This window comes from Mesorhizobium sp. B2-4-2 (assembly GCF_006442845.1).
In the GTDB taxonomy this organism is placed as follows: domain Bacteria; phylum Pseudomonadota; class Alphaproteobacteria; order Rhizobiales; family Rhizobiaceae; genus Mesorhizobium.
Map to the genome: position 1 here is coordinate 1 of NZ_VFVM01000008.1, position 115,343 is coordinate 115,343.

A 115,343-nucleotide genomic window follows, 5' to 3' on the forward strand; every position below is an offset into this window, starting at 1 on the left:
ACGAGGTCGACGGCGGGACCTGGCTGGCCATCCGTCGAATAAGGCGGATAGAGCGTCCAGCCGCCGCCATGGCCGAGTGTACCGGGCGCTCCCGGAACGAACATCGAGGTGATGAAGAGGATGAATGACACCACCAGCAGCCAGAACGAGATGTTGTTCAAGCGGGGGAAAGCCATGTCGGGTGCGCCAATCATGATCGGCACCATCCAGTTGCCGAAGCCACCAATCAGCGCCGGCATGAGCACGAAAAAGATCATGACCAGCCCATGGGCACTGACGACCACATTGTAGACGCCCGGATCGCCAAATATCTGCAAACCCGGTTCCTGCAACTCCATGCGGATCAACACGGAAAGCGCCGTACCGAAGATGCCTGCCATGATCGAGAACAGCAGGTAAAGCGTCCCGATATCCTTGTGGTTGGTCGAGAACAGCCATCGGACGAGAAACCGGGGCTTGTGATCATCCAAGGTCGTGGCTGGAATGGACATGATATGCTTCCTGCTCTCCTCTTCCGGCAGGCGAGGCGGCCTCAACCATGGACGGCACCTGCGATCCGCCGTCACACGGGGCCAGGTCTTGCCTGCGCTCTTTCATTCATCCGTGACGATCGCATCCATCGGAATGTCGTGCGGCTGCGGATAGATGGTTCGGATCCTGCTACGGGCGTAACCGACGCCGACGACGAGAGGCCGCCTGGGCGCCGCGGCCAGGGTCCGGTCGAAGAAGCCGCCGCCATAACCCAGGCGATAGTTAGCCTCGTCGAAACCGACAACGGGCGCGATGACCACATCCGGTTGGACGGCAGGTCCATGAGAGGGGACAAGAATATTCCAGAATCCGCGTTCGAGCGGGTCTCCCGGCCCCCAGATGCGAAACTCCAGCGGCCAGCCTTTCTTGATGACGACTGGAAGCGCAATCCGCCCGCCGCGCTCGATCACCTTTATCGCCCAGTTGCGGAGGTCGGGCTCACCGCGGAACGGCCAATAGCCGCTGACGATCCGCCCGCTCACCCGACCGACGGCCAGGTCGAGAACGGAAGCGATGCGTAAAGACCTCGCATTGCGTTCCTCGGCGTCGATCGCGAGACGCTCATCGATTAGACGCTTGCGTTCCGCCTTGCGCCATCGACAGACATCGGGCCATGCGTCCTGAACGGCCGGCTCAGTGCCGTACCCCGGGACAAGCTCATCCATAAAGCATGGTGGAGAGGCGTATTCTCTCGTCTCCGGACATACATCCTCCCGATCAGACATCGCACGCTCCATATCCGTTACAGCGGAGACCCTCGCCTACGTGGACGTTGCGCTGCGTAAAACAGGAAGGCAAACGGAATTAAATGCTGTATTGATGCAAGATTATTGCACTAATCGGGAACCAGCATGGACATCGACCGCGCGCGCACGTTTTTGGAAATCGTCCATTCCGGCAGCTTTCTGAGAGCTGCCGACCGACTCCACGTCACCCAGACCACTGTCAGCGCGCGGATACGCACGTTGGAGGAAGAGCTCGGACGTCAGCTCTTTGTCCGCAATCGCAATGGTGCGCAGTTGACGCAGGCGGGCCGGGAGTTCGAGCGGTTCGCGCAATCATTCGTGCAAATCTGGGAACGAGCACGCCACCAGCTCGCCATCCCATCGGGACGGACAAGCGTCGTTGCCCTGGGCGGGGAGCTCAGCCTGTGGAACCCGCTGCTGCTCGATTGGCTGGTCTGGATGAAGAAGGCCAGGCCGGAAATCGCCATCCAAGCCCAGGTCGGCGTGCCGGACCAGCTCCTCGAGCAGCTCAGGACTGGCGTTCTCGACATCGCGGTGCTCTATGCGCCGAAGCTGCTGCCAGGCTTCAGGGTGGAGCTCCTCGTGGAGGAGCAGCTCGTCTTGGTTCGGAGCACGGACAGGGACTCAGAGTTGGACGCCTCAAGGGACTATGTCTATGTCGATTGGGGGCCGCTGTTTGCGGCCCAACATGGCGCCAGTTCCTCTGCCTTCGGGGAGCCGGGATTGATGGTCGGCCTTGGTCCGCTTGGGCTGAGCTACATCCTGCGCGCCGGCGGAATGGGCTATTTCCGTAGGGGCGCGGCAGCGCCCCATATCGAGGCCGGGCAGTTGGAGGTCGTGGAGGGCGCGCCGGAATTCACCTATCCGGCCTATGCAGTCTATCCGGATGCAAGCGCGTCGCGAACCGACGTACAGGAGGCGCTACGTGGATTGAAGCAGGTGGTGAAATGACCGCGTTCTTTCAGTTCCAAATCACTGATCACGCGGCCGGAAAGAAATCCACCGCCATGGATTGATCGAACATGCCTTATCCGTTCCACACCATCGGTCACTCGACCCGGTCGATCGCCGAATTCGTCGCCCTGTTGCGGGTTGGCGAGATTACCCTCGTGGTCGACATAAGGACCATCCGGCGATCGCGGGCGAATCCGCAATTCAACAGCGAAACGCTGCCGGACAGCCTTGCGGATTTCGCGATCGGATATGAGCATATTGCCGAGCTTGGCGGCCTGCGCGGCAAGGCGCACCCCATTCCACCGACGCTCAATGCATTCTGGATCAACCAGAGTTTTCACAACTACGCCGACTACGCGCTGTCGGCGGAGTTTCATGGCGGCCTGGAGCGGCTTGTGTCCCTTGGCAGGCAGCAGCGGTGCGCCATCATGTGCTCGGAAACGCTTTGGTGGCGTTGCCACAGAAGAATCGTCGCGGACTATCTGATCAGTCGTGGCGAGTCTGTTTTTCATCTGATGGGCCATGACAAGGTCGAGCCGGCGAAGCTCACCGACGGTGTGGAGGCAAGGCTCGACGGAACGCTTGTCTACCCGCCTTCCCCGCGTTCTGGGTAGTCGAGGCCTCAGGCGGCCGACGGCCCCGGGTCGTCAAACCCGTCGTTGAAAGCCGCCATGGCCCTGTTTTCCGCGTTGGGTTCTGCCTCATCAGAGTGATGGACGACGCGCAAAACCGGTCCGTTCGGTCGCCACGGCTCCGGCGCCGCACTCCCCGCCAGCTTCAATCTCTCACGCCTTGCGGCTTCCGGTTGGTAGACCACTTCATGCACAGTCAGTGTTTCATGGCCGCCTTGCGCGGTCGGAATGGACATGGACTGACCTTCGGCCAGACCAAGCAGCGCGAGGCCGCGCGGGTTGGTGATCGGCAAAAGCATGCCAACCAGACCGCGCATCTCGTCATGTGCGACGATGCGGGTCTCGGCAGGGCCGTCGTTTACACGATAGGTCACTCGGGTGCTGAGCGTCACGACCGTTGGCGGAATGTCTTCTCGAAACATCACAATTGCGCTCGAAATCTTCCGTTGAAGGACAACGGACAAGGCATCGCCGCGGGGATGGCGCTCTTGCATCACTTCAAGAATCGTGAAGTCCTTGGTGGTCAGTTGGCAGCTATCGATAGTGGGCATGGTGCGTCTCCAAGACGGACCCGTGAAAGGGTTCCGGCGTCAAGCATTTGATCGGATGTGGAAGCTACCCCCTGTGCCGGACCAGAACAGGCCGGCGCAGGGGTCACACTCCCGCGATCAGGCTGCCTGCGTGATTGAGGAGACGGATGGAAACGCCCATGTCTAGGCGTCTGCCGGGATCGCCGAAGACGCTGGTGCGCGCCGATCGACTGCATCGCCGTCCGCAGCGGGTTGGCCTACGGCGAGCACCGACAGTTTGTGCCGGCGCCCATCGCGCGCGGTCCACATGATCGACTGTTCGGCCGAGAGGCCGATCAGGGCCGTGCCGATCGGCGTGAGGACTGAAACCTTGCCTTCGGAGATATCCGCGTCGCCAGGAAAAACCAGCGTGACTGTCTTGGCATTGCCAGTATCGGGCTTGAATGTCACCGTCGAACCCATCTGGACGGTGCCGGCGGAGACCGAACCATCGGCGACTATACGTGCCCGCTCGAGTTCGGCGAGCAGTTCATCGGAGGCCTCCGGATTGCGCGCGGCCACGGTGCTCGCAACCGCCGACAGACGCGCATGGTCTGACTGTGAGATGCGGATGTTCGGCTTGCGCCGGGTTTTCGTGTTGTCTTGCATTTGAATACTCATGCTTCCGCTCGGACCAGCCGCCACGGAGGGTGCCGGAATCGGGCCAATTCGTGAAAATCTCGATGGAACGCCGATGCTCCGGAGGCTTGAGGCCCTGCGGAACCATCCCATGTGTGGGCAAACACACCGCCCCTCGGCTCGGGGCGCGCATGGCAGCCGAGCCGGGGGCTACATTCCCGCTATGGGGCAAACCCGGAAAAGAAAATCGCGACGGATTCTGACTGCGGCGTTCATAGGACCATAGTTGGTGAAGCAATCCGGGAAGTCAAGTCAGCCACCTCGGTGCAGTCTGGCGGCTATCAATCCTAAACTTAGTCAGAGCGAGCGCCAAGCAACGTTCTTATCACCAGCTCTCTTCCGGCCCGGTTTATTCCGGTCCCGCTGGGTCTTTCTTCAGCCAGTCCGAGAAAGACAAGACGTTCGGCCAAGGCTTTCGATAGAGATGGGTAGGGTCCGCGGTTCATTCGCTTGAGTGCCGTCTGCTCCTCCTTGGTGAGATCGTTCCAGATAACTGTCATGAGAGCCATCTCCCTTGTGTGCACTATCAAGCCGATGCCGATCCTGAATTGTCCAGCGACGGGCTGCGACCATGAATTCATTGGGCCCGGAAGGTCTTGCTTATGGAACGGCATCTGTTCCGACAATGCCGCCTTCATTCTCCAGAACGCCGATCCGCTTGACTTCCGAGCGGTTGAGCTTCAGGCGAACGCCGATACCGCCGCCGTTCTCGGCAATGAAAACGGCGCCGGCGCTTTCAAGCGCGGTTTGCAGCGTGTCGCAGATATCTCGGTCAGGAAGGTTGATCCGGCGCTCGAATTCTTCGATGACCAGCGCATCCACGCCTGAATTGCCGGCGAGCTTTTCACGGGTCCATTCGACCAGTGCGCGAGCGGCACGGCATTGAGCACCAGTGATCATCCTCAAAATCTCCTTCTGGATCGCTTTGGGAGCGAATTGCCGCCTGCTGAAACCCAGGACGCTGGGAGTGCGACGGCCGCGTCCGTAAAAAATGCATATCGAATCCGAAAAGGAAAGGGTTGCGCCCCTCACCGCGATCGAATCATGATGCAAAATAATTGTGCTGAAGCGGCAATAAATTTCGTTTGTCTTGCAGATAAGGATGAGTGAAGCTCGTGCGTAGCGAAACGACAGATTGGGTGCCAGCCAGCAGGTCTCAACGCTAGGGGACTGTTTGGCGATATCGCGCGAAGGGCACCTTGGGCTCGGCAATGACAATAATGGACAGGCTTGAACACGATTTCGGCAGGATCCTTTCTGGCCCGGACATTCGGCGTCATGTCGTCGGTCGAATGGTATCTGCCAATCGCCCTGACGCAGATGACGGCATCCCAATCGTACCCGTGGATGACAATGCTCTCAAAACCCGGCTGCGCGAGGAACTGCTCCTGCAAGCACGGACCCGGCTGCCGATCACCTATGCAAGACTGGCCAAGAGCATGGTTGGTTCGCAAGCAACAGGCGTGATCCAGGGTGCACTCGAACAACTGATGGACGACGATGCGGACGAAGGCCTGCCATTGCTTGCGGCCGTTGCCGTGAACGCGCTCGATCCTGGTTTGCCCGCTCCCTGGTTCTTCCACAAAGCCGAGGACATGGGGCTGTTCGCTGGCGATCCGGCCGATCTGGAAGCGTACGCTTTCCATGCAAGGGAGTTTTGTCGCGCGATCCATCTCCATGCTGGCAACGGGCAAGGCTCTGGAACGACCTTGCCGCCGGTACTGCCGCCTGCAGGCCGGTGAAGGAGAACGAAATGCTGATCGCCAAGGACGTCATGACGTCGCCGGCCATCGCGGTAGGGCCTGACAGTACGGTGGACGAGGTCGCCGATATTCTTCTGTCGCACGGGATCAGCGCCGTGCCGGTGATCGATCGAGGTGCGCTGCTGGGCATCGTCAGTGAAGGAGACCTGATCCGCCGGGCGGAGATCGGAACAGCACCGCAGGGTCGTTCCTGGTGGCTTCATTTATTCACCAACAACGCGGTTCAGGCGGAAGACTATGTCAAATCTCATTCCGATCATGTGATCGACGTCATGACACAGCAGGTTGCGACGGTGGTCGAGAGTACGCCAGTCGCCGAGATCGCAACCCTGCTTGAGCACAATCGGATCAAGCGTGTCCCAGTGCTGCGCGACGGGCAGGTGGTGGGATCGTCAGTCGCGCTAATCTGGTGCGAGCGCTGGTCATTGCCAGGAAAGGGTGGCGCGCTCCGGCCTTGCATGACGACAGCAGCATCAGGATGGAGATTGTCGATGCCTTGCGATCCGAATCGTGGCCCTCGACTTCGGACGTGATCGTGAACAACGGCGTGGTCACCCTGTGGGGAACGTATCTGTCGGAGCAGGAGCGGAAAGCCTCGATCGTCCTGGCTGAAAACACCGCTGGCGTGCGGGCTATCGATGACCATCGCATTCCCCTCGATATGACCTACGGCTTGGTCTGAAGGCCACCGAATGACGTTCGTGGTCACCGACAATTGCATCAAATGCAAATACATGGACTGCGTGGAAGTCTGCCCGGTGGACTGCTTCTACGAAGGCGAGAACATGCTCGTCATCCATCCCGATGAATGCATCGACTGCGGCGTCTGCGAGCCAGAATGCCCGGCGAAGGCCATTTTTCCCGATACCGAGCCTGGTCTCGACGATTGGCTCGCGCTGAACGCCGAGTATGCGTCTGCGTGGCCCAATATTGCGGTCAAGCGCGATCCACCCGTCGACGCCAAGGCGTTCGACGACGAAGCGAACAAGCTCGCGAAATATTTCTCGCCGGAACCTGGGTCGGGTGACTGATCAAAATGAACGCATATGCGCTCCAGCCGTCGCCACTTTATCTGGGCATTGACACTGGCGGCACGTACACCGATGCCGTGCTGTGGTCGGAATCCACAGGCATCGTGGCCAAGGCCAAGTCGCTGACCACGCGGCACGATCTTGCCGAGGGCATCGCCGGCGCCGCAGACGCTGTTTTGTCCGAGGCAGTCATCGAGCCCAGCGCGATCAAGCTCGTCTCGATGTCCACCACGCTGGCCACCAACGCCCTCGTCGAAGGGCAGGGCGGGCGGGTCGCGCTGGTGATGATCGGCTTCACTGAAGCCGACCTTGCCCGGAACGGATTGTCAAAGGCCCTCGGCTCCGATCCCGTGATCTTTTGCCCGGGCGGACATGACGTCCACGGAGATCCGCGTGAGCTGGTGCTCGACGCTCTCGTGGCTGCGCTGCCGTTTCTCGCCGACACGGTTTCAGGCGTCGCCGTGGCCTCCTATTTTGCCGTTCGCAATCCCGAACACGAAATCGCGGTACGTGACGAGCGCATCGGGCTCCCGGTGACCTGTTCGCATGAATTGTCGTCGAAACTCGGCGGCCCGCGTCGGGCGCTGACCACGCTTCTCAACGCCCGGTTGATCTCGATGATCGATCGCCTTGTCGACGCCACGGAGGGATTTCTGGCAAGACGCGGGATCGTCGCTCCGCTCATGGTCGTGCGCGGCGACGGCGCGCTCATTACCGCAGAATTCGCCCGCGCTCGGCCGATCGAGACCATTCTGTCAGGACCAGCGGCAAGCCTGGTGGGGGCGCGGTACATGACCGGCATCGATGATGCGGTGGTGTCCGACATAGGCGGCACTACCACGGACATCGCAGTTCTGGACGGCGGCCGCCTGCGGCTCGATCCGGAAGGCGCCACCGTCGGCGGAATGCGAACCATGGTGGAAGCCGTGGCCATGCGCACCTTTGGCCTTGGTGGGGATTCGGAAGTTTCGCTTCATGAGCAGTCGTTGGCTTCGACGATCGTGCTCGGGCCCCGGCGGCTGGTACCGCTGGCGCTCGCCGCGGTGAAACACGGCGATGCCATATGCCAAGGTCTCAACCGGCAATTGCTCAGTCCCAACACCAGCCGGCTGGACGGCCGCTTCGCATTGCGCACAGGTGTGCCCGAACGTCTAGCCGCAGGCCTGACGGTTACCGAGACGCGGCTCTATGCTGACATTTCGGCAATTCCCGCCGCGCTCGATCGGCTGCTCGTATCGACGTCACAGGTCGCGACGCTCAATCGCCTCGTCGCACGTGGCCTGGTACATATCGTCGGCTTCACGCCATCCGATGCAGCCCATGTGCTCGGCCGGCAAGGGAACTGGGATCCTGTCGCGGCTCGACTGGGCGCCGAATTGTTCTCACGCAAGCGCGACGGCCAGGGGCATCGTGTCGCCAAAGGCGCAGAAGCGTTTTCCGAGATGGTTCTTGCCGCCGTCACCCGGCGTTCTGCCGAAGTAATTCTTGAATCGGTATTTGCCGAGGACGGGCTGGAGGGCGGCGTCTCCGTTGCCAACCCGCTGGTTCAGCGGGCGGTTGGCGGGCGAGGCGGCATGGCGCGGCTGTCGATCGCGCTCGACCGGCCGGTGATCGGCCTCGGGGCGTCGGCTTCGCTGCACTTTGCCGGGCTGCCGCAATTGATCGGCAATGAATGCAGCATTGCCGAACACGCCGATGTCGCAAATGCGTTGGGCGCCGTGGTTGGACAGGTGCGAATGTCAGCGGAAGCGCGCGTCAGCCAACCGGAGATCGGGCTTTTCCGTCTCAATTCCGGCGAGCGGCTGGACGACTATGACACCAAGGACGAGGCGATGGCCGCAGCCGAAGCCCACATTCGAGTCTTGGCGGCAGGTCTTGCCGAGCGCGCCGGGACCGATCAGGCGCGGATCGAGATCGCACGCGACATAAGAGTTGCTACAATCGAAGGCGAGCGCAGTTTCGTGGAAGCCATCGTCGTCGCGACAGCCACCGGGCGGCCGCGAATCGCGTCGTGACATGCACGCGTTGTTGTGGTGGAGCGTTGTCGAGTGACAATGCTCTGACAGTACTTTTTCCTGAGGCGGCGATCGCCTCGTCGAGATCGCGACCTTGCCAATGTTCATCCGCAGCCGCCCGTTCCGCACCTGCTGGACGATCTCGCTCAACTGGCCACGACCGGACTCGACGACGAAATCGACCGCCAAGCCATCCGCGGGCTGCGCCTCGGCTGGTCCGACGACGGTCACCAGCATACCTCGCCCCGGATCAGGGCTGCAGACCGCTTCTGGATGTTGCCACCGATGACGTCGAACACCAGATCGATGCTGCCGATGTCTTATCGGTGCCTTCCACGACAATATCGGTACTGAATTGCTTTGTGATTTGCACGGCCGCGGTGTGCGCCTGCAGTTACAAGTCTATCGACACCGCTCCCATGGGATGTGTGCAGCAGGCGAGCACATATCCGGCGTCCTTCTCCTGTGCGCTGAGTCCGCCGAAATCAGCCATTTCCACGTCGCCGCTGACCTTCAGCACACGACAGGTCCCACAAATCCCTTGCTGGCAAGCGCTTGGCAGGTACAGACCAACGTTCCGAGCGATTTCGAGCAGGGTCTGTGTCGAACGGCATTGGTGGGTGACACCTGTGCGAGCAAAACGCACGGAAGCGGCCTGGGCTGTTTGCAACACCGGTGCAGGCTTCAGCAGGCCGCCAAAGCTCTCCTCATGATACCGACCAGGATCCAAGCCGATGCTGTTGAGGGCGTTCCGGACTGCGTTCATGTAAGGCTCGGGCCCACAGGCATAAACGGTGCGCTCCCTAATGTCGGGAGCAAACTTCAGCAACATGGACTCACCAACCAATCCAGTTGGACCGGCCCAATTATGCACAGCTTCGGCGCAGACGACATGGACGTGAAAATTGCGATGGTCCCGTGCCAGGTTGTCAAGCTCGTCACCGAAGATGATGTCCTTCGGCGAGCGTGCGCTATGAATGAAGCAGACATCCTTGTCGGAGCCACTGTCGGCGAGCGTGCGCAGCATCGACATCACCGGTGTTATGCCGCTGCCGCCGGAGAGGAAAAGCGGCCGGTCGCTCCGCAGGTCATCCCAGTTGAAGCTGCCGGACGGGCCGTCGATCTCTATTTCGCTTCCCTGTTCGAGATTGTCATGCAGCCAATTGGAAGCGAGGCCGCCGGGGACGCGCTTGACGGTTATCCTGAGGTCTCCCACCCGGGTTGGCGGCGAAGAGATCGAGTAAGTCCGGACGGCCGGAGCGCCGTCGATCACGAGGTTCAGAGTGATAAACTGCCCGGCTTTGAACTGGCCGGCCTGCCCGCGCTTTGGACAAAAGACGAAGGTCTTCACGTCGTGCGTCTCCTGAACGATGCCGCGACAGATCAGCGTGTGACGTCCGCTGACGCGGTCGGATCGGCAGGAGGGAGCGAAAGAAACGAGGGCGTTCATCATCTGGCTCCCATTAAGGGGCTAAGAATGCCAGCAGGCCTACGTTCGATACAGGAGGAACCTCAAGCATCTATGATCGACAATATCGATCAACCTTCCAGCGACATGACCGCAAGATGAAGCGCGCGAATGCCTTTCTTTATGATTGGCTCATGCCGGCGTCGCGCGAGAATTGCGGTGTAGACGGGCTGATGCAGAGTTGGAGCACCTTCCACAATGTGGGAGGGTTGCTCGGCGGCGAAGCGACGCGCATCGTCGGCGCGCATGTAGCAGGTGCCGCCTGCGCGTCTCAGCATATTGTCGGCCAGCGTTTCGGAGCCCATCGAAAGCCGGCACGCAGTCAGATTTGGCAACGCCTCGGCATGAGCCTTCTCGAGCGCAACGGTGTAACCCGGCCGGATGTAATTGTCCGGGCTTACATCGCTAAGCCGGCGTGCCTTGGTCGAGACCATTGTATATTCCTCAACCATCAGTTGGTCATATGTGATCTCGGGCAGGTAGCGTGGAGCATAAACAACAGCAATATCGAGGTTTCCCAGGCTCAGATCAGATATCATCTGCGGCGAGTAGTCGGATTCGACATGGATCGAGGACCGCGGCAAGACTTGCAGCAGCATTTCCAACCAACCCGGCAGGATCGAGCGGGTCATTCCAACCTGGGCAGCGACCCGAAGGCTGCCTTCGAATCTGTTAAAGGCGCGCACGTCGTGACGGGCCTGGGACCAGGTCGACAGCATTGACCGTGCGTAAACCTCAAACCGCCGCCCTGCCGCGGTCGGCTCGGCACCGGCGCGGCCGCGATGGAAGAGTTCGGACCCCACGGCGGCCTCCAGGTTCTTGACACGGGTGCTGACCGTCGATTGCGTCAGTCCGAGGCGCTCCGCCGACCGGTTGAAGTTTCGCGATTCAATGATGTCGAGAAACGTCTCTATTTGTTCCAACTGCATAGGCGAGCCATCGATTTTTGCGATCGTATCTAGCTGTTTATACGCTTGATCCGTGCACTATCAAAGCGGAAGTTCGGTGCAGAAGCCACGGTCTGTGACGGCCGCATCAAAGGAAGAGGGAAAAGTGTTCATAGTCGATTGCGATTGCCACAACTATTGGTCCAACGCGACGGTGCTGGAGCCCTACCTGTCCGGTGTCTGGAAAGACATGTTCATCGAGGGCGAGAAGACCGGCCCGGTCGGCGCTTTTCCGCACGGCCATCGCCCCTGGTTTCATCCGCAGGATTTCTCCCGCAAGGATGTGCGACCGAAGGTGGAGGCGGACAACTACCTGATCATGAAGGAGAAGCACCTCGATAAATACAATGTCGGAGTGGCAATCCTAACTGGCGACGAGCCCATCGAAGCGTCGACACTCGCAAATCCCTATTACGCTAGCGCGCTGGTAAGCGCCTACAACGACTACCAGATCAATGAATGGCTGCCGAAAGACAGCCGCTTCATGGGCTCCATCATCATCGCACCGCAAGACCCGCGCCTTGCGGCGGCGGAGATCCGGCGCCTCGGCGCGCATCCCCGGATGGCGCAAGTTCTGGCCTCCCAAGGCTCTGTGCGGCCGTATGGCGACCCGTTCTATCACCCGATCTTCGAGGCCTGTGCCGAGGTCGGTTTGCCGTTCGCCATACATCTTGGTGGACATGGCGGCATCAACTGGAACGCTGTCGCGCCAGCGCCCACCACTTTCTTCTGGGAAACCCATGCGATCCTGCACATGTCGGCCATGTCGCATGTGGCAAGCATGATTGCCCATGGCGTTTTTGAGAAATGGCCGGACCTCTACTTCGTGATCATCGAGTGCGGCGTCGCCTGGGTCCCGTCGGTCCTGTGGCGCCTGGATGCCGACTACAAAGCACTGCGAAAAGAGACGCCATGGCTGAAAATGCTGCCGTCGGAATATTGCCGGCGTAACATACGTTTCTCCACCCAACCGCTGGAGCAGCCTTCGAATGTCAACCACCTCTGGGCGATCCTGGAGGCCATGGACGGGGAGAACACGCTGCTGTTTGCGTCCGACTACCCCCATTGGGACTACGATGACGTCAACACTTTGCACATCCCGCCGGAATGGCGCCGCAAGGTGCTCGGCCAGAATGCGCTAGACGTTTACAAGCGCATTCCCCGCCCGCAAGCCGCTGCTGCAGCGTGACGACCTGAGATGGCTGAGAAGACGTATATTTGTCGCTCCGACGAGATCCAGGTCGGAACGCCGTTCATCGCCAAGGTGCGCAGCCTGTCGATCGGCGTGTTCCGGATCGGCGATAGTTTCCATGCGCTGCTGAATGTATGCCCGCATCGAGGGGCCCCCCTTTGTGAGGGACCGCAATGCGGAACGACTGCTCCCGTCGAGCGAGCCGAATTCATCTATCACCGTGAGAATGAAATCGTTCGCTGTGCCTGGCACGGGTGGGAATTCGACATCAGGTCGGGCGCAGCATTGGTCAACCCGTCCGTTCGCGCGAGGACGTTCCCAGTCTCCGTCGAAGCTGGGAGCATATACGTGACGGCCTGAGCATGGAGACACCCTCTGCCTACAGAGCGGGTATCGGAATCTCAACGACCGCCTAATGCGCTTCATCGTTTTTGCTAATGCGGCACAATTTGGGATGGATTGCCTGCACGTTTCGCTAACTTGACCAATAAGCTGAGAAAAATCAGCGCAACTCACTGGGGAACGATATGAAAAACCGACTTCTTGCACCATCTCTCGGCGTTCTATTGTTGGCGCCGGTTTCGTCGGCGTTCGGTGCAGACGTGACTATGCCGGATCCAAACTATGCTACCGCAACGGCGGTCATGAACGTCATCAAGAACGCGGCCGAACAGGAGCTTGGGCTCGACGTTTCCACCGTCACCACCACCGCAGTCCCAGTCATTTGGGAAGCCATGGATCGCAACAAAGGCGAGGTCGACATCTGGCCAGATGTCTGGCTGCCGAACCAGCAGGGCCTGGTAGACAAATATGTCAAAGGCGCCGGCACGGTGAAACTCGCGCAGAACGGCTACGAAGCCAAGCAAGGCTATTGCGTCACCCAAGTCACGGTCGACAAATATGGCATCAAGGATGTCGCGGATCTCACCAATCCGGACAACGCCAAGATCTTCGACACCAATGGCGACGGCAAGGGCGAAATCTGGATCGGCGCGTCAGGCTGGCAGTCGACAAACATCGAAAAGGTGCGGGCCCGCGACTATGGATTCGCCGATTTCTTCGATCTCCAGGTGACCGACGAAGCGGTGGCCGCGGCATCGCTCGACCGGGCCGCGAAGGCAGACAAGCCATGGGTCGGCTACTGCTACGGCCCACACCAGAATTTCGCCCGCTACAAGCTTGCCTTTCTCACCGAACCGAAACACGACCCAGCCAAGTTCATGATGCTGCAGCCGAGCGAGGATCCTCAATGGTTCGAAAAATCGAAAGTGTCGTCGGCATATGCTGACACCACCGTGCACATCGCCTATGCTGGTTCGCTGGCCCAGCGGCAACCGGAACTGACCGCCGCCCTGGATCGGATTACTTTCAATCCGGACGACATCAGCAAATGGGCCTATGCAATCATCGTCGACAAGAAGCCGGCAGGCGATGTGGCGAAGGAATGGATCAAAGCCCACCCCGACGACGTGGCGAAGTGGTTCGGTCATTGAAGGCCAGGGCCGGCATTGCAGGCTCTGAACCGGCCTGCACTGTTGCCCGGCCGCTCAAATCCGTGATCGGACGGGAGCGGTAGCCGGTGGACACCGCACCGATCATTGCGCCGGGAGGACCCGGCCTGGCGGACCGCGGAGACGCGGCAAGCCACGGTGCCGCCATCATTTTGAAGGGCGTCTGGAAAATCTTTGGCGCCCGCGCGCCAGTGGCGATGATGGCGATTTTGCGCGACCGCCTGGACAAGGACGAAGTGGCCAGGCGCTTCGGATGTGTCGTGGGCGTCGCCAACGTCAACATTTCGGTTCGGCCGGGTGAAATCTTCTGCGTCATGGGCCTGTCGGGCAGTGGCAAATCGACATTGATCCGCCATATAAACCGCCTGCTCGAGCCGTCCGCCGGCGAGATTTTCGTCGACGGTGAAAACGTCATGGCCAAGTCGCCCGCTGAGTTGAGGGCATTGCGGTCTCGCAGGATCGCCATGGTGTTCCAGAGCTTCGGTCTGCTTCCGCATCGCACCGTACGCGACAACGTCGCGCTCCCGCTGGAGATCCAAGCCGCGACCAAGCAGCGGAGATTTGACGCGGCCGAGGCGGCACTTGCCAAGGTGAACCTGTCGGGCTGGGGGGATCGCTACTGCCATGAGCTCTCAGGCGGCATGCAGCAGCGCGTCGGCCTCGCCCGCGCTTTGGCTGCCGATCCAGCGATCCTGCTCATGGACGAGCCATTCAGCGCGCTCGATCCCTTGATAAGGCGGCAACTTCAAGACGAGTTCCTGGCCCTCTCGCGCTCGATGGGAAAGACAGTGATCTTCATCACCCATGACCTCGACGAGGCGATCCGGATCGGCGATCGCATCGCGATCATGAAAGATGGCGTCATCGTCCAGACCGACACGCCCGAGGAGATCGTCACATCTCCGAAGCACGACTATGTCGCGAAATTCGTCGCCGACATCTCGCGCCTGAAGGTGATCACCGCCGGGCGCATCATGGAGTCGGTCGAGAGTTTCAAGAGCCGGTCTCATCCGGAATTGGACGTCGAGCGGTTGCGCAGGGTGGATTCTCGAGAATCCCTGGCCGAACTCGTCGAACTCGCGGCACGGGATGCCGCACCGCTTGCTGTGACAGATCCCGGTGGGTCTGTCGTCGGCATCGTCGACAGGCAGATCCTGCTCCACGGTCTGCGAAAGGGCGAAATCCGTGAACGCCCATGATCCTGTCGCTGTGCAATCGATAGAGCACGCCCAACCGGTAGAGGAAGGACTCGTACGAGAATTCGTCCTCCGCAACCCCGATTACTATATCGATGTGTTCGCCCGCATCCGGCGGGCTTCCAGTGCCGTCTGGCCGTTCAACCTGGCGGCCGCGCTGCTTGGACCGGTGTGGGCCGCTGCCCGAGGCATCACACTTCTGTTCTGGCTCATCTTCTTCCTGGAGACGCTTGCGGTGGTTCAGATCGGCGTCGGTGCCGCTGGCAACCTCGGCGCCGGGGAGCAAGCACGCGCCGAACGCGTCACCAAGCAGGCACAGGCGCGCGCGGAACAGGCAAAGGCCGCCGAGGCAGCGGGGGCGGACAATGCAGCTGGCCTGAAATCATCAGCGGCCGCTCTGGAGAAAGCTGCCAACACGGCCAGAATGCGGGCCGACGCCGCAAAAGCGAAGGCGCCGGTTGTAATTGGGTCCGGCATTGTCACTTTGCTCTTCGCCAGGTTGATCGCCGGTTTCCTCGCCAACCGGATGCTGGAGCGGCGCTTCGCGCGCTGGCGTTCGAACCCGACGCTTCAGCGCGGGCTCAATCATCCGCTGGCGCTATGCGCCCTTGCCTTCTGCATCGCAGCCTATGGGCTTTCGGTCTATCGCTTCGCCGCGCCGACACCAGCCGTCTGGCTGACTGCCGCGCCCTCGAATCGCGAGTGGCAGGCCGCGTTGTCATCGGGTCTGGACAGCCTGATGGGAGCGGTGTCGCATCTCGGGGAGGGCTTTTTCGGCGGCATCACAGGCGCAATATCGTTGGTGCTCGATGCCTTGGCCTATGGACTGACGGGCATGCCCTGGCCAGTGACAATGGCGATCATTCTAGCCCTGGCCTGGCAACTGGCGGGGCCGCGCGTCGCCATCTTCACCGCGGCTGCGCTCGCCTATCTTGCCGTGCTTGGCTTTTGGGAAAAGAGCCTGGAAACAGTCGCCCTGTTGGGCACATCGGCCATTATCTGCCTCGCGATAGGAATTCCGCTTGGGATATGGTGCGGGCGCCGACCGCGCGTCTATGCCGCCGTGCGGCCGGTGCTCGACTTCATGCAGACCATGCCGGCATTTGTCTATTTGATCCCGGTGATCGCATTGTTCGGCATCGGCAAGCCGCCCGGCGTCATCGCCACGCTGATTTTCGGTACGCCGCCAGTGGTGCGCCTGACTGCGCTCGGTTTGCAGGGTGTCCCGCCGGCCATTAGAGAGGCCGCGCAAGCCTATGGTGCAACAAGATGGTTTCTCCTGACCCGGGTCGATCTCCCGCTAGCGATGCCTTCCATCATGGCCGGCATAAACCAGACCATTTTGATGTGCCTTTCAATGGTGGTCATCGCTTCCCTGATCGGCGCCAAAGGGTTGGGAGAAGATGTCCTCAATGCGCTTCAATACGCAGCTGTCGGGCAGGGACTGCTCGCGGGCTTCGCCATACTTCTCTGCGCCATGATCATCGACCGTATCGTGCAAGGACGAACCAGATAAAGCCGTTTGGGAACGATCTTCTCGCGGAGCTCGGCCGGTCAACATTCCACGAACGGGCCATCAAAGATGCGGTGCCGGCTCTAGAAATAAGCCTGGTCCGGCTCGCTGGCCTTGCGGTTGGCGATGAAGGCCCGGAGCGCTTCGTCGATCGCCGGATCGAGCCCCGGATCCTGGTAGTCGTCGAGCAGCCTCTTCCATTGCCGGTTGGCGCGTTGCGCGGCGTCGAGCCGGCCGTCCTCGTTCCATTGCTCGAAGGAATTGTTGTCGCTGCTGGTGGAGCGATAGAAGGCCGAGAGGAAATTGGACTGCGTATGCGCACTGCCCAGGAAATGCGATCCCGGCCCGACCGCTTCGATCGCCTCCATCGCCTGCGCATTGAGCGACAGATCGATGCCTTCGAACAGGCTGGCGACCTTGCCGCAGAGATCGGCGTCGATGACCGTCTTTTCGAAACCGGTGACCAGTCCGCCCTCGAGCCAGCCGGTGGCGTGGTTGATCACGTTGGCGCCGGCAAACATCGACATCAATATGCCCCATGTCGCTTCCTGCTCGGCCTGTGCGTCGGGAAGCTTTGAGGCCGACAGCGAACCGACGGTGTGGAACGGCACGCCGACGCGACGCGCCAACTGCCCGCAGGCGAGCACCATCTTGCCCGCTTCCGGCGTCCCGAATGTCGGCGCTCCACTCTGCATCGAGATCGTGCTGGCAAAGCTTCCCATCAGGCAGGGCGCGCCGGGGTTGATCAGCTGTACGAGGCTGAGACAGGCGAGCGCCTCGGCCAGCACCTGCGCCAGCGTGCCGGCGACCGTGCAGGGGCTCATCGCGCCGGCCAGCGTCCATGGCGTGCAGGCGACCGGCTGGTTATTGCGGGCGCAGACCTTCAGCGAACCCGACATGTTGGCGTCGAGCACCAGCGGCGCATTGGTGTTGGAGACGTTGTAGAGCACAGCGTTGTTGGCGACGAACTCCTCGCCGAAGACGATCTTGGCCATGTCGACCGCGTCCTGTGCTCGCCTCGAACCGATGAACGCGCCCATGAAGGCACGGTCCGAATGGCGGATGTGGGTGTAGAGCATGTCGAGATGACGCTTGTTGGCCGGCAGGTCGACAGGCTCGCAAACGACGCCGCCCGAATGATGTAGATGCGGGATCATCTGATGGATCTTCACCAGATCGCGGAAGTCCGCGATCGTGGCGTAGCGCCGTCCGCGATCGAGATCGTGGACGAAGGGCGGTCCCCACGACGGACACAGCACGGTGTTGTCGCCGCCGATCACCACCGTGTTGGCTGGGTTGCGAGCGTGCTGCTTGAATTGCGAAGGCGCGGTGGCGCGGATGATCGTGCGGCACATGCCGGGCTCGAAGCGAACCCTGGTGCCCTGCACGTCGGCGCCTGCATCGCGAAAGATGTCGAGGATCTCGGGATCGTCATGGAACTCCATGCCGACCTCCTTGAGCAGCCGGTCGGCATTCGCCTCGATCAGGCTCAGGCCTTCCTCGTCGAGGATATTGAACGTGCCGATCCGCCGGCTGATGTAGGGACGCCGCGGCGCCTGCTGGGCCAGGCGCTGGCCTTGCCTTCCCGCTCGGCCCCCGCTTCGTGGCGCTAGAGCGTCGATCATCGCGTCCTTGTCCATTTTCGTCTCCGTGATCAGGCAGGCATGAAGGCGGCCGGCGCATCGGCCTGAAGGCCGCGCAGCCGCAGATTGTCCGGATCGTAAGGCGCTTTCTTCAGCTCCCGCGCCGTCAGTTCCCTGCCGAGGATCGAGACGGTCAGGCCTTCAGCCGCAACACCGGGTCGCAGATAGGCGAGCGCAACGGTCTTGCCGGTGCGGAAGCCGTGGCTGCCGGAGGTAACGACCCCGACCGGGCGCCCCGCCTGCATCACGGCGTGGGCGTAGAACGGCAGCCTCTCGCCGTCGTCATCGATCTCGAGCAGCAGCATGGACCAGGCGCTTTCGCCGATGCGCTCCAGCATCGCCTCACGGCCGACGAACGTCCGGTTGTCAGTCTTGACCAGCGCACCCAGCCCAGCCTCCAGCGGCGTACGTTCGGTGGTCAGGTCGGCGCCCCAAGCACGATAACCTTTTTCCAACCGCATCGCGTTGAGCGCGTAGATGCCGAACGGACGCAGGTCGAACTGCGTTCCGACCTTGGTGATCGCTTCGTAGAGCTTGCCGAACTGCGCCAACTGAACGTGCAGTTCCCATCCGAGCTCACCGGCATAAGAGACCCGGAGCGCTGCCGTCTTGATGCCGGCCACGCGGATGATCTGCGCGGAAAGCCAGGGGAATGCAGCATTCGATAGATCGGCTTCGCAGATCTTTCCCAAGAGGTCACGGGCACGCGGCCCCATCACGCCGAGCACGCCGCGCCTTTCGGTGACGTTGTCGATCGTCACACCTGGAAAGGCTGCGGCGCGTGAGCGTAGCAGACCTTCGTCATGTCGCTCCGCAAGTGCTGCGCTGGTCAAGTAGAACCCATCGTCGCCGAGTCGGGTCACGGTAAATTCCGACGCCACGCCGCCCTTTGCCGTCAGCGCGTGAATGAGCCCGATGCGGCCGTGACGTTCCGGTGGTCGGTTGGCGCCGAGCGAAGCCATGAAGGCGCTGGCGCCTGGTCCGCCGATCTCGAATTTGGAGAAGGCCGAAAGGTCGATGGCGCCGACGCTGGCCTGCACGTCACGGCACTCGCCGCGCACCGCGTCGAACCAGCCGGGCTTGCGGAAGGTCAGTGGCGGGTCACGGTCGGCGCCCTTGGCAGCGAACCAGTTCGGCCGCTCCCAGCCATAGGCGGCGCCCAGCACTGCCCCCTGGCTTCTCTGAAGTTCGAGCGCCGGCGTCGTGCGGCGCGGGCGGCCGGCCTCGCGTTCCTCGTTGGGATAGTGGATGCCGAATTGCAGGCCGAACCCTTCCACCGCCTTGTCGATGCGATAGTCGCGGTCGGCATAATTGCCGAAGCGGCGTGGGTCGATGGCAAGCGCATCCATTGGCGGTGATCCGTCGACGATCCAGTCGGCGAGAAAGCGACCGGCGCCGCCGCCTTCCATCACGCCCATGCTTGAGCCGGTGAGCAGCCAGGCATTGCCGAGGCCGAATGCCGGACCGACCAGCGGATTGGCATCCGGCGTGAAGGTGATCGGCCCGTTGACCACCGTCTTGATGCCGGCATTGGCGAGTGCCGGGACACGCTCCATCGCCAGCGCGATGATGTGCTCGACCCGATCCAGGTCGGGCGGCAGCAAGTCCATGCCGAATTCTGGTGGCACGCCATCGACCGCCCAGGGGTGAGCCGACTTTTCATAGGGGCCGACGATAAAGCCGTCGCGCTCCTGGCGCAGATACCAGCTTTCTTCCGGATCGCGGATGATCGGCAGTTCCTTGGCGCCGGCGGCGATCCGGTCGGCAATCTCGGGGACGGTATCGGTCACGACATATTGGTGCAGCATCGGCACCACGGGCAGGTCGAGCCCCATCATGGCGCCAATCTCGCGGCACCATGTGCCGGCCGCGTTCACCACATGCTCCGCGACAATGTCACCCTGTTGTGTGCGGACCAGCCACTCGCCCGATGGCTTGCGCTCGATTGCCAGGACCGGATTGTGGCGCACGATCTCGGCGCCGCGCGAGCGCGCGCCGCTGGCCATTGCGTTGGTCGCCAGCGTCGGATCGACATGACCGTCATTGGGCTCGTAGATCGCGCCTATGATGCCGTCGGTATGGCAGAGCGGATAGATCTGCTTGAGCTCATCGGGACTGAGAATGTGGAAGTCATGGCCGACGAACCGGCCAAGCCCCTGCACATGGCGGAATTCGTCCATGCGCTCCGGCGAGCGCGTAATGCGCAATGCGCCGCTTGGGTGGAAACCTGTCGGCAACCCGGTCTCGGCGGTCAGGATTTCGCGATAGAGCCGCACCGAATGCGCGCGCATCTCCATGATCGTCGCATTGTGGGCGAAATGCGTGCAGAGCCCGGCGGCGTGCCAGGTCGAGCCTGCTGTCAGCTCCTGCCTCTCGACGAGCATGACATCGCTCCAGCCGCGCTTGGCCAGATGATAGAGCAGCGACACGCCCATGGCGCCGCCGCCGATAACGACCACGCGGGCCTGTTGTCTCATGAATTTTCCTCCGCGCTTACGCGCATGCGCGATCCGGTTGGGTCATAGGGTGGCTTGTCGAGTGGGCGCAGCCTGTAGCGCGCACCGGCCACCGCGATCTGGTAGTCGCAGGCAAGCAGCTGCGTTTTCGTCTCGCCTGGATCACAGGCAACGTAGCCCAGGCAAAGGCTGAGCCCCGTGCGAACGCCGAGGCCACCTGACGTCGTCAACCCGGCAAGTTTGCCGTCGCGATAGATCGGTTCGTCATGCAGCAGAAGCGGATTGTCGCCGTCGACGGCGAAATGCATGAGCCGGCGCTTCAGGCCATCGGCCTTCTGCTTCAGCAGGGCATCGCGGCCGATGAAATCATCCCTCTTCCAGGACACCGCGAAGGACAGGCCCGCCTCCAGCGGCGTGTCCTTCGGCCCGATATCATGGCCCCAATGGCGATAGCCCTTTTCCAACCGGCAGCCATCCAGCGCGTAGTGGCCACAAAAGGTCAGGCCATGGGCGCCGCCCGCTGAGACGATCATGGCAAGCAGGCTCTCGCCGTGTTCGACCGGCACATAAAGCTCGAAGCCGAGCTCGCCGACAAAGCTGACTCGGGTCGCCCGCACATTCGCGGTGCCGATGTCGATGCGGCGCGAAGTCGAGAACGGGAAGGCTGCGTCCGAAAGATCGACGTCGGTCAGGCTCTGCAGCAGCGCCCGCGAATTCGGCCCCATGACCCCGAGAACGGCCTCTGCGGACGTGGCGTCGAAGACCGAGACGTTGAGACCAAGATCCTCAGCATGGCGCGCGATCCAGTCAAAATCTTTCTGTCTGGTCGCGGCACCTGAAATAACCCGGAAGCCGTGCTCGTCGACTCGCGTGACCGTCACATCGGCCTCGATGCCGCCGCGTGCGTTGAGCATCTGCGTATAGACGGCGCGGCCTTCGGGCCTGTCGACGTCCCCCGCGCACAGGCTTTGCATCAGCTGGATCGCGTCGCGTCCACGCACATCGATCTTGGTGAAGGGCGAAAGCTCGAACAGGCCAACGCCTTGCGCCATTCGCTCGGCTTCGGCCCTGGCCGGGCTCCACCATTTCTGAGCGCCGACGGAATAGCCGCGCGTCTCCGTGCCGCCGAACCAGAGCGGTCGCTCCCAGCCGGTCGGCGCGCCGAACACAGCACCCGCTTCGGCGAACGTACGGTGAAAGGCGGAACGCCGCACGTCGCGCCCGGCGGCGGCCTGCTTGTAAGGCCAATGCATGCGGAAGAGGTCGGCAACCGCTTCCTCCATCCTGGCGCCGACGAAAGAGCGCGCCGCGGCGGCGCGGTCGAAGCGGGCGATGTCAAGCGCCCACAGATCGAGGCTGGGCTCGCCGTCGACGATCCATTCGGCCATGGCCTTGCCGGCGCCGGCCGACGACATCATGCCTGTCGAGTTGAAGCCGGCGGCGACATAGAAGCCGCGCAGATAGGGCGACTCGCCCATCAGCGGCCGCGTGTCGGGGGTAAAACTCTCCGGGCCATTCATGAAGTGCCTGATGCCGGTCTGCGACAGCGCCGGCAGGAGTTTCAGTCCGGCCGACATGAAAGGCTCGAACTGCTCCCAATCCTCGGGCAGTTCGAGGAATGGCCTGTCGCCAGCCGGTCCGCGAACATCGAAGAGCTTGGCGTTCGGCTCGAAGCCGCCCAACACCAGCTTGCCGGAATCGCCCTTGATGTAGATGCCTTCGTCGAGGTCGCGCAGGATGGGAAACGGATCCTGCAGACCGGCGATCGGCTCCGTCACGACATACATGTGCTCGACGGCCTGCAGCGGCACAGGAACGCCGGCGAGCGCGCCGATATCGCGCGCCCAGGCGCCGGCACAGTTGACGACGGTCTCGCAATCGATGGTGGCGCCGGAGGCCAGCTTGACGCCAACGACCCGGCCGTTGCGGGTCACGATGCCCGAACAGGCTAACCCTTCGAGGATGCGGATACCGGCGGCGCGGGCCCGTTTTGCATAGGCCGCACAGATATCAACTGGATTGGCCTGGCCGTCTTCCTCGACCCACAGCGCGCCCTCGACGCCATCGGTGACGATGCCGCGCACGTGCTCGGCCACGCCCGCCTGATCGACAATCCCAACGGTGAGGCCGCAGACATCGCCCAAATGCGCGATGCGCTTCAGTTCGTCCATGCGCTCCGCACGTCGCGCCAGCCACAGGCCGCCGGTGCGGCGGTAGCCGGACGCCTGGCCCGTCAGTTCCTCGAGGCGTGGAAACAGCTCGGTCGCATATTGCGCCAGCCTTGTCAGGTTGAGGCTGGCGCGTAACGGACCGACGATTCCGGCGGCGTGCCAGGATGTGCCGCTGGTCAGTTGGTGGCGCTCCAGAAGGACGACATCGCTCACGCCCAGTTCGGCAAGGTGATAGGCAATGCCGAGGCCAATGACACCGCCGCCAATGATCACGATGCGTGCGCTGCCATTCACCTTGTGGGATACCTTCGCTGGATTGGAACAGCGCGATCTTTTCCCGCTAAACCACTTGCGCTCAACCCAAATTTCGCAACATTAGGAAAACTTATGATGCTTCACGGGCGGAGTTGCGGGTGAAGAGCGGCAGTTTCGATTTCAACCTTTTCCGATCGATCGAGGTTTTCGTCGCCATCGTCGAGACCAGGCACGTCACCCAGGCGGCACAGATGCTGGGCATGACGCAATCGGCCGCTTCGCAGCATCTGAAGAACCTGGAAAGCGCGCTCGGCGTCAGCCTGATCGATCGCAATTTGCGGCCGATCGAGCTCACCAAAGCCGGCATCGCGCTGCATCGCCGCGCCGTTGCCATACTGGCCGAGGTCGAGGGCCTGCGCACCGACGCGCGGCGCGTCAATGCAGCACCGCTGCCGCTGTTGCGCATCGCGCTTCTGGCGTCGATCGCGACAACGCTGGCGCCGGCGCTTTCGGTCCTTGCCCGCAAGGGTTTCGGCATTCCCGAGCTCAGCCTGTTCGCGGGTTTGGCGACCGACCACGTCGCCTTGCTGCGGGCCCGCCGCGCCGACCTCGCCGTCACCTCCGGCGAGCTGTTCGAGATTGAGGGACTGACACGTTATCCTGTGATGACCGAAAAATTCCTGCTGGTGACGCCAAAGGGTTTTGCCGGCGATGTCGGTGACATCGTCAAGCTCTCCAAGAAGCTCGCCTTCGTGCGCTTCTCGCGCGAGACGCCGGTTGGCCTGCGCGTCGACCAGCATCTGAGCCGCCTGCGCATCGAGATCCCGCGTGCCATGGAAGGTGACCGCTCCAGCGTGGTGATGGCGCCGGTCGCGGCCGGCATGGGCTTTGCGATCCTGACGCCGACCCTGCTCATCGACGGGCTGGCGGAGGGTATGGAGATTGACGTCCATCCCTTGCCGTTCACCGGGCTGTCGCGCAACATCCTTCTGGTCGCGCGCGAGCGGGAGCTCGGAAACCTCCCCGAGGCTTTCGCCACGCGTACCGCGGAAGTGCTGACCAACGCGATCAGCACCCGCCTGCCTGGCCTTCCCGCCGACTGCTATGCCGTCGATCGCCCCTCGTCGCATGACTAATCAACTCCATCAGTTATCCTGATAAGGAGGTTTGGCGGTGTGCGCGCCGCGCATTCCGTGTTTTCAATCCAGGAGTTCGCAACACGGGAGACACGGCATGAACGCTCCGCACGTCCATTCCAACCTGGACATCGACTGGTCGACCGAGGCCATCGTCGATCGGCGGAACCGCTTCTATTCGGCCACGCAGCGCAAGTTCGTTCCTTACAAGGACCCGCTGATCCTCAAGCGCGGCAAGGGCCAGTATGTCTGGGACGAGAAGGATCGTAAATACATCGACCTGCTCGGCATGAATCTTTGCATCTCGGTCGGCCACGCGCATCCGCAGGTGGTCAAGGCGGCCACCGAGCAACTGGCGGAACTGACGCATTGCACGACGATGTTCTACCACCCGGTTCCGGCTCAGTACGCGGAGGAACTGGTGGCAACGATGCCGGCCGGTCACGATTGGGTCGTACATTTCACCAACAGCGGGGCCGAAGCGATCGATCTTGCGCTGCTGATGGCGCGCTCGCATACCGGCAACATCGACATGCTGGCGCTTGCCTCGAGCTATCACGGCGCCACTTTCGGCGCGCAGTCGGTGACCGGGATAGCGGGTTTTCGCCATCCCGTGCCCCAGCTTGGCGGGGTCACTTTCGTGGCCGAGCCCAACCAGTATCGCGGCATTCATGGCGAAGGCTTGCAGCCCTATCTCGACGAGGTCGAGCGCGCCATAGCGAGTTCAACCAGCGGCGGGCTGGCCGGCATGATTATCGAGCCGGTGCAGGGCTATGGCGGCATCGTGCCGATGCCGCCGGGCTACATTGCCGGCGCTGTCGAGCGTGTCCGCGCGGCCGGCGGTCTCTGTATCATTGATGAAGTGCAATCCGGTGTCGCCCGAACCGGCGATGCCTTCTGGGCGTTTGAATCCCATGGCATTGTGCCCGATATCGTCGTCATCGCCAAAGGTGTGGGCAACGGCATCCCGCTCGGCGCGGTCATCGCCAAGCGAGATGTCGCTGAATCCATGGCCGATAAATTTCTGTTCCACACCTATGGCGCCAATCCGGTGGCATGCGCGGCCGGCCGAGCCGTGCTAAAGGTCATAAAAGAGGAACGACTCCAGGAGAACGCCCGGGATGTTGGCGCGGTGCTCAAGGGTCGCCTTAACGACATGAAGGAGCGCTTTCCAATCATCGGCGATATCAGGGGCCGTGGGCTTATGCTTGCGATCGAACTCGTCAAGGACGGCGCGACGAAAGAGCCGGCGCCGGAGGAGACGCTCGCCATTTTCGAGGAAACGCGCCGCAACGGGCTCGTCGCCAGCCGCTCGGGACCGTACCGCAATGTCATCCGCATGTGTCCGCCGCTTTGCTTAGCAATGTCCGATATCGAGGATGTCGTCGACCGCTTCGAAAAAAGCTTTGCGGCATTCAGCGGTCAATAACGGTTCCTGTGCTCGGAGGGGCACAAACCTTTGGCGGCGGCTGAGCAGCAGAGAGAATCATTCGGAAAGGACCGGGCCCGCCCAAACCGGCTCTGTCGACGTGCGGAGGCTGAGCTGTCAGAAACATGCTTGTTGGATTGAGGTCAGTTATCCTCTGGGAGCCATCCAGTCTTTGCTCGGTCATAGCAAGATCGTGAACACGGTCCGCTATCTGGGAGTCGATGTAGAAGATGCTCTCGAACTTGCCGAGGCAACTGAGGTGTGATCAAGAGCGGCTCCACTTCACGAGTGGAGCCGTGAACAATTTGCGCGTGCATCTCGGCCATTTGGTGAACGCTGCCAGTGGCTGAAAGCTGGCATTCGACGCATGCAGAGAAGGCTTTCTGCTTATCGTTCGTCATGTGATAGGGTGATTTCAATTCGATAGGAAGATCATCCTTATGGCTGCGTCGCCGCTCGTGAGGTCCCGCCGTAGCCGGTGAACAGACATGCACGCTTTCAACTATCCCAGCTGGAACAGGATCGTCTTCGACCGCAGCCGTGGCACGCCGTTGAACGAGCAACTTTTCGAGCAGTTACGCCGCTGGATACGGGATGGCATCGTGGCGCCAGGAGCGCGCCTGCCGCCAAGCCGCGTCATGGCCGAGGAACTCGGGCTCTCGCGCAACACCGTTGTCCTCGCCTATGAGCGACTTGCCACGGAGGGCTATGTCGCACGTCGGATCGGCGCCGGCACCTTCGTCGAAACCATGCTGCCGGAAGACAATCACCCCCGAGCCGAGACGGCGGTCATACCGGTGTCAGGTCCAAATGCGCTCCCGGCACCCTCGCGCCGCGGCCAGGCGCTGCTCGACATGAACCTGCCAGCCGAACGCATCGAGACCTACGATCTCAGCGCCGGCGTGCCGGCGCTGAACGAGTTCCCCTATGACGAGTTCGCTCAGATCGCTAGCCGCCGCTGGCGCGAGCACGCCAGCGCCCACACCGGCTATGACTATTCGCGCGGCGCGCCACTGCTGGCCACCCGCATCGCGGGCTATCTGGCGGAGGCTAAAGCGATCAACTGTCGTCCCGAACAGATCATCGTCATCGGCAATACGCTGCAAGCGGCCGCTCTCGCGTCTCATGTTCTGCTCGACCGCGGCGACACCGTTCTGGTCGAGGATCCTTGCCACATGCCCGAGATCGCCACGCTGGAAGCCTTCGGCCTTGTCACCGTTCCCGCCCCGCTCGACAGGCAAGGCTTCGACACAGAAGCCGCCGGCGTGATGGTCCGAGAGGCGCGTATGGCCGTTGTCTCCCCGACCGAGCAATGGCCGTTCGGCTGCACGATGACGGCGGATCGCCGGCAAAAGCTGCTTGATTGGGCGGCGGACCGGCCCGGCTGGATATTCGAGGATGATTCCAATAGCGAGATCCGCTGGTCGGGCGAAGCGCAGACGACGCTCTACGCGCGCGATCCGCGGCGGGTCATCTATACCGGCTCGTTCAACCGCATGCTGGCGCCCGGCCTGCGGCTCGCCTATTTGATCGCGCCGATGCCGCTGGTCGAGGCGTTCGCCCTCGCCCAGCGTATTTTCTCCTTCTACGCACCGCTACCGGACCAGGCGCTGGTCGCCGACTTCATGGACCAGGGGCGACTCGCCTCGCACCTTCGGCGTATGCGCACCATCTACCGCGATCGCGCCGCCTGCCTGACACAATGCCTGCGCGCAAAGCTGCGAGACGGCTTCGATGTTCCCGACGTTCACGCCGGCCTGCACCTGACCGTCCACGCACGCGAACCGTTTGACGACGTGGCCGTATCGCGAACACTGCTCCAGAAGGGGCTGGACTGCCCACCACTCTCGCGCTACGCACGCCGGGAAACCAAGCCGAGGGGTCTTGTGCTGGGCTTCGGCAACACGTCGGTCCGCCGCATCCCGCGTTGCGTCGACATCCTCGCGCAGACTATCCTCGAACACGGTTGACGACGCATTCACAGCCCACGGGACTGGAATTGGTCCGCTGCCCGTCGGCGAAATTGGCTCTTTGGGCAGCCGCGCTTCCGGGACAATCTCCGTGTCCAGCCGATCGGGAGGCAAGGGCACCAAGTGGACATGGACCAAAACACCGTCCTGCGGGCAAATAACATCCGTAAGAGCTTCGGCGCTCTGGAAGTCTTGAAAGGCGTCGACCTGGTCGCCCATGCCCATGACGTGATCACCATGATCGGCGCCAGCGGGTCGGGCAAGAGCACCTTCCTGCGCTGCATGAATCTTCTGGAAATTCCCGACGCCGGCACGATCGCGGTGGAAGGCGAGGAATTGACGCTGGATCGCAGTTCGGGGCGCGCGAAGCTGAATGCGCGCCAGATCAATCGCATCCGCAGCCGCATCGGCATGGTCTTCCAGAGCTTCAATCTGTGGAGCCAGCGCACCGTGCTCGACAACGTGATGCTTGCACCGATGAAGGTGCTCGGCCTGTCCAAACAGGAGGCCCGGCAGCGAGCCGGGGCCTATCTCGCCAAGGTCGGGCTGTTCGAGAAGCGCGACCACTACCCCGCGCATATTTCCGGCGGCCAGCAGCAGCGCGTCGGCATCGCCCGCGCGCTGGCGATGGAGCCGAAGCTGATGCTGTTCGACGAGCCGACCTCCGCGCTCGACCCGGAACTGGTCGGCGAGGTGCTCTCGGTCATGCGCACGCTCGCCGAAGAAGGACGCACGATGATCGTCGTCACCCATGAAATAGGTTTCGCGCGCGAGATCTCGCGCGAGGTGCTCTTTCTCCACCAGGGCATGGTGGAGGAGCGCGGCCCGCCGGGACAGGTTCTCGGCGATCCGCAATCGGCGCGCTGCCGGGCCTTCCTGCAGCGCGTTCTTTGAACAGGACAAACAACAGGGGAACGTGATGAAAAAACTTGTCTTGATGCTTGCGGCCGGCCTCGCCGCCTTCGCCACGCAGGTCTCGGCGCGCGACCTGCGCGTCGGCAGTGAATGCACATACCCGCCGTTCAACTACAAGGACGCGAACGGCGAGTTGCGCGGCTTCGACATCGATGTCGCGAAGGAAGTTGTCAAGCGCCTCGGCGCCGACGCCTCCTTTGTCTGCATGCCTTTCGATTCGCTTATTCCGGGCCTTGTCGCCGGCAAGTTCGATCTTCTCGCCGCGTCGATGTCGATCACCGACGAGCGCAAGAAGAGCATCGACTTTTCGATCCCGTACCGCTCCTCCACCGCCCGGTTCGTCGGTCCGGACGGAAGCGATGCCAAGCCGCTGACGGACGACGGCAAGCCCAACCCCGATGGTCTCAAGGGCAAGACCATCGGGATCGAGCGTGCCTCAACTTACGAGAACTACATGCGAGACAACTTTCCTGAGGCCACGATCCAGCTCTACGACACGGCCGACAACATGCTGCTCGACCTGACCTCGAAGCGGACCGATCTCGTCTTCGCCGGCCCGATCAAGCTCGCCAACGACTTCCTCAACAAGGACCGAGGCAAGGGTTACAAATTCATCGGTCCGGAGATCAAGGACGTGAAGTATTTCGGGCCAGGCGTGGGCATCGGCATGCGCAAGGACGATGCCGGCCTTCGCGACGAGCTCGACAAGGCGATGAAGGCCATGATCGACGACGGCACGTTCAAGACCATCAACGACAAGTACTGGTCGTTCAGCGTGCTGCCGGCATCGAACTAGGCCGAGCCGTACGGTTCATCGCCGGCCATTTCACCCGATGGCCGGCGTCTTTCTTCTTGCCACCGCAGGAGCGGCAGATGGACATTTTCCAGGGATGGGGTTTGGAGGTCGCGCGCGGGCTCATGACCACCGTCGAGGTCGCGCTGCTGTCGCTGGCGGTCGGCCTCGTTTGGGGCATTCTCGGCGCGCTGGCACAGCTCTCCTCGAACTGTGTGCTGCGCGCCATCGGCCGGGGCTTCACTCTGGTCGTGCGCGGCACGCCCGAACTCCTCATCATCCTCATCGCCTATTTCGGCGGCACGGTGGCCCTGACCGGCTTGGCGAAGATGATTGACCCCAGCATCCGCTTTCTCGAAGTGCCGGCGATGCCGGCCGGCGTCTTCGCGCTCAGCCTGGTCTTCGGCGGCTACGCGGCCGAGGTGCTGCGCGGCGCCTATCTCGCCATTCCCAAGGGCGAGATCGAGGCGGCAGATGCCTTCGGCATGTCGGCCGCGACCAGCTTCATCCACATCCGCCTGCCGCTGATGTGGCGCTACGCGCTGCCCGGCCTCGGCAACAACTGGATCTCGCTCATCAAGGACACGTCGCTTATCTCCATCGTCGGGCTGGAGGAGCTGATGCGCATCTCCACCATGGCGACGCAGGTCAATGGCGAACCCTTCCGCTTCTACCTCGCCGCGGCGCTGATCTACCTCCTGCTCACCATACTGAACACCTCGATTGTCGACGCGCTGGAACGGCGTGCGACGCGCGGCGAGAGGAAGCTGGCGCGATGAACTTCGAGCTTATGGTCGAGAGCCTGCCGGCGCTGCTGTCGGCCACCGTCACGACGATCGAACTGCTCGTCGCCTCACTCTTCTGCGGCATGGCGGTGGCACTTCCCGTCGCCATCCTGCGCGTCAGCGGCCCGGCGCCGGTGCGCCTCCTGCTGCACTGGTACATCTACTTCTTCCGCGGCACGCCGCTCCTGGTCCAGATCTTCCTTGTCTATTACGGTCTCGCCCAGCTCGAGGTCGTTCGCGACAGCTTTCTGTGGCCATATCTGCGCCAGGCCTGGGTGTGCGCCATTCTGACCTTCAGCCTGAACACGGCCGCCTACACCGCCTACATCCTGCGCGGCGCCATCGAGGCGGTGCCAGCCGGTGAGATCGAGGCGGCGCGTGCCTGCGGCATGTCGACGGCGTTGACCTACCGCACGATCATCCTGCCGGGCGCCTTCCGCATCGCCCTGCCGGCTTACGGCAACGAGGTGGTCAGCATGCTGAAATCCACATCACTCGCCTCGACCATCACCGTCATGGAGCTGACCGGCGCCGCCAACACGATCGTCGCCCGCACCTTCGCGCCCTATGAGCTCTTCATCACCGCGGCGCTTATCTACCTCACCATTACCTACGTGCTCACCACGGCGTTGCGCGCCCTCGAATACAGGCTTTCACGACACACGCGTCCTCTGGACGAACCCGCAACCCCACTCATAGAGGGAGCCGACAATGCCGGCATCTGACCCCAAGACCTTTACGGCTTTCGCCGGTTCGCTGGCAGACGTCAGCCGGGCGACAATCCAGGAAGCGCTCAGCGAGCAACACGGCTTCGTTTCCAAGGGCGATGCAAGCCCTGTCACCGCGGTAGACCGGGAGGTCGAGGAGAGGCTGCGCGCGCGCATCCAGGAGGCGTATCCCGACCACGGCATCCTCGGCGAGGAATTTGGGTCCGTCGGCCTCGACGCGGAATGGGTCTGGGTCATCGATCCGATCGACGGCACCAAAGCCTTCATCACCGGCATTCCGACCTTCGGCACGCTGATCGCGCTGGCCCGCAACGGCGTTCCCGTGCTCGGGGTCATCGACAATCCCGTCACCAACGAGCGCTGGCTGGGCGCCGACGGTTCGTCGACCACCCTCAACGGCAAGCCCGTACGCACGCGCGCCTGCCAGGACCTTAGCGAGGCCCTTGTCGGCAACGGCAACCCGGAATCCTTCGACGATAAGGATACGGCCGCCTACAAGAGGCTGCGCCGCCAGGTGCGCTGGAGCGTCTATGGCGGCGGTTGCCATGCCTATGGCCGCGTCGCCGACGGCGCGCTGGACATCAATGTGGACGGGGGGCTGGACGCCTTCGACTATTGCGCACTGATCCCGATCGTGCGTAACGCCGGTGGCGTCATGACCGACTGGCAGGGCGGCGAACTGACGATCCGTTCCGGCCGCCGTTCCGTCGTGGCCAGCGCCACACCTGAGTTGCACAGAACTGTGCTAGGCATCCTGGCCAACGCGACCTCGCCGGCCCGCGCGGCTTCCTGAAGAAGAGGAATCGTACACACATGCAGATCGAAGAATTCACCCTCGAACGCATCCAGTCGCTCTACGAGAACATCGTCGAGTACAACCTCTCCGATAGCGGGGTACACCCCTATTCGCTCAACGAACTGCTGAGCCCGGAGGAACGCGAAAAGGTGCTTGCCGCCGAACTCGGTTACGGCTGGACGAACGGTGCCGTCGTCCTTCGCGAGGCGATCGCGGCCACATACAAGAATCGTACGGCCGACGAGGTGATGGTCACCAACGGCTCGGCCGAAGCCAATTTTCTGATGGCGATGACGCTGCTGGAGCCGGGCGACGAGATCATCGTCGTCGTCCCCAACTACCTGCAGATCAGGGGATGGGCGAAGGCGCTCGGCGCGGTGGTCCGTGATGTGCCGCTGCACGAGGAACTGGGCTGGCTGCCCGATCCGGCCGACATCCGCGCGGCGATTTCGCCCCGCACCAAGGTCATCACGCTCTGCACGCCCAACAATCCGACCGGACGCGTGGTGCCGGCGGACCTGCTCGGGGAAATTGTGGCCATCGCACGCACCAACGGCATCTGGCTACATACGGACGAGGTCTACAAGGGAGCCGAATACGGTACCCTCGAGCCGCCGAGCAGCGTCGACCTTTATGAGAAAGCCATCGTCACCAGCGGCTTGTCGAAGGCGATGGCGATGCCGGGCCTGCGCATCGGCTGGCTGGTCGGCCCCGCTGCCGAGATCTATGCCTCCTGGCAACGCAAGGACTATACCTCCATCACTACCGGCGCGGTCAGCGAACTGGTCGCGTCGATGGTGTTGCAGCCGGCGCGCCGCAAGGCGATCCTCGACCGCAGCCGGGACCTCCTGTCACGCAATGTCGACATGATGGTGCGCTGGGTCCGCGCCAACGAGGGGCTGGTCTCGCTGGCGCCGCCGCAGGCAGGCGGCATGGCATTCGTGCGCTATCACTTGCCGATAAATTCGACCGAGCTGGCGCATCGCGTCAAGGACGAGCAGGGCGTGCTTGTCGCGCCGGGCGACGTCTACGGCATGGACGGCTATTTCCGCGTCGGCATCGGCGCGCCGGCGCATGTCCTGGAAGGCGGGTTGGAACGTGTGCAGCTCTTCCTGCGCGGCCTTGCCCGCTCGGCGGCCTGAACGGAACGACCATGGCTAGGCCAGCCGCAAACATGCCGCTCATCCTCGACCGGGCGGAGATCCTGCGGCGGCTCGACCACGCCGCCGGTATTGCGGCCGTTCGCGAAAGCCTCGTCGCCTACAGCGCCGGGGCAGTCCAGCAGCCGCCCGTCGTCCACATGGGATTCGCGGCGGCGAACGGCGATTGCCATGTGAAATGCGCCCATGTATCGGGCGCGTCGATCTTCGTCGTCAAAGTCGCGACTGGGTTCTACGACAATCCGACCAAGGGCCTTCCGAGCGGCAACGGCATGATGGTGGCGCTGTCGGCCACGACAGGCGAACCGGTAGCGCTGCTGTTCGACCAAGGCATGCTGACCGACTGGCGCACTGGCTATGCCGGCGCGCTGGCGACCCGGCTGTGCTGGCCCAAGGGCGCGACGCGCCTCGGCATCGTCGGCACCGGAACCCAGGCACGCATGCAGTTACGCGCGCTGCGAGCGCTGGCTCACGGCGAGCCGCTTTCGGTCGCGGTATGGGGCCGCTCGCCAGCGGCGGCGGGACGCTTCGCCGCCGACGTGGCCGACCTTGGCCTCCAGGTATCGCCAGTCGGCTCGCTCGCCGACCTTTGTTCCGATTCACAAGTGATTATCACCACGACGCCCGCGACCGCGCCGCTGGTGCGCGCTGAATGGATCGCGTCCGGCACGCACATTACAGCCATCGGAGCCGATGCGCCCGGCAAACAGGAATTGGAGAATACGTTGGTCGCGCGCGCCGACACGTTGCTCGCCGATTCGGCCCTGCAGAGCATCGACCATGGCGAGTTCGCTCATGCCATCGCGGCCGGCCTCGTCGAGCCAGAGCGGATCGGTGAGATCGGCGTATCGCTGCGGACTGGCTCATTGACGCGCAAGCGTGGCGACATCAGCATCGCCGACCTGACCGGCCTCGGCGCAGAGGACGCGGCAATCGCCAGCGCCATCCTCGCGAGCGCCGGCACAGCCGCAAACTCTTGACCCAGGACAGAACCATGTCGAACGAAGGTGACATCGCCGCCGCTGCCGCGCGTTCCGTGCGGGCGCATGCCCGCATCCGCGGCCACATCGCAAAGACGCCGCTGCTGGGCGCGTCCGCCGTCGGCGACGCGATCGGTAGCACCGTTTTGTTCAAATGCGAAAATTTCCAGTTCACCAACTCCTTCAAGGCGCGAGGCGCCTTCTCGAAGCTGACCGCGATGGACGATGCGACCGGGGGCCGGCCGTTCGTCACCGCCTCGTCCGGCAACCACGGCATAGCCTCCAGCTTCGCGGCGTCGCGCCTGTTCCGAAAATTGTCGGTCGTGCTTCCGCACAATGTCACGAAGGCCAAACTGGCGCGCATACGGTCCTTTGGCGTCGACGTGATCCTGCATGGCGACGAAAGCGGCCAGTCCGAGGCGCACGCGCGCCGCCTGGGCGAGGAGAAGGGACTCGTCTACGTATCTCCGTACAACGATCCCGACGTTGTTGCTGGCCAGGGCACGATCGGGCTCGAACTGCTGGAAGAGCATTCGCGTATCGACAATGTCTTCATCGCCATGGGCGGCGGCGGGTTGATCGGCGGCATCGGCGCCGTGATGAAGGCCTTCAGTCCGCGCACGCGGATCATCGGCTGCGCGGCCGCCAACAGCATGGCGCTGGCAGCGTCGATGGAAGCGGGCAAGGTGATCGATGTCGAGCACTTGCCGACGTTGGCCGACGGCGTCGCCGGCGGCATGGATGAGGATTCAGTCACGCTCGGCCTCGCCCGGTCGGTCGTCGACGATGTGGTCATCTGTTCCGAAGCCGAGATCGCCGGCGCGCTCGCCCGTCTCGCGATCGAAGAGCATCTATTGGTCGAGGGTGCAGCCGGCCTAGCGCTGGCAGGGCTGATGAAGCACCCGGAACGGTACCGCGGCCAAGTCAATGCGATCGTGCTGTGCGGCGGGAATTTCGACTACGACGAACTGACGGCCGCGATCGCGGCGGTGCGACCGACCTGAAAGGGAATTCCATGACGACTGGACGATGGGACATCGAGGCGGTGCGCGGGGCCTTCCCGGCGCTGGCGATCACCGACGACGGCAAGCCACGTATCTATCTCGACGCGCCGGGCGGCTCGCAAGTACCGGCACGCGTGGTCGAGCGCATGAGCGAGGTGATGCTGCGAAGCTGCGCCAACGAGGGCGGTGCCTTCCACACCTCGCGTGATAGCGACCGCATCTTGGTGGGAGCGCATGCAGCGGCGGCCGCCTTGCTCGGTGCACAGCCGGACGAGATCGTCTTCGGCCTCAACAGCACCTCGCTGATCTTCCATTTTTCGCGCATGGTGGCACGCGACTGGAAACCGGGCGACGAGATCGTGCTTACCCGCATGGACCATGATGGCAATGTCGGCCCGTGGATCATCGCAGCCGAGGAACGTGGCGTCACCGTCCGCTGGCTCGAGTTCGATACCGAAACCTTCGAATATCGCTACGACATGCTGGACGAACTGATCAGCCCGCGCACGCGTCTGGTTGCCTGCAATCACGCGAGCAACATCTTTGGCACCGTCAACGACGTTGCCCGTATCGTGGCTGCTGGTAAAGCTGCCGGCGCCGTCACCATGGTCGATGCCGTGCAGTCGGCGCCGCATTTGGCCCTCGACGTGTCGGCGATCGGCTGCGACCTGCTCGCATGCTCTGCCTACAAGTTCTTCGGTCCGCACGCCGGGGTCATGTATATACGGCCGGAGCTGCGCGACCGGCTCACGCCGCTCAAGGTGCGGCCCGCCTCCTTCGACATGCCGTGGCGCCACACCCCCGGCACTCCCTCCTTCGAGGCGCAGGCCGGCACGCAGGCGGCGATCGAGCACATCGCTTGGCTCGGCGAGCAGTGCGCCGGCGTCGACGTTGCCGCGCCGCTGCGCCAGCGCATCGTGGCGGGATTGGAGGCGGCGACCGACTACGAAGCCGGACTGATGGACCGGTTCCTGGCGGGTGTTGCCGGCATTCCCGGTTTCAAGCTCTGCGGCATCGCCAGCCGCAACCGGCTGGACGCCCGTGTGCCCACCTTCAGCTTCCGGCTGGCCAAGAGGTCGCCGCAGGAGATCGCAGCCGCGCTGGCGGGCGAAAACATCTTCGGCTGGGCCGGCGATTTCTACGCTTATGAAGCCTCCGGCCTGCTCGGCCTGCGCGAGCAAGGCGGCGTCGCTCGGCTCGGCCTATCGCATTACACCACAGCAGACGAGGTCGACCAGGCCGTTTTGGCCGTCGCCCGGCTGGCAGCCTGACGGGGGAAAGCATGGACTACGCACGCATGGTGATCGAGAAGGAATCACCGGAGGAATACGGCTATGACCGCATTCGCTTCAACCTGTCGGAAAGCTCCGTACGAGACCGTAAGCTGTCCGATTTCCATCTCTCCGTCCCTGACCTGCTGCTGCCCTATGGCGAGCATCGCGGCGACCCTGAGCTTCGGGCGTTGGTAGCCGCGCAGGGCAAGGGCCTCGGCCCCAACAACGTTTTGGTGGCCGCCGGCGCCGCTGGCGCGCTGTTCATCATCGCCACCACGCTTCTATCGCGCGACGACCATCTTGTCGTGGTGCGGCCGAACTATGCCACTAACATCGAGACGCCGCGCGCCATCGGCTGCGGCATCACCTTTATCGACCTCAAATTCGACGATCGGTTCGGCCTCGACATCGATACCGTCGCCAGCGCTCTGCGCCCGAACACCCGCTATGTCAGCATCACCTGCCCGCATAACCCAACCGGCACGATGATCGGCCGCCCTCAACTGGACGCGCTGATCGCCTTGGTCGAAAAGGCGGGATGCAGGCTACTGGTGGACGAAACCTACCGCGACCTGACCCATGGCGAGATGCTGCCCCCCGCCGCCTCGCTCAGCCCCGCCGCGATCAGTGTGGCTTCGCTGTCCAAGGCTTACGGCGCGCCGGGCATCCGCGTGGGCTGGATCATGACGCGCGACGTGCACTTGATGGAGCGCTTCCTGGCGGCGAAGGAGCAGATCGGCATTTGCGGCAGCGTCGTCGACGAGTGGATCGGCGCCCGCATCCTGGAACGCCGCGACGCCTTCCTCGCCGCGCAGGCGCCAGTGCTGGCCGGACGCCTTGCCATCATGCGCGATTGGATTGAGAGCGACGAGCTGATCGAATGGGTCGAGCCCCAGGGCGGCGTGGTCTGCTTCCCCCGTTTCCGTCATGGTCCGGGATTCGATTTCGACGACTTTTACGCCGACCTGCTGGAAAGCTATGGCACCTATGTCGGTCCGGGCCACTGGTTCGAGATGCCGCGCAACCACATGCGTGTCGGCTTCCTCTATCCTCTTGAGGACGAACTGCGGGGTGGCCTGGCGGCGATCTCCGCAGCGATTCGCAAGCATTCTTCCCGGCAAAGGTCGTGACATATACGGCGATGTCCTGCCGCCGAAGGCGGCCGTTGCCGGGGCACCGGGTGAGGCCGACGCGCGCCCTTCGACGATGGCAGTAAGGTCTATCTGGAAATTCCTGTGCCGCATCGATCAGGGCGAGGCACCCCCGCTCTTCATCATCGGGCGGGCGGAGGCAGCCAGCGACAAAGCGGCGCCTGATCCTGGGCTGCAGATCACGCTCGCGCATCAACCGCCTGACCTTCTTGGGGCTGACGACGATGCCGCGCTGCCGCAGCGCCGCCTGCATGCGGCGATAGCCGTAAGCTTCGAAGCTGTCGGAGATTTGACCCATCGTCTCGACGAGCGCTGTGTCATCCACGGCGGTGTCGGGCTGATCGTAGTAGGTTGATCGCGCGCCATCAGCCGGCAATCCTGCTTGTTCAATTTGTCCGGTCCCAGGGGCGAACTCCAGATGGAAGGCGAATTTCCGCAGTCTTGGGTGCGATTCAGTCAGCTCGTGACATTCGTGAACGCGCGCAGCAAAGAGACCGTTTATTCTCGCGGCATCCCGAAACCGTCGCGAATTTTCCTTAACGGGTACCGCTTTTGACGATCTATCTACTCGCCATCCAGGGGCATAGATTGCAGGAACAGCAGATACTCTCGGATCCGCCACTCTGCGTGGGCGGCTCTACGCACGGGCGAGATCATTTTGGGTCACTTAGTCAGGGTGCAGCGTGGGCTATTGCGTGAGTTTTCGAACCCCAAGTCGGCCAGGGGCGAAAGGAAAATACGCTATGGGCTGTGGCACAAAGAGAATGGATCGGCCACCTAAGAAGGCCGGGCGAGGGCCGTCCAGTGTGCGTGGCCCAAAATGTTAGTGAGCCGGACAACGGCCGTTTAGCAGTACATGCAGAGCTCAGAGGCCGGGTGACAGTGAAGGGAAGTGGCCGCACCAAGGGGAGTTGTTCTACGAGCAACTCACAATGTCCTACTCACGCATTCGTGGCTGTCATTATCCCTGCCTACAACGCAGAACAATTTATCGAACGCACCTTGGCGTCGGTGATAAACCAGACATACAGAAACATCGAAATAATAGTCGTTGACGACGGTTCGATTGATGAAACTGCATCAATTGTCCGCCGACTATCCAATGACGATCCGCGTATCAAGTTGCTACAACAGAAGAACAGTGGCGTCGCGTCGGCGCGGAATACGGGGATACGTGCAAGCAAAGGCATCTATATAGCTCCTATAGACGCCGACGATCTCTGGCACCCAACCAAACTCGAAAAGCAGCTGCGTGTTTTCGCTGCAGCAGGCAATGATGTTGCGCTTGTCTATACGCTTTACCGGACGATTGATGCCGATGATAAGGCGATCATTACGCCTAAGCGCATGCACCCGCACGGATGGGTATTCATGCAGCATCTCGGACAGAACTTTATCGGTCACGGAAGTTCGGCAATGTTCCGGCGCGATGTCTTACTCGAAATGGGTGGCTATTCCTCGCGACTGCGCGAAAACGGTGCGGAGGGTTGTGAGGACTTCTTCCTCCAATTGAGTATCGCCTCGAAATACCGATTCGATGTCGTCAAGGAGCACTTGGTCGGATACCGCCGAACGCCAGGAGCTATGTCGCAAGATTTCGTCCGAATGCTCATCTCGCGTCGGATGGTGCTCGAGAGCCTCTTTGCTCGCTGCAGCGAGATGGTGAGCCCGATCCTATCGGATGTGATGTTCCGTAACGATGTCGAGATCGCCAGGCTCGGGCTTAAAAGGCGCCGCTTTGCTGCCGTCGGCATGAACTTCGCCAGAGTGCTCTGGCGATCGCCCTCGCAGTTCGCGAAAGTCGTCGGTGCGACGCTTGCCATTTTCCGGCGCAAGGCGAAGCAAGGAACCAAACTGGAACGCGAAGGCCGCAGCTCGGGGATCGGGAAACCGTTCTGGGACTACGCTGTCGATGAGCTTTTCGATCGCGGCGAGAATACCGATTACCGTGCCTTGCTCAACAATCTGGCTGCAATGGACAGCAAACTTGGACCCTGCGGAGGCTATTTGGCGCAGCATCCCGAACGAGGAACCTTTGCAATGCCCCAAGAAGGCAGCGGCTCAGACAGCCCGTTTCTCCTTAGAGGCTTGGAATGAAGAAGCTGCTGCTGTCGGAAGAGCAGATGTCGTCGGGCCGCAATTTGGCTCAGAGGGCAGAATGCACTTTTGAGCGGACAGTGAATGAACCGACGGTCAGTGTGACCGTGCTCATTGTCACCTACAATCACGCTCGCTACGTAGCGGCAGCGATCGACAGCGTTCTCATGCAAGATACGGAATCCGGTGTCGAGATCCTGATCAGCGAAGATTTTTCGACGGACGGTACCCGGGAGATCGTGGAGCGGTATGTATCCAATTATCCCGAAAGACTATCGGCGATCTATTCTGGCAGCAATTTGAGATCCAACGAGGTCGTTGCGAGAGGACTCCGGGTTGCGCGCGGGCGCTATGTCTCGATCCTTGATGGCGACGACCTGTGGACATCCAAGACCAAGCTGCGAGATCAGGTGGCCCATCTTGACGCGCATCCTGAGCTCTCGGCCATATTTTACAATGCGCTCGTGGCGCACGGCGACGAGATCACGTCGCGGCGGTGGACGCCACGGGATCAGAAGCCCTTAATCACACAAAGGGAAATTTGGGAAGGCAATCCCTTCGCCACTTGCGGCGGTATGATGCGAACCGCGTGCGTTCGGGATGTACCGTCTTGGTATGCAGATTTCTTTCCGATTACTGATTGGCCGCTGTATGTGCATTGCGCAAAGACAGCAGACCTCGCCTTTGTCGACGAGGTGGCAGGTATCTATCGTCTGCACCCGGGTGGGCTTGTATCGGCGCTGCCAAGCCCGCTCAGGCTTGATGCGATCGAGGGATTCTACCGGCGAATGGCGAATGTCATGGATGCCCGTGGGGCACAGTTTGCCCGTGGCGGCTGTTCCCGCTACTTTTACGAATGGTCGAAGCAGTATCTGAACGGAGGTGACTTGCCGTCGGCCAGATCGTGCTTCCTACGATTGCTGCGAAGCGGCACTGGCGGAAACAACGTGCCGAAACGCGATATCGCGCGGTTGGCACTGCTCCTGCTGAAATCCTCGGTGCTCGGGAGATGACGGCTTTCCGCAACTTCGAGAATCGCGATCCGGTCCCGTCATTGCCACAGGCGGCTGTTCGTCCGAAGTGGTCGGTGATGATCCCCGTCTATAATAGCGCCCGCTTTCTTGCCTCAACGCTGCAAAGCGTGCTCGCGCAAGCCCCTGACCCGGCTCATATGCAGATCGAAGTGGTTGACGATTGTTCGTCCGACGATCCGCAAAAAGTCGTGAACGAAATCGGGGGAAGGCGTGTCGGCTTTTTCCGCCAGCCGCAAAACCTCGGCCACATCGGCAACTTCCATACCTGTCTGAGCCGAGCCCAGGGGGAACTTGTCCATCTCCTGCACGGCGACGATGCCGTCCGACCAGAATTTTACGAATTGCTCGGTCGGGGTTTCGATGCGGATCCGAGAGTAGGAGCGGCGTTCTGCCGGACGGTCTTCATGGACGCCCACGGACAGGAGTTGTCAATCGAACCTGCAATGCAGTCAATCTCCGGAAGGCTTGAGAATGCGGTGGTCCGATTGGCGCTCGAACAGCGCATCATGACGCCGTCCATCGCGGTCCGACGCGCGGTCTACGAAGAACTCGGCGGCTTCGACCGGCGGCTGAAATGCAGCGAAGACTGGGAGATGTGGATACGCATCGCTTCTCGTTTTCCTGTCTGGTACGAACCGCAAGCCCTTGCGCTTTATCGGATGCACCCGCAATCGAACACAGGGCGCCATATCCGGAATGCCGCGGACATGGCCTACACGCGAATGGCGATTGATATTTTCAAGAGCTATCTTCCAAGCGAACTCGCGGACGATGTCGCCGCATCGGCTCGGCGGACTTATTCGCAAAGCGCTCTCGAAACCGGACGGCGGCTGCTTGGCTCTGGTGATTGGGCTGGATGCCTCGCACAAATGAGTGAAGCCTTCCACCTCGATCCGTCGCTCAAGACAATTGGACGTATGCTGTGGCTCGTTGCGAAGCAGGGAGGCGAGATTGTCCGCCCAAATTGAAACTGTGCAACGGCAGTCGGCACGGCTGCGGCAAGGTGAGCCTGTCCGTCTCGTTTTGGCCGGATGTGGCGCCGTCACGAAGCTCTACTATGCGGAAGCGCTGTCGCGCCTTCAAGGCAGAGGCCAGATCGCAGTCGCAGCCATCTTTGATCCCGAAGCGAAATCCGCCGCGGTCGTACAGGCGCGGCTGCCCGGAGCGAAGGTTGCAGCCAGTTTCGACGGCCTTCTGGCTGTGGGCGCCGATGTGGCGATCATCGCTTCCCCGCCTCGATACCATCTCGATCAGTCGATGCAGGCGTTGCGGGCCGGCATGCATGTTCTATGCGAGAAGCCGATGGCCACGAGCAGCTCCGACGCAGACCTTATCCTGGCGGTAGCGGCAGCCAACAATCTGCATGTGGCAACAGGCCTCGTCAGAAGGCAGTTCCCTGCCACCCGATCGATAAAGGCCATGGTCGAGGGCGGATTGATCGGAAAAATTCAAGGTGTCTGTTGTTTTGAGGGTGGCCCTTTCCAGTGGCCTGTCGCTTCGACGAGCTATTTCAGCCGCGCGGAATCCGGCGGTGGCGTGCTTCAGGACATAGGCACGCATTGCCTTGACCTCCTGACCTGGTGGTTCGGAGAGCCCCATGAAATCCACTACGCCGATGACGCAATGGGCGGCGTCGAGGCGAACTGCCTTGTCCGGTTAGGTTTTGGCGACTTCGAGGCAACGGTCCGGCTGAGCCGTGATTGGGCTCGTCCGAACCTTTACCGTCTTGAGGGCGAACGTGGCTCGATTTCTTGGGCAGTCAATGAGACTGAGCTTGTAGAGATCGCCTTGAAAGGATGCCGCACGGCAGCCACCGCCTCCTTCACCAACACCGACGACCGGTCGCGCGATTTCGTCGACGCGTTCTGCGATCAGATTTCGGACTTGGTCGACACGGTCCGAAATGGAACCCTCCTTTCCGGGTCAGCCACAGCGGGGCGCAACGTGCTCAAGCGAATCGAGGAATGCTATGCCAGACGGAAACGGCTGGACATGCCTTGGCTCGGAGCAGAAGACTTTCGCCACGTCATTGCTTCCGCCGAGACCAGACAATGACCGGCACTGTTGCCGTGCTTGGCGCCAACGGCTTCATAGGTTGCCGGACAGTGGAGTTGCTGCATCTTTCCGGCTGGGCTGAGGTGAGGCCGATCGTTCGCAGGCCGAGTGCTTTCGCCAGCCTGTCCCGCTTTGCGATCGATGGAAGGGTGGCGGACGCGCATGACGTTCCGGCTCTTACTGCGGCCCTTCTTGGCTGTCAGTCCGTTGTTCATGCAGTTGCCGGTGATAGTCGCACGATCGTCGATGCCGTCGAGCCTGTCTATCGTGCCGCCGCCGCTGCGGGCGTCGTTCGCCTGGTCTACCTCAGTAGCGCATCCGTTCATGGCCAATCGCCGCCGCCCGGAACGGACGAAACGAGCGCGCTGCACGACGGCCACACGGTCGAGTACAACAATGCCAAGGTTCGTGCTGAACGTCGTCTCGGGGAATTGTCACGGGACGGTGCAGTCCAGGTGGTGGTGCTGCGGCCCGGAATTGTCTTTGGCCCGCGCTCCAGCTGGACGGGGGGCTTCGCCAACGATCTCCTCGACGGCTCTGCCTATCTGGTGGATGGCGGCCATGGCATCTGCAACAGCGCTTATGTCGACAATGTCGTTCATGCGATCAAGCTTGCCATCGAAGTGCCCGAGGCGGCTGGGCGAACCTATCTGGTCGGGGACCGCGAAAGGATAAGTTGGGCAGATCTTTGCCGCCCGATCGCCGAGGCATTGGGCTTCGACCTGGCTGCGATTTCGGTTTCCGCGCCATTGTCATTCGCGCCGAACTGGACACAATGGCTGAGAGATGGCGACCTTTACCGGCGGCTTGTCCGAAGCCTCCCGAGACCCGTTCGTAGAGGACTAAAGGTAGGCTATGCCGAGTGGCGGAAATCAGGGCTCGATCAGAGGCCGCCTATGGCTCCAAAGATCAAGGTATCTGAAGAACGTGCGCTGTTGCACCGGTGTCGGGTGAAACTCCCGTCGGCCAAGGCCGAGCGCGAGCTCGGATACCAGCCGGTGGTCGGCTTCGAGGAGGCATGTCGGCGCTCAGTCGCATGGCTAACCTTTGCCGGCTACCCGACTGCGCGGAGCCAAGTGGGCGAAAGATGACCGTCAGACCCGCCGCAGCCTGTGTCTCGGTTGTCATTACGACCTATAACCATGCTCGATTTCTCGCGGAAGCGATCGACAGTGTCCGGAACCAGAGCGTGCGGCCCGATGAGATCATCGTTGTGGACGATGGTTCGTTGGACAATCCCGAAAATGTTGTTCGCCGGTATGTCGACGTCCACTACATCCGCCAAGAAAACCAGGGTTTAGCCGCTGCCCGCAATACGGGAATGAAGGCAGCACGTGGCGAATTCATCGCGTTCCTGGATGCCGATGACAGGCTGCGCCCGACGGCGCTCGCTACCAATCTTGCTTTGTTCCATGACAGTCCGGATTGCGCCTTGGTCTATGGAGCCTATTGCTACATCGATGAGGCCGGCGCAGTCAGGAATTCAGTTCCGCTGAGGCCGGTGGGAGAGGACCCGTATGCCGGATTCTTGACCGGCAACCTGATTGGAATGCATGCGACAGTGCTCTATCGGCGTAGCACATTGGAGGCTGCTGGCGGATTTGACCGATCCCTGCGGGCTTGCGAGGATTACGACGTCTACCTTCGCCTGTCTCGGGCAAACAAGGCCGCATGCACCCCGGAGTGTCTCGCAGATTACCGCAGGCACGCAACGAATATGTCCAACAGCAATCCGATGATGTTGCGCGCGGCGCTCAAAGTCCTTGGCCGGCAGAGGAATCTTGCGCGGACCAATCCAGACTGGACGGCCGCCTACCATCAGGGCGTCGAAAATTGGAAACGCTATTATGCGCACATGCAACTGGGACAGCTTAGTACAGCGGTTCGATCCCGTTCTTCGCTCGGCGGTCAGCTCCTGAACACCATTGCCGTTTCGCTCGCAGCGCCATTGCAGACCACCATGATGCTGCGGCAGCGTTTCAAGGGCTGGTCAAGTCGGCGCCGATCGGGCGTCCGGTTCGGTGACCTCAGCCGCCCGCTGCCCTTCAGTACAAATTTCGGTTTTGATCGCGGCAAGCCAGTGGACCGCCGCTATGTCGAGACTTTCCTCGCGTCATGTTCGCTGAACATATCCGGCAGGGTTCTGGAGATCGGGGACAACGCCTATACGACCCGCTTCGGAGGCAGTCGAGTTGCCAGGAGCGACGTTCTAAACCGATATGAAGGCCACCCGCTGACGACCTTCGTTGGCGATCTGGCCAACGGCGACGACCTGCCGCTCGAGACATTTGACTGCATCGTGCTCACCCAGACCCTGCACCTCCTTTTCAACATGCCTGTCGCGGTTGCAACCCTATGGCGGATGCTGAAACCGGGAGGCGTGCTTCTGGTCACGGTCCCTTGGGTAAGCCCGATTGACCGAGGAGAATGGGGCGAGAGCTGGTTCTGGTCGATAACCCCGGCGGCGCTGGGCCGGCTTCTCTCAGACAGGTTCGGGGTGGAGAATGTCGAAGTCCGCCACTATGGAAACGCCTATTCGGCTACCGGGTTTCTCTATGGCTTGGCGGAGCATGAGCTGAATTCGGCAATGCTCGATGTGCATGACCCATGTTGCCCGGTGATTGTCGCCGCGCGCGCTTTCAGGCGACGAGCGGCGTGACAGTGCGTCAAGCTCTTAGCAAGCTCCTGCGACGGGGCCGATTGCTTGCCGGTTACAACCGGCCGCTCGTGCTGATGTATCATCGCGTCGGAGAACCACGCGTCGATCCTTGGGAACTCTCGGTCTCGCCACAAAATTTCGCACGCCAAATCGAAATCCTGACAAAGGCGCGCGATATTGTTCCCCTGCAATGGCTGGCACAACGGCTTCGGGACGGAAAGCCAGCGAGAAATGCCGCGGCAGTTACCTTTGACGACGGTTATGCGGATGTCGTGCAAAATGCCGTGCCGGTCATGCTACGCATGAACGCTCCTGTGACCGTCTTCGTCACTACCCACGCGCTCAGCGACCCCTCAGTGTTCTGGTGGGATATTCTGTCGCGCATCACTTTGGAAACGCCTGCTCTCCCGGAGAGGCTCGCGATCCAGATCGCAGGCCGAAACTATGATTGGCTCGTGACGGAGGACGCCACGCGCGCGAAATCGAATCTCGTCATCAGCCGCACGGCGCTCCATTTCGGCTTGCACGCACTGCTGAAGCCGTTGAGAGTACACGAACGGAGGAGGGCGCTGCAGCAGCTGGCAAGATGGGCAGGAACCGACGCCAGCCCCCGAAGGCGTGACCGCGCCATGACTCATTCGGAGCTGCGGCATCTCGCCGACACCGATGGCGTTTCGATCGGTGCCCACACCTGCACGCATCCATCCCTGCCGTTGCTGAAACGGGACAGTCTTGAACGCGAGATCTCTGCTAGCCGTCAACAATGCGAAGAAATTACAGGGCGGAGGGTGGCGGGATTCGCATACCCCTTCGGAGACTTCGACGACAGCACCGCCGAAGCGGTAAGATCTGCTGGCATGGACTATGCAGTAACCACCCTGCCGCGTGAAGCTGGGCTCAGGGTCGACCCTTTCCGACTGCCGCGGGTCACGGTCGCTGATTGGGGTGAGATAGAGTTCCGGCGCGCGGTCCTTTGCCATGGCTGACCATGCATGCCGAGAACCGCGCGTCACGGGAATCATCGTCGTGTTCAACGGCGAGAAATATCTCCGAGAAGCTATTGACAGCGTTGTAGGTCAAAGCTTCACCGACTGGGAACTCCTCGTCGTCGACGATGGCTCGACGGACCGGTCATCTGTCATCGTGCGCGACTATGCGCAGCGCTTGCCAGGCAAGGTGCGACTACTCTCCCATCCCGATAACGGCAATCATGGTATCAGCGCGTCGCGCAACCGCGGGCTGGCCGAGGCGCGGGGCGCCTATGTCGCGTTTCTCGATGCAGACGATACATGGCTGCCCGAAAAGCTGTCCGAACAAGTCTCCATCATGGAAAACGATCCGACGCTCGGTCTAATCTACGGCCGGACGTTGATCTGGCATAGCTGGGCAAAGCTTGCTGGTCGTGCGGACTACTATTACCCGCTCGGAGTCGAACCGAACGCCCGATACGATCCGCCCGTGCTGCTGGAACTGCTGCTGCAGAACCAAGCCCAGACGCCGACAACTTGCAACGCCCTGATGCGTTCAAGTTTGTTGGCAACGCTCGGGGGATTCGAGAACAGCTTTCGCCTGATGTTCGAAGACCAGACATTCTTTGCGAAGGCGCTCGCATTCGCGCCCGTCTACGTGTCCGGCCAGACCTGGGCGAGATACCGCCAGCACGTCGAAAGCTGCTCTGCCGCTTCTGCCAGGGCAGGCGCTGACGAAGCCGCGCGTATCACGTTTCTCAGATGGCTGAATGGGGTGATGGCGGATCAGGGCGCCTCCTTCCGCATTCGTTCCGCAATCTGGAAAGTGCTCGCGCGCGAAACCTGGAAGACGAGCAAGCGAAGCATCGTAAGACGGCTGCAGCGATGACTTCCGTGCCGCGGGTGACGATCATAACCCCCTTCCTCAATGCGGCGTCAAATCTGGGTGAAGCGATCGCCAGCGTCCGGGCCCAGACGATTGCAGATTGGGAGCTCTTGCTGGTTGACGACAATTCGACGGACGACAGTATCAGGATCGCCAATGATGCCGCGGCAATCGATCCTCGAATTAAGGTGCTGCGCAGGCCTCCCGGATCCAAGCGTGGCGCCGCGGCAGCGAGAAACGCCGGAATAGCGGCCAGCTGCGGCGATTTGCTTGCCTTCCTGGATGCAGATGATTTGTACGAGCCGCATATGCTGCAGACGGTCCTGGCGGCAGCCGATGCCAACCCGGATGCCGCAATGATTTTCGGGCCGACCAAATGGTGGTACCCGGATGGAGCGCGCTCCGACTGGGTCGAGCCGACGGATGGACTTGCCGCACGCTTACATCAGCCCCCCCGGCTTTTGGGTCGGCTGCTGCTGATGCAGGACGGCCACGTTCCGTGTACCTGTTCCGTGCTCTTGCGGAGAAGCGCGGTTAGCACGGTTGGTGGCTTTGAGGAGCACTTTGAGCTCTATGAAGACCAGGCTCTGTGGGCGAAGCTATTCCTGCGATTCCCAGCCTTTATCACTCCTGTAACTCTCGCACGTTACCGGCAGCATTCCAGTTCGGCCTCGGCGATTGCCACTCAGCGAGGGCTCTACGATCGGATGGGGAAACACCCCGCCCGCGCCGCTTTTCTGGACTGGATCGCGGAGCATATGATGGAAAGTGGAACGCGGGATTCCCGCCTCCAATTGGCGCTGCGGCTGGCACGCGCGCCCTATGTCACGCCTGCAACGATCGGAAGCAAAGCCGAACGGCTTGCCCTGAAGATCATGATGTGGACAGCAAAGCAGCGGCGCAGGATTCGGCGACAGCTTGCGCACGTGGCCAGGTGAAAACAGGCGTCACTTCCTGACCACCCATCGATGCGGGAAGCTGACATTGCCAAAGCCAGGCTGGGCGCTGACCGGTCGATCGTCGAGCAAACCGGGCATGACATCGAACACAGCGGCCGTCTCGACATGGTCTTCGACCACCCTGTCGTCCGCCACCAGCGCTACGTCAATCCTGTAGCGCCCTGGTCTCAGCATAAGGCTGTCCACATGTACCGTGTAGACTTCGCCGTGACGGTCATGCAGGGAATGCTCCCGGCTATCAAAGGAGGTCACAGGATCCCCGAGATCATCAATGATAGTCAGAAGGCACTGCAATGTTTCGCGCGGCCCATCAACCTGAAGCCGAAAAGTTGCCGGCTGCCCGGACGCGACGGGACCCATTTCATTGAAAACTTCGATGCCGACCACACGGAGGCGGCCGCGCCCGGTGCGCGTGGATCGCACACTCAGATCGGTTCCTGCGCGGGCCTCAAGCGTCTGGAGATAATCCCGGACCACGTCCTGAGTCGGACCGTCCGCCTGGATCGTCCCGCCGTCGATAAGGATTGCGCGGGTGCAAAGTCGCTGCAGAACCGGCATCTGGTGACTGACGATCAGCACGGTGCGGCCTGTCCCGGCGATGCTCGCTGCCTTGGCGATGCATTTCTTCTGGAACGTGGCATCGCCGACGGCCAAGACCTCATCGACCACCAGAATGTCGGGATTGACGTGGGCGGCAATCGCGAAGGCCAGACGCAAGTACATGCCGCTTGAGTATCGTTTGACAGGCGTATCGAGAAACGGCTCGACCCCGGAGAAATCCACGATCTCGTCAAGCTTGGAATTGATCTCGATGCGCCGCATGCCGAGTATGGCCCCGTTGAGATAAATGTTCTCACGGCCGGTCAGTTCGGCATGGAACCCCGTGCCGACCTCCAGCAAAGCTCCCAGCCGTCCATGTATCGTCGCGCGGCCGGAAGTCGGCTCCACGATCTTCGCCAGTATCTTGAGAATGGTGCTCTTTCCTGCACCGTTGGGACCGATCACGGCAAGGACTTCGCCTGCGTGCACCTCGAAGGAGACGTTTTTCAACGCCCAGAACGGCTCGTCCGCACCTTTGCGGTGGCTTGTATCGGCCTCCCCGCGAAGACCCCGCCTTTTGCTGGCGAGCGCGTCTCGCAGCGTGGGGAAGCTGTTGTTCGCCACACCAAGTCTATACGCCTTGGAGAGATTGGCAGCCTGGATCACGATGTCGGTCATCACTCAGATCAGGTCCGGAAACGCGCGTTCGGATTTTGAGAAGATAGTCAGTCCGGCAACGAGAAGGGCTAGCGAGGAGAGCGTTGATATCGAGATCATGAGCCAGTCCGCAGGCGTGCCCAGCACGCTCCAGCGGATGGCCTCGACTGTCCCAACCATTGGGTTCAGACTATAAAGCGGCCGCCACAATTGAGGGACGAGATTGGCTGGATAGACGATCGGGGTCATGAACAGAAGTATCTGAAGGCTGAACGGCAACAGATAGCCCACATCGCGAAAGCGAACGTTGATCGCCGACAATGCCACGCCCACTCCAGTCGCTGATGCAGCCATTACGAGCACGAACAGCGGCAAGAAGACTGCTTGTGGTGCCGGCCAGTTTCCGAATGCCAGCATGGCGGCGAACAAAAGAGCGAAGCCGACGAGCATATCGGTCAGGCATGAGGCCATCGTGGAGATGGGAATGATCAGACGCGGGAAATAGACGCGTTTCACCAGTTCCTGGTTTCTGACGAGGCTGCCCGTCATGCTGGCGACGGCTCGCGAAAAAAAACTCCATGGCACAAGCCCACACAGAACAAATAGCGGGTATGGCGCGCCGTTGGACGAAATGCCTGCGAGCTTGCCGAAGAAGATGCTGAAGACCGACATAGCAACGAGCGGCTGCAGCATTGCCCAAAGGATGCCCAGATAAGTCTGCCGGTATTTGACCTTGAAATCACGCCAGGCCAGGAAGAACACAACTTCCCGATATCGCCAAAGCTCGGAAGGTTCGAACAGTCCTCGCTTGCGGGACGGATCGATGATTGTCACGACAGCTGATTGCGCGCCTGTCCGATCTGACACGATGATGGCGTCCGCCTCCCTTGACAGCCCCATTGAGGCCTACATTTCCGCGCAGTGCAATCAGCACTTTTGATGGTGCCTGCCGTTCCACGAACCTCACCATTCGAGAGCGCAAGCAGCCGCCCTTAATGCTCGACCAGATCCTCAGGGGGCGCGAGATCGCGCCACATATCCCCGTTGTTCGATAAGAAGGAGGGCATTTCTCGCACACGGACTTTACGTTCGATCCGGACGCGAACGAACACCTGCCCGGGCCGTCTGAGTTTCTACCGCTACTCTCCCACCTGTGCTGGGTTTGTCGAGGATACATTTCCCATTGAACTTGTGGTGATGTTATGCCTATCGAAGATAGTCAGGCTACAGAAATCTGTCGTTTTTACAGTGTAGTGTATGCACTGCACCGCTGGTGACAGGGTCCTTAAGATGTGCCATTGTCCAACGGGGTGGTACTATTTGCGCGGATTAGGGTTGTTCGGGCGATGCGCGTTGCGCGAACCATCATTGCGTGGAGGGAGTGACATCTCATTGGAAATTCAGACGGCTTGACGAGTCAGCGTTCATAGCTCCTGAGCAAGCTGCAAAGCTTTGGGTCGGAAATGAAAAGTGTTCTTGTCGCGGGAGCAGCCGGGTTCATCGGATCCCACCTGGTTGATCGACTGTTGTTAAGGCAAGAAATCAATCGAATTGTTGCTGTTGACAATTTCTGGACTGGTACTCGTGCCAATCTGGATCATATCGCCGACCCTCGCTTGGTCGTGGTAGATGTGGCTGTTGAAGATTTTCAGCAGGGGAGCCTTTTTGACGAGATCTATCATCTCGCCTCGCCTGCTTCGCCTCCCTGGTATATGCAAGATCCGGTACGAACCATCTCGGCCAACGTAATAGGAACTATGCGGCTTCTGACCCTTCTTCGCGCCGGGGGCCGTTTCTGTTTCACGTCCACGTCTGAGGTTTACGGCGATCCGCTGGTAACGCCGCAACCGGAAACTTACAGGGGCTCCGTTGATTGCACGGGGCCGCGTTCATCGTATGATGAAGGTAAGCGTTGCGCCGAGGCCCTGCTTTTTGAGAGTAACCGATTGAGCGGGCTCGACATTCGAGTTGCAAGATTGTTCAACGTCTACGGACCTAGGACACGACCTGACGATGGACGTGCAGTATCAAATTTCATCACGAATGCGCTGTTCGGCAAACCTATAATCGTTTTTGGCGACGGCTTGCAGTCGCGGAGTTGGGGATACGTCAGCGATATCGTGGACGGCCTAGAACAATTCTTCTGGGGGAAGGAGCATGGTTATATTGGTCCCCTGAACATCGGAAACGATCGTGAGATTTCCGTTGTCGATGTTGCCCGTTACGTCGCTGGCTTGGTGCCAGGCACCAAAATCGTGCATGTTGATCCGATTCCCCAAGATCCGACGAACCGCTGTCCGGACTTAACCCTAGCGCGGAGGATCATCCCCGGCTGGGCCTGTCAAATACCTCTTGAAGAGGGTGTGCGCCTCACCCTGGACTGGTTTCGCCGCCAGCAACAGAACGATTTGTCCAGTGTGTCCTCGGACTCGATGGTTGCCGCATCGGTGTGAGTGGGATCCGCCCCGATAAAATGTGACCGAAAAAGGGGAGAAATGTGCTCGCCGCAATCCGGTTCCTTCGACCAACGTCGCGGTATGTTCAACCGGCCAGTTCGATGCTGTGAACGCGCGCTTCTGTGCATCGTTCAGGGCCACCGAAGGCGACATACAAGTGCGGGAGGCTCCTCCCGCGGCAATGCATGCTTCCTCCAACGCATGGTCGGCAACCTTATGGGTGTTCGAGCGGCGCGGATGGCCTTGGCGACGATCCCAGTTCGTGATGGTCACTCACATCTTGCGCTGGCAGGTAATAAAGCCCGTACGACCGGACGGCTGGGCGATCAGAGGCAGTGGCATGTCTTGATCAGGAAGATTACTCCCACGGAGTAAGGCAGGGCTAAAAGCCCCAAGGCGATCCAGAAGCCGGGTTCGGCCATTGCGGCGAGATCTGACAGAAGTTGCTTCATGTCGCCTCAGTCCTCGCCCCTGATCGCTCCGCATCCGATCCACAAGGAAAGAGCCCGCTCTTGAGGGAGGGGGAAGCGGGCTCTTGGCTGGGGCTTATGGCCCAGCAGCACGGCGGACTTGAATTTGTACTGCGCCGGCTGCTGTCCAAACCGTGATCGGGCAGCTTTGTTCCCCGTCGTCGGCTATGGTCCTGGGCGCAGCCCGTGGTCCCGCCGAAGCGGCGGTCTATCTCAAAGCATAGAGATAGGCGGCGATGTCACGCGCTTGCTGCTCGGTGATGCCGGTGGATGGCATGGCGGTGTGCGGATTAATGTCCCTTGCTGACCGTATCCAGCGGATCATGTTCTCCGGATTGTTAGCCAGCACACCGCCAACATAGATCCTGTCAGATAGACTGGCGTCCAGGCGTGGGCCGACGTGGCCTACCGCACCGGGTACACCGGTGATGGTGTGGCAGCCGGCGCAGCCATTCGCCAGCATGATCGGTATCGCACGTGCACCGACGCCGCCGGTAGCGGCATCCGCCTCTTGCTGCACCCGACGGGCTCGGTCGGCCCACAATGCGAGCGCGCCGCCCGCGACGACCAGCAGAATGCACACGGCGATGATCAATTTAGATGGGCCAGGGCGCATGCGCGACCTTCCTGGTTCCGCTCGTCGTTATCCAGAGGCCGGCCAGCAATAGCGCTGCCCCGCCATAGATAAGGCCGGCCGGGACCCACATAACGAGCCCGGCAAGCTGCTGGTCCTCGATCGGGCTTAAATTCCACACTGCCGCCCCGGCAGCATTCTCCGGGTACCAGAGCTTCGGCGATAGAAGAAGCAGGACGCCGAGCAGGCCGGTGTGCAGGGAGGTGAAGAAAAGATGCATCACGGCATTTCCATAGGTCTGCTGTTGGCTTGGGCGCGGCAGCAACGCCCACCAGAAGAGCAGGCCTGTGCCGAGGAAGCTCGCATGTTGGGCATAGTGCAGCACGCCATGCTCGAGCGCTGCCTCAAACAGGACCGGAATGTGCCACACCCATATCGCGATCCCGTGAACAATCGTTGCGGTGACAGGCCGGCTCGCAAAGGTCCAGAGCGCTCGCAGCGATTTGCCATGCCCAACCATACCCAGGGCACGCCGAAACGTTACGGGAAATGCCCACAGCAGAGCAGGGGCGGGGCAGGCGATGACCAGCAGCGGCGCCGCCACTGCCATCAGCAACTCGTGCTCGATCATGTGCGCGACAAACAGCCGCTCGCCGAGAGCATGGATCGGACTGACCAACGCTGCCGTCAGTACGCTCCAGCCGGCGGCAAACAGCAGCGCCTGACGCATCCGTAGCGGACGGCCGCGAGTGCTGCGGCGCCACAGCCGCATCGCACCGGCCATGTAGATGAGCGCGACGGCCGTCAGCGGGGCCGTGATGGGAAGCGCAAGTGTCCATCCGGCCTCGGGCGCGCCGGAGCCATAGCAGATCGAGGTGGAGAAGAGCGTGGCCAGGTTCATCGCAGACACTCGTCCAGGATAAGTGCGGCGCTTCCCTGCATGATGATGACCAGTGCAAACAGGAGAGCCGCCAGCATGCCGAGATCGGCGACGAAATGCTCGGTACCGCGCGTGCGTTCTGCTTTGAAAGCAGCACCGCCTTGCCGCTTTGCCTGCCAGGACAGAGCACCGCCCAGAAGCGAGAACAAGGCGAGCAGCAACGCTAAGGGAAGCACGACCGGCACCTGGTGATTGCATTGCCAGGGAACCAGCGAGTAGTTCAGTTGCGTCGAGACCGCCCAAGCCAACGGGCCCGACAAAAGCCCACCCCAGGAAGTTCCCAACCGGACCGCGCGCATGTCAGCCGAGCCTCGGTACCCAGTAGATCAGCAGATAGATCGGAAGCCAGGTTGCGACCACGAAATCCCAATAGAAAACATTGTCGCCGACGTCGCCGAAGCGTCGCCCGCTATAGCCATGGCGCGTGAACATCAGCACCGTCAGCACGATCGTATCGCCGACATCTGTTATCAGATGCGTGGTGTGGAGCCCGAGCAGCACCCAAAGCATCGAGCCGTAGGCGTTCGTATCCCAGTAAACGTTCAAGGCCGGAAACTCGAACCAGCGCACAAGGAGCGGGGCGAGGCCGAGCAGCGACATGACAACCAGTCCGATCCGCACCGGCACGATGGCGCATTGCTTGGCATAGCGATCGAGGATGTGGTTCGGCACCAGGCTGGCGATCAGCAGCAGCGTGACGATCGTTCCTGGCCAATGGTTCGGCTGCGGTGCACTCAACGGCCATTCAGGCCAAGAGACCGCCAAGTAGAGATAGGCGGCTGCGGCGAGCGCAAAGCCGGTGCCCTCCAGAGCCATGAAAGCGAGCGTGCCCCACCAGGTCGGGCTGCGCGGACCATGCCCAAAGGTGGGGAGACCGGAAACATCTGTGACGGGACGCTCGTTCATTCCTCGTCCTCCGGATCACCTTTTGGCCAGAACCAGCCGATCAAGGTGACGGCGATTGGCAGGGCGCCCCACACGATGGCCCAGGGGGTGAAGATCGAATAGAGAAACGTGCCGCCTACGGCGAACGCTGCAAAGAGCGGCCAGATCGACGGTGTCGCCGATTTCTCGCGAATGTCGGGATGGGCTTCAGCGACTGTCGAGACCAGCAGCTCGCGCGCGTCGACGCGAAGCCCGGTCGCTACGGGAAGAGCGTCGCGCTCGGCCCAGAGTGGCTCCGCGTTGGTGACGACCGGAATGCGCGCGAAATTATAGCTCGGCGGCGGCGAGGGCGTTGCCCATTCCAGGGTGCCGGCCTCCCAGGGATTGTTGCCTGCCGCTGCGCCTTTCAACGCGCCATGCACAAGATTGAAGGTGAACAGGACGAAACTCAGGAAGAAGACCACCGCGCCTGCTGTTATGAACAGGTTGATGTTCCCCCAGCCAAGCTCGGCCGGATAGGTGTAGACCCGTCGCGGCATGCCCCACAGCCCCACGATGTGCATCGGGAAAAAGGCGGCGTTGAAGCCAATGAAGGCCAGCCAGAAATGCAAGCGGCCCAGGCGCTCGCTCATCATTCGGCCGGTGACTTTAGGAAACCAGAAATAGGCCGCACCCAGCAGCGGGAATACCGATCCGCCGATCAGCACATAGTGGAAATGCGCGACGACGAAGTAGGTGTCGTGCACCTGCAGATCCAGCGGTACGGAGGCCAGCATGACGCCGGTGAGACCGCCGATGACGAAGATGAAGAAGAAGCCGAACACGAACAACATTGGCGTGCGGATCACCGGTCTGCCGTCCCACATCGTTGCCAGCCAGCAGAAGATCTGTACGCCGTTGGGAATAGCGATCATCATGCTGGAAGCGGTGAAGAAGCTGGCGCCGAGCTTGGGCAGGCCTGTCGCGAACATATGGTGGACCCACAGGCCGAAGGACAGGAAGCCGACCGCGATCAACGACAGAACCATGCCGAGATGGCCGAACACCGGTCGCCGGGCGAAAGCCGGGATGATCGAGGAGACCATGCCGGTCGCCGGCAGGAAGATGATGTAGACCTCGGGGTGACCGAAGAACCAGAACAGATGCTGGAACAGCAAGGCATCACCGCCTTCGGCCGGGTTGAAGATGTGTGTGCCGACCAGCCTGTCGAGGATCAGGAATGTCGAGGTGATCATCACCGCCGGCATTGCGAAGACGATGACAAAGGAGGTGACCAGCATCGCCCAGACGTATAGCGGGATCTTGTCCAGCGACATGCCGGGAGCACGCTGCTTCAAGATCGTGACGATCGTCGCCACTGCCACAGCCAGTGAAGACACCTCGGTATAGGTAATCATCTGCGCCCAGACGTCGGCGCGCTTGCCAGGGGCGAATTCGGGACCGGACAGCGGCACATAGGCGAACCAGCCGACGTCCGGCGCCATGTTGAGAGCGAAAGACACCCAGGCGAACAGGCCGCCCGAAACATAGACCCAATAACTGAACGCATTCAGCCGCGGAAACGCGATGTTGCGGGTGCCGACCATCAGCGGCACGAGATAAATGCCGGTCGCCTGCACGATCGGTACCGCGAACAGGAACATCATCGTGACGCCGTGCATGGTAAACAGCTGGTTGTAGAGGTCCGGCCCGATCAGCCCACGCTGTGGTCCCGAGAGCTGAACACGCATAGCCACTGCGTTGAGCCCGCCCAGACACAGAAAGACAAAGGCAGTGATCAGATAGCGCCTGGCGATCACCTTGTGGTCGACGCTCGACAGCGCGCCGATGATGCCCGGGGGCGTACGCCAGGTGCGCTCCAGCCACCGCTGGAGATCGGCTTGCTCCATGCCGGTATCGCGCGGTCCGTCATGCTCGGGAGCGAGATCTCCCTTTGCTTGCGCCTCCGCCCGCAGGTCACGTCCGCTCGTCAGGTCGGCGCTGGTCATTTCAGCCCCTCGAGGTAGGCAATGATGGCATTGAGCTCGTCGCCATTGAGAGCCGTTACAGGCATGTGGGAGCCGGGCTTGATGCCTTGCGGGTCGGCGATCCAAGCGGCGAGATTGCCGCGGCTCATCGTCAGCGTTCCGGCTGCGAGAGTTTGCCGGCTGGCTATATGGGTAAGATCGGGCGCTACCGTGCCACCTGCGGGTGTGCCGCCGATCCTGTGGCACATCACGCAGGGCCGCTGGAGGAAAAGATCCGCGCCGGCCTTGGCTTCGGCATTGGTCGGAGCGGCGGCAGGCCGCAACTGGTCGTCCAGCCACGCATCGAACTGCGGCCGCGGCTCGGCAATGATGAAGGTGCCCATGTTGGCGTGCTGCGCGCCGCAGAACTCAGCACATTGACCACGATAGACGCCTGGCTTGTCAGCCCTGATGTCCAGCACATTCATATGTCCGGGGATGAGGTCGAGCTTGCCGGCAAGGCTCGGCACCCAGAAGGAGTGGATTACGTCTGTTGAAGTCAAAAGAAGCCGAACCGGCTCGCCGGCCGGAATGTGGATTTCGTTCGCCGTCGTCAGGATGCGGCTTGGCTGGGCATTCTCGTAGCGCACTTCCCACCACCATTGGTGGCCGGTCACGCGGACCGTCAGCGCCTCATCCGAGCCGATCCCGGCAAGCGTCCTGTTGGCGAAAAAGCTCAACAGGGTCAGCCCAATTAGAATCGCCGCAGTCACCCCAACCGCGGTCAAGACCACGCGCATTTTGCGATGTTCGGAGGCGAGGTCGAGCACGAGCGGATCTTTTCCTGTTCGAACTCGCTGGAACAGGGTAGCGACCAGCACGACCATCACCAGCATCCACACGGCCGCGCACAGGGCAGTGAAAAACCAGATCAGCCAGGCGAGCTCGCCCGCGGCGGGGCCTTTCGGATCGAGAGCGGACTGCCAGCCGCTGCAACCTGAAAGCGCCAGGAGGGCGGCTGCGCAACACGCTTTGGGAAAAAGGCGTTTCACGGCGATTTCCCCAGCGTCGCGGCATCGGGGAGGCGATTTTCCGACGGATGGACCATCATGTCGTCGTTACGCTGCGGTGCGGCGGAGGAGGGCGCGTTGCCGCTCAGCGAACGTACGAAGGCTGCAAGCTCCCAAATCTGATCATCGGGAATCTTGTTTCGGAAGCTCGGCATGCCGTTAGGCCGCCCGTCCCGGATCGTTGCGTGGATACTCTCGATCGAGCTGCCGTAAACCCACTTCTCATCCATCAGCGCCGGTCCCATGCCGCCGCCGCCATTGGCATGGCACCCCGAGCAATTGAACCAGCTGAACAGGCGCTTGCCCTCGCTGAGATGAAAGGCGTTGGCCTCGAAGCTGGCCGCCTTGTTGTCGCTCGGGAGCGGCCTTTGGCCGCCTGGCTCCAGCGCAGTCACCGGCGTTGGCTGTTGGCCGGACCCAAGGGCCGATTGCGGACGTGTGTCGCGCTCTTCCCGCTGGCAAGCGGCAAGGGTCAGCATCGTCGACAAGAGCACGGTGAGGCTCCGCTTCATCGCGCCGCGCTCCCGCCGGTATCAAGGCGCGGCACACCGTATCGGGCCAGGGTCGCGTCGATCTCAGCCTTGTGCTTGGCAAGGGCTGCATCCACTTCGTCGCGCAGCGCGTCGTCCCCGCGTCGGACGCCCATGGAGATGTCGTAGACCATTGGCAATTGAGGCCCGTCGGTTCGAGGTGTCACGGGCGTGATGCGCAGCGGTGTCTTCTGCTTGGCGGCGAAATAACCAGCGAGCGGGCCCCAGACGACGGCAACATCGATCTCGCCGCTGGCCACCGCCTCGACAATGCGCGCGGGCGGGTTGGGAGCCGAATAGTCGCCATAGACTGGATAGCCGACGAGATGACCGACAATGCCGCGGCGGCCGAGTGCCTGGACCGGTGGGGAATTGGCCCCGTCATCGCCGATGAGCTGCACGCCGATGCGCAGAGTGCGCAGGCGTGGATCGTTGAAAGACGTGATCTCGGGACTATCCCGCCGCGTCACGAAGACATAGGTCGAGCGGTAATAGGGAGCGGTGGCGCGGAGAATTTCGAGATTGGCGGGAGTGCCAGGTATGAGATCGCACAGGCCTGCCTTGAGCGTGTTGCGAACGAAACCGCGGCGTTGGGCCCACCAGGTATAGGAAAGTCTTGCATCCAGTTCTTTGGCGATGATCTGGGCAATCTTGTTTTCGAAGCCCTGTCCAGCGGCGTTGGAAAACGGCATGTTATTAGGGTCGGCACATACCTTGAGTTCACGGGCGTCGGCGGCAACCGCGAAGAGCAGCGAGGCAAACGCTACCACCGCTGCTACCAGACCTCCGTTCGCCTCGCGTCTTCGAACTGCCTTCAACTCGAAAGCATCAGGGGAGCCGGAACACATAGAGCGTGCCTCCCGCCGTGGTCGCGTTCTTCAGGTCTTTCATCGCATTGACGAAGCCGAGCGCGGCGGTAGCGTCGCGCGGGTCGAGGTCGCCCGATACGATCGCGCCGGCCCAACCGCCGACGCCCGACAGGATCGCGACATATTGGTGCCCGTCGGGGCCGCGATAGGTGACCGGCTGGCCGATGATCCCGGACGAGGTCTTGAACTGCCAAAGCAATTCCCCTGTCCTTGCGCTCACAGCTTTGAACCAGCCCTCCATTGTGCCGTAGAACACGACGTTGCCGGCGGTGGCGACCGCGCCACTCCACACCGGAAAATTCTCTTTAAGGTTCCAAGCCGGCTTTGCGGCCGCGATGTCCCAGGCGGTGAAGGCACCGCGGTTGCCACCCGGGCCCGGGATCATGCGCACATTCATGCCGACATAGGGGGTGCCGGCGATGTAGTTCACCTCGAGGCCTTCTTCGTCCATGCACAGATTGTTGTGTGGGATGTAGAGCAGTCCTGTCTTCGGCGAGAACGCAGATGGCTGCCAATCCTTGAGCCCGGATGCTGTCGGGCAGATATCCCGGATCACCCTGCCGGTGCCGGTTTTCTTGTCCGGGTTTTCGATCAGACGCCCGGTTTTCAGATCGACGCCCTTGCTGGAATTGACGGCCCCATAGGGTGTCGCCGACAGGACCTGCCCGGTGGTCCGATCCAGAATGTAGAGATAGCCGTTGCGCTCCGGGCGGACCAGCACCTTGCGCGGCTTACCCTGCCAATTCATATCGAGCAGGATCTGCTCGTTGATGCCGTCGTAATCGTGCAGGTCGTGCGGGCTCCATTGGTAGAACCATTTCGCGGCTCCGGTATCGGGGTCGCGCGCGAAAATCCCGGAGGTCCATTTGTTGTCGCCGGGCCGAAGGTCCGGATTCCACGGCCCTGGATTGCCGGTCCCGTGATAGATCAAGTTGAGGTCCGGATCGTAAGAGATCCAGCCCCACATGTTGCCGCCGCCGATCTTCCAGGCTTCTGGCGGCCATGTGGTCACGCCAAGGTCCTTGCCCTTGTCCATGTCGTAGTGCGGCTTGAAATCCGGCCCGATCAGCACGTCCTTGTCCGGTCCGGTGCCGTAAGCCGTCCAGACGACATGTCCGTCGCCCGCGTCCAGCGCCTTGACCCAGCCGCGCACACCCATCTCGCCGCCGGAATTGCCGACCAGCACTTTGCCCTTCACCACAAGCGGCGCCATGGTTATGGTCTCGCCGATATTGATGTTGCCGACATGCGCGTTCCACACCGGTTGGCCAGTGGCGGCATCCAGCGCGATCGTGTGACCATCCAGCGTGTTGAAGAAGAGGCGCCCGTCGGCGAAGACCGCACCGCGGTTGACCACGTCGCAGCAGGCAACGCCCTGCGCGGCAGGCTCAGGATTTGGCTCGTACTTCCATTTCATCGGCGCGCCCGGTTTGGAAAGATCGAGCGCGTAGACGATGTTTGGAAAAGGTGTCACGATATACATCGTGTTGCCGACGACGAGTGGCGCCGCTTCCTGACCCTTGTTCACTCCGGTCGAAAAAGTGAAGGCAACTTGAAGGTTCTTGACATTGTCCTCGTTAATGTCCGCCAGTTCGCTGTAGCGCGTCGAGGCATAATTCTTAGCCGGCATTGTCCATTGGCCGTCATCAGGTGGCGCGGCCGCGGCGGGCGGTGTGATGGCGGGTGTCACCGCGGACTGCGCGGCCGCGGCGTTCAGCAATGAGCAGCCTGCGGCCAGCACCAGCCACTTCAACGGCCTAAAGTCGAAACCGCGACCCCTTTCCGCTCCTCGGCCGTCTGGTGTCGCAGATGCGTATTTCCCCGCCACTTTCAGAGATCCCCTCATTTGCGGATCGAACCTCCCACTCCGGCGCCGAGTTCGGCCGCGACGTCCGCCTCGGTTCCCGCGCACAAGGGATGACCCCAGCCGGAGGCGCTCTTTCCGCCAGGATCGAGATCGTAGACGATGGCGTCCTTGGCGTTGGGGTTGACGCCCGCCGGAACCTTGTCCAGGCCCAGGGCCGCACGCAGGCGCCAAGCGACATTGTGATCGGCGCAGGAGGAGTCGCCGCTGATGCCAAGCCCGCCGACAATCGTTTTGCCGTCGTAGAGAGCAAGGCCGCCGCCAAATGCCACGACGCCGCCGATCGGCTTGCCAATCAGCGGATCGCTCGCACTCCCAAAGGTCTTGCTGTCGCCGGCATAAGCGGCTGCCTGGTTGACAGGATTGGTAAGCTGCAAGCCGAACAAGGGGCCACCCGGCTGAACAGAAGCATATAGATTCGCCGTCGAGAGAGCCATCTGGGCAACGCTGAGCCCGTTGGCCGTGCTGGCCTTTTCGGCTGCGATCAGCCGGCTGCCGGGCCACTGCGCATCGCTGGTGGGGCCGCTGAAAGCAACGGCGCAAACTGTCCCGTCACGCGTAACGATCGCCGCCCATTCATTGGTCTCGAAGCCGCCATTGGCGGGGCCTCCGCTTGCTTTGACGTTTGCCTTGAGGGCAGCCAGGAGCTTGGCGTGGTCGGCGGGGCAGGGTAGCTGTGCCCAGGCCCTGCTTTGCAGCAATGCACAATTAACGAGTACCAGGAGGCTGAAAGCCAGGGAGGAAAGCTGTGGGCGACCCATGATCCGGAGCATTCGTTGAACACAATGTGGAAAGTGGGAGCGCTCACAGAGCAAGGAATCCTCGCCCGATCCCTTGGCAAACTGAGCTATGTTCCCACACTTTCAATGGAACTCGGACGAGGCCCCTATGTTCCTAGTTCCTGAAATTATGATGGAAGGCACAGACGTTGCGACCATGGGCAGCAGCTCATTCTGCCGCCGACCGTGAGCGGGCCGATATAGACATTGCCGGGCCAAACAGCTCGCCAGCTCCTCACCGCTCTCCGCACCTATGGATTTTCGACGCCTGAAAGTGCAGACGCTATGCGCAAGGTAACCGAACCGACGGACAGGCGGTTTTGCGCCCAGGCCACAGACCTGGAACCGCGTTATGGCATCATGTGAGCCTGGTGCGCATCCATCGCTCCCATGTTCTGGCTGAGATGATTCATGATCCACACCGAGCCCAAAACGACCAAGGTCACGATCAGCACACCGAAAGCGAGCGCGAGCACGTTGTTGGTGTTGTCAGGTCCTGTCGTCAGGTGCAGGAAGAAGACGAGATGGACGCCCATTTGTGCGATGGCAAGCACCGTCAGGGCCGAGATCACGGCCGGCTGGTAAATTAGATCGGTTTGTGCCGCAATGAAGGACGCCACTGACAACAGGATTGCCAGGCCAAAGCCCAGCAGATAGCCGGAAAGGCCTCCCGCCACCTCGTGTTCCTCGCTGCGTTCTTCGCCTGGTGCGGAATCGCGGCGGTCAAGCATGTCCTTGTTCCGGCTGTCCATTTCGCTCATGATGACGCTCCCAGCAGATAGACCAGGGTGAAGATGGCGATCCAGATGATGTCGAGCGCGTGCCAGAACAGGCTGAAGCAGTGAAGCCGGCGCAATATGTCGGGACGAAAGCCTTTTATCCAGAGCTGCGCCATCATGGTGCCGAGCCAAAGCAGGCCAAGTCCAACATGAGTTCCGTGGCAGCCCACAAGGGCGAAGAACGCGGACAGGAAGGCGCTGCGTGATGGGCCCGCCTGCTCATTCACCATGGCCGCGAATTCCTGCACCTCCAGGAACAGGAAGGCTGCACCAAGCAGGCCGGTCACCAGCAACCAGAACTGGGTGGCGGCCATTGACCGGCGGTGGGTCGCGAGCATCGCAAGGCCGCCGGTGAAGCTCGAGGTGAGCAGCAGCGCCGTCTGTGCCGCGACGCGCGTCAACTCAAACAGCTCCTTGCCTGTTGGCCCGCCCGCCGCCGAACTGGACAGGACGGCATACGCGGCGAAGAAAGCCGAGAACATTATGATGTCCGACAACAGGAAGATCCAAAAGCCGTAGGCAACGGTGACGAACTTCGAGGCCGGGCCACCCTCGCCGTGGCCGGTCGCCGAGAACAGGTGATGGCCATGCCCTGCGGTGCGACCCAGCCGGTAGGGATCGCGCGTTGCGGTGCCGGCGGGGATGTCGCTCATGCCACACGCTCGCGTCTGCGCATCCAGGCACGCTGGGCTGCCTTGCGGTCAAGATCGATGCGGCCGACCTCGTCGGCAGGGATCTCGTAATCGCCATGCTCGCGCCAGGCGAATACAACGAAGGTGGCATAGGCCCCGATGAAGCCGACAATCGCCAACCACCAGATGTGCCAGATGAGCGCGAAGCCAATCAGAGTGCTGAAGAAGGCGGTGACGAAGCCTGTGGGGCTATTGCGCGGCATCTCGATCGCCTCGTAGTCCTCTTCGGTCTCCTGACTCTGCTCGTCCATTGCCCTTTGCTTGACGGTCCAGTAGGGCTCCTCGTTTTCGACATGCGGCAGCCGCGCGTAGTTGAAGACGGGCGGCGGCGAGGATGTCGACCATTCCAGCGAGCGCCCGTCCCAAGGGTCGCCGGTCTCGTCGCGCAACTCGTCGCGATGCATGATCGAGACAACGAGCTGCGTGATCTGGCATGCGGCGCCGACGATCATCACCACGATTCCGAAGGCCGCCACGACAAGCCACGGCGCCCACATATCCATGTCGATATGCTGAAGGCGGCGGGTCATGCCGAGAAGGCCGACGATATAGAGCGGCACGAACACCAGAATGTAGCCGGCAAGCGTGACCCAGAACGCCGCCTTGCCCCAACCCTCATGCAGCCGGAACCCGAAGGCTTTCGGGAACCAGTAGGTGAAGCCGGCAAAGGCCGCGAACAGCACGCCCGAGATGATGACGTTGTGAAAATGCGCCACGAGAAAGAGCGAATTGTGCAGCATGAAATCGGCCGGCGGAACGGCGAGCAGCACGCCGGTCATGCCGCCGATGATGAAAGTGGTGACAAAGCCTAGCGCCCACAGCATTGGCGTTTCGAAGCGCACGCGCCCGCCATACATGGTGAAGAGCCAGTTGTAGATCTTGACCCCGGTGCCGACGGCGATAACCGAGGTGGCGATGCCGAAAGCCGCATTGACATCAGCGCCGGCGCCCATGGTGAAGAAGTGGTGCAGCCAGACCATGAAGGAGACGATGCAGATGAACATCGTCGCCGCAACCATCGAACGATAGCCGAACAGCGGTTTCGACGAGAAGGTCGAGAAGATCTCCGAATAGATCCCGAAGGCGGGAAGCACGAGGATGTAGACCTCGGGGTGACCCCAGGCCCAGATGAGATTGACGAACATCATCTGGTTACCGCCGGCTTCGTTGGTGAAAAAATGGAAGCCGAGATAACGGTCGAGGGTTAGCATGGCGAGGGTTGCGGTAAGGATAGGGAATGCGGCGACGATGAGCATGTTGGAGGCAAGCGAGGTCCAGCAGAACATCGGCATGCGCAGATAGCCCATGCCTGGCGCGCGCATCTTGAGGATGGTGGTCGCCAGGTTGACGCCCGTGAGCAGGGTGCCGACGCCGGAGATCTGGATCGACCACAAATAATAATCGACGCCGACGCCTGGCGAGTAGGTCGTCTCCGACAGCGGTGCATAAGGTAGCCACCCGGTGCGCGCGAACTCGCCGACGACGAGCGAAATGTTGACGAGCAGCGCGCCGGTCGCGGTCAGCCAGAAGCTCACTGAGTTCAGCGTCGGGAAGGCGACGTCGCGGATGCCGAGCTGCAGCGGGATGACGAAATTCATCAGCCCAATGACAAAGGGCATCGCGGCGAAGAAGATCATGATCGTGCCGTGGGCCGAAAAGACCTGGTCGTAGTGCTCCGGCGGCAGGTATCCCGGCCCGTGGATGGCGAGCACCTGCTGGGTGCGCATCATGACGGCGTCAACGAAGCCGCGCAGAAGCATCAGCGCCGCCAGCACGATATACATGACGCCGATCCGCTTGTGGTCGACGGAGGTTATCCACTCATGCCAAAGGTAGGGCCAGTAGCCTTTGATCGTTACCCAGATCAGAACGGCGGCGGCGGCCAGGAAGACGATCAGGGCCGCGCCGAGCGGAATAGGCTGGTCAAAGGGAACGGCCGACCAGTCGAGCTTGCCGAGCATCGTCATCCTCCTTCATCGTGCTGGTGAGCCATGGGCGGCGCTCCCGCCTTGGGCTCAGCTTTCGGGCTCACCTGCGGCTCTCCGGCGGCGGTTCCAGCAGGTCCCGGCCCCGGAGGTAGCGTCTGGTGCACGACCGCATCGAACAAGCCCGGCTGCACATGGCCGAACGAGGATGCCGGCGCGTTGATGCTTTGCCTGGCAAGCTGGCGATAGGCGCTGGCGTTGAGCACGCCGCCTCCGCCATGCAAGGAGGAGGCCCAACTGGCGAAGGCGTCAGCCGAGACTGCCCTGACACGGAAATTCATGTCCGAAAAGCCATCGCCACTGAAATGCGCCGACAGGCCGAAGTACTCGCCCTCGCGATCAGCCTGCAGGTTGACCTCGGTCTGCATGCCGTTCATGGCATAGACCATGCTGCCGAGCTGGGGCACAAAGAAGGTGTTCATGACGCTGGCCGAGGTCAATCTGAAACGCACCGGCATGCCGGTTGGAATAACCAGCTGGTTGACCGTTCCGACACCTTGATCGGGATAGAGGAACAGCCACTTCCAGTCGAGCGCCACGACTTGGATTTCGAGTGGCGGCCGGCTGGAGTCGATCGGCTTGCGAGGATCGAGATGGTACGATCCATAATAGATCAAGCCACCAAGGAAGAGGATGGTCAGCGTCGGAATCGACCAGACGATGAGCTCGATCCGGCCGGAATAGGTGAACTCTGGATCATACCGAGCCCTGCGGTTCGAGGCACGGAATATCCAGGCGAAGGCAAGCAGCGCGAACAGCGTCGGAATGACGATGACCAGCATCACGGCCATTGAGTTCAGGAGAATCGTGCGGTTCCCCGCGCCGACCGGTCCCTGCGGGTCGAGCACGCCTCCCGCGCAACCCGACAGGGTTACCGCCGCGAAAATCCAGAGAAGCGATAGGCCTCGACTACAACGGTGTAACACTGGAAAACATCTTAGCCAGCCGCCGTCCCGGGGATGAGTACCTGCATAACTGAGGCGCGGGCTGCTTGTTCCGCAAAGATGCGCTTTTGTCTCCAACGGCGAAGGGCGCTGCATCGAGATGACGGAGCGTCTCGCGCGCCCCATGCTCCGATCTCAACTTGTTCTACGTCAGCGTTACGGCAAGCTGGCGCCCGTGTGGTCGGCCTGCCTTGTCGGCCACGCAATTCGCCTCAACATTTCGCGAAAAGAGACTGCGCCTAACGTGCTGCAGGCTGGATGCTTCTCCTGCGGAAACGGACAGCAAATGTCCAACTCGGGGGTACCGCCGGTGCTACGGCGAACGCGAGCCCTACAAGATGCAACCCAACCTCGGGCGAGACGCCGTTGCGCGCTGGGACGTTTCGCGATCACGCAATATCGGTTGGCTTGGCTCTTAAAGGTTCCGCCCCCGTGTGCTCCTCCCCGGCGAGCTGTTGAGCCCGCGGCTCGCGATCCGCGTCGGCACGTCTCCGATTGCCTGCTATGTAGGTGCGATTTCAGGCAACCAACTCGAGCTGCCAGCATTGATTTGGGATAGTCTCGGGAGAAATGCCATGCTGCAATTCAACCTGCCTCGAGAAGTTGCAATCGGTGATGAAGTTGCCCTGACGAGTACGGTCATGGACATGCTTCCCAGTGGGCGCGCCAGGGTGAGCATCCCCTCCTATGATCGTCCTTATGCGATCGATGCGCCCCCCAGAACTCACGTCGGAGACAAAGTCGTTCTTGTTGGGGACGTCACTCGGGTCGATCCTGAAACCAACAAGCTGAGCGTACGGATTGACTGTGGCGGGGTGGTTACCGTCCACAAATCGGCGATCATAAGGCTCAAGAAAAATTGCGCGGCCCGAAATGGCTGACGCATCACCCTGCGACGTAAGGCTCGCCAACGAGGCCGAGCTCGCGGGATGGGATTATCCACGCCATCTCACCGCGCCAGCCTTACCGACGGGCTGCGCTCGATGAAGCTTGACCCCAACCCGCGCGCTGTATCGGCTACGGGAAGCCCTGTGCGACGAGCCGTGACAGGCATGATCGAGATAGGTCGCGACGCTCCGCGTCCCATATGGCGTGACTGGTGAGGGGAGATGCCACACTGGGTTCGCGGTACCTGGATTCTCTTGAAGGACGCCGTCACCGGCTTCATCGACGATAATGCGTTGAGCCACGGGGCGGCGGTGGCTTTCTACGCCACGACATCGCTGGCGCCGATCCTTCTGATCGTCGTGGCGATCGCCGGTCTGGCCGTGGGCAAGGATGCGGCCCAGCTCGCCCTGTCAGCGGAGATATCCGGCGCGATGGGCGCGCAGAGTGCCGATCTGCTCAAGGCGACGATCGAGACGGCTTCGCACAGATGGTCCGGGACGCTTGCCACGCTCATCGGATTGGTGACGCTCTTCTTCACTGCCTCCGGTGTTTTCGGTGAGATGCAACAGTCGTTGAACGAGATCTGGAAGGTAGAAGCCGACGGCCTGTCGCTTTCGCGCCTGGTGCGGGCGCGGGCGGCAAGCCTCGGCCTGGTTGCCGCGTTGGGCTTCATGCTGCTGGTATCGCTGGCGGCAAGCGCAGCGATCACCGCGCTGAGCGATGTCATCAATCACCACCTGCCGTTCGGCGAACTGGTGCTCAGCAGCGTCAACACCGTTGTCTCTTTCTTGCTAATTGGGCTGCTCTTCGCGGCGATCTACAAGGTCTTGCCGGATCGCACGCTCAAATGGCGCGATGTTGCCGTCGGTTCGGTGGTTACTGCGTTGCTGTTCACCATCGGCAAGTCGCTGATCGGCTGGTATATCGGCACCAGCGCGATAGCGACTTCCTACGGAGCGGCAGGCGCGCTGATGGTGGTGCTGCTTTGGGTCTATTATTCAGCGCAGATATTCCTCTTCGGTGCAGAAATTACGCGCGCTTACTCGGTCAGGCGCGGAAGTCGGCCAGACCTTGCGCCGGTAGTGGCGTTGAGCGGCAACAAGATAGACATGCCGCGCCGGCCTGAAGTGCATGACGGCGAGATCGCCGCATGGATTGTGGTAAGCAGCCTGATCACCGCGCTGGTCTCGCATTTGTCGCGGCGAAAGCAGGATTGACGCCGCGCGGAGGCACCGTTGGCATGGAAAGCCGCACCATCCGTGATGCGATCGCGTGCGTCGATGCTGATCAGGCGGGCGGAACGGAACGATCCGGCTGACGTTTGTGCCAAGGATCGGCGCGACAGGAGGACTGCATGGCGGCCCCACGAGCAGTTTGGAAAGGGTTTCTGAAAGTCGGGTCCGTGTCGTGCGGAGTGAAGCTTGTGGGTGCAACCAGTGAGGCATCGAAAATCCACTTCAAGATTTTGAATAGGAAAGATGGATTGCCCGTCAAGGCTGCCTATGTTGACGAAGAGACGGGCGATGTCGTCGATAGCGAAAACCAAGTCAAAGGCTACGAGGCAGACGCGGGCGATTTCATCAAGGTCGAACCGGACGAGATCAAAAAGCTCAAGATGACGTCTGAGCACACGCTTGAGGTCGACGAGTTTGTCGCCATCAAGGACATCGACACGCGCTACCTGGAAAAGCCCTACTACCTGATCCCTGCCGACGGCGCTTCCACCGAGGCCTTCTCAGTGCTGCGCGAAGCGATGGCCAAGAAGGCTGTGGCGGCGCGGTCTTGCGTGGTGCTGTACCAACGCGGGCGCGAAGTCGTGATACAGCCATATGGCAAGGGAATGCTGCTTACCGAGTTGCGGACCCATGACGAAATGATCTCGGAAGAGACCGTATTCAAAGACCTGAAAAGCCATGAATATGACCAGGAACTGCTCGAAATCGCAGGCCTGCTGATCGACAAAAAAGTGACCAAGTTTGATCCGTCGAAATTTGAAGACACCTACGAGGATGCGCTCATCGCGTTGATCGACGCAAAACGCAAGGGCAAGCAGCCGCCCAAACCGGTGCCCCCGCCCAAGGAGAACGTTATCGATCTGGCGTCGGTTCTCCGCAAGAGTCTCGCCAAGGAAGGGATCAAGGACCGCCCCAAAGCCAAAGCCGGACGCAAATCGGCATAGTCGCGGATCTGGTTGTCTGCTTTCTTCGAATTATGACCGAAAACGATCCTGTGCCGGGATCAGAAAAGATCGATTGGTCGCTCGGGCTCGGGGCTTCCGCCCGAGTCATTCGCGCGGTGCAGGGGCGCGTCGCCTTTAACCCCAAGATGCACGTCCCATCGACTGCGAAAAGGCGGGCTTTGCAGACAGGCGGTGACGGCTGCCGCCCCTCCAGTCAATAATGTGCTTCTTTTCACATGGAGATACTCACCGAAAGATACATTGATCAAATCATATTGTTCGATTTTGGGGTCGAAAGGGGAATCGCCAACATATGCACGTCGCAATAAGGAGAATTGGACGAGATGCAATTCATTGGGATAAATTGCACATAACGCAATGACTCGATGAATTGTAGGTTGAGCGGGCAACAAAGGCATTGCGAACATCTGTCGTCTTGTCTGTGATTTAACCATAGCTGGTACACGAAAAGGCAATTGGTGATCGCCGGGCCGGGCTAGCGCTATTCCTCCGCGGTTTGGAGATGGTGCGTCCGCTCCCGAATGTGCCCAGCGTCGCGATACAAGCGGCGTGAGTTGGATGTCCAAGAGAGGGCTTGCAGTGCACCAACGTGCATATCTCGACGAGTGTTGGTGTTGCCGGAACCGTGGTCGACCAGGCAGGGAGAACTCAGATGTACACTCATATCCTCGTGAGCACGGATGGCTCCGACGTCGCCAGGAAGGGCGTTGAGCAGGGGATAGCCCTGGCGAAAGCCTTGGCTGCCAAGGCGACAGTTGTCACGGTCACGGAGCCAATGCTGATTGACTATGGAACCGGATTTACCTCCGGGTCTATTCCTTCGCAGGAGGAGGTTGATAGTTTTGAGGCCGCGAGCAAGGAATTCGCAGGGCAAGTCCTCGATCAAGTCAGGGAGGCAGCCGACCGGATGGGGGTTTCCGCAGAATTTCTACATGTCCCGGATACCTACCCGGCCAAGGCGATTATCGACACCGCCAAGTCACGAGGCTGCGACCTGATTGTGATGGCTTCCCATGGCCGTCGTGGCATCAGAAAGCTTTTGCTGGGAAGCCAGACGTCGGAGGTTCTCGCGGATGGAAGTGTGCCTGTATTGGTCGTGCGGTAGCCAAACGAAACCGGAGAAGCGCCGGCTTCCTTTGCGCTCAACCTTCCGGAGAGACGGTGTCCTGTGACGAGGATGTCTCCACGCGTCGGCCTCGGCATTTAGAGGTGCCGCGCAATGGTATTCATGATTGCCGCAGGCTAGACAACGATAACCCGCGCGCCGTTGCGCACCGTTCCGAAGAGTTCAAAAATATGCTCGTTCAACATCCTGATGCAGCCGGATGATGCAGCTTTTCCAATGGTCCACGGCTCATTGGTCCCATGAATGCGATACAGCGTGTCCTGGCCATTGCGATACAGATACAGCGCCCGGGCGCCGAGAGGATTGTTTGGACCTCCCGGAACGCGCTGCGGCAAGCTCGGATTACGGCGTCGCATGTTGGCGGTGGGGGTCCAGGTCGGCCATTGGGCTCTTCGTTCAACGATGGCCTCTCCACCCCATCGCTGTCCATCCCGACCGACAGCGATGCCGAAGCGGATCGCCCTGCCTGCGTCTTCGACATAGCACAGGAAGCGCTCCTGCTTGTTGATTAGGATTGTTCCGGCGGTTTCCCTACCCAAGTAAGGCACCGTTTGCCGACGGAATTGCTGGGGGATGCGCGTCTTGTCTACGAGAGGGATGTCAAAAGGCTTATCTGGAATTCTCCCGATATACCAACTCTTTTGGGAAGCTTCCGCATGCCCGGACAGCGCCAGAAATGATATTCCCCCAACGATCACGGATCGTCTGCTCAAAGAATTCACCAAATGAACCTCCGAAATTTAATGACTTCTTGGCTGGTATTTTATGAGCTTCGATGAGCCTGCGCTATCGGGACCAACACTTCTGACATCGGCCTCTCCGCTGAGGGTGCAATCTCTTATGCCATACGAGCGCCTCGTCAGACTGCGGGGTGTTCCCGGCGGGCAGTTCGAACCGGCGTCCAATCTCCAGCTTCGCCAAGGAATGGGTTCACTCTTGTCTTCGACAAGATTACCTCAGCCGAAGACTCCAATCAGGTAGTCGAAAGCTGATGGCTGAGAAGGCAATTGTTGGCCAGGAGGCTGTTCAGAGAAGGTTTGCCGTTGTTCGACCGCTCCGCCAACGGAGGGTGCTTGAGGCCCAGCCAGCCCGCCTCCCGCGCCTCTTTGGGCGAGATTCCGAACTCGCGCCTGAATGTCCGGCTATATGTCGAGGGATCCATGAAGCCCCACTCCTCCGCAATGCTTGAAATCGGGCGTCCATCCGCGATGTTTCCAAGCGCGTCCCTCGTTTTCAGCAGCCGCTGTCGCCGGATATAGTGCGAGATTCCTCCGGCTGGTTCGAAAATCCGATAAAGTCGAGAGCGTGAAATGCCGAGGTCTTGCGAGAGCTTTCCCGGTGTCAGATTCCGGTCGGCCAGATTGGCTATTATGATCTTGTTCGCGCGGGCCATGATGACCGCGTCGATCGGCTCCTGTGCTTCGAAAAAGTGATCCCGGGACGGGGAAATGCACGCGGCAAGCAGGCTGGTGGTCGCCGATGCGACATACGGGACGTCGCTTTCCGTGCGATGGGGGAAGGAATGATAGAGCAGCAGAACATAGTCGGCGACGAATGCGGCCATCTCGGGCCGGATATCGAGCGTGAAGGGTTGCGAGAAGGCGAAATCCCGCGGAAGGAATAGCGCAAGGACACCGTCATCCTCACCCTGGTCTTCATGGGGTGCACCCAGGCATTGCCAGCGCAGCTGTCCCATTCTTGGCGTGCCGCCGCCCGCGGGGATTGTCTGGGGCACCGAAAGAGCCCAGTGGTCGAACACCGGACTCTTTCTGCTGCGCCACCGCCGACGGTACCCCATCCCGGGATATTCGATGAAAGCCAGCACGAGGCTCTCCAACCGCCACGCCCGCTCGCGCGCAGAGAACGAGCCGAACTCGTCTCGCAGCAATTCGACGTCGGCTATATTTGAGTGCCAACTCCGGAAAAGGTCGAATTGCTCGGGCGGTGGCGCCTGCGAGGTATCAACGTCTACGACGCATCTTAGAGGTTCTGGGGTCCCGATCGTTTCGCTTTCGCTGACAATTGATGGCTTGTCTTGCATTGAGGCAAACTCATTGCTTGAAAGAGGGTGACGGCAACCCCATGGAATTCTCGATCAAGAGACCAGACGTATCGGGCTCATCCCCGGCGGATGTAGCCGCGGCGAGATCGAGGTTATGGGACTTGAAATCCCGACACCCGCACCTGCTTGGGTGGTATAGAACCAGTCGACAAGAACATCTCGCCCAGCCAGCAGAATCGATGATGTGCGGATGTCGGCAGCGTGTATGGCAACTGCTCCAGCGATCGGCTCGCCAAGAGTATCGCTTCGTACTGTTACCTCCATCACAAGCTCCTATCGAGATAGTAGATCAACAATGAACGATGTGCTTTTCGCAAGGAGACGGTCCTGACAATTAAAAACCCAGAGTGGAGTTATCGAAAATCGTGATGCTAATGACGAGGACACGGCCGAGCTTAAACGGTCATCGATTTTTGAAAAATATGCGAGGAATCCATAATATGGGTTTGACGTATATTTCTTGTAGCTTGTGGGATGATCTCCAGGCGCCCCGACCTCTGCCAGGAATCCGTCACTGTCTTGAAGAAAGGGACAATCCCAATGAATTGTTGATCAGAAGGTTGCTCAGGATGCCAGCATCCGCGAGGGGCTCATCCACAGTCAGCCAGGTCGAATGCTTGACGCCCTGCCACCCGAGTTCGCGCGCTTCCCTTGGAGAGATGCCGAACTCTGTTTTGAACATCCGGCTGTAGGTAGACGGATCTTGGAAGCCCCATACTTCGGCAATGCTGGAGATCGTTCGCCTGTCCGAACTGTCCGCTAGAGCGTCGCGCGTTTTCAGCAGCCGCTTGCGCCGCACATAGTTGGACACACCGCCCACCGGCTCGAAAATCCGGTAGAGACGGGAGCGTGAGACACCGACCGCGCGGCAGAGTTTGTTGGGCGTCAAGTCGGGATCGCTCAACCTCTCTGCGATACGCTTGGCAATCCGAGCGGCAGACACCGCGTTCACAGGCCCTTGCGCCTCTGCCAGATGATCTTTTGTCGGCATAAGAGCAGCCGCGGAAATGTTGGCAGTCGCGGTGACGATATGGGGCAGATCCGCTTCTCTCAAATGAGGAAGTGAGCGGTGCAGCAGAACGGCGTAGTGCGCAAGAAAATCCAGTGCCTCGTCGCTGGCTTCGATTTTCGATGATCTGGTTGCCGGCCATGTGCGGGGCAGAAACAGTGTGATGAACAGATCATCGTTGCTCACTCCAACATCGGGCAAGGCCAGACACCTCATGCGGGGCCGACGAGATATCATCTCGCCGGCAGCAGACTGCGAGAACGGCACGGACAGCATCCAGTGATCCAACAGGGACCGTCTGCGATGTTCCCATTGTATCTCGTAGCCGGAGCCTGGGATTTCGATGGAACTCAACGCCAGATCGCCCAACTGCCATACCTGATGACGAGCCGGGAACACGGCGTGCTCGGCCCGAAGAAGCTGTATTTCGGCAACCCCGGCAAACCATGATCGATAGAAATCAAACTGTTCGGCTGGGGGTGCCGACAAGCTATTTACGTCGATGGCGCATCTTAGAGGCTCATCCGCAAAAGGGTCGGTGGGAATGCCGGCAGCGGTTACTCTCGCGTCCATAACAAACTCCTGTCGTACATGAGACGCCGAAGTATAGGCAGATCAAGAGGTCGGCAGGCCGTTTCCCGCAAGGAAACCGACAATAAAACACACCCTCAACCTGCCGCCGCGGATGAGATTGATTTTGAGGCAATCTTAAGCCGGAGATGCTCCCCTAGAGTGGGCTAGGAATCCCAAACGTAGACAATGCGTTTATTTCTCGTGAAAGCTGGGACAGCGTTTTCGCATCGTATTTACCCTTGCGACTATGGCCATTCTCATCGGCGCCGAGCGCGCCATGTGGAGTGACCTTGCGTTTCTCTTGCTTGCGACCAACCGGTCGGAAGGTTTGTTGCGGCCCCACTGAGGTCGCGCCATCAGAATCTCCTGACGGCCAACCAATTTCTATCCACTTTCCGACGGAGTGCCCGAAAGCTCTCGGAAAGGGGTGGTTCAGTAGGCAACTAGGCCGAATGCGGGCTGCACATAGCTGTGATGAGGCCCTACGCGTAGGTGTGTCGTTGGCTTTAGGATTCGCCGACCGCGGGGATCCGGCATTTCTGCCGACTGCCTCCGTCCACAGGAGCCGACGGCTTCATCGTCTTCCCATCCTGATCAAAATGCCTGAGGCACCGCGTTAACCAGCCTCGGATCGGCAGGTTTGAGCATCCCATCAGTCTGGTGCTGCGTGTCTCCAGAAGCGCCGACGCGCCTCACTGGGGGAGCATCCGAAGATTGACGTATAGGCTCCAGCGAAACGGCCCAGGTGCCAGAAACCAAAGCTCATGGCGATGTCGGTGATCGAGAGGCGATCGCCCTGCGTCAGGATAAGGCCGTGCGCGGCCCGAAGCCGCCGCTCCCGCTCGTAAGCTCGAGGGCTGATTCCCAGACGTTCCTGAAAGGCGCGCTCCAACATTCGCTCGCCAATGCCCAGTACCTCGCAGACTGCACTGACGGAAACAGGGCTATGAGGCCTTGCCTCCAGAATGGCCAGGGTGGCATCAACGATATCGCGCCGATCGCTGGAACCGAGGGCGCGGGGGGATGGTTGCTCCGTGAGGGAAAGCACCCGCGCGAGCGCGGCGCCCGCTTCGCTCGCCGCAACGGCCAGGCCGGCACTTAGGTCATAGCCACGCTGTGCTGCAGCTTCCGCGAACCCGACGGTTCGCAGCAGCCTCTGCTGAAGCTCCAGCTCGGCTCCTGCCGTGAGGCGTTGCTCATGTATCCCTGGCATCAGCGCGGTCCTCTGGCCCAGGTGGGAGGCTGATGCCGTGCGCAGAGACTCGAGCGCGGACCCACGCAGACCGATCCGCATGAGGCGATAGCTTCCTGGCATCTCCAGCTTGAATTCTGTTCCCGGGCCGATGATCCGCAACTGCGGTACTTCACTCCGTTGTCCGTTGAAGGTCGTGCCTTCGCCCCAGAGGAACACCGCCGTCAACGCATCGTCATTGATCGCCCCGGACATGGCGATGCCACCCTTGTCCCGCAAATCGAGGACGAACGCGTCGCCATAGTCTATCGTTGCAAGGCTCGATGCATGGCGCTGCTCGCCAATCTGCTGGATATGGAATTCCGCGTCGGGATCGGACTCGCGGGTGCGCGCGACCACGGAATTATACTGGCGGGCGTACCAGTTAGGAGCCTCCAACAACGAGGGCCTCTCCAAGTCTTTTGTCCGGACTGGAGTTGGACGCGATCGCTTTCGTCCAACTCGATAAGTCAAGCAACCGAGTCCGGCTTGTTTCTGCGGGCGATCTTTATAATCAGAAGAATGATTCCGATAGCAAAGAGAAGACAGCCAACCATGATGCTCGATGGAGAGCCATAGCGATAGCCCGATGCAAAAATGAGAAAGCCTATGAGCAAGAGGCCGATAGCTATCAATTTGTTTGCCAACAAGGCCTTGGTGTTTCCTTCCATTGTAGCAGCTCCTTAAAATTTGACGTTTCGAGGTGGTGTCGAGGGTCTTTCTGGCTTTCGCTCTATTCGGTCTTTTCTTCCGGCTCCCAGGAAGCCGACTGAACATTCGAGTCGAGCGCGAGGTGAGCGACGACGCGTTCGACTGATTGCGCATCATCACGGTTGCTGAACAACGTTGCTTCTATTCTCATGGCGTCGCCCTCATTGATGGGATGGCTGTTAAGGGAGCGTAGGCGGAGGAGGTTTGTATTGATGGTCTGAAGCAGAATCGATCTGAGCAAATAAACATTATCTCGTGAGCATACGATCTCTATAGTGTACGTGTATTCGACGGCAGGTTGTTCCTGAGAGTGCCTTCGAAAGAATCTTGAGAAATTAGGAAGAAGCGAATTGAGTATAATAATGAGCATTGCGGTTTCCGCGGCCAGCAGCAGAAAGCCAAAGCCTACGAAGACCCCGACAGAGCCAGTGCTCCAGATCGTCGCGGACGTACTCAACCCTCTTATGTTGGAACCGTCCCTGATGATCAGGCCGGCGCCAAGGAAGCCAATGCCGGTTACGACCTGAGCCCCCATTCTAAGATCGAGACCTGAGCCAAGAGCGCCCGGCAGCGAGGAGTATGCCGCCGCGCCCAGTGCGACCAGCGCGTGCGTCACAAGTCCTGTATATTGTTGCCGGTACTGGCGTTCCGCACCGATCAGCGCGCCGAGCAGCAACGCAAGCACAAGCTTCAGCAGGATTGATTGAGTTATCGCGACTTCAGCTTCCAAATGTTCATTCCGTCTGATTCAAAATGCAGGGGCTTTCATCACATGGCGCCGATCTCGGACGCCGGCTGCTGGGACACGGATTGCCGGGATGCCGACCGCTTCAGGATTGTGAGCGGCAGATGGAGAACGAGGGAGGCGTTATCGAAGATGATCTGCCGGGTCTCTTCGGCTTTGTCTTCGACCGGCATATCTTCGTTCACGATGAGACGGCGCAGCAGGGGCCCGGACCTCAACAGCTTCATCAGTGTTTCCGACGTTGCAAAGCCGCTGTGGCCGCCGCCGTCCACGTCGGAAATGTCGATAACCTGAATGTCCTTTTTCTGGAGGAGCGGGATATCGAAGCCACTGCCGACTCGTGGCTGGCCACCTGCAATGCGCCGCGACAGGCTCAAGGCGCGATCTCGCCGAGAGACAACGATCGTGAAGGGGTGCGGCAGTTGGGGTATGTCCCTGACTTGGCTGCTGAAGACATCTGGATCGATATCGGGCGCGGCAAGCAAGACGCCGCGGATTCTTGAGGTAACCGCCGCCTTACCTTGCAATACAAGGGTGCGAAGCGCCTCCATTACGACATACGCGCCCATGGAATGGCCGACGATGAAAACACCGCTAGCGTTCGATCGAGCTGCGATTTCGATCGTTTCGGCCAAGCCGTCCCGCGCCTGGAGAGCGCTATCGCGATCGAAAAGATAGGCGCCGATAGATCCCGCCGACGCCCAGGAGAAATGAACCGGAACCGAGGAGATGCGGTAGTCGTGGACGACTTGGGCATTACGAAACAGGCCTTCGGCAAAATTGTTGTTGTAGCCGTGCACGAAGATAAACACCTCGCGCTCCGAAGGCGGACGCTTCGCCAGCATCCCGTTCAACCGACCTGCGAAGGATGCTCTGTTCTCGAAGCGGACAAGATCACGAGCGGAAAAATGGCGCTTCGGATCGGGTGATGTCGATGACGTCTCGACGACGCCCGGCCGGTGTGTGGCCGGCACGACGACAGTCAACTGCGAAAAACTCAACGTCGGGGAACGATCCCGCGAATAGGGCGGTTCGGAGGTGGGGAACCTTGTGCGCGTGGTGGCAATCAGGAAGGAAATAGCCGACATTTCGTTGCTAATTTGTACAGGCGAGGCAAGGCCCGTCACGGCTCTTGGACCGGCGCAGCTTTGCACCAGCAACGCCAGCGAGATAACCAACACAAATCGTCCTGCGGGGTTCTGCATGCTGCTGGCCGCGCCGGCTTATCTTCGTAAACTCACCAGCGTTTGGCCATCCTTGTCCAACAGTTGCACTCGTCCTGTCTGTGGGGCTTCAAAACGATGGACGGACCCGAGTGCCTTCAGAAGACTGCGCTCTTGATCCATGAGGGGCTGATCGCAGATCATCCTGGACGAGCCGGTTTCCGAGATCGTCAGCGCTTCTCCGGTCAAGGCGAAGCCGCCAAAGAACCGATTGCACGAGCCATTCCCATGGATGCGTCCATCTGGCTCGAAGGCAAGGGTGGGTTTCGAATCGGAGACCGTGGTTTCTTCTCGAATTTCGTCCACGAGCCAATCTCCGTGAAGGAGGTCGCCCGGCTCTCCGGCGCAGCCCCCAAATTTCCGGTCGCCAAGGATGACGGTCGCGGTTTGGGGGTATGGCATTCCGCTCATGGTATCGACGCATATTTTGGCAGCGATGGTCAGCGCGAGTTGCCGGCCGTCTACCGTCGCCAGATAGGTGTCGGCGTCGCCTTGCCTTGTGGGACGCGGAGCCGGCTGAACTGTGAAGGTCTCGCCCCCTAAGGCGTTAAAGCTGAGCGCGGTGTCCGAGATGCTGATTTGCCAACCGGGTTCGTTGCCGCGTGCAGCCAACGAGGCAGCCTCCGCATTGCTCGTTGCGGTGGCGTACAGCGACAACACCGCGAGCGAAGCGGCCAACGGCAAGGATGAGCAGGACTCTGGACTCACGGTTGCAGCCTCCAGACGATGCGTCACTGAACTCGAAGGCCGCCCGGAAACCGGCCTCTGGGGGCAACTTCGCCAAATATTGCGCCGAATGTACTTGCATCCGGCCGTCAGTCCATCGCCGCGGTTCGGAGAACGAGTCCATTCGGCGAAGAAATGGACGCAAAGCCAAGAATTGAGATTCCAAGAACATAAATGGTTGCCGCGGGCCATCTCGACCGCCCTTTGGCGAGAACGAACCTCAATGTGATGGTTCGATCGTGTCGAGGCGTTCCGTACGATCTCCCGGACGCGGGGACGACAGATACTCGGTTGCTTTCTGGACGACAAAATAGACGGAGGGGATGATCAACAGGCCAATCGTCGTAGCCGCGGCCATGCCCCCGAAAATTGTGACGCCAACAGCCCGCCGCGCGCCCGCGCCGGCGCCAGTCGACACGACAAGAGGAATGATCCCGAGGATGAAGGAAACCGCGGTCATCATGACGGCCCGGAAGCGCTGCTCGGCCCCGATCCGCGCCGCCTCCATTACGCTTAGTCCCTCATCGCGCCGCTCCTTGGCGAATTCCACGATCAGGATGGCATTCTTCGCCGCCAGTCCGATCAGCAGCACGATGGCGATCTGCACGTAGAGGCTGTTCTGCATCCCGAAGACCTTCAATGCCGCTATGGCGCCGAAGAGAGCCGCTCCGAGCGAAAGGATGACGATCAACGGAAGCGACCAGCTCTCGTATTGGGCGACAAGGAAGAGATAGGCAAAGAGGAACGCCAGCGCAAAGACCAGCCCCTCCTGGCCACTGCCGCGGCGCTCTTGAAACGACAGGCCCGACCACTCGAAGCCATAGCCATTCGGCAACAGCTGGGCCACTGTCTTCTCCATCGCGTCCATGGCGCCGCCGCTGCTGCTTCCAGGTGCGGTAATGGCGTTTATGGGAGCGGCGACCGAGAGATTGTAACGCTGGATGGCGAATGGCGACAGGATCGTCGTCAACGACGCCAGATTGTTCAAGGGCACCATGGTGCCGTTCCGGCTACGCACATGCAGGTTCAAGATGTCTTCCGCATGGGCACGGAAATCGGCATCGGCCTGCAGATTGACCTGGAACACGCGGCCATTGAGCGTAAAATCATTTACGTAGCGCGATCCGAAGGCCGCGCCGATGGTGGAATAGACGTCCGACACGCTTACCCCAAGCGCTTCGGCGCGCGTTCTGTCGACGTCGACATAGACCTGCGGGACATTGGCGCTGAAGGTGGTGGCGGCCCCGCCGAGCTCCGGCAGATGATTGAAGGCGCCAAGCAGGGCGCCGACGACCTGCGCGATCTCTTGTGGCGGCTGTCCTTCAAGCGCTTGCAGGCGGAAGTCCAGGCCACCGACCGAGCCGATGCCGGCAATCGCCGGCGGCGCGAACACGGCGACGTTCGCGCCCGGAATTTGGGAGAACTTCACCCGCAGCGCCTGCAGGATGCCGGCGAGCTGCAGTTCGCTGGACCTGCGCTCGTCCCAGGGCTTCAGCGCCGCGACCGCCATTGCGCCGCTCGGCGAACTCGTCGACTGAAGGATGCTGAACCCCGCAACCGTGATGACGTCTTGCACGCCTCCGGTGTCGGTCAGAATCTTGCGCACGTCCTCCACGATGGCTTTCGTGCGGTCGAGCGAAGCGGCGTTGGGCAACTGGATGTCGACGAACAGCGCGCCTTGGTCCTCGTCGGGCAGGAAAGTCGACGGTAGCCCGGTGAAGATCAGATAGGCGATGGCAAAACAGGCAAGCAATCCCGCCACCGGCACGTACCAATGCCGCACCAGAAACCCGACGAGGCGTCCATAGCCGTCTCGCGTCTCGTTCATGAATGCCGTGAACCAGGCCAACGGGCCACGCTTGAAATGGCCCATATCGCGCCGCAAAAGCAGTGCGGCCAGCGCCGGGCTCAGGGTCAATCCGACAAAGGAAGAAATCACCAGGGCCGAAGACAGCGTCACGGCGAACTGCCGGTAGAGCTGGCCGCCTATGCCGCCGAGAAACGCAGTCGGCGTCACCACGGCAAGCAGCACCAAGGTCGTGGAAATGATCGGCCCAGTGATCTGGTGCATCGCCTTGCGCGTGGCGTCGGCGACCGCGATGTCAGGGGTATCCTCCAGCACATGCTTGACGTTCTCGACGACAAGGATGGCATCGTCCACCACCAGGCCGATCGCCAGCACCAGCGCCAAAAGAGAAATCATGTTCAGCGAATAGCCGGCGGCAAACAGCACCGCCAAGGCGCCGAGCATGGAAACCGGGATGGCAAGCGCCGAGATGAACATGGCGCGCCAATCCTGCAGGAAGACGTAGGTGACTGCGAGAACGATCAGGAACGCTTCAAGCAGGGTTCTGGCCGTCAGCGAGATGCTGGCATTCACGAAGCGGGTCGCATCGTAGACGATGTGATACTGCATGCCTTTGGGAAAACGTGACGAGAGGCGCTCCAGTTCGGCGCGGACCGACGCCGCGGTCTGGATGGCGTTGGCGCCGGGCGACTGGTTGATCTGCATCATCGCCGAGGCGTGTCCGGCAAAGCTGGCGCTCGAAGCATAGCTTAGTGCGCCAAGCTCGAGCCGCGCGATGTCGCGCAGGTAGACCTTGGCCCCCGCCGAGCCCGTGCGCACGACGATGTCCCCGAATTCCTCGACGCTTCTCAGCCGCCCCTGCGCGACCAGAGTGTATTGCAGCTCCGAGCCCTGCGCCTGCGGGGGCGCGCCGGCCTGTCCGAGCGTCGCCTGGATGTTTTGCCGCTGGATGGCGGCCGAGACATCGTCGGGCGTCAGGCCAAGCGCGTCCATGCGCTGCGGGTTGAGCCACACCCTCATCGAGTATTCCGAAGCCCCGGCGACCGAAGCCTCGCCGACGCCCCGCACGCGCGATATCGTGTCGGCGACGGTCGTGGTGATGAAATTCGTGATCGCCAGCGCATCGAGGCTGTCGTCCGGCGAATAGAAAGCGATGCCGAGGATAAAATCCGGCGAGCGGGCACGCACGGAGACACCTTGCTGCGCGACCGCTGCCGGCAGGCGCGAGATCGCCAGCTGAGCGCGGTTCTGCACGTTGATCTGTGCTGTCTCGGGATCGGTTCCGACCTCGAAGGTCACCGATAGCGTGTATTGGCCGGCATTGGAGCTGGTGGACGACATGTACATCATGTGGTCCACGCCATTGATGGCCGTCTCCAGCGGGCCGCCCACCACGTCGGCGATGACTTCCGCGCTTGCTCCCGGATAGGAGGCCGACACCGTCACCGTTGGAGGGGTGATCTGCGGATACTGCTGTATGGGAAGGGAAAACACCGCGATCCCGCCGGCGATCGAAATGATGATCGAGACGACGATCGCGAGCCGGGTGCGGCTGATGAAGAGGTCCGAGATCATGGCGTATCCTCCGCTTCGCGGGGGTTGACCTGCTGACCATCGGAAACGCGTTGCAGGCCCTCGACGACGATCGTTTCGCCGCCTTCCAATCCGCTCGTCGCCGCCCAGCGATTGTCGATGCGCGCACCGGTCGTGATCGCCTGCCTGGTCACGGTATTGTTGTCGTTGAGCACGAAGACGAACTTGCCCTGGCGGTCCTGAAGAACGGACGCCATCGGCACCATCGGCAATTTCCTGGCTTCTTCGTCGACGATTGTTAGCCGGACGAACTGGCCAGGCGCCAATATGTGGTCCGGGTTGGGGAACAGCGCGCGGACGGCGACGGTACCGGTCTGCTGATTGACCTCGTTGTCGATGAACTGCACCCGCCCCGGTGAAGCAAATTGTGTGCCGTTGGCGAGAGACAGACTCAGGTGGAATTTGTTCGCATCGATCTTCTGGCCCCCGGCGAGTTTCTGCCTGATGTCGACCAAAGTGCTGTCAGCGATCGAGAATGCGACGCGGATAGGATCGAGCTGGACGATGCGCGCCAATGATCCGGAGCCGGGCCCCACGAGATTACCGCGCGTCGCCAGGGAGCGGCCGATGGTCCCATTGATGGGAGACTTGATCTGAGCATAGGAAAGATTGAGTTCGGCCGTATTGAGGGCTGCATTGGCGCTTTGAACATCCGCCGCGGCGACATCGAACGCAGCCTGCGCGTCATCCAACGTGGCCTGAGCAATAGTCCTGCGGCTGAGCAGGTCCCTGGCGCGTGAGAGGCTTTGTCGCGCGGCGTTGCGGGTGGCTTCGGTCCTGGCCACCTGCGCCTGTGCGGACATTACCGCCGCCGACAGTTGATCCGGCTCGATTTCGAAAAGCAGATCGCCCTCCTTCACGTGCTGGCCTTCGGAGAACCTGATCTCCTTGAGCAGGCCGGACGCGCGCGCCTGAATGTCGACCGCATCGATCGCCTCGACCTGCGCGTTGTATGTCAGCGGCGCGTTTGCCGGACCGGACTGGACCTTCTGCACGACCACTGGCACCGTCGCCGCGGTCTGCGCACGTGCCGCTCCCGCGAAGCCGCCCACGCCGACTAGCAATGCGGCCGCCACGACCCTGGCTCGAAAGTCAAAATTGCTTTTCATCATCGTCGGATCCTGCTCTCAAGACAAAATCTTCGTCCTGCGCACGCTCAGGGCAATGACGAGATACGCCAGTCCAGCAATCATCATGGAAAATCCGGCCACCAAGCCAGTCGGCATCTCTCTGACGATCGGCCACTTCAGCAGTATGGAGAAAGCAGCGAATATGGCCACGATTCCGGAAACGGCGAACCAATACCAGCCGCCGACTTTCCTGACTTCAGCGGCGATGATTAATTGAAGAACACCGTGGACAAATAGTACAAACGCTATGAACAGTGATATTGCGGCCGATGCTTTGATAGGATTGAAGTAAATCATAATGCCGCCGATGAGCTCGAAGAAGCCGGTCAGTTCCTGCCACACGAAGCCCACCCAACTTTTGATCCAGAGCGATTGGATGACCTTGATGACGCCGACTGCCATCAGGGCCACGGCGAACACGACGTTGGATGCGAAATTGGAAACGCTGGGAACTGCGACTGAAAACACGCCGCCCGCAAGCAGGAGGAGCCCAAAGAGCAGAAACCTGCGCCACTTGCCCTGCTCGATTTCGGCCCGTTCATATGGCGTTGCAGGTGGGTGATCCGATTTTTCTGGCATGTCCCCGTTCCATGCAGGTTCTAAATATCGATCTCGCACCCTGCGAGCAGAGAAGAGAGCCGAGAGCGCTCAATGGAAAGTATCAGGAAGAAGTCTGCCGGACGGAGCGTCAGGAGCCTGTCTGGTTGCCTCGCGGCGAGATTTCCCGATGACGACGACTGCCTAGTCGAGATTTTCTCGCGGCCTTGCTTCGTCAGGACCATGAGGCCGTGTCGGATTAACTGATTGCTGGGAAGTGAAGGCGGCATACGGCTTTCCGCTGACTCTCAAAGGGTGCTCTTGTGAAGCCGGCCGTCCTTCATGATGACGACGAAGTTCTTATGCGGATCCTCGATCAGCCGGATGTCGTCGAGCGGGTTGCCGTCCACGATCAGAAGGTCCGCGAAAGCTCCTTCTTCGATGACGCCGAGCTTGCCCGGATAAGGGTTGCGCAGATTGGAGAGTTCGAGCAGTTCGGCATTGCCGGAGGTGGCCATCTGCAGGACTTCGGCGTTCTTGTACCAGTTGGCCAAATGCGTGAGCATCATGCTCTGGCGCGGACCCAACGCAGGCGAGAACAGCACGTCGGAACCCCAGGCCGTCTTGATGCCATGCTTGCGAGCAAAGGCATATATCCTCGGCGTCCCTGAGAAAAGCTCCTGGGCGCGGTCGGCGCTAGGTCCCGTCAGCGGGCCGGTGTCCTCCGCCGTCAGGAAGGGCTGGGTGCTTAGCCATGTGCCCTTCTCGGCGATCATCGCCGCCGTGTCCTCGTCCATCAGATGCGCGTGCTCGATCGACTGCACCCCAGCTGCCAGCGCGCGTCGTATCGCGCGAGACGTATAGGCGTGCACGGTAACGTAGGTGCTCCAATCCTGTGCCACCTCGACGCCTGCCCGCAGCTCTTCTTCGCTGAAGGTGACGATGTCCAGCGGACTGCGGGGCGATGATACGCCACCGCCGCCCACCAACTTTATCTGTGACGCGCCTTGGAGAAGCTGCTCCCGGATCCGCATCTTCAGGTCGCCGATATCGTCGACGATGGCCGCTCCCCCCAGGAGTTCACCTTTGCTGAGCTTGCCGCCGTCGCGCGGAATCTCGCTTGGCAGGCGAAGATCGGCGTGGCCCCCGGAGGTCGTGATCATCGCGCCGGAGGGATAGATGCGCGGGCCAGGGATCAGCCCGGTGTCGATAGCCTGCTTGAAGGAGAAGGAGGGACCTCCCAGATCGCGTATGGTGGTGAAGCCGCGACTGAGCGTGCGATCCGCCTCGGCGGTGGACGCTGCGAAGATAATCCCCGGGTCGCCGTTAAGCAGGATGTTGACCGGGACCGCCGCGAAGATCGCATGCCAATGCGCGTCGATGAGCCCTGGCATGAGAACGCCATTGCGGCATTTGATGACGGTGGCGTCCTCCGGGGGAGGGGCGTTCGTCATATCGATTCCGGAAATCCTGCCGCCCTCCACCAGGATTTGCGCTCCGTCCTTCACCGTACCCGACTTGCCGTCGAATAGCCGGACTTCGCGAAACAGGATCTTGGAAGGGGGCGCGGCCGTCTGCGCGAAGGACGGCTTTGTCAGCACCCCGGCGATGGCGGCAGCCCCGAAACCGGAGAGAAAACTACGCCTGGAAAAGGCCTCCAGACGACGAGAGACTCGTTGAAGATCGGGATTGAGACAACCGCAACCAGAACTGTGAACGAGGTGACCGTACTTCGAGCCTAGCCGCAGCATGTCTTTTGCTTTCGGTTGAGCGACACTGACACCTGCCGGACGGCGCTTCGTGTCGCGGTTCTTGTCGTTTCAGGTCCCGTTACTCGACCAACACATCGCCGCCGACAGGATTGGCGCTGTCAAAGATGAGGAATACGATCGGAGTCCCCGACTCCGCTGTTGCATCGGTCCGCCTGGCGCCGACTTCGCCGCCGAGAGGCACGGAGTATTCCGCGACGATTTCCCCGAAGGTGTTCCTTTGGACTGCAACTTTCTGTCCGGGCCGAACGGTCTCATTGAGTTCGACCAACAATTCGATGAAACCGCCATGCGTCGCGGTGACGGGAAACATGCCGTCCGCGACGAAAACGCTCGAATCCTTGCTGGTTCTGCCGATAGGGCCTGAAATTATTCCGTGGTGCTTGATGACGTTCATCGTTCCTTCGACGAACAGGGCGATCATGTCGTGATCGAAGATCCGCGGCTTGCCGATCTCGGGCGTGAAGGCGGGAATGCCGGCATCGATGAGGGCATTGGCGAGAAGACCTCGCTCGCCAAAGTTGTCGAAAATCTGATCGACCGGATAGAGTTCCGCCATCGCCCGCACTTCGGGGAGATCCATGCGCGCAAGGTGGAACGCCGTCGCGTCCATGCCCGTGGCGGCTGTATGAAAATCGATCCCGTAGTCGAGGTTTGACCGCAGAAGCCGGTTGAATATCAGGCCGGCGTGGCGCGTCGGCGCGTCGGGAGCGTCCTCGTTGCCAGGGAACAACCGATTGATGTCGATCAGGTCGATCCCGCGCCCCGAATTCGGCCATCTCCGTTCCATGCCTTCCATTGCGGGGCGCGAAATGTCGAGTACCGCCATCACCGATCCCGACATCGCGGCCGGATCGAGCTCACGCATTACGGATTGCACGGTTTGAATGGGGCTCATTTCATCGCCATGCACGCCGCTCATCAGCCCCAGTCGTTTGCCTGGGGCTGCCCCCTTGGCGACCATCACCGAGACGTACCAGTGCTGGCCCGTCGGCATCTGTACGCCCTGGAAATAAAAGCTGTGCTTGCCTGGTTCCAGATCCGAGATGTCAAGCGAACTGATGACCTTCTTTCCGTCGATGACATCGCCGGTATAGACGGTCCCCGACGTCCCTGCGGGAGACGCGCTTGCAGGTGCCGAGCCCGTTTGCGCCTGCGCCGGCCCGGCCATGAGCGCAGCGGCAGCGCCGATGGTAGCGACCGATGCGATCATGAAGTCGCGACGTCCGAGGCCCTCGCTGGTTTCATGCGCCATGGCTGTGTGGTCCCTGCCGATGAGGATCATGCTGCAGATCTCGCGGTGACGCCTGCGAGGGCGGCTAGATCGTCCTTACCGATTCCCGTTGTGCGCGTGGTATCCGGGCATTAGTCCCACAAGACATTTCAGGGAGTACAGCCTCCAACAAGAAAAATGGACTGGTGGTCTATGATTGGGATGCCTTGCATACTGAGTTGAGAGCCACCACAACCGGTCTGATAAGCCTCGGATATCACGCAGCCACCTCCACAACTTCCGTCGGGTACAATTAAGCCCAGTTCACGAATTCCTGGTGGATACCTCAAATGGGCCAGATGGCATGTTAACGATTGATTAACATGCTTCTATGCTGGTAGTAGACAGGGTATTACATCCACCTTCAACATTGCTTGCCGGAGTTGTATATATTAGAATGAACTAATGTTCTTGCAATAACCCGTGTTGCACCAACAAAGACGGATAGTTGCTATGGATGCTATGGTTCATGCCGCCGGGCTATCTGGAGGAGCAGGTGCCGAGAAGTCCCTGCAATGCGCCGTCGACATCGATACCTCCACGGCACCACCTGCTAAGCAATTCGACCTGTTTCGAACCTGGTATCAAGGCGTTGCCGACACTGAACTTATGCAAGAACGGAGCCATTCGTTTCCAGCACATGAAACAGTGTGGGATCTGGGAACGTTGGCTGTCATGTTCCTCGAATTGCCTGGCAGTGGCTACCGCTGTCGCTGGCGGCATTTGAAAAACCCTTCGGTGGACAATTGGTATTTGAGCCTGCCCTTGTCCAAGGGCAGGCTTCCTGGAAGTTGGCAGGTCGTGAGAACGACCCTGCAATCTTTTGCAGAGCCCTACGAATGCGTGATGGAGAACGACGCCCTCCTTGCCGTTTTCCTGCCACGCGACCTGCCTTTCATCCAATCGTCCAGGATTGAAATACGTGAGGAGTCGAAAAGACTCCTGGCAGACTACATGCTTCTGCTGCACCGTTCCTTTTCCGATCTGAGGGCCGTGGATGTGTCGCACATTGCCACTGCCACCACCAATCTGCTGGCTGCGTGCGTGTCGCCATCACATGACCGCATCACCGAGGCGAAGCGTGTGATCGACGCCGTGATCGCCGAGCGCGCTGCCAAAATCATTGCACAAAGTTTGAATGATCAGTCCTTGGCATCCGACAGGCTTTGCCGCGAACTCGGTGTGTCCCGCTCTCGCCTCTACCGGATATTCGAACCGGCCGGAGGTGTTTCGAATTATATTCGCCACAAACGCCTGCTCAAGACACGCGATATACTTTCCGACAGCTTGGATAGGCGCCCGATCTCCGCCATTGCCGGGGATTGGGGCTTCACGGATCCATCGGCGTATAGCCGGATGTTCAGGAAGGAATTCGGCATTACGCCAAAGGAGGCACGCGTGGAAGGCTGGCAAGGCGCCCAGGCCACGAGCTCGCAGCAGATCAGCCAGCCTGACAGCAGGGCGCACACGCTGAGTGGTCTTCTGCTGCGAAACAGCTTTGGGCCCTAGACTGCGATGGCGCCGGCAAGGATGCCGTAGATTGCCGCGACCGCGCCAAGTGCGGCGACGACGAACATCCCCATCTCGGCGGGAGTAAACACCCTCTGCCCCCGCTCCTTCCGAGCCATGACGAAGAGGATCGTGCCCGGTCCGTAGATGACGGCCGAGAGCAGCAGGTGCTTGGCGCTGGCGGCGTAGATGAGACCGGCCGTATAGATCAATGCTATCGCCGCCCTTGCGAAGTCGACACGCCGCGCTACGGGGTCGTTCTCGTAGCTCTCGCCGCCCCATGCGAGCTTGACCCCGTAAGCGGCGACAAGAAGATATGGGATGAGGATCATGGAACTGGTCAGCTCGAGAGCGAGCCTGAAGGCCTGTTGAGCAAAGAGCGTCAGGACCAGAAAAACCTGCACGACCGTATTGGTCAGCCAGAGCGCCCGCGACGGCACGCCATGCTTGTTTTTATACGCAAGAAAACGCGGCATTGTCTGGTGATGTGATGCGGTGAACAGGATTTCAGCGGCCAGCAGCACCCAGGACAGATAGGCACCGGCAACGGAGATCAGCAGGCCGAAGCTGACGAACTTGGCGCCCCATGGCCCGACCACCGCTTCCAATACGCCGGCCATGGAGGGATTGCGCAGCGCTGTCAGTTCAGGACGAAGCATGATCCCGTAGGAGGGAATGGTGACCAGCACAAGCAGACAGAGCACGCCGAGAAAACCAAGGAGCGTCGCGACCCCGACATCCCCGCGGTTGCGTGCGTAACGCGAATAGACGCTCGCGCCTTCGATTCCGACAAAGACGAATACTGTCACCAACATGGTCCCGCGAACCTGGCTCGCGATGCTGCCAACGCTGACTTCTTCCCCGCCCCAGAAATTGGTCGTGAAGACATCGGCGCTGAAGCCGTAGATAACGAAGATGATAAAGAGAAAGATCGGAATGATCTTGGCGTAAGTGACAATGGTGTTGATCGCCGCCGCTTCCTTGACGCCCCGCAGGATCAGCGAATGTACGATCCACAGAAGCATCGAGGAAATGACGATCGCCGTGATGGTATTGCCATCGCCGAACACAGGAAAGAAAAGCCCCAGCGTCGACTTTATCAGCACGAAATAGGAAACGTTGCCGAGAACGGCGGCAGACCAGTAACCGAGGGCCGAGAGGAAGCCGAGATAGTTGCCAAAGCCGGCCTTGGCATAGGCATACACGCCCGCATCGAGGTCCGGCTTGCGAACCGACAAGGTCTGGAAGACGAAGGCCAACATCAGCATTCCGACGCCAGCGATGGCCCAAGCGATCATGGCCCCGAACGGACCGGTCTCGCGACCAAAAGCCTGCGGCAAAGAGAAGATGCCCGCGCCGACCATCGAACCGACGACCATAGCCGTCAGGGTCCATATCGAGAATTTTTGCTGAACGGTCGAGTTCATTGAATTTGGATCAACAATTCCTTGGCGGACGGCGGTCCAGCGGCCTCATTGTTACGCCTGCAACCTATCTCGAATCTAGCGCCCACGTGATTGGCATAAAATCCCACTAGTATACCTGACGTCCAAAACCTTTGCCTTGGCTCGTTTAACCGGTTGCCGATATTCGCATTTACTGCTTCTGATCAGACATAACCTTGCTGGACCGAGACGTGTCGGCGAGGCGTCTGATCGCGAACTCTGGTTCGCGCAGCCAGGAGAGCGGTTTATGACTTCAAACGAAAATCAGAAGCTTTCGCTGTTTGCGCTGACCAGCATGGTTGTGGGATCGATGGTCGGCGCGGGCATCTTCAATCTGCCTGGCCGGTTCGCGACTGCGACAGGTCCGTTCGGCGCAATCATCGCCTGGGCAATTGCGGGAACCGGCATGTACATGCTGGCGCGGGTGTTCCAGGCGTTGGCCGAGAAGAGGCCAGACATCGACTCAGGCGTCTTCGCCTATGCCAAGGCCGGCTTCGGCAACTACATGGGCTTCCTGTCCGCCTTCGGCTACTGGCTCGGTAGTTGCCTGGGCAACGTCTTCTATTGGGTGCTCATCGGCTCGACGCTGGGGCGGTTCTTTCCCGGGATCTTTGGGGACGGCAGCAGCGCCATCGCCATCATCGTCTCGTTGATCGGCATCTGGGCTTTCCACTTCATGATCCTGCGCGGCGTCGAGCAGGCGACCTTCATCAATACTGTCGTGACGATTGCCAAGATCGTGCCGATCCTGGTCTTCATCCTGCTCCTGATCTTCTTCTTTCATTTCGGGCAGTTCCGCGAGAATTTCTTCGGCGGCTTGGACATGCCGCCGAAGTCCCTGATCGCCCAGGTGCGCGACACAATGCTGATCACGGTCTTCGTCTTCCTCGGCATCGAGGGCGCCAGCGTCTATTCCCGCTTTGCCAAGGTGCGTTCCGACGTCGGTACGGCGACGATTCTCGGTTTCGTCGGCGTCACAGGCCTGATGGTAGCGGTCACGCTGCTGCCCTACGCGGCTCTGCCGCAATCGGCTGTCGCCGGTGTCCAGCAGCCGTCGATGGCCGGCGTTCTCGAAGCGGTCGTCGGTCACTGGGGTGCGGTCTTCATCTCGATCGGCGTTCTGATCTCGGTGCTCGGCGCCTATCTCGCCTGGTCCCTAATCTGCGCCGAGGTGCTGTTCGCGGCGGCGAAGTCGGAGGACATGCCAAGGCTCTTCGCAGCGCAGAATGGCAACAAGGTTCCCGCTAACGCACTCTGGCTCACCAACATCGTCGTGTCGCTCTTCGTGATCTCCACCTACTGGTCGCGGGACGCGTTCAACTTCATGCTCGACATGACGAGCGTCACCGCGTTGCTGCCCTACCTGCTCGTGGCTGGCTACGGCATCCTGCTCGCTCGTAGCGGCGTTGGCTATGAAAAGACGCCGGATCAGCGCGGCCGCGACCAGATCTTCGCCTGGATCGCGGCGATTTACACGATCTTCATGTTCGTCGCCGCCGGGCTCAAATACGTGCTGCTTGTTGCCGTCCTCTTCGCGCCCGGAACTATCCTCTACGTCTGGGCGCGGCGCGAGCAGAAATTGCAGCTGTTCACGCTCGCCGAACTCTTCGTGTTCGCCGTCACGCTCATCGCTGGCCTGATCGGAGCCTACGGGCTGCTGACGGGCGCCATCGCACCTTGAACAGAAAGAAGGAAGGTCATGACAAACAATACTTCATTCGGCGTTCATTCAGAGGTTGGTCAGTTGCGCAAGGTCATGGTGTGCGCTCCCGGCCGCGCCCACCAGCGGCTGACACCCAGCAATTGTGACGCACTCCTCTTCGACGACGTGCTCTGGGTAGACAATGCCAAGCGCGATCATTTCGACTTCATGACCAAGATGCGCGACAGGGGCGTCGAGGTGGTCGAGATGCACAATCTGCTCGCCGAGACGGTCGCCATTCCGGAAGCCAAGAAGTGGATCCTCGACCAGCAGATCGTACCGAACCAGGTCGGCCTCGGCCTCATCGACGAGGTCCGCTCCTATCTCGACGACCTCTCTAATCGCGACCTCGCTGAGACACTGATCGGCGGGCTGTCGACCTTCGAATTCCCGGAAAGCATCGGCGGCGAACAACTGGCGCTGATCCGTGACGCGGCCGGCGTCAACGAATATCTTCTGCCGCCTTTGCCCAACACCCTCTACACCCGGGACACCACCTGCTGGATCTATGGCGGCGTGACGCTGAACGCCCTTTATTGGCCTGCGCGCCACGAGGAGACCATCCTCACCACGTCGATATACAAGTTCCACCCGGACTTCGCCGGCAAGGTCAATGTCTGGTGGGGTGACCCGACCAGGGATTGGGGGCTTGCCACATTCGAGGGTGGGGACGTGATGCCTATCGGCAAGGGCAATGTGCTTATTGGCATGAGCGAGCGCACTTCGCGCCAGGCTATCAGCCAAGTGGCGGCGGCCCTGTTTGAGAAAGGAGCTGCCGAACGTGTGATCGTCGCCGCAATGCCTAAGCTGCGCGCGGCGATGCATCTCGACACGGTATTCACGTTTGCCGATCGCGACTGCGTGCTGATGTATCCGGACATCGTCAACGGCATTGACGCATTCTCCTATCGCCCTGACGGCAAGGGGGGCGTCGAACTCCACAAGGACAAAGGCAGTTTCATTGAGACGGTGCGTGACTCGCTTGGTCTCAAGAAGATGCGCGTCGTTGAAACCGGCGGCAACGACTACATGCGCGAGCGCACCCAGTGGGACAGCGGCGCCAACTTGGTTTGCGCCTCGCCTGGTGTCGTCTTTGCCTACGATCGCAACACGTACACAAATACGCTGCTGCGCAAGGAAGGCATAGAAGTCATCACTATCTCAGGCGCGGAGCTCGGCCGTGGCCGAGGCGGGGGTCATTGCATGACATGTCCCATCATTCGTGATGCGGTCGACTATTGATAGCAATCCGGCCAGGCTCGGTACAGGCGGCCGGTCGGCCCCCCAAATAGTCTGAAGGCCATGCCTGTCGGACGGCCTCCAGCACATAAAGACCGTCTACCCCAGAATTGCTCATAGAGCGTTGGAGTCGCTCCCAATCTTTTAGGAACAATCGGCACATTGTTTGGACGGAATGCTCGTTGTTGGCGAGCGGATGTAAATGTACCCAGGAGATGAAATCATGAGAAGTATTATATTTGTTTCTGCTTTGGCTCTGATGGCTGCGGGTTGTACTGCCACGGAACAGCGAACAGCAGGCACGGCGCTGGCAGGAGCCGGAACGGGTGCGGTCATCGGCGGCCTTGCAAACGGCAGTCGAGGTGCCCTTGTAGGCGCGGCTGTCGGTGGCGGCACAGGGGCTGTGGTCGGCGCTGCGACGGCACCGCGTTCGCATCATCGCGAATGCTGGGTTCGTGATCGCTGGGGTCACACTGTTCGCGATCGTCAGGGTCGACCCATCACAAAACGGTGCTAGGCGCGATGCGTAAGATCAGCCTTATTCAGCACGAATCGAGCTGGTTAAGCGATATCGATGAACATTGGTCTGGGCGCTGAGCAAGCTTCCGGACCAATTTCGGAGTTGTCTGTAACGCCATCCAGCCGGCCGGGAACAGACCATACCATGGCAAAGCGAACGCTCTTTGCGCCTACGTATATTCTGGCGGTTATCGCCGTCATATGGGCGCTGCAGGCCGCTGCCTCAATTTTCGCGCCAGTCGTGTGCGCTCTTTTCCTCATCGCGCTGGTGTGGCCATTGCAGCGCAACCTGCAGCGGCTTCTTCCAAAGCTGATCGCACTGGCGATAGTCGTCTGTGTCGTCGTCCTGGCATTCTTCGCCTTTGCATCGATCGCCAGTTGGGGTTTTGGCCGCATTGGCCGATCGGTCCTCGCCGACAGCGCCCGCTTTCAAGGACTCTATAGTCAACTCGCCGAGTGGTTGGAAGGGCACGGTGTCGTGATGGCCGGCGCCTGGGCCGAGCATTTCAATGTCGGCTGGTTCGTGCGGATAGCTCAGGGCGTGACCGCAAGGCTGAATACCGTGATCTCGTTCTGGATCGTTGTCGTCGTTTACGTGCTTCTGGGTCTTCTCGACGCTGAAGCGGCGGCTCGCAATGCTCGTGTAGCGCTGAGCGCCCAGGCGGCGGCCGCACTGATCAATGGCAGCAGTCAGACGGCATCGAAATGGCGACGTTACATGCTGGTTCGGACATTGATGAGCCTTGCGACCGGTTCGATGGTCTGGGCGCTTTCGGCGGCTTTCGGACTGCGGTTTGCCGCCGAGTGGGGCGTTATCGCCTTCACCTTGAACTATATTCCGTTTATCGGGCCGTTCGTCGCGACATTCTTGCCGACGCTTTACGCGCTCGCGCAGTTCGGATCGCCACAGGCCGCCGTCTCGATTTTTGCCGGCCTCAACATCATTCAGTTCGTCATCGGCAGCTACATAGAACCGCGGGTTGCCGGTTACGTGTTGGCGATGTCGCCTTTTGTGGTGCTGTTTTCGGTCTTCTTCTGGTCGTTTCTTTGGGGTGTGTTCGGCGCGTTCATAGGTGTGCCCATCACCATCGCGCTGGTTACTTTTTGCTCGCAATCGTCGGCGACCCTTTGGATCGCTCAGTTGCTTGGGTCCGCCGATCGGCGGAACGCGTGATTGCCGCCAGGAAATTCGATTGGCTGCGCCCCTGGCGACGTCCGGATCCCGCGCCCCGGACGAGGCCGATGATACAAACCGACAGGATGCCGCCAAGAAGGCCGGCAATGCCGACGCCAATCAGCACGCCGGGCGTGAGGGTGCCGCCACCACGAGCGGTGGCATCGACAGCATTTTCGACGTTGCCGACGAAGTTTGCCAAGGCGGGAATCCGACCGGCCAGCCCTGTCAGGGCCAGTCCCCCCACGACGCCAGCCGCCGCGACAGATTTCCAACCCAGCGCAGCCATGCGCCAAAACCAGGCCGTAGCGAAAGCTCCGCCCGCGCCGCAGATGGCTTCAATCAAAAGCAGGGCCGCTGTCTCAAGGCCGGACATGCTTGCATCGCCCACTTGCTATCCGGCCATCCATCGCCCTTGCCGACCAGCAGAGTTCCGATTCCGGGATGTTCCGCGACCGCGGTCAGGCGGTCGCGGCCGCGCCTTGGCCGGCCATCGCCGAAGCGCGTTGAAGCGCATCGCGCAGAACCTGCTCCTTCGTCTCATCCAGCGACGTCTTAAGCACCACACCGCCAAAGGCCTGGATCTCCTTGAGCACCTTGTCCGCTGTCATCTCGTGCGCGAGCACGAACAGGGCAGCGTCCCCAGGCTGGATGCTGGCTGACAGATCGCGCATGAACGCATCGTTGATGCCCACGTCCGTCAAAGCGCCGCCAAGGGCTCCGGAGGTGGCGCCGACCGCAAGCCCGATCAGCGGATTCAGGAAGAGAACACCGATAAGCAAGCCCCAGAAGCTACCGGATACAGCGCCTGCCGCCGTCGTATTCACAAGTTGATTGAGCTTTATCGCACCCGCCTCGGTCTTCGTGGCAATAACCGCGTCGCCAAGTTTAATAACGTATTCCTTTTGAAGTCCTATGAGCCGTTGACGTACCTCTTCAGCCTTGGCCTCGTTTGGATAGACGATGACGATCAAATCGGACATGGGGCCCTCCTAGGCTAAGACTTTCCAAGGGCACGTAATACACATCCTAGAAGGTGAAAGATTGAGCCGGAAATCCGAATAGTGTGCAGCACGTCTCATTTTGCTTGCCTGTCCGACTGGCAAGCCTGCGGTCTCCACATTGGTTGTCGGCCGCTTCGTCCGTTGCGCTCGGCTTTGTCGCGACGAATTCTCGTCCGGGCCGCCCTCCGCAAAGCGGTAACGGTCACGATGAAAATGGTTGGATCATCGGGTCGTATCCGTTGGCCGAAAGCCTGTAACGAGCCAGCCCAGGCCGTGAAGAACTAGGTCGATACCCACGAACGCCCCAATCACCCAAACCCCGGTCGATGGCCATCCGATGAGTATCAAGAAGCCAGCCGCGAGACCGAACAGGCCGGAAACAAGCATCATCCATCGGTCGGTGGACAGGTAGCGCAGGCTCAAAGACATTCTTCCGAGCCCAGATATCACGAGCACGACACCGAGCACCCATGTGAGGATGATAGATCCCAGCACCGGCAAGCTGATGAGCAGACAGCCAAAAACGACGTACAGGATGCCGAGCATCGTCTGCCAGAGAAAACCACGCCACCCGCCGGCCCAGATGGCGAGGGCGATCTCGACAAAGCCGGCGCATACGATCGCAATTCCCAGGACAAGCGCGCTGATGGTCGTGGCCAGCGCCAGATCGCCCAACACGAAGATCCCTGCCAGGATAAAGACGATTCCGATCGCCGAGTTCGTCCACGCAGATCGTCTGGGTTGCTGGGTCTCGGACAACTGCGTCATTCCCTTGCCTCCCTGAGTCATCTACGAATGCGGTGGAAATCCACCACGCGGCCAGTACGGGCATTCAGCACTATTTCGAAAGTGCTGCCGCCAATGCGACGCGCGTGATAAACAAAATTGCGTCCCCGGCAGTCCACGCGACGCACGTCCCTGAAGCCTCTGCTCTGAATCAATCGCTGGCCTTGAGCGCAAGTAATCGCGCGGCCGTTGTTAAGGTTTGATCCGATATTTATATTTACGGTCACAGCTCCCGCTGGGGACACAGCGGCAAGAGGAATACCAAAGCCGAGTGCGGCACTTAACAGGGCAGCTAGTGCATATCTCCGCATATCTTTCGTCCTCTTTGGTGAATTAAGCCGACATCACGCGCATGCGAACACGTTGTCAATAATTCTGCATGGTGGCTCGGATATTTGGAGACACAATGCCTAGTTTCTGGATTCTGTGCATTTTATGCACTGCCGTCAGAGCGCGTGCGTTTTCGGTATTATTGTCGAAGCGCATCTCTTGGGATTAAAGCGTGTCGCGTCGAAACAGATTCAGGCGACGCGCTTTAAGTCTTTGTTTTGATGCATATCGTTGTCCCAGAACCGCTGCGCACTTCTGGGCGACATGCATTAACCGCTGGTTTGACGGATGGAGATTGTCATGGGTGCCATTGTTCCTGCCGCCGGCCGCGCCGAGGCACCAGGCGTCCAGAAACACTGCAACGCACGAGGAGCCGACGCGTATCTGGAATCTCGAAAGCTGCGATGAAATGCGCGACCGAACTGAATACTCTTCATCAGTTTTCCTGAGGTGGGAGGCTCAACCGCCGGCGCATAGAGATGGCACAGCTCGGCCAACACCCCAGGACAGGCGTCCCTGTATGATGGTCAGCGTCCACTGACCGTTCGAATACGTCGTTCCTTCCGGTCCCTTGGAGGGCAGATCGACCTCGGCCGCGTCGTTGACGGATACAGAAGCGCGATCCCCGAGGAGACGCACTGCCAGACGCGTGCCGTCCTGGCACTCGTAGTGACTGACCGGGTAGGGATTGCCCACGCCGATCGACGTGCCAAACGCGGAATGCTTGAAGCTTACAATCATCATGGCGCTGATTGCCGCGATCGATAGATTTTTTAGCACAATAGTCCTCCCAACTGGCGCATCGACGTGGATGAAAACAGAGAACCATGTCTTCCCTGCGGACCTGCGACTTTCGGACCGAGATTCGTCGCATCGACCAGAACGCCGGACATGTATCAATTGATCGGCAAACGCCTTCGCGGAGATGCTCTTTGAACAGGCGGGATACTTCCGCTGGCTCACGCCAATGGCCCCGCCGGCCTTTACCAGGCTCGCTTTTGCTCCCGTCCAAGCTTGCATTCAGCCGTTTCAACAAATCCCAGTAGGCTTCCTAGCACCAGCGAGCCCAGAGCGCACTCAGAAGGGCGAGATGCACTGCCGGCGTGGGCCATTGTAGGGCTGCCAGCTATTGTCCGAGACCCGGTAGGAGCGGTACCGCTGCGAGCACCAGTTCACATGGTTGTTCCAAGCGCTGTGATTGTGCTGGCGGGCAGCCGAGATCGCCATCCCGCCGAGCAGCATTCCGCCAATGAGGCCCGCGGCGACGGCGCCGCTATTGTTCCTCGAATGCCGGTGATGGCGTGGCGGACGCGAGGGCCGATAATGGGGTGGCCTGTGGTGCGGTGGCCGTACTCCATGTCCCGGTCGATGGCGGGAAGGCCTCCTTAGGTCGATGTTCGTGACCGTATCGAAAACCGACGGCCTTAGCGCTCCGACGGGCATTGCCCAGGTGGGGGCTGCCATGCTTGCGATGATCGCAGCGACGATGATGCGCTTCATATGCTTCTCCGTGGACTTCATCCCGCCGTGCGACCTGCTGCTGCGGATGGCATCAAAGCCAAGTAATTTAAGGCAGTACCTGGTTTTCTTGGAATATGCGGTGAATCCCAAACGTGGATCGAGCGTTTATTTCTTGCTTGCGGTATGAATGAGGCTAGTCGAACAGCATGTCTTCCGCCAATGACGCCCGTCGCGACAGGCGCCACCAGTGTTGCTCGAATGCCGGTGGCGATGCGGGACGGAGGGCCAGTGGTGTGGTAGCGGTGCGCCGGTCTTTAGCGAGCTAGCGACAGACCCTCTCGACGCCTCGCTTGGACGATAATCACCTCCTGGGGAGGCTCTCACCCTGCGGAAAATCACCGCCCGGAGCGGCCTCTTGGCGTCCCGGCGACAAAGGCGCGCCCAATGCCATGCGCGCTACCTTCAAATGGCCTGCCATGCAATCAACACATAGAGAACTCGCGATGAAATTCGATCTGAAATCGCCGCCCGGCAAGCCCCGGCCCAATGTCGCGTAAACTCCGAATAAATCGGAAGGCACATTCACTTTTTCTAGTGTCGATTTAGATTGTCGTGACATCGCAAATCCAACGAATTCGATGTCACAGAATTGAATAATAATCGAACGTGCAAGTTACAAATTTGCGATAACAGTGAAAATAACTATACATGTTGTCTTTATAAATATTATGGAATGAAAATGACAAAACTTTCATGATATGGAAATGATGCCGTAATGTAGGTTCTTCTAACCATCCTGGCCAAGGATGCTCAGTGCATCTCACTCAAAAGGATGGAACCCCATGAATATTGTCCCCAATTCGTATTCCGGAACTCGTCGGCGCCTGGCGGCGGCTGTAGTGTCGCTGAGCGCTGTAGGCGCTGTAGGCGTCGGAGCTGTTGTTTCCGGCACTGCCCCCGTGCTGGCCGACGCGGTGCATGTCCAGGCGCCGCAGATGCCGAGCTTCGCCGATGTCGTCGAGCAGGTTTCGCCGGCGGTCGTCAGCGTCAAGGTCAAGTCCACGGTCCAGCCGGTCGCCGACGACGGTTCCGACGATCAGGATGGTTTCGAGAACCTGCCCGACAACCGGCAGCAGGGCGGCTTCAAACATGGTGACGGCAAGCCGCGCCCGGTGGCACAGGGTTCAGGCTTCTTCATCTCGGAGGACGGATATCTCGTCACCAACAATCACGTCGTCTCGGAAGGCTCGTCCTTCACCATCGTCACCAGTGACGGTAAGGAACTCGACGCCAAGCTGGTCGGCACCGATCCGCGGACGGACCTGGCTGTGCTGAAGGTCGATGGCGGCGGCAAGTTCACCTATGTCGACTTCGCCGACGACTCCAAGATCCGCATCGGTGATTGGGTGGTGGCAGTCGGCAACCCGTTCGGCCTCGGCGGCACCGTCACTTCCGGCATTGTATCCGCTCGGGGCCGCGATATCGGCGCCGGCCCCTATGACGACTTCATCCAGATCGATGCTCCGGTCAATCATGGCAATTCGGGGGGCCCGACTTTCAATCTCAATGGCCAGGTGATCGGTATCAACACAGCCATCTTCTCGCCGTCGGGCGGCAGTGTCGGCATTGGTTTCGACATCCCGGCCTCGACCGCCAAGCAGGTCGTGGAAGACCTGATGAAGGAAGGCTCCATCAAGCGAGGTTGGCTCGGCGTCCAGATCCAGCCGGTCACCGCTGAAATTGCTGAATCCCTTGGTCTGAAATCCGACAAGGGCACACTGGTCTCGAACGCCCAGGACGCTGGTCCCAGCAACAAGGCAGGCATTGCCGCCGGTGACGTCATCACCCAGGTCGACGGCAAGGATGTCGATTCGCCCAAAGACCTCGCCCGCACGATCGGCGCCTATGCGCCGGGCAAGTCGGTCGATCTTACCGTATTGCGTAATGGCAAAAGCCAGACGATCAAGGTCGATCTCGGCACACTGCCGTCCAGCGACAAACAGGCCTCCGGCGATGACGGCAAGCAGGTCGCGCCTGCCAAGGCCGACGCATTGGCCGATCTTGGCCTGACCATCGCCAAGTCAGACGATGGCAAAGGACTGGTCGTCACCGATGTGGATCCCAATAGCGATGCGGCCGATCGTGGCATCCAGCCGGGCGATGTCATCACCGCCGTCAGTTCGACCAAGGTGAACACCACTGATGACGTCTCCAAGGCCATGGCCGATGCAGCCAAGGCTGGCCGCAAGGCCGTACTGATGCAGATCACCCGCGACGACTCGAGCCGGTTCGTCGCGCTGCCCGTGGGCAAGGCCTGACAGAAGGCGGCCTGGAGCCTGTTGGTTTCAGGGCGCCCGCCCCAAATGCTGCCGCCGCGATAGCCGCGAACATCCAGCAATTTCCCGCGGCGATGTCTGCCGCCAAGCCGCTGCGGGAACAAGGAGCCGAGCACGTCAGTCCGTCGTCGTGCCTCGCTCCTGGCGGCAGCGGGCCCCCTACGCCCGCTGCCGTTTTCCGCCATTTACGTCAGTGGCAAATCGACTGCATCATGAGCCTGAACGGATGTCGGGGCTCGCGGTGTTTCTTCTGCTCACCATGTTCGTCAGCACGCCCACGCTCGGCACGGGCCGCACGACGAGACTCCAGGGAGTGGTCCATCTCGGCATATTCGCCATGTTCCTGCTGATTTCGGCCGTGCCCTGAAGCCCCAGCTAGCCGCCTCTGTCGGCCTGTGCTGCAACCTTGCTGGCAAGATGGGTTTTGAGGGCGGCGAGGTCCTGTCGCGACCAGTCCTTCACGCCCAACACCGCACTCCAGGCTTCCACATAGTCCTGCGGCGCGTAGACATGGCCGTAGCCGATCGGCGTGGTTGTCGCCACGGCCATATCGAGACCGAGCTGCAGCATGGTCACCACCGGGTACCAGCTCAGTTGCGGCGAGACGTCCGGCCCGCGCGGCGCCTTCATCCAATCCGGCTGCCGGTAGGCGTCGCGATAATCGAAGAATACGATCGGGTCGCTGGCATATTGCAGGTAGACGATCCTCAGCGGGCCCCAGGGCGTGTCGGGCGCCACCGCCGGGCCGCTTTGGTTCATGAACCGGACCAGGCTGCTATTGCGGAAGATCGGCAGCCACTGCGGCGAGCCGTTGTTGCGCGTATCGCTCACCGAGCGCCAGATGCGGCTTTCGAAGGGCGGGCCGCTCCAGAGTGCGCCGCTGATCGGATCGCTGAATATCTCGAACAGCCCGGCCGATCTTTCGGAGTTCATGGCGCCAAGGCTGAGCCCGTGCAGGTAAAGCCTCGGCCGCCACTGCTTCGGCAGGGTGGTCCAGTAGCCGTAGATTTCGAGGAACAGCGCCCGGGCCGTCTCGGCGCCGTATTCCGGCTGCGCCAGCAGCGACAGCGGACTGCTCAGATAGGAATATTGCGCGGCGACGCTGGCGACATCGCCGCGGCACAGATATTCGAGCGCATCCATCGAGGCCGGATCGATCCATCCGGTCCCGGTCGGCGTGATGACCACAAGCGTGGATTTGCTGAAGCCGCCCGCCCGCTTCAGCTCCTCCAGCGCGAGTTTCGCGCGGGCTTGCGCACTGTTCGCCGCTCCCAGCCCGACATAGACCCGGACCGGCTGTTGCGCCGGCCGGCCGGTGAAGGTCCCTATCTCGGCGGCGGCGGGACCGTCCGCGATGAACTCGCGGCCGGCGCGGCCGAGCTCGTCCCACCTGACCAGCGAGGCGGGGCTTCCGGTCCTGGAGGGTTCGCTCGGCTGCTGGCGCTCCGGTTCCATGAGTGCGTCGAACTTGGCGAACGAGGAATCGAGCGCGCCGAAGATCGCGCGGATCGCAACGTCGCTCACCAGCAACCAGATGAGCAGCACGGCGACAGCGGCGCCGGCGACATTCGCCAGGCGCCGGGGTATGTAGCGTCTCAGTGCCCCGGCGATGGCGCGCACCAGCCAAGCGACAAGGCGCGCCAGCGCCAGCACGACGATGAAGGTGCAAATGGCCAGGGCGCAGACATTGAGGGGATGAGCGCCATCGACAGCCGGCATGCCCATCACCGCGCGGATGGAGTTCTGCCACGCGCCGGATCGCCACAGCGCCACAACGGCAAGGCCGAGGCACGGGACCAGGATGATCGCCTTGGACAGCAAACGCGGCCGTGGCGGCAGTTCCGGAATCTCGAGATATTTCCACAGCCACCGCAAGGCGACGCCAAGGCTGTAGCCGATGGCGAAGCACGCGCCCGCCAGTACGCCTTGCGTCAGGTCGGTGCGGGGAACGAGCGTCGGCGTCAGGGCGGCCGCGAAGAATAGCATGCCGAGGGCCATGCCGACACCGGAGAGCGATCGCCAGATACTAAGGAAACGAGTAGTTGTCACTTGGGTGTTACGCCTCGAGTTGGACCGCAGGATAACGTTGGCCTATGGTTTTTATATCTTCGGAGTCGCGCGTCCGCTATTGGCCTCCTAACCAGTCGGGCTCATGCCCTGGGTCAACATGCATCGACCCCTTTGCGGGACAAGACAGAGATACCACGCGCATTAAAAACTAGTGCTCCTCCCGGTCCCTAGGTTCGCCAGACCGTACCAGAGAATATGAAGGAAACGGGTTGCCGAACCCTCCGCTAACGTGTTGACTTCCAGTAGAAGACGTCGACCCTCCGGGCCGACCATTGTCGTTATCCGCCATTAGGCTACGAAGCGGTTCGCCAAGGCGATTCGAGGCGATGGTCTAGACACTCGCCGATCGCATCGTCTGCGGATGGCAGCTTTGCGCCTCCAACCCGCCGTTTAGCTCCAAACTGCGTGAGCTAGGAAGCAGACGTTGGACTAGCCCGGCCAAAGGCCCTGAAGCCATGTGGCACCGCAGCGCCGGCAATATTCGTGAACCGAGTGCTACGTTTACCCAGCGCGCTGCTTGAGTTCAGGAAAATCTGGTCTCTGCGCCAACCTTGGCCTCAGGAACATCCCCATCTACCGCCGCCTTCTCCGCCACCAGTCAAGTATCCGCAGGCTGTGTGCGCCAGTCATACTCTTGCCGGAACCCAAGGATGTCGCGCAGCTTCCGATTTGAGATCGGTCCCTCAAATACATCCAGGGCGCGTGTGACTGGTATGTTGGGTGCGTGCTTGCTGAGAAATTCCGCCGTCGGCATCTCGGCCACGATGTTGTCGTTGACTGCGTTGAATATCTGGAACCCCAAGCCGTCCTTCTCGATGCACAGATCGACGATCTGGCCAAGATCGCGCACGTCCATGTAGGTCCAGCCGTCGCGCCGCCGTTTCGAGGCGTCGGCCAGGAATTCCGGGAAGCGGCCATAATCCCGCGGTTCGACGACTCCGCCGATCCGCAGGGCATAGACGTCGGCTCCAGTACGGGAGGCGAAAGAGCGCGCAATCTTCTCGCCCAGCACTTTGGAGAGACCATAGCTGTCGGTCGGATCGACGTCATAGTCCTCGTCCACCGGAAACGATGTGAAATCGCGGTCGCCTTCGGCAAAGCACACACCGTACACCGTTTCGCTGGAAGCAGTGACGATCTTGCGGATGCCAAGCTTGGTGGCGGCTTCGATCACATTGTAGGTCGACTGCACATTGGCGGTGAACATGGCGTTATCCGGTCGCAGGAATATCCGCGGGATCGCCGCGAAATGGACCACTGCGTCGACCGGGCCGCGGCTCCTTCCGCCGAAGTATTCGTTGAACCCGAAATGCAGCGTCAGTGCATTGTAGGTCTCGCCAGCGTCCGCAAGATTGGTGATGACGGTGTCGACGCCCTGCACATCGAGCGGCGTCAGGTCGAGATTCAGAACCTGATGCCCGCGCTCGAGCAGGTAGGGTATGACGTGACGGCCGATCTTGCCGCTGCCGCCGGTGAAGATGATCCGCTTGCCCATGGCTTCCTCACAACGGATTTGTTTGATCGAGCAGTTCAATCCGCCCGGTCCGGCCTATTCAAAGATGCCGAAGCCTGGCACGGCGTGCTTGCGGACGCCTTCCATGTCGAGCTCGACGCCGATGCCGGGCACGTCAGGCACCACGATGTGGCCGTCTTCGACGATCGACTTCGCGCCGTCCGGAAGGCGCACGTAACTGTCCCACGCCTCCCGCTCTTCAAGCGCGTGCCACTCTAGAACGAGGAAGTTCGGAACGCTGGCGCAGACATGGCATGTCGCCATCGTGCCCAGCGGCGTCGACACCAGATGCGGCGCGAACGGCACATAGTACATCTCGGCGAGATTCGCGATCTTGCGGCTTTCCGCAAGGCCGCCGCATTTCGGCACGTCAGGCATGATGACGTCGGCGCCATAGTTCTGGAACAGTTCGCGGAAGCCCCAGCGCAGGTAGAGATTTTCGCCGACGCAGATCGGCGTCTTGGTCCGCATGCGGATCTGCTTCAGGGCCTCGACATTTTCCGCCGGGATCGGCTCTTCCAGCCAGAGAAGGTTGAACCGTTCCATCTCGGCCGCTATGCGGCTGGCGCTGAGCACGTCGTAGCGCGCGTGCAGGTCGATGCAGAGATCGACGTCGGGGCCGATCGCATCGCGGACCGCTGCAACACGCTCGACCATGAAGCGCAACTCGGCGCCGTTGATGGTATGGTTCACCGCGTCGAACTTCGCCGGGTGGCGCAGATTGTCGATGTCGAATTTCAGCGCCGTGAAGCCTTCCGCCACCATGCGGCGCGCGCGTGCCGCGCATCCCTGCGGCGATCCCGATTCCTCATCGCCATCGCCGCAATCTGCATAGAGTCTTATCCGGTCGCGGAACTTGCCGCCGAACAAGCGATAAAGCGGCTGCCCGGCGGCTTTCGCCGCCACGTCCCAGAGCGCCATCTCCAGCCCGGTCAGCGCGATGAGAAAGACGCCGGCTTGCGCACCGGAAAACACATGGTCACGGCGAATCTTGTCCCAGCAATATTCGACATTGCGCGGATCCTGGCCGATCAGTTCCGACTTCAGTTCCGAAATCAGCCCGACGATTGCGGCGGCGCCTGCATCGGGATTTGCCTCGCCATAACCGGAGATGCCGGCGTCCGTATCGATGCGGATCAGGGTCGCCTTGCCGTGATAGGCGACGACCGCTGTCCTGATGTCCGTGATCTTCATCGAAACCTCCTCCCCGTGATGGCGCGCGGCGCCTACAAATGCATATGGTCAGTTAGGTCAACTTGTCCAATAAGCATACAAGATGAGAAGATGGAACGTAAACCCCCTTTGAACGATTTTGCGCGAATACACCTTGCAACGGCAGGTATCATTGAATCATTTGGGAAATTCGTGGCTCCGCGCCAAGCGCCATAAATCCGCCGGAACCTACTTGTTAGACGAGTATATAAGCGTATAAATTGGACATCAGCAGGGTGATGGCCCTGCCTGCCAATCAGGAGGAACAGGATGCAACAGCGACAGTTGGGATCGTCGCCGGTCAGGGTATCGGAGATCGGTCTAGGCACTTGGGGTATGTCCGGCGCCTTTTGGGGCGCGGCCGACGACGAGGAATCGATCCGGGTGATCCGACGCGCCGCGGAGCTTGGCATAACGCTGATCGACACGGCCGAAGCCTATGGACATGGCCATGCCGAGGAGATCGTCGGAAAGGCACTGGCTGGCCGTCGCGACAAGGCTGTTATCGCGACCAAGGTTGCGCCCAATCACCTCGAACCCGCCGCGATTGAGGCGGCGCTCGACGGTTCGCTGAAGCGGATGCAGACGGACTATGTCGATGTCTATTTTGTCCACTGGCCGAACTCGGATTTTCCGATCGGCCCGACCATGGAGATGATGGAGCGGCTGCGGTCGTCCGGGCGTATCAAGGCAGTCGGCGTCTCGAATTTCAGCACCGCCGACATGGACAGCGCCCGTCAGCATGGCGTCATCGACGTGCTCCAGCCACCCTACAACATGCTGTGGCGCGAGGTTGAGGCTGAGACGCTGCCCTATTGCCGCAAGCATAATATCGGCGTGATGCCCTATAGCGGTCTCGCCCAGGGTTTGCTTACAGGGCTGTTGTCGCCGGACACCAAATTCGTCGAAGGCGATGAGCGCCGCACCACCGTTCTGTTCCAGCCGGGCACCTACGAGCGCGCGGTTGACGCCGTCGACGCCCTGAAGCCGATTGCGGCGCGCTACGGCAAGACGGTTCCGCAGCTTGCGATCCAGTGGCTTACCAGCAGGCCGGGCGTGAGTTCGCCGCTGGTCGGCGCGCGCACGGTCAAGGAACTCGAGGAAAATGCTGAGAGCACAGGCTGGGCGATTTCCGACGCGGACATCGCTGCCATCGACAAGATTACCGGACCGGTATGGGCGGAAATCAAAGACAAGGGCGACATGTTCGGTTTTCGCGCGCGCCAGCGCCAGGAACAGCAAGCAAAAAGCGCCTGATATCGGCCGCGTCCTCCCGGCGCGCAGCGGCGCGGCCAGCCCGATTGCTGGCTGCGCCGCTCGGGAGCATCGGCTGGCGATTTCTTATGGGGGCAGGCCAACGGCCGTGGTGATCTTCAGGTGCCGGCGCATCGCCTCTTCCGCCCGTTTTGCATCACGCGCCACGAGCGCCTCGTAGATCGCTCTGTGCATCTCAGTCGCCGAGGGCAGGGCATGAGGCACCTGGTTGCTGATGCGCCTGCTTGCCATCTGCCACCACCGGGAGGAGTACATGAAGCGGTCGAGGATCCTATTCTTGGCTGCCCGGCAAATCTCCATGTGGAAATCCAGGTCGAGTTTCAGATAGGCGTCCGCATTGTCTTCGCTGGCCGACATCGCTGCCAGCAGAGTGCCAAGACGCTCGAGGTTCTCTTTGGTCATATGCTTGGCCGCTATGGCGGTGATGGCCGGTTCGATGATTATCCGCGTTGCGTGTGCTTCCGCCAAGATCTCGCGGGTCTGCTCGGGCGGCAGCCAGTCGATAAGCAATGGACTGAGATAGTCCCATTCGTCTGCGGGACGCAGCACCACGCGTCGTCCCTGCGCGATCTCGATCATGTCGAGAGACGCCAGGATCTTGAGCGCTTCCCGTGCCACCGCGCGCGAAACCCCGAACTCCTGAAGGATCTGCTGCTCCGACGGTCCCTGGCCGCCGGCGACGCCGCTGCTGGCGATGCGGCGCGCGAGCACGCCGGCCACCTGCTTGGGCAAAGTTTGAAGCTTGACCTCCATGGCATCCATCATTAACATCCACTTGTCTGATAAGCTTATAGGCTGATAGCTAGATATGCAGTCAACTTATCTCATGGTGCTCAGTAGCCTATAACTCGGCCTGCGGAAAGGGAGGATCGAACGGTGCCCGGCGGGCTCGCAAGCGTCGTTCGGGACGTAGTCCAGGCAGTCTCGCTGCGGGAGGAGCAAGCCGCCGCGGATTTGCCGGAAAGGTTGAAGTTATCGGCCGACCCTTGGATGGGCCGACCAATCAAACCAAGGAGGAGATTATGATGTCCGCAAACCTATCGAGACGCAAATTCCTGGCCGCGAGCGCGGCAGTGACGGCCGGCTCGCTAGCCGCGCCATGGATCGCCAGGGCAGACGCGAACGAGATCACCGCACTGCTGATCACCGGCGGCCCGCTCTATCCCAAATACTGGGAAAAGATCGTTCAGGATTTCACCGCCAAGACCGGTATCAAGGTTCGCTACGACTTGCTGGAATTCACCCCGCTGACCGCGAAGGTGGTCACGTTGAGCGCAGCGCGATCGAGCCAATACGACGTCTATAGCACCCATACGGCGCAGATCGATTCCTATTTCAACCATTTTGCGCCGCTGAACAGCTATTTCAGCGACAGCGAACTCGCGGAATTCTACCCGGTCGCTGTCAAGTATCTGCGCGATCCCAAGACCGGAAATCTGGCGGCCATTCCGCGCAACATGGATTCGCGCGTCCAGTACTACCGCAGCGATATCTATCAGGAAAAAGGCCTGAAGCCGGCTGAGACCTGGGAGGAGCTCGTCGACGTCGGGCTGAAACTGACCGGCAATGGCCATTATGGGCTGGTCGTGCCGGGGCAGGGCGATCCAGCACAACGCACCTTCAGCGATCTGCTCTGGCAAGCCGGCGGCGATTGGGTGGACCAGGCCAACAAGCCGGCCTTCAATTCCGAAGCCGGCATCAAGGCCCTGACCTTCTATCGCGATCTCATCCAGAAGCACAAAATCGTGCCACCCGATGCGGTCGGCTATCAGTGGAACGAGAATTCGACCGAATTCTCGTCCGGCACGGTCTATGCGAATTTCGATTGGCCGGGCGCCTTCGCGACCCTATCGAATCCGGAGACCTCACGTGTCGTCGGCAAGTGGTCGACTGCGCCCTACGTCAAGGACAAGGCCGCGATTTCATGCGCCATTTCGCATGCCATGGCGCTCAACGGACAATCCGGACGCAAGGACGCCGCCGTCGAATTCATCAAGTATACGGTCGGTCCGGAGGCGCAGCGGTTGCAGTTCGACCAATTCACCAACTTTCCCAGCAGCCAGGCGATCGCCAAGGAAGTGATATCAGCGGCAAAGGGGCCTCAGGCCGTGTGGCTGCAGCAGCTCGAGACGACGATAGCCAACGGCAAGGAATGGCCGAAGCTAGCCGGCTTCTCGAAAGTCTGCACGCTGATGTTTTCGGCCATCGAACAGGCCTTGACCGACCAGGTCTCTCCCGCGGACTCGCTCAACCAGACGGCGACGGAGGCTGAGGAGATCATGCGTCGGGCCGGAGCTTACGATTGACGATGCCGTCCGTCGCGCAGCATACGGTGTCGAGGCGTCGGCGACGTTCGCCGCTGCCCTACACCTGGCAGAGAGGATACCTTCTGGCCAGCCCGGCGCTCCTCGTCATGCTGGCCATCCTGCTCTATCCGCTCGGATACTCTTTCACCATGAGTTTCTTCCGCTGGGATCTGAGCGGTTCGGCGCCCTTCATCGGGATGGCAAATTACACCGACGAACTCTTCGGCCGCCAGTTCAACCAGGCACTGCGAAATCAGACCATATTCAGCATCATTTCGATCACGATTGAAGTGGTGGCTGGAATGGCGATCGCCGTGCTCGTCAATGGCAAATTGCGCGGCATGCGGCTCGCGCGCACCTTGCTCCTGGTGCCTCCGATGATCGCGCCCGCAGTGGTGGGCCTGAATTTCCGGTGGCTGTTCAACACCCAGTACGGCCTGGTCGACGCGCTGTTGCGCATGTTCAACCTGCCCGACATTCCATGGCTCAACCATCCGACCTGGGCGCTCGTCTCGGTGATCGTCGCCGATGTCTGGCAGAACACGCCGTTGATGGTGCTACTGTTCCTTGCCGGCCTGCAGTCCTTGCCGCAGGAACCGCTCGAGGCGGCCACCGTGGACGGCGCCACGCCATGGCAGCGCTTCTGGCATATCGTGCTGCCGCTGATGCGTCCGATCATCATGATCGCCCTGATGCTTCGCATCATCGACACGTTCCGGACCTTCGACGTCGTCTGGCTGATGACGCAGGGCGGGCCGGGCGGCGCCACCAACCTGCTCACCGTCTATTCCTACCTGCTGGCGTTTCAGGCGGTGGATTTCGGACATGCGGCGGCCGTCTCCTACATTGCTTTGGGGATGTCGCTGTTCGTGCTCGGGCTCCTCTACGGAATACCGTGGCTGATTGCGAAACGGAGAGCGATATGAGCGAAGCCGCAATCGTTAGCGCACGTCCCAGGCCAAAGCGCCGGCGCCGTCGATTTACGGTGGGAACCGCCGGCCAGTATATGGCGCTGGCCCTGACCGTCGCGTTCACCGTCTTTCCGCTGGTATGGCTGTTCCTAACGTCGATCCGCAGTTCGGCCGACATCTTCTCGGTGCCGGTGCACATCATTCCCGAGACCGCGACGCTAACACAATACGTCTCCGTTTTCGCGGAGTACGACACGATGGACTATGTCTGGAACACCGTCATCGTCTCGGCGGCGACGGTCATCCTCGTCCATCTGCTGGCCATTCCTTGCGCCTATGCCTTGTCGCGTTTCAGGATGCCGGGCGCCATGCTGATTTTCGGGCTGCTTTTGATCATGCGCATGATCCCGGTCATAGCGCTTGCCATTCCGCTCTTTGCCGTGTTTGCCGCCATGGGCATTCTCGACACCATCTGGGCGCTGATCCTGAGCCATACGGCGGCCAAACTGCCTGTCGCCATCTGGCTGCTTCTGGGCTTCATCCAGGACGTGCCGAAAGAGATCGAGGAGGCTGCCCAGTCGGACGGCGCCGGCACGGTGCGCACGCTGGTCCAGATCGTGACGCCGCTGATTGCTCCTGGTATTGGCGCCAGCGCGGTCATCACCTTCCTCTTCACCTGGAACGACCTGCTGCTTGCCCTGACCCTGACCTCCAGCAAGGCCGCGCAGACTCTGCCGGTCGGGCTCACCAACTTCGTCTCGCAATTCGGCATCGACTGGGGCGCGATGTCGGCAGCCGGCGTCCTGATGGTCATCCCGACCCTGGTGTTTGTCTGGTTTGCCCAGGGGCTGCTGGTCAAGGGTCTCACCACCGGTGCCGTCCGCGGCTGAATGGCGGACATGCACCCAGAACGCTCGACGGCTTCGACGACGGGATACGCAACTGAGTGACGATCGGTGGGGTCAGGGACCTCGCCGCGCAATCGGAGGATACGGAATGGCAGCTGATCAGATACCGGCGATATCGGACATTTCGCGGCCGCCGAGACAATTGGTCGATGCGCTTGCGGCGATCGGCTCGGCGACGCTGGCCAGCGAACTCTACCACAAGATGGGCATTCGCGACCCGCAGATACGGGGCCCGCGTCCATTGAGGCTGGGCCGCACAGCGGCGGGGCCTGCTCTCACGCTCCAGTGCATGCCGAAGCGCGAGGATCTCTACAACGAGACCGAATATGAGGAGCCGGAGCGGCAGTTACACCGTCACGTGCTCTATCCCACGCAGCCGGGCGACATGGTGGTGGTCGATGCGCGCGGCGATCTGGGAAGCGGCATCTTCGGCGAGATGATGCTGACCTATTTCGCCGGGCGCGGCGGGGCCGGCGTGGTTGTCGACGGCTGCATCCGCGATTCCGCCCAGGCGGCGGCTTTGGACATCGGCATCTGGGTGAGGGACGTCACGCCGAATTTCCACGCCCAAACCAATATCGTGCCGTTCGCCGTCAACGTTCCCATCGCCTGCTCGAACGTGCTGGTCATCCCTGGCGATATCATCGTCGCCGACGATGACGGCGTGGTCGTCGTGCCGGTCGCCCTTGCTCCAAAATTGGTCGAGCTCGCCGGCGCGCATATTGAGTGGGAAGAGTTTTCGCGCTCGCGCCTGGCGCAAGGGGGAGACCTGCGGAAATACTATCCGTTGAGCCCCGAGGGCGAGGCCGAATACCGAGCATGGCGGCATGCTCAACAAAAATGAGTGGTGCCGGACGGGAGGACAATAGGTGTCTGCAATTGAGATAGAACAGCTCGGCAAGAGCTTCGGCGCCGTGGAAGTTTTGCGCGATGTCAATATCGAGATCGCCAGCGGCGAGTTCGTGGTGCTGGTCGGTCCGTCAGGCTGCGGCAAGTCAACGCTGCTACGCATGATCGCCGGGCTGGAAGAGCAGACGACCGGCGAGATCCGCATCGGCGGGCGTGTCGTCGACGAGATGCCGGCCAAGTCGCGCGACATAGCCATGGTCTTCCAGAGCTACGCGCTCTATCCGCATATGAGCGTGGCCGACAATATGAGCTTCGCGCTTCGACTGGCGAAGGTCCCTAGGGAAGAGATTGTCTCGAGGGTCAAGGCGGCGGCCGAAATCCTTGGCCTGCAGGATCTGCTTGGCCGCATGCCGCGGCAATTGTCCGGCGGCCAGCGCCAACGTGTCGCCATGGGCCGCGCCATCGTGCGCGATCCAGCCGCTTTCCTGTTTGATGAGCCGCTTAGCAACCTCGATGCCAAGTTGCGTGTCAAGATGCGCGCCGAAATCAAGAAGCTTCACCAACGGCTCGGCCGAACAAGCATCTATGTCACGCATGACCAGACCGAGGCGATGACGCTCGCCGACCGCATCGTGGTGTTGAACAAAGGCCGGATCGAACAGATCGGCAGCCCCTCCGAGCTCTACGAGAACCCAGCCAATCTGTTCGTCGCAAGCTTTATCGGCTCGCCGGAAATGAACCTGATCGAGGGCCGCATCGACAACGGCGCATTCGTCGCCGATGACGGCTTGCGCTTACCCTTGCCGGCGGATGCTCGGATGGGCGACAGGGATGGGGTAGTTTATGGGATTCGTCCGCAGCACATTTCGGTTGGTGGCAACCACTCTCAGGCGAGGGTGCAAGTGGTCGAGCCGACCGGTGAGGCCCAGGAGCTTACATTAAGTGCAGGTGGAGTCGACCTCGTGGCCGAGGTGCGGGATCAGCCGCCCTTCAAACTTGATCAAGAGGTTGGGTTGGAGATCATGGTATCCAAGGTGCATCTGTTCGATGCTCGTAGTGGTACCAGGATTGCTTAGGGCGCGCTGACGGGCGAAAAACAGCCCATCCCATCATGCCCTTCATCAGTTGCCACTTGCTGCGAAACACCGGTGATCGCCGTTTACCCATCGGCCGTCACGGCAATCGCCCGCGGCGCTCCGGCATGAGCAGGGATCTCGGCACCACGCGTTGTTACGCCACAGAGGAACGGACCGCGTCAGACATAGTGCGGGCGTCGTCCTCGTTGCACCCCGGGCCATTCCGTGCTCCGTTGGCGCAGCGCCGCCGTTGCGGGCACCAAGCTTGCCGGACCGGCCATATCGTCCACACCGTTCGAGGCAATCATATGACCCAGAATATGGAAACCGATCCCTTCAACGTCTCGATGCGCAAGTTCCTGAAGCAGGTCGGCGTGACTTCGCAGCAGGCAATCGAGAAAGCCGTGGCGGAGAAAGGCCTGAAAGGACAGGGCCGACTGACCGTGAGGGCCGTCATCACCTCGGAGCCGGCAGGCTTGCGCCATGTCGTCGAGGGCGAGATCGATCTGGGATGAGAGCTGCGGCTTGATCGGGGTCGGCGGCTATTTGAAGAACCGTATCTGCCCGGCCGGCGATGGATCGTATCCGCCAAGCTCGGCGGCGCGGCTGGCGAAGATTTCCTGCCCTAGCAAACGCAGGAGCGTCTGGATCGGTTGCTGGAAGTAGGTCCGCTGCCGCATCAGGAGATCGAAGCTTTCCCAGGCCAATGGAACGAAATCGAGGCCAGCGGCGCGGGCGGCCGCGCGCGTGGCAATTCCGCAATCGGCCCTACCAATGCGCACGGCAGCCGCGAGATCGGGTCCGGTCAGGCACGGCGGCTCCAATCGGTTGACGTCGTCCTGTTTCGCGCCGGAGTCCGCCAGCAATTGCGTGAGCAGCATGTCCGCGCCTGCGCCGCGTTGACGAACCGCGATGCGTGCGCCGGTCGCAAGTACGTCGGTCAGGTTGTTGAGCGATTTTGGATTGCCTGGCGCGAGCAGCAGGCCTTGCTCGCGGCGGGCGAATCCGACCAGCACCGCATCGTAAAGCCGCGGCCTGGTCGCAATCGCGGCGACATTCGGGTCCGGGTCGGGGCTGTGGAAATGGATCGCGGCGACAGACACCTCGCCGCGCAGCAGGCGTGTCACGCCGGCTTCCGTGCCTTCCGTCAGAAAGGCCAGGCCGGAGCCTGATTGGCGGAGAGCCCATTCGAGCAGGTCGTCCTGGCTGCCACCGACGATCGGCGGCGGCTCGGATTGCGTCATTCCTGCGGGCCGGACCAACCCCGACATGACCCAACGGTCGAGTTCATACCGTGGAAACAGCCACTTGCCCGCCACCTTGCTGCACGGGACACGCTCCTCCGCAATCAGCTCATAAAGCTTGCGCTCGCCAATGCGCAGATAGTCGGCGGCTTCGGACGTCGTCAGCAAATCCATCCTGCATTGATATGCATATTCCTGTTCAGGTTCAAGGATTTGACAGTGACGGAGGAGTTGCAGGACATTGACACGGGACAGGATCGCGAGGAGCAATGTCGGAAGGGCTGGGCGCATGGCAACTGATCGCGGGCGGCGACGCCACGCTGTTTGCCATCGTGCGCCTGTCGCTCGCCGTGAGCCTTTCGGCTGTCGCGATCGCCATGGTCGCAGGCCTGCCGCTGGGCGCAATTATCGCGCTGGCACGTTTTCCCGGTCATTCGGCGATCGTCGTGCTGCTGAACGGTTTCATGGGCCTGCCGCCGGTGGTGGTCGGGCTGACGGTCTATCTGCTGCTATCGCGATCCGGGCCGCTGGGTGAATTCGGCCTCTTGTTCACACCCGCCGCGATGGTCATCGCGCAGGCGCTATTGGTGCTGCCCATCATTGCCGCTCTGACTCGCCAGACGGTCGAGGATCTGTGGCGCGAGTACCGTGAGGAACTGACTGCGATGCAGGTCGGGCCGGCGGGCTTGGTCGCCACGCTTTTGTGGGACGGCCGCTTCAGCCTCGTCACGGCTCTGCTCGCGGGCTTCGGCAGGGCGGCGGCCGAGGTCGGCACCGTGATGATCGTCGGCGGCAACATTGATGGCTTCACCCGCACCATGACGACGGCAATCGCACTTGAAACCTCGAAGGGAAACCTGCCGCTCGCCATGGGGCTCGGCCTGATGCTGATTTTCCTCATCTTGCTGATCAACGCCGCCGCCTGGGGCGTGCGAGTTTGGTCCGAGCAACGGGCTGGCTAGGGATGCGGGCTGCTCAGAGCGATCTTCCACTTGTCCTCGATGACGTGTCGCTGGTCGCCGGTGCGACGACCATCCTGGACCGGGTGAACCTGACGATCGGGCCGCGCGCGCCGACTCTGGTCGTCGGCCCGAACGGGTCGGGCAAAACCTCCCTGCTGCGGCTCTGCATGGGGCTTGTTGCACCTTCTGCTGGAACCCTGACTTGGGGGGGACGAACGTTTTCCCCGCCGACACGGCGTGCAATCCTGTTCCAGAAGCCGGTGATGCTGCGTCGCTCGGCGGCCGCGAATGTCGCCTATGCATTAGCTCAAGCGGGCTGTCCGCGCCGGCTCCGGGCCCCGCGCGTGGAGGAACTGCTCGAGCGCGTCGGTCTTCTCGATCTCGCGACACGTCCGGCACGGCATCTCTCCGGTGGCGAGCAGCAGCGGCTGGCCCTCGCCCGCGCCCTGGCGCGCCAGCCCGAGATCCTGCTGCTCGACGAGCCGACAGCCAGCCTCGATCCGGCGGCGACGCGTTTTGTCGAGCAGATCATCATCACGGCTGCCCAATCGGGCACGAAAATCATCATGGCGTCGCACCATCTCGGCCAAGTGCGCAGGATCGCGGCAGACGTCGTCTTTCTGCTCCGGGGGCGCGTTTGCGAGCATGCCGACGCCGACGACTTCCTTGACCGCCCCGCGACCCCGCAAGCCGCTGCCTTCGTGCGCGGCGAGCTCGTGCTTTGATCAACTGGACCGAGATTGAGATGCTGACCCGCCGAATATTCTCTGCGCTTGTGGTGCTTCTGATGCTAGCAGGCGGCGCGCCTGCCCAGGACCAGTCGATAGTCGTGGCGTCGACGACCTCGACCCAGGATTCCGGCCTGTTCGATCACATCCTGCCGCTGTTCGAGAAGAAAACCGGCATCGGCGTGAAGAT

Annotated in this window: 107 protein-coding genes and 3 pseudogenes (1 of these 110 running past the window's edge); 59 read left to right on the top strand and 51 right to left on the bottom strand. The window is 61.0% G+C overall.

Annotated features, from left to right (window positions below; genetic code table 11):
- Together FJ942_RS18365 and FJ942_RS18370 are read right to left on the bottom strand one after the other, a co-directional pair.
- The coding region (locus tag FJ942_RS18365; protein WP_181169950.1) for a cbb3-type cytochrome c oxidase subunit I at positions 1-491 on the bottom strand (491 nt) is incomplete at its 3' end.
- A gap of 102 nt (positions 492-593) precedes the next feature.
- Entirely contained in the window at positions 594-1,256 is a 663-nt protein-coding gene (locus FJ942_RS18370) for a 5-formyltetrahydrofolate cyclo-ligase (RefSeq protein WP_140525739.1), read from the bottom strand.
- Positions 1,257-1,382: 126 nt separating this feature from the next.
- On the opposite strand from FJ942_RS18370, the gene FJ942_RS18375 reads away from it, so the two are divergent.
- A complete protein-coding gene (locus FJ942_RS18375) occupies positions 1,383-2,228 on the top strand; it encodes a LysR family transcriptional regulator (protein ID WP_140518333.1) in 846 nt (281 codons plus the stop codon).
- A 71-nt stretch (positions 2,229-2,299) separates the two neighbouring features.
- On the top strand, positions 2,300-2,845 hold the full coding sequence (locus tag FJ942_RS18380; RefSeq protein WP_140525740.1) for a DUF488 domain-containing protein: 546 nt from the start codon (positions 2,300-2,302) through the stop codon (positions 2,843-2,845).
- Positions 2,846-2,853: 8 nt separating this feature from the next.
- Here the strand turns inward: FJ942_RS18380 and FJ942_RS18385 are convergent, their stop codons facing one another.
- From FJ942_RS18385 to FJ942_RS28860, 3 genes are all read right to left on the bottom strand, one after another.
- A complete protein-coding gene (locus FJ942_RS18385) occupies positions 2,854-3,414 on the bottom strand; it encodes a nucleoside-diphosphate kinase (RefSeq protein WP_140525741.1) in 561 nt (186 codons plus the stop codon).
- A 162-nt stretch (positions 3,415-3,576) separates the two neighbouring features.
- The gene (rnk, locus tag FJ942_RS18390; RefSeq protein WP_140525742.1) at positions 3,577-4,041 is read right to left on the bottom strand and encodes a nucleoside diphosphate kinase regulator; all 465 of its coding nucleotides are present in this window, start codon (positions 4,039-4,041) and stop codon (positions 3,577-3,579) included.
- Positions 4,042-4,671: 630 nt separating this feature from the next.
- Complete coding sequence (locus FJ942_RS28860) at positions 4,672-5,289, bottom strand: hypothetical protein (protein WP_246671102.1); 618 nt, start codon at positions 5,287-5,289, stop codon at positions 4,672-4,674.
- Positions 5,290-5,291: 2 nt separating this feature from the next.
- Between FJ942_RS28860 and FJ942_RS18400 the strand changes: the two genes are divergently transcribed.
- The 5 genes from FJ942_RS18400 to FJ942_RS18415 are packed head-to-tail and all read left to right on the top strand — an operon-like array spanning position 5,292 to position 8,880.
- Entirely contained in the window at positions 5,292-5,813 is a 522-nt protein-coding gene (locus FJ942_RS18400) for a hypothetical protein (protein ID WP_140525743.1), read from the top strand.
- A gap of 11 nt (positions 5,814-5,824) precedes the next feature.
- A complete protein-coding gene (locus FJ942_RS18405; protein WP_210241292.1) occupies positions 5,825-6,367 on the top strand; it encodes a CBS domain-containing protein in 543 nt (180 codons plus the stop codon).
- Positions 6,313-6,516 (top strand): BON domain-containing protein, encoded by a 204-nt coding sequence (locus FJ942_RS28685; RefSeq protein WP_210241291.1) that lies wholly within the window; start codon positions 6,313-6,315, stop codon positions 6,514-6,516. The genes FJ942_RS18405 and FJ942_RS28685 overlap by 55 nt, the downstream gene beginning before the upstream one ends.
- Positions 6,517-6,526: 10 nt before the next feature.
- A complete protein-coding gene (gene fdxA / locus FJ942_RS18410) occupies positions 6,527-6,865 on the top strand; it encodes a ferredoxin FdxA (RefSeq protein WP_140657154.1) in 339 nt (112 codons plus the stop codon).
- Between the two features lie 5 nt (positions 6,866-6,870).
- Entirely contained in the window at positions 6,871-8,880 is a 2,010-nt protein-coding gene (locus tag FJ942_RS18415) for a hydantoinase/oxoprolinase family protein (RefSeq protein ID WP_140898515.1), read from the top strand.
- Between the two features lie 64 nt (positions 8,881-8,944).
- Here FJ942_RS18415 and FJ942_RS28865 read toward each other — a convergent pair.
- The 3 genes and pseudogenes from FJ942_RS28865 to FJ942_RS18430 all read right to left on the bottom strand — a co-directional run.
- A pseudogene (locus FJ942_RS28865) lies at positions 8,945-9,200 on the bottom strand (zinc-binding dehydrogenase); the annotation flags it as partial.
- 74 nt (positions 9,201-9,274) lie between these two features.
- Positions 9,275-10,330, bottom strand: coding sequence for a hybrid-cluster NAD(P)-dependent oxidoreductase (locus tag FJ942_RS18425; RefSeq protein ID WP_181169952.1), 1,056 nt, complete (start codon positions 10,328-10,330; stop codon positions 9,275-9,277).
- A gap of 89 nt (positions 10,331-10,419) precedes the next feature.
- Entirely contained in the window at positions 10,420-11,277 is an 858-nt protein-coding gene (locus FJ942_RS18430) for a LysR family transcriptional regulator (RefSeq protein WP_140521272.1), read from the bottom strand.
- 124 nt (positions 11,278-11,401) lie between these two features.
- On the opposite strand from FJ942_RS18430, the gene FJ942_RS18435 reads away from it, so the two are divergent.
- From FJ942_RS18435 to FJ942_RS18455, 5 genes are all read left to right on the top strand, one after another.
- On the top strand, positions 11,402-12,484 hold the full coding sequence (locus FJ942_RS18435) for an amidohydrolase family protein (RefSeq protein WP_140739983.1): 1,083 nt from the start codon (positions 11,402-11,404) through the stop codon (positions 12,482-12,484).
- 9 nt (positions 12,485-12,493) lie between these two features.
- A complete protein-coding gene (locus FJ942_RS18440; RefSeq protein ID WP_140559945.1) occupies positions 12,494-12,847 on the top strand; it encodes a Rieske (2Fe-2S) protein in 354 nt (117 codons plus the stop codon).
- Between the two features lie 248 nt (positions 12,848-13,095).
- Entirely contained in the window at positions 13,096-13,980 is an 885-nt protein-coding gene (locus tag FJ942_RS18445; protein WP_181169954.1) for a glycine betaine ABC transporter substrate-binding protein, read from the top strand.
- 125 nt (positions 13,981-14,105) lie between these two features.
- A complete protein-coding gene (locus FJ942_RS18450) occupies positions 14,106-15,197 on the top strand; it encodes a betaine/proline/choline family ABC transporter ATP-binding protein (RefSeq protein WP_224519145.1) in 1,092 nt (363 codons plus the stop codon).
- Entirely contained in the window at positions 15,184-16,710 is a 1,527-nt protein-coding gene (locus FJ942_RS18455; RefSeq protein ID WP_210241287.1) for an ABC transporter permease subunit, read from the top strand. Before FJ942_RS18450 ends, FJ942_RS18455 begins: the two co-directional genes overlap by 14 nt.
- A gap of 80 nt (positions 16,711-16,790) precedes the next feature.
- Here FJ942_RS18455 and FJ942_RS18460 read toward each other — a convergent pair whose 3' ends face one another.
- The 3 genes from FJ942_RS18460 to FJ942_RS18470 are packed head-to-tail and all read right to left on the bottom strand — an operon-like array spanning position 16,791 to position 23,271.
- Positions 16,791-18,347 carry a trimethylamine methyltransferase family protein gene (locus FJ942_RS18460; protein WP_210243344.1) on the bottom strand — a complete coding sequence of 519 codons (1,557 nt, stop codon included), beginning with the start codon at positions 18,345-18,347 and terminating at the stop codon, positions 16,791-16,793.
- 14 nt (positions 18,348-18,361) lie between these two features.
- A complete protein-coding gene (locus tag FJ942_RS18465; protein WP_140818984.1) occupies positions 18,362-20,827 on the bottom strand; it encodes an FAD-dependent oxidoreductase in 2,466 nt (821 codons plus the stop codon).
- Positions 20,824-23,271 (bottom strand): FAD-dependent oxidoreductase, encoded by a 2,448-nt coding sequence (locus tag FJ942_RS18470; protein ID WP_140558736.1) that lies wholly within the window; start codon positions 23,269-23,271, stop codon positions 20,824-20,826. The genes FJ942_RS18465 and FJ942_RS18470 overlap by 4 nt, the downstream gene beginning before the upstream one ends.
- A gap of 119 nt (positions 23,272-23,390) precedes the next feature.
- Here FJ942_RS18470 and FJ942_RS18475 point away from each other — a divergent pair, with 119 nt between their 5' ends.
- The 24 genes and pseudogenes from FJ942_RS18475 (at position 23,391) to FJ942_RS18585 (ending at position 47,990) form a co-directional block, all read left to right on the top strand.
- On the top strand, positions 23,391-24,368 hold the full coding sequence (locus FJ942_RS18475; RefSeq protein ID WP_140500683.1) for a LysR family transcriptional regulator: 978 nt from the start codon (positions 23,391-23,393) through the stop codon (positions 24,366-24,368).
- A 97-nt stretch (positions 24,369-24,465) separates the two neighbouring features.
- Positions 24,466-25,797: an aspartate aminotransferase family protein gene (locus FJ942_RS18480; protein ID WP_140500682.1), complete on the top strand. Its 1,332-nt coding sequence runs from the start codon at positions 24,466-24,468 to the stop codon at positions 25,795-25,797.
- A 154-nt stretch (positions 25,798-25,951) separates the two neighbouring features.
- Positions 25,952-26,062: pseudogene (locus FJ942_RS28870) on the top strand (integrase); the annotation flags it as partial.
- Positions 26,063-26,285: 223 nt separating this feature from the next.
- Positions 26,286-27,767 (top strand): PLP-dependent aminotransferase family protein, encoded by a 1,482-nt coding sequence (locus FJ942_RS18485; protein ID WP_140584229.1) that lies wholly within the window; start codon positions 26,286-26,288, stop codon positions 27,765-27,767.
- 129 nt (positions 27,768-27,896) lie between these two features.
- Entirely contained in the window at positions 27,897-28,661 is a 765-nt protein-coding gene (locus FJ942_RS18490) for an ATP-binding cassette domain-containing protein (RefSeq protein WP_140500680.1), read from the top strand.
- Positions 28,662-28,686: 25 nt separating this feature from the next.
- Positions 28,687-29,478 (top strand): transporter substrate-binding domain-containing protein, encoded by a 792-nt coding sequence (locus tag FJ942_RS18495; RefSeq protein WP_140558734.1) that lies wholly within the window; start codon positions 28,687-28,689, stop codon positions 29,476-29,478.
- Positions 29,479-29,555: 77 nt separating this feature from the next.
- Positions 29,556-30,254: an ABC transporter permease subunit gene (locus FJ942_RS18500; protein ID WP_140500678.1), complete on the top strand. Its 699-nt coding sequence runs from the start codon at positions 29,556-29,558 to the stop codon at positions 30,252-30,254.
- Entirely contained in the window at positions 30,251-30,985 is a 735-nt protein-coding gene (locus FJ942_RS18505) for an ABC transporter permease (protein ID WP_140500677.1), read from the top strand. Before FJ942_RS18500 ends, FJ942_RS18505 begins: the two co-directional genes overlap by 4 nt.
- Positions 30,972-31,781, top strand: a complete 810-nt coding sequence (gene hisN / locus FJ942_RS18510; protein WP_140898519.1) for a histidinol-phosphatase — start codon at positions 30,972-30,974, stop codon at positions 31,779-31,781. The genes FJ942_RS18505 and hisN overlap by 14 nt, the downstream gene beginning before the upstream one ends.
- Positions 31,782-31,801: 20 nt before the next feature.
- Entirely contained in the window at positions 31,802-32,926 is a 1,125-nt protein-coding gene (locus FJ942_RS18515; RefSeq protein WP_140898521.1) for an aminotransferase class I/II-fold pyridoxal phosphate-dependent enzyme, read from the top strand.
- A 32-nt stretch (positions 32,927-32,958) separates the two neighbouring features.
- On the top strand, positions 32,959-33,924 hold the full coding sequence (locus tag FJ942_RS18520) for an ornithine cyclodeaminase family protein (protein ID WP_181169956.1): 966 nt from the start codon (positions 32,959-32,961) through the stop codon (positions 33,922-33,924).
- Positions 33,925-33,938: 14 nt separating this feature from the next.
- Entirely contained in the window at positions 33,939-34,928 is a 990-nt protein-coding gene (locus tag FJ942_RS18525) for a pyridoxal-phosphate dependent enzyme (RefSeq protein ID WP_140622704.1), read from the top strand.
- A gap of 11 nt (positions 34,929-34,939) precedes the next feature.
- Complete coding sequence (locus FJ942_RS18530; RefSeq protein WP_140898523.1) at positions 34,940-36,199, top strand: cysteine desulfurase-like protein; 1,260 nt, start codon at positions 34,940-34,942, stop codon at positions 36,197-36,199.
- Positions 36,200-36,225: 26 nt separating this feature from the next.
- Positions 36,226-37,332, top strand: a complete 1,107-nt coding sequence (locus FJ942_RS18535) for an aminotransferase class I/II-fold pyridoxal phosphate-dependent enzyme (RefSeq protein WP_246679833.1) — start codon at positions 36,226-36,228, stop codon at positions 37,330-37,332.
- Between the two features lie 76 nt (positions 37,333-37,408).
- Entirely contained in the window at positions 37,409-37,708 is a 300-nt protein-coding gene (locus tag FJ942_RS28875; RefSeq protein ID WP_246674991.1) for a hypothetical protein, read from the top strand.
- Between the two features lie 596 nt (positions 37,709-38,304).
- The gene (locus tag FJ942_RS18545; protein ID WP_181169958.1) at positions 38,305-39,450 is read left to right on the top strand and encodes a glycosyltransferase family 2 protein; all 1,146 of its coding nucleotides are present in this window, start codon (positions 38,305-38,307) and stop codon (positions 39,448-39,450) included.
- Positions 39,447-40,463, top strand: a complete 1,017-nt coding sequence (locus tag FJ942_RS18550) for a glycosyltransferase (RefSeq protein ID WP_140898529.1) — start codon at positions 39,447-39,449, stop codon at positions 40,461-40,463. Before FJ942_RS18545 ends, FJ942_RS18550 begins: the two co-directional genes overlap by 4 nt.
- On the top strand, positions 40,460-41,452 hold the full coding sequence (locus tag FJ942_RS18555; RefSeq protein WP_140672443.1) for a glycosyltransferase: 993 nt from the start codon (positions 40,460-40,462) through the stop codon (positions 41,450-41,452). Before FJ942_RS18550 ends, FJ942_RS18555 begins: the two co-directional genes overlap by 4 nt.
- On the top strand, positions 41,436-42,539 hold the full coding sequence (locus FJ942_RS18560; RefSeq protein ID WP_181169959.1) for a Gfo/Idh/MocA family oxidoreductase: 1,104 nt from the start codon (positions 41,436-41,438) through the stop codon (positions 42,537-42,539). Before FJ942_RS18555 ends, FJ942_RS18560 begins: the two co-directional genes overlap by 17 nt.
- A complete protein-coding gene (locus FJ942_RS18565; RefSeq protein ID WP_181169961.1) occupies positions 42,536-43,630 on the top strand; it encodes an NAD-dependent epimerase/dehydratase family protein in 1,095 nt (364 codons plus the stop codon). Before FJ942_RS18560 ends, FJ942_RS18565 begins: the two co-directional genes overlap by 4 nt.
- The gene (locus FJ942_RS18570) at positions 43,627-45,198 is read left to right on the top strand and encodes a glycosyltransferase (RefSeq protein WP_140649329.1); all 1,572 of its coding nucleotides are present in this window, start codon (positions 43,627-43,629) and stop codon (positions 45,196-45,198) included. The genes FJ942_RS18565 and FJ942_RS18570 overlap by 4 nt, the downstream gene beginning before the upstream one ends.
- A gap of 41 nt (positions 45,199-45,239) precedes the next feature.
- Positions 45,240-46,184: a polysaccharide deacetylase family protein gene (locus FJ942_RS18575; protein WP_181165251.1), complete on the top strand. Its 945-nt coding sequence runs from the start codon at positions 45,240-45,242 to the stop codon at positions 46,182-46,184.
- Positions 46,177-47,055, top strand: coding sequence for a glycosyltransferase (locus FJ942_RS18580; RefSeq protein ID WP_140898535.1), 879 nt, complete (start codon positions 46,177-46,179; stop codon positions 47,053-47,055). Before FJ942_RS18575 ends, FJ942_RS18580 begins: the two co-directional genes overlap by 8 nt.
- Positions 47,052-47,990, top strand: a complete 939-nt coding sequence (locus FJ942_RS18585; RefSeq protein WP_181169963.1) for a glycosyltransferase — start codon at positions 47,052-47,054, stop codon at positions 47,988-47,990. The genes FJ942_RS18580 and FJ942_RS18585 overlap by 4 nt, the downstream gene beginning before the upstream one ends.
- Before the next feature lie 9 nt (positions 47,991-47,999).
- Here the strand turns inward: FJ942_RS18585 and FJ942_RS18590 are convergent, their stop codons facing one another.
- On the bottom strand, positions 48,000-49,229 hold the full coding sequence (locus tag FJ942_RS18590; protein ID WP_140898537.1) for an ABC transporter ATP-binding protein: 1,230 nt from the start codon (positions 49,227-49,229) through the stop codon (positions 48,000-48,002).
- Between the two features lie 3 nt (positions 49,230-49,232).
- A complete protein-coding gene (locus tag FJ942_RS18595) occupies positions 49,233-50,108 on the bottom strand; it encodes an ABC transporter permease (RefSeq protein ID WP_140559933.1) in 876 nt (291 codons plus the stop codon).
- A 563-nt stretch (positions 50,109-50,671) separates the two neighbouring features.
- On the opposite strand from FJ942_RS18595, the gene FJ942_RS18600 reads away from it, so the two are divergent.
- A complete protein-coding gene (locus FJ942_RS18600; RefSeq protein WP_140898539.1) occupies positions 50,672-51,661 on the top strand; it encodes an NAD-dependent epimerase/dehydratase family protein in 990 nt (329 codons plus the stop codon).
- A gap of 681 nt (positions 51,662-52,342) precedes the next feature.
- Here FJ942_RS18600 and FJ942_RS18605 read toward each other — a convergent pair.
- The 14 genes from FJ942_RS18605 to cyoA form a co-directional block, all read right to left on the bottom strand.
- On the bottom strand, positions 52,343-52,729 hold the full coding sequence (locus tag FJ942_RS18605) for a c-type cytochrome (RefSeq protein WP_224618831.1): 387 nt from the start codon (positions 52,727-52,729) through the stop codon (positions 52,343-52,345).
- A 1-nt stretch (position 52,730) separates the two neighbouring features.
- The gene (locus FJ942_RS18610) at positions 52,731-53,609 is read right to left on the bottom strand and encodes a cytochrome c oxidase assembly protein (protein ID WP_140500657.1); all 879 of its coding nucleotides are present in this window, start codon (positions 53,607-53,609) and stop codon (positions 52,731-52,733) included.
- Positions 53,606-53,947, bottom strand: coding sequence for a hypothetical protein (locus FJ942_RS18615; protein WP_140500656.1), 342 nt, complete (start codon positions 53,945-53,947; stop codon positions 53,606-53,608). The genes FJ942_RS18610 and FJ942_RS18615 overlap by 4 nt, the downstream gene beginning before the upstream one ends.
- Before the next feature lies 1 nt (position 53,948).
- Positions 53,949-54,554: a cytochrome c oxidase subunit 3 gene (locus FJ942_RS18620; protein ID WP_140500655.1), complete on the bottom strand. Its 606-nt coding sequence runs from the start codon at positions 54,552-54,554 to the stop codon at positions 53,949-53,951.
- The gene (gene ctaD / locus FJ942_RS18625; protein WP_140565683.1) at positions 54,551-56,521 is read right to left on the bottom strand and encodes a cytochrome c oxidase subunit I; all 1,971 of its coding nucleotides are present in this window, start codon (positions 56,519-56,521) and stop codon (positions 54,551-54,553) included. Before ctaD ends, FJ942_RS18620 begins: the two co-directional genes overlap by 4 nt.
- On the bottom strand, positions 56,518-57,531 hold the full coding sequence (gene coxB, locus FJ942_RS18630) for a cytochrome c oxidase subunit II (RefSeq protein ID WP_140500653.1): 1,014 nt from the start codon (positions 57,529-57,531) through the stop codon (positions 56,518-56,520). The genes ctaD and coxB overlap by 4 nt, the downstream gene beginning before the upstream one ends.
- Positions 57,528-58,061, bottom strand: coding sequence for a c-type cytochrome (locus FJ942_RS18635; protein ID WP_140663469.1), 534 nt, complete (start codon positions 58,059-58,061; stop codon positions 57,528-57,530). The genes coxB and FJ942_RS18635 overlap by 4 nt, the downstream gene beginning before the upstream one ends.
- Entirely contained in the window at positions 58,058-58,849 is a 792-nt protein-coding gene (locus FJ942_RS18640; protein WP_224680348.1) for a substrate-binding domain-containing protein, read from the bottom strand. The genes FJ942_RS18635 and FJ942_RS18640 overlap by 4 nt, the downstream gene beginning before the upstream one ends.
- 58 nt (positions 58,850-58,907) lie before the next feature.
- On the bottom strand, positions 58,908-60,668 hold the full coding sequence (locus FJ942_RS18645; protein WP_348642149.1) for a methanol/ethanol family PQQ-dependent dehydrogenase: 1,761 nt from the start codon (positions 60,666-60,668) through the stop codon (positions 58,908-58,910).
- Between the two features lie 122 nt (positions 60,669-60,790).
- Positions 60,791-61,513, bottom strand: coding sequence for a heme-binding protein (locus FJ942_RS18650; RefSeq protein WP_224519043.1), 723 nt, complete (start codon positions 61,511-61,513; stop codon positions 60,791-60,793).
- 428 nt (positions 61,514-61,941) lie between these two features.
- On the bottom strand, positions 61,942-62,352 hold the full coding sequence (gene cyoD / locus FJ942_RS18655) for a cytochrome o ubiquinol oxidase subunit IV (protein ID WP_140898543.1): 411 nt from the start codon (positions 62,350-62,352) through the stop codon (positions 61,942-61,944).
- Positions 62,349-63,023: a cytochrome o ubiquinol oxidase subunit III gene (cyoC, locus tag FJ942_RS18660; protein WP_140898545.1), complete on the bottom strand. Its 675-nt coding sequence runs from the start codon at positions 63,021-63,023 to the stop codon at positions 62,349-62,351. Before cyoC ends, cyoD begins: the two co-directional genes overlap by 4 nt.
- Positions 63,020-65,023, bottom strand: a complete 2,004-nt coding sequence (gene cyoB / locus FJ942_RS18665) for a cytochrome o ubiquinol oxidase subunit I (RefSeq protein ID WP_181169967.1) — start codon at positions 65,021-65,023, stop codon at positions 63,020-63,022. The genes cyoC and cyoB overlap by 4 nt, the downstream gene beginning before the upstream one ends.
- Positions 65,024-65,025: 2 nt before the next feature.
- Positions 65,026-66,117, bottom strand: coding sequence for a ubiquinol oxidase subunit II (cyoA, locus tag FJ942_RS18670; protein ID WP_348642145.1), 1,092 nt, complete (start codon positions 66,115-66,117; stop codon positions 65,026-65,028).
- 449 nt (positions 66,118-66,566) lie between these two features.
- Between cyoA and FJ942_RS18675 the strand changes: the two genes are divergently transcribed.
- The 4 genes from FJ942_RS18675 (at position 66,567) to FJ942_RS18690 (ending at position 70,184) form a co-directional block, all read left to right on the top strand.
- Entirely contained in the window at positions 66,567-66,872 is a 306-nt protein-coding gene (locus FJ942_RS18675; protein ID WP_140500644.1) for a preprotein translocase subunit YajC, read from the top strand.
- Positions 66,873-67,100: 228 nt separating this feature from the next.
- Positions 67,101-68,096: a YihY/virulence factor BrkB family protein gene (locus FJ942_RS18680; protein WP_140898551.1), complete on the top strand. Its 996-nt coding sequence runs from the start codon at positions 67,101-67,103 to the stop codon at positions 68,094-68,096.
- A gap of 137 nt (positions 68,097-68,233) precedes the next feature.
- A complete protein-coding gene (locus tag FJ942_RS18685; protein ID WP_140898553.1) occupies positions 68,234-69,058 on the top strand; it encodes a Ku protein in 825 nt (274 codons plus the stop codon).
- 673 nt (positions 69,059-69,731) lie between these two features.
- Positions 69,732-70,184 carry a universal stress protein gene (locus tag FJ942_RS18690; protein ID WP_140499425.1) on the top strand — a complete coding sequence of 151 codons (453 nt, stop codon included), beginning with the start codon at positions 69,732-69,734 and terminating at the stop codon, positions 70,182-70,184.
- 137 nt (positions 70,185-70,321) lie between these two features.
- On the opposite strand, the gene FJ942_RS29025 is transcribed toward FJ942_RS18690, so the two are convergent.
- The 13 genes from FJ942_RS29025 to FJ942_RS18755 all read right to left on the bottom strand — a co-directional run bounded on the left by FJ942_RS29025 (position 70,322) and on the right by FJ942_RS18755 (position 86,576).
- Positions 70,322-70,927 (bottom strand): L,D-transpeptidase, encoded by a 606-nt coding sequence (locus FJ942_RS29025; protein ID WP_140898555.1) that lies wholly within the window; start codon positions 70,925-70,927, stop codon positions 70,322-70,324.
- 251 nt (positions 70,928-71,178) lie between these two features.
- The gene (locus FJ942_RS18700) at positions 71,179-72,246 is read right to left on the bottom strand and encodes a helix-turn-helix domain-containing protein (RefSeq protein WP_140521311.1); all 1,068 of its coding nucleotides are present in this window, start codon (positions 72,244-72,246) and stop codon (positions 71,179-71,181) included.
- Between the two features lie 532 nt (positions 72,247-72,778).
- A complete protein-coding gene (locus FJ942_RS18705; RefSeq protein ID WP_140499421.1) occupies positions 72,779-73,849 on the bottom strand; it encodes an AraC family transcriptional regulator in 1,071 nt (356 codons plus the stop codon).
- A 652-nt stretch (positions 73,850-74,501) separates the two neighbouring features.
- Positions 74,502-75,482 (bottom strand): AraC family transcriptional regulator, encoded by a 981-nt coding sequence (locus tag FJ942_RS29030; RefSeq protein ID WP_281406745.1) that lies wholly within the window; start codon positions 75,480-75,482, stop codon positions 74,502-74,504.
- Between the two features lie 68 nt (positions 75,483-75,550).
- Complete coding sequence (locus FJ942_RS18715) at positions 75,551-75,751, bottom strand: hypothetical protein (protein ID WP_140499417.1); 201 nt, start codon at positions 75,749-75,751, stop codon at positions 75,551-75,553.
- Between the two features lie 62 nt (positions 75,752-75,813).
- The gene (locus FJ942_RS18720) at positions 75,814-76,521 is read right to left on the bottom strand and encodes an MgtC/SapB family protein (RefSeq protein WP_181165254.1); all 708 of its coding nucleotides are present in this window, start codon (positions 76,519-76,521) and stop codon (positions 75,814-75,816) included.
- A 38-nt stretch (positions 76,522-76,559) separates the two neighbouring features.
- Positions 76,560-77,741, bottom strand: coding sequence for an alpha/beta fold hydrolase (locus FJ942_RS18725; protein ID WP_140499415.1), 1,182 nt, complete (start codon positions 77,739-77,741; stop codon positions 76,560-76,562).
- Between the two features lie 18 nt (positions 77,742-77,759).
- Complete coding sequence (locus FJ942_RS18730) at positions 77,760-78,494, bottom strand: META domain-containing protein (RefSeq protein ID WP_181167677.1); 735 nt, start codon at positions 78,492-78,494, stop codon at positions 77,760-77,762.
- Positions 78,495-78,705: 211 nt separating this feature from the next.
- Positions 78,706-81,867, bottom strand: a complete 3,162-nt coding sequence (locus FJ942_RS18735) for an efflux RND transporter permease subunit (protein WP_140898559.1) — start codon at positions 81,865-81,867, stop codon at positions 78,706-78,708.
- A complete protein-coding gene (locus FJ942_RS18740) occupies positions 81,864-82,997 on the bottom strand; it encodes an efflux RND transporter periplasmic adaptor subunit (protein ID WP_140898561.1) in 1,134 nt (377 codons plus the stop codon). Before FJ942_RS18740 ends, FJ942_RS18735 begins: the two co-directional genes overlap by 4 nt.
- A 15-nt stretch (positions 82,998-83,012) precedes the next feature.
- Positions 83,013-83,594 (bottom strand): HdeD family acid-resistance protein, encoded by a 582-nt coding sequence (locus FJ942_RS18745; RefSeq protein WP_140499407.1) that lies wholly within the window; start codon positions 83,592-83,594, stop codon positions 83,013-83,015.
- 266 nt (positions 83,595-83,860) lie between these two features.
- Positions 83,861-85,303 carry an amidohydrolase family protein gene (locus FJ942_RS18750; RefSeq protein WP_140898563.1) on the bottom strand — a complete coding sequence of 481 codons (1,443 nt, stop codon included), beginning with the start codon at positions 85,301-85,303 and terminating at the stop codon, positions 83,861-83,863.
- Between the two features lie 79 nt (positions 85,304-85,382).
- The gene (locus FJ942_RS18755) at positions 85,383-86,576 is read right to left on the bottom strand and encodes a succinylglutamate desuccinylase/aspartoacylase family protein (protein WP_140898719.1); all 1,194 of its coding nucleotides are present in this window, start codon (positions 86,574-86,576) and stop codon (positions 85,383-85,385) included.
- 471 nt (positions 86,577-87,047) lie between these two features.
- Between FJ942_RS18755 and FJ942_RS18760 the strand changes: the two genes are divergently transcribed.
- A complete protein-coding gene (locus FJ942_RS18760) occupies positions 87,048-88,103 on the top strand; it encodes a helix-turn-helix domain-containing protein (protein WP_140898565.1) in 1,056 nt (351 codons plus the stop codon).
- Here the strand turns inward: FJ942_RS18760 and FJ942_RS18765 are convergent.
- Positions 88,100-89,530, bottom strand: a complete 1,431-nt coding sequence (locus FJ942_RS18765) for a basic amino acid/polyamine antiporter (RefSeq protein ID WP_140517435.1) — start codon at positions 89,528-89,530, stop codon at positions 88,100-88,102. The two genes, FJ942_RS18760 and FJ942_RS18765, sit on opposite strands and share 4 nt — an antisense overlap.
- 265 nt (positions 89,531-89,795) lie before the next feature.
- On the opposite strand from FJ942_RS18765, the gene FJ942_RS18770 reads away from it, so the two are divergent.
- From FJ942_RS18770 to FJ942_RS18785, 4 genes are all read left to right on the top strand, one after another.
- Positions 89,796-91,229 (top strand): basic amino acid/polyamine antiporter, encoded by a 1,434-nt coding sequence (locus tag FJ942_RS18770; RefSeq protein ID WP_140898567.1) that lies wholly within the window; start codon positions 89,796-89,798, stop codon positions 91,227-91,229.
- Positions 91,230-91,247: 18 nt separating this feature from the next.
- Entirely contained in the window at positions 91,248-92,492 is a 1,245-nt protein-coding gene (gene arcA / locus FJ942_RS18775; RefSeq protein ID WP_140898569.1) for an arginine deiminase, read from the top strand.
- 256 nt (positions 92,493-92,748) lie between these two features.
- Positions 92,749-93,006 carry a YMGG-like glycine zipper-containing protein gene (locus tag FJ942_RS29100; protein ID WP_348642150.1) on the top strand — a complete coding sequence of 86 codons (258 nt, stop codon included), beginning with the start codon at positions 92,749-92,751 and terminating at the stop codon, positions 93,004-93,006.
- Between the two features lie 147 nt (positions 93,007-93,153).
- Complete coding sequence (locus FJ942_RS18785) at positions 93,154-94,182, top strand: AI-2E family transporter (RefSeq protein WP_140898721.1); 1,029 nt, start codon at positions 93,154-93,156, stop codon at positions 94,180-94,182.
- Here FJ942_RS18785 and FJ942_RS18790 read toward each other — a convergent pair.
- The 5 genes from FJ942_RS18790 to FJ942_RS29105 all read right to left on the bottom strand — a co-directional run bounded on the left by FJ942_RS18790 (position 94,106) and on the right by FJ942_RS29105 (position 97,802).
- Positions 94,106-94,558: a hypothetical protein gene (locus tag FJ942_RS18790; protein WP_140898573.1), complete on the bottom strand. Its 453-nt coding sequence runs from the start codon at positions 94,556-94,558 to the stop codon at positions 94,106-94,108. The genes FJ942_RS18785 and FJ942_RS18790 overlap by 77 nt on opposite strands.
- An 85-nt stretch (positions 94,559-94,643) precedes the next feature.
- Positions 94,644-95,165 (bottom strand): DUF1269 domain-containing protein, encoded by a 522-nt coding sequence (locus FJ942_RS18795; RefSeq protein WP_140499392.1) that lies wholly within the window; start codon positions 95,163-95,165, stop codon positions 94,644-94,646.
- A gap of 243 nt (positions 95,166-95,408) precedes the next feature.
- Positions 95,409-95,954: a DUF308 domain-containing protein gene (locus FJ942_RS18800; RefSeq protein WP_181165256.1), complete on the bottom strand. Its 546-nt coding sequence runs from the start codon at positions 95,952-95,954 to the stop codon at positions 95,409-95,411.
- An 807-nt stretch (positions 95,955-96,761) separates the two neighbouring features.
- On the bottom strand, positions 96,762-97,322 hold the full coding sequence (locus FJ942_RS28890) for a hypothetical protein (RefSeq protein ID WP_246679860.1): 561 nt from the start codon (positions 97,320-97,322) through the stop codon (positions 96,762-96,764).
- 57 nt (positions 97,323-97,379) lie between these two features.
- Entirely contained in the window at positions 97,380-97,802 is a 423-nt protein-coding gene (locus FJ942_RS29105; RefSeq protein ID WP_348642146.1) for a BA14K family protein, read from the bottom strand.
- Here FJ942_RS29105 and FJ942_RS28895 point away from each other — a divergent pair.
- The 3 genes and pseudogenes from FJ942_RS28895 to FJ942_RS18825 form a co-directional block, all read left to right on the top strand.
- Positions 97,696-97,950: a hypothetical protein gene (locus FJ942_RS28895; RefSeq protein WP_246679868.1), complete on the top strand. Its 255-nt coding sequence runs from the start codon at positions 97,696-97,698 to the stop codon at positions 97,948-97,950. The two genes, FJ942_RS29105 and FJ942_RS28895, sit on opposite strands and share 107 nt — an antisense overlap.
- 655 nt (positions 97,951-98,605) lie before the next feature.
- Entirely contained in the window at positions 98,606-100,081 is a 1,476-nt protein-coding gene (locus FJ942_RS18820) for a Do family serine endopeptidase (protein ID WP_140556221.1), read from the top strand.
- Positions 100,082-100,340: 259 nt separating this feature from the next.
- Positions 100,341-100,466, top strand: a pseudogene (locus FJ942_RS18825) (ionic transporter y4hA); the annotation flags it as partial.
- Between the two features lie 8 nt (positions 100,467-100,474).
- Here FJ942_RS18825 and FJ942_RS18830 read toward each other — a convergent pair.
- The 3 genes from FJ942_RS18830 to FJ942_RS18840 all read right to left on the bottom strand — a co-directional run bounded on the left by FJ942_RS18830 (position 100,475) and on the right by FJ942_RS18840 (position 104,876).
- A complete protein-coding gene (locus tag FJ942_RS18830; RefSeq protein WP_246679869.1) occupies positions 100,475-102,085 on the bottom strand; it encodes an alpha/beta-hydrolase family protein in 1,611 nt (536 codons plus the stop codon).
- Between the two features lie 682 nt (positions 102,086-102,767).
- Complete coding sequence (locus tag FJ942_RS18835) at positions 102,768-103,664, bottom strand: NAD(P)-dependent oxidoreductase (RefSeq protein WP_140521322.1); 897 nt, start codon at positions 103,662-103,664, stop codon at positions 102,768-102,770.
- Positions 103,665-103,718: 54 nt separating this feature from the next.
- On the bottom strand, positions 103,719-104,876 hold the full coding sequence (locus tag FJ942_RS18840; RefSeq protein ID WP_140521323.1) for a mandelate racemase/muconate lactonizing enzyme family protein: 1,158 nt from the start codon (positions 104,874-104,876) through the stop codon (positions 103,719-103,721).
- 288 nt (positions 104,877-105,164) lie between these two features.
- Between FJ942_RS18840 and FJ942_RS18845 the strand changes: the two genes are divergently transcribed.
- Positions 105,165-106,151, top strand: coding sequence for an aldo/keto reductase (locus tag FJ942_RS18845; RefSeq protein WP_140521324.1), 987 nt, complete (start codon positions 105,165-105,167; stop codon positions 106,149-106,151).
- An 84-nt stretch (positions 106,152-106,235) separates the two neighbouring features.
- On the opposite strand, the gene FJ942_RS18850 is transcribed toward FJ942_RS18845, so the two are convergent.
- Positions 106,236-106,940, bottom strand: a complete 705-nt coding sequence (locus tag FJ942_RS18850) for an FCD domain-containing protein (RefSeq protein ID WP_318012678.1) — start codon at positions 106,938-106,940, stop codon at positions 106,236-106,238.
- 254 nt (positions 106,941-107,194) lie between these two features.
- Here FJ942_RS18850 and FJ942_RS18855 point away from each other — a divergent pair, with 254 nt between their 5' ends.
- The 6 genes from FJ942_RS18855 to FJ942_RS18880 all read left to right on the top strand — a co-directional run bounded on the left by FJ942_RS18855 (position 107,195) and on the right by FJ942_RS18880 (position 112,734).
- Positions 107,195-108,475, top strand: a complete 1,281-nt coding sequence (locus FJ942_RS18855; protein WP_181169969.1) for a sugar ABC transporter substrate-binding protein — start codon at positions 107,195-107,197, stop codon at positions 108,473-108,475.
- Between the two features lie 2 nt (positions 108,476-108,477).
- Positions 108,478-109,401 carry a sugar ABC transporter permease gene (locus tag FJ942_RS18860; RefSeq protein ID WP_224618856.1) on the top strand — a complete coding sequence of 308 codons (924 nt, stop codon included), beginning with the start codon at positions 108,478-108,480 and terminating at the stop codon, positions 109,399-109,401.
- Positions 109,398-110,276, top strand: a complete 879-nt coding sequence (locus FJ942_RS18865; protein ID WP_140630395.1) for a carbohydrate ABC transporter permease — start codon at positions 109,398-109,400, stop codon at positions 110,274-110,276. The genes FJ942_RS18860 and FJ942_RS18865 overlap by 4 nt, the downstream gene beginning before the upstream one ends.
- Positions 110,277-110,382: 106 nt before the next feature.
- Entirely contained in the window at positions 110,383-111,138 is a 756-nt protein-coding gene (locus FJ942_RS18870) for a ribonuclease activity regulator RraA (RefSeq protein WP_140521326.1), read from the top strand.
- Positions 111,139-111,163: 25 nt separating this feature from the next.
- A complete protein-coding gene (ugpC, locus tag FJ942_RS18875; protein ID WP_140686163.1) occupies positions 111,164-112,219 on the top strand; it encodes a sn-glycerol-3-phosphate ABC transporter ATP-binding protein UgpC in 1,056 nt (351 codons plus the stop codon).
- Positions 112,220-112,527: 308 nt separating this feature from the next.
- Positions 112,528-112,734, top strand: coding sequence for a DUF6494 family protein (locus tag FJ942_RS18880; RefSeq protein WP_140499366.1), 207 nt, complete (start codon positions 112,528-112,530; stop codon positions 112,732-112,734).
- 27 nt (positions 112,735-112,761) lie between these two features.
- Here the strand turns inward: FJ942_RS18880 and FJ942_RS18885 are convergent, their stop codons facing one another.
- Entirely contained in the window at positions 112,762-113,637 is an 876-nt protein-coding gene (locus tag FJ942_RS18885) for a helix-turn-helix transcriptional regulator (protein ID WP_140898577.1), read from the bottom strand.
- A 95-nt stretch (positions 113,638-113,732) separates the two neighbouring features.
- Between FJ942_RS18885 and FJ942_RS18890 the strand changes: the two genes are divergently transcribed.
- The 3 genes from FJ942_RS18890 to FJ942_RS18900 form a co-directional block, all read left to right on the top strand.
- Positions 113,733-114,425, top strand: a complete 693-nt coding sequence (locus FJ942_RS18890; RefSeq protein ID WP_140898579.1) for an ABC transporter permease — start codon at positions 113,733-113,735, stop codon at positions 114,423-114,425.
- Between the two features lie 2 nt (positions 114,426-114,427).
- Complete coding sequence (locus tag FJ942_RS18895) at positions 114,428-115,150, top strand: ATP-binding cassette domain-containing protein (RefSeq protein WP_140895302.1); 723 nt, start codon at positions 114,428-114,430, stop codon at positions 115,148-115,150.
- A 62-nt stretch (positions 115,151-115,212) separates the two neighbouring features.
- Positions 115,213-115,343: the start of an extracellular solute-binding protein gene (locus FJ942_RS18900; RefSeq protein ID WP_224519050.1), read on the top strand. It continues 655 nt past the right edge of the window; the window shows 131 of its 786 coding nt (coding positions 1-131); it begins with the start codon at positions 115,213-115,215; the stop codon falls past the right edge of the window.

What these genes read in the sequence shown, in the direction of transcription:
- FJ942_RS28685 (WP_210241291.1), top strand. Translation starts at nt 6,313, where the DNA reads ATGGAGATTGTCGATGCCTTGCGATCCGAATCGTGGCCCTCGACTTCG.
- FJ942_RS18530 (WP_140898523.1), top strand. Translation starts at nt 34,940, where the DNA reads ATGACGACTGGACGATGGGACATCGAGGCGGTGCGCGGGGCCTTCCCG.
- FJ942_RS18750 (WP_140898563.1), bottom strand. Translation starts at nt 85,303, where the DNA reads ATGCTGCGGCTAGGCTCGAAGTACGGTCACCTCGTTCACAGTTCTGGT.
- FJ942_RS18445 (WP_181169954.1), top strand. Translation starts at nt 13,096, where the DNA reads ATGCCGGATCCAAACTATGCTACCGCAACGGCGGTCATGAACGTCATC.
- FJ942_RS18460 (WP_210243344.1), bottom strand. Translation starts at nt 18,347, where the DNA reads ATGGACAAGGACGCGATGATCGACGCTCTAGCGCCACGAAGCGGGGGC.
- FJ942_RS18595 (WP_140559933.1), bottom strand. Translation starts at nt 50,108, where the DNA reads ATGGGGCTGTCAAGGGAGGCGGACGCCATCATCGTGTCAGATCGGACA.
- FJ942_RS18880 (WP_140499366.1), top strand. Translation starts at nt 112,528, where the DNA reads ATGACCCAGAATATGGAAACCGATCCCTTCAACGTCTCGATGCGCAAG.
- FJ942_RS28875 (WP_246674991.1), top strand. Translation starts at nt 37,409, where the DNA reads ATGGCAGTAAGGTCTATCTGGAAATTCCTGTGCCGCATCGATCAGGGC.
- FJ942_RS18690 (WP_140499425.1), top strand. Translation starts at nt 69,732, where the DNA reads ATGTACACTCATATCCTCGTGAGCACGGATGGCTCCGACGTCGCCAGG.
- FJ942_RS18705 (WP_140499421.1), bottom strand. Translation starts at nt 73,849, where the DNA reads ATGGACGCGAGAGTAACCGCTGCCGGCATTCCCACCGACCCTTTTGCG.
- FJ942_RS18895 (WP_140895302.1), top strand. Translation starts at nt 114,428, where the DNA reads ATGCGGGCTGCTCAGAGCGATCTTCCACTTGTCCTCGATGACGTGTCG.
- FJ942_RS18505 (WP_140500677.1), top strand. Translation starts at nt 30,251, where the DNA reads ATGAACTTCGAGCTTATGGTCGAGAGCCTGCCGGCGCTGCTGTCGGCC.
- FJ942_RS18480 (WP_140500682.1), top strand. Translation starts at nt 24,466, where the DNA reads ATGAACGCTCCGCACGTCCATTCCAACCTGGACATCGACTGGTCGACC.
- FJ942_RS18425 (WP_181169952.1), bottom strand. Translation starts at nt 10,330, where the DNA reads ATGAACGCCCTCGTTTCTTTCGCTCCCTCCTGCCGATCCGACCGCGTC.
- FJ942_RS18385 (WP_140525741.1), bottom strand. Translation starts at nt 3,414, where the DNA reads ATGCCCACTATCGATAGCTGCCAACTGACCACCAAGGACTTCACGATT.
- FJ942_RS29105 (WP_348642146.1), bottom strand. Translation starts at nt 97,802, where the DNA reads ATGAAGCGCATCATCGTCGCTGCGATCATCGCAAGCATGGCAGCCCCC.
- FJ942_RS18870 (WP_140521326.1), top strand. Translation starts at nt 110,383, where the DNA reads ATGGCAGCTGATCAGATACCGGCGATATCGGACATTTCGCGGCCGCCG.
- FJ942_RS18635 (WP_140663469.1), bottom strand. Translation starts at nt 58,061, where the DNA reads ATGAAGCGGAGCCTCACCGTGCTCTTGTCGACGATGCTGACCCTTGCC.
- FJ942_RS18375 (WP_140518333.1), top strand. Translation starts at nt 1,383, where the DNA reads ATGGACATCGACCGCGCGCGCACGTTTTTGGAAATCGTCCATTCCGGC.
- ctaD (WP_140565683.1), bottom strand. Translation starts at nt 56,521, where the DNA reads ATGACCAGCGCCGACCTGACGAGCGGACGTGACCTGCGGGCGGAGGCG.
- FJ942_RS18675 (WP_140500644.1), top strand. Translation starts at nt 66,567, where the DNA reads ATGCTGCAATTCAACCTGCCTCGAGAAGTTGCAATCGGTGATGAAGTT.
- FJ942_RS18740 (WP_140898561.1), bottom strand. Translation starts at nt 82,997, where the DNA reads ATGATGAAAAGCAATTTTGACTTTCGAGCCAGGGTCGTGGCGGCCGCA.
- cyoA (WP_348642145.1), bottom strand. Translation starts at nt 66,117, where the DNA reads ATGGGGCGCGCGAGACGCTCCGTCATCTCGATGCAGCGCCCTTCGCCG.
- cyoB (WP_181169967.1), bottom strand. Translation starts at nt 65,023, where the DNA reads ATGCTCGGCAAGCTCGACTGGTCGGCCGTTCCCTTTGACCAGCCTATT.
- FJ942_RS18520 (WP_181169956.1), top strand. Translation starts at nt 32,959, where the DNA reads ATGCCGCTCATCCTCGACCGGGCGGAGATCCTGCGGCGGCTCGACCAC.
- FJ942_RS18755 (WP_140898719.1), bottom strand. Translation starts at nt 86,576, where the DNA reads ATGGCGCATGAAACCAGCGAGGGCCTCGGACGTCGCGACTTCATGATC.
- FJ942_RS18580 (WP_140898535.1), top strand. Translation starts at nt 46,177, where the DNA reads ATGGCTGACCATGCATGCCGAGAACCGCGCGTCACGGGAATCATCGTC.
- FJ942_RS18490 (WP_140500680.1), top strand. Translation starts at nt 27,897, where the DNA reads ATGGACCAAAACACCGTCCTGCGGGCAAATAACATCCGTAAGAGCTTC.
- FJ942_RS18430 (WP_140521272.1), bottom strand. Translation starts at nt 11,277, where the DNA reads ATGCAGTTGGAACAAATAGAGACGTTTCTCGACATCATTGAATCGCGA.
- FJ942_RS18795 (WP_140499392.1), bottom strand. Translation starts at nt 95,165, where the DNA reads ATGTCCGATTTGATCGTCATCGTCTATCCAAACGAGGCCAAGGCTGAA.
- FJ942_RS18820 (WP_140556221.1), top strand. Translation starts at nt 98,606, where the DNA reads ATGAATATTGTCCCCAATTCGTATTCCGGAACTCGTCGGCGCCTGGCG.
- hisN (WP_140898519.1), top strand. Translation starts at nt 30,972, where the DNA reads ATGCCGGCATCTGACCCCAAGACCTTTACGGCTTTCGCCGGTTCGCTG.
- FJ942_RS18725 (WP_140499415.1), bottom strand. Translation starts at nt 77,741, where the DNA reads ATGCAGAACCCCGCAGGACGATTTGTGTTGGTTATCTCGCTGGCGTTG.
- FJ942_RS18855 (WP_181169969.1), top strand. Translation starts at nt 107,195, where the DNA reads ATGTCCGCAAACCTATCGAGACGCAAATTCCTGGCCGCGAGCGCGGCA.
- FJ942_RS18760 (WP_140898565.1), top strand. Translation starts at nt 87,048, where the DNA reads ATGGATGCTATGGTTCATGCCGCCGGGCTATCTGGAGGAGCAGGTGCC.
- FJ942_RS18835 (WP_140521322.1), bottom strand. Translation starts at nt 103,664, where the DNA reads ATGGGCAAGCGGATCATCTTCACCGGCGGCAGCGGCAAGATCGGCCGT.
- FJ942_RS18465 (WP_140818984.1), bottom strand. Translation starts at nt 20,827, where the DNA reads ATGAGACAACAGGCCCGCGTGGTCGTTATCGGCGGCGGCGCCATGGGC.
- FJ942_RS18400 (WP_140525743.1), top strand. Translation starts at nt 5,292, where the DNA reads ATGGACAGGCTTGAACACGATTTCGGCAGGATCCTTTCTGGCCCGGAC.
- FJ942_RS18685 (WP_140898553.1), top strand. Translation starts at nt 68,234, where the DNA reads ATGGCGGCCCCACGAGCAGTTTGGAAAGGGTTTCTGAAAGTCGGGTCC.
- FJ942_RS18890 (WP_140898579.1), top strand. Translation starts at nt 113,733, where the DNA reads ATGTCGGAAGGGCTGGGCGCATGGCAACTGATCGCGGGCGGCGACGCC.
- rnk (WP_140525742.1), bottom strand. Translation starts at nt 4,041, where the DNA reads ATGCAAGACAACACGAAAACCCGGCGCAAGCCGAACATCCGCATCTCA.
- cyoC (WP_140898545.1), bottom strand. Translation starts at nt 63,023, where the DNA reads ATGAGCGACATCCCCGCCGGCACCGCAACGCGCGATCCCTACCGGCTG.
- FJ942_RS18515 (WP_140898521.1), top strand. Translation starts at nt 31,802, where the DNA reads ATGCAGATCGAAGAATTCACCCTCGAACGCATCCAGTCGCTCTACGAG.
- FJ942_RS18770 (WP_140898567.1), top strand. Translation starts at nt 89,796, where the DNA reads ATGACTTCAAACGAAAATCAGAAGCTTTCGCTGTTTGCGCTGACCAGC.
- FJ942_RS18860 (WP_224618856.1), top strand. Translation starts at nt 108,478, where the DNA reads ATGCCGTCCGTCGCGCAGCATACGGTGTCGAGGCGTCGGCGACGTTCG.
- FJ942_RS18535 (WP_246679833.1), top strand. Translation starts at nt 36,226, where the DNA reads ATGGTGATCGAGAAGGAATCACCGGAGGAATACGGCTATGACCGCATT.
- FJ942_RS18485 (WP_140584229.1), top strand. Translation starts at nt 26,286, where the DNA reads ATGCACGCTTTCAACTATCCCAGCTGGAACAGGATCGTCTTCGACCGC.
- FJ942_RS18565 (WP_181169961.1), top strand. Translation starts at nt 42,536, where the DNA reads ATGACCGGCACTGTTGCCGTGCTTGGCGCCAACGGCTTCATAGGTTGC.
- FJ942_RS18865 (WP_140630395.1), top strand. Translation starts at nt 109,398, where the DNA reads ATGAGCGAAGCCGCAATCGTTAGCGCACGTCCCAGGCCAAAGCGCCGG.
- FJ942_RS18405 (WP_210241292.1), top strand. Translation starts at nt 5,825, where the DNA reads ATGCTGATCGCCAAGGACGTCATGACGTCGCCGGCCATCGCGGTAGGG.
- arcA (WP_140898569.1), top strand. Translation starts at nt 91,248, where the DNA reads ATGACAAACAATACTTCATTCGGCGTTCATTCAGAGGTTGGTCAGTTG.
- FJ942_RS18495 (WP_140558734.1), top strand. Translation starts at nt 28,687, where the DNA reads ATGAAAAAACTTGTCTTGATGCTTGCGGCCGGCCTCGCCGCCTTCGCC.
- FJ942_RS28895 (WP_246679868.1), top strand. Translation starts at nt 97,696, where the DNA reads ATGTTCGTGACCGTATCGAAAACCGACGGCCTTAGCGCTCCGACGGGC.
- FJ942_RS18600 (WP_140898539.1), top strand. Translation starts at nt 50,672, where the DNA reads ATGAAAAGTGTTCTTGTCGCGGGAGCAGCCGGGTTCATCGGATCCCAC.
- FJ942_RS18885 (WP_140898577.1), bottom strand. Translation starts at nt 113,637, where the DNA reads ATGGATTTGCTGACGACGTCCGAAGCCGCCGACTATCTGCGCATTGGC.
- FJ942_RS18610 (WP_140500657.1), bottom strand. Translation starts at nt 53,609, where the DNA reads ATGAACCTGGCCACGCTCTTCTCCACCTCGATCTGCTATGGCTCCGGC.
- FJ942_RS18555 (WP_140672443.1), top strand. Translation starts at nt 40,460, where the DNA reads ATGACGGCTTTCCGCAACTTCGAGAATCGCGATCCGGTCCCGTCATTG.
- FJ942_RS18735 (WP_140898559.1), bottom strand. Translation starts at nt 81,867, where the DNA reads ATGATCTCGGACCTCTTCATCAGCCGCACCCGGCTCGCGATCGTCGTC.
- FJ942_RS18370 (WP_140525739.1), bottom strand. Translation starts at nt 1,256, where the DNA reads ATGTCTGATCGGGAGGATGTATGTCCGGAGACGAGAGAATACGCCTCT.
- FJ942_RS18525 (WP_140622704.1), top strand. Translation starts at nt 33,939, where the DNA reads ATGTCGAACGAAGGTGACATCGCCGCCGCTGCCGCGCGTTCCGTGCGG.
- FJ942_RS18440 (WP_140559945.1), top strand. Translation starts at nt 12,494, where the DNA reads ATGGCTGAGAAGACGTATATTTGTCGCTCCGACGAGATCCAGGTCGGA.
- cyoD (WP_140898543.1), bottom strand. Translation starts at nt 62,352, where the DNA reads ATGAGCGAAATGGACAGCCGGAACAAGGACATGCTTGACCGCCGCGAT.
- FJ942_RS18840 (WP_140521323.1), bottom strand. Translation starts at nt 104,876, where the DNA reads ATGAAGATCACGGACATCAGGACAGCGGTCGTCGCCTATCACGGCAAG.
- FJ942_RS18745 (WP_140499407.1), bottom strand. Translation starts at nt 83,594, where the DNA reads ATGCCAGAAAAATCGGATCACCCACCTGCAACGCCATATGAACGGGCC.
- FJ942_RS18830 (WP_246679869.1), bottom strand. Translation starts at nt 102,085, where the DNA reads ATGCTATTCTTCGCGGCCGCCCTGACGCCGACGCTCGTTCCCCGCACC.
- FJ942_RS18500 (WP_140500678.1), top strand. Translation starts at nt 29,556, where the DNA reads ATGGACATTTTCCAGGGATGGGGTTTGGAGGTCGCGCGCGGGCTCATG.
- fdxA (WP_140657154.1), top strand. Translation starts at nt 6,527, where the DNA reads ATGACGTTCGTGGTCACCGACAATTGCATCAAATGCAAATACATGGAC.
- FJ942_RS18585 (WP_181169963.1), top strand. Translation starts at nt 47,052, where the DNA reads ATGACTTCCGTGCCGCGGGTGACGATCATAACCCCCTTCCTCAATGCG.
- FJ942_RS18765 (WP_140517435.1), bottom strand. Translation starts at nt 89,530, where the DNA reads ATGAACTCGACCGTTCAGCAAAAATTCTCGATATGGACCCTGACGGCT.
- FJ942_RS18590 (WP_140898537.1), bottom strand. Translation starts at nt 49,229, where the DNA reads ATGACCGACATCGTGATCCAGGCTGCCAATCTCTCCAAGGCGTATAGA.
- FJ942_RS18620 (WP_140500655.1), bottom strand. Translation starts at nt 54,554, where the DNA reads ATGAACGAGCGTCCCGTCACAGATGTTTCCGGTCTCCCCACCTTTGGG.
- FJ942_RS18550 (WP_140898529.1), top strand. Translation starts at nt 39,447, where the DNA reads ATGAAGAAGCTGCTGCTGTCGGAAGAGCAGATGTCGTCGGGCCGCAAT.
- FJ942_RS28890 (WP_246679860.1), bottom strand. Translation starts at nt 97,322, where the DNA reads ATGCAAGCTTGGACGGGAGCAAAAGCGAGCCTGGTAAAGGCCGGCGGG.
- FJ942_RS18615 (WP_140500656.1), bottom strand. Translation starts at nt 53,947, where the DNA reads ATGCGCGCGGTCCGGTTGGGAACTTCCTGGGGTGGGCTTTTGTCGGGC.
- FJ942_RS18845 (WP_140521324.1), top strand. Translation starts at nt 105,165, where the DNA reads ATGCAACAGCGACAGTTGGGATCGTCGCCGGTCAGGGTATCGGAGATC.
- FJ942_RS29100 (WP_348642150.1), top strand. Translation starts at nt 92,749, where the DNA reads ATGGCTGCGGGTTGTACTGCCACGGAACAGCGAACAGCAGGCACGGCG.
- FJ942_RS18380 (WP_140525740.1), top strand. Translation starts at nt 2,300, where the DNA reads ATGCCTTATCCGTTCCACACCATCGGTCACTCGACCCGGTCGATCGCC.
- FJ942_RS18850 (WP_318012678.1), bottom strand. Translation starts at nt 106,940, where the DNA reads ATGTTAATGATGGATGCCATGGAGGTCAAGCTTCAAACTTTGCCCAAG.
- FJ942_RS18570 (WP_140649329.1), top strand. Translation starts at nt 43,627, where the DNA reads ATGACCGTCAGACCCGCCGCAGCCTGTGTCTCGGTTGTCATTACGACC.
- FJ942_RS18785 (WP_140898721.1), top strand. Translation starts at nt 93,154, where the DNA reads ATGGCAAAGCGAACGCTCTTTGCGCCTACGTATATTCTGGCGGTTATC.
- FJ942_RS18680 (WP_140898551.1), top strand. Translation starts at nt 67,101, where the DNA reads ATGCCACACTGGGTTCGCGGTACCTGGATTCTCTTGAAGGACGCCGTC.
- FJ942_RS18800 (WP_181165256.1), bottom strand. Translation starts at nt 95,954, where the DNA reads ATGACGCAGTTGTCCGAGACCCAGCAACCCAGACGATCTGCGTGGACG.
- FJ942_RS18700 (WP_140521311.1), bottom strand. Translation starts at nt 72,246, where the DNA reads ATGCAAGACAAGCCATCAATTGTCAGCGAAAGCGAAACGATCGGGACC.
- FJ942_RS18790 (WP_140898573.1), bottom strand. Translation starts at nt 94,558, where the DNA reads ATGTCCGGCCTTGAGACAGCGGCCCTGCTTTTGATTGAAGCCATCTGC.
- FJ942_RS18415 (WP_140898515.1), top strand. Translation starts at nt 6,871, where the DNA reads ATGAACGCATATGCGCTCCAGCCGTCGCCACTTTATCTGGGCATTGAC.
- FJ942_RS18715 (WP_140499417.1), bottom strand. Translation starts at nt 75,751, where the DNA reads ATGGAAGGAAACACCAAGGCCTTGTTGGCAAACAAATTGATAGCTATC.